General features: G+C 59.1%; 93 protein-coding genes, 2 tRNA genes, 2 pseudogenes and 1 riboswitch (1 of these 98 running past the window's edge). Of the genes and pseudogenes, 48 read left to right on the top strand and 49 right to left on the bottom strand.

The annotated features are described in order from the left end of the window. Together flgL and mgtE are read left to right on the top strand one after the other, a co-directional pair. Positions 1 to 20 carry the end of a flagellar hook-associated protein FlgL gene (flgL, locus tag AB5Y97_RS08365; protein ID WP_368157556.1) on the top strand. Its footprint begins 1,189 nt before the window's first position, so 20 of the gene's 1,209 nt are visible here — the last part of the coding sequence; the start codon falls outside the window, past its left edge; the stop codon is at positions 18 to 20. Positions 21 to 203: 183 nt separating this feature from the next. Continuing rightward, positions 204 to 373: riboswitch (M-box (ykoK) riboswitch) on the top strand. Between the two features lie 122 nt (positions 374 to 495). Continuing rightward, positions 496 to 1,839, top strand: a complete 1,344-nt coding sequence (gene mgtE, locus AB5Y97_RS08360) for a magnesium transporter (RefSeq protein ID WP_368157555.1) — start codon at positions 496 to 498, stop codon at positions 1,837 to 1,839. A 60-nt stretch (positions 1,840 to 1,899) separates the two neighbouring features. Here mgtE and ppx read toward each other — a convergent pair whose 3' ends face one another. From ppx to AB5Y97_RS08345, 3 genes are all read right to left on the bottom strand, one after another. Further along, on the bottom strand, positions 1,900 to 3,390 hold the full coding sequence (gene ppx / locus AB5Y97_RS08355) for an exopolyphosphatase (protein ID WP_368157553.1): 1,491 nt from the start codon (positions 3,388 to 3,390) through the stop codon (positions 1,900 to 1,902). After that, positions 3,380 to 5,449, bottom strand: a complete 2,070-nt coding sequence (gene ppk1 / locus AB5Y97_RS08350) for a polyphosphate kinase 1 (protein WP_101529450.1) — start codon at positions 5,447 to 5,449, stop codon at positions 3,380 to 3,382. The genes ppx and ppk1 overlap by 11 nt, the downstream gene beginning before the upstream one ends. A 74-nt stretch (positions 5,450 to 5,523) precedes the next feature. Further along, positions 5,524 to 6,039 carry a glycine cleavage system protein R gene (locus tag AB5Y97_RS08345; RefSeq protein ID WP_005350673.1) on the bottom strand — a complete coding sequence of 172 codons (516 nt, stop codon included), beginning with the start codon at positions 6,037 to 6,039 and terminating at the stop codon, positions 5,524 to 5,526. A 196-nt stretch (positions 6,040 to 6,235) separates the two neighbouring features. Between AB5Y97_RS08345 and AB5Y97_RS08340 the strand changes: the two genes are divergently transcribed. The 5 genes from AB5Y97_RS08340 (at position 6,236) to AB5Y97_RS08320 (ending at position 12,188) form a co-directional block, all read left to right on the top strand. Further along, entirely contained in the window at positions 6,236 to 7,114 is an 879-nt protein-coding gene (locus AB5Y97_RS08340) for a DUF2726 domain-containing protein (RefSeq protein ID WP_064338287.1), read from the top strand. A 268-nt stretch (positions 7,115 to 7,382) separates the two neighbouring features. Beyond that, positions 7,383 to 8,804, top strand: a complete 1,422-nt coding sequence (locus AB5Y97_RS08335) for a sigma-54 dependent transcriptional regulator (RefSeq protein ID WP_031227792.1) — start codon at positions 7,383 to 7,385, stop codon at positions 8,802 to 8,804. 106 nt (positions 8,805 to 8,910) lie between these two features. Further along, positions 8,911 to 9,945 (top strand): PAS domain-containing sensor histidine kinase, encoded by a 1,035-nt coding sequence (locus AB5Y97_RS08330; RefSeq protein ID WP_005334126.1) that lies wholly within the window; start codon positions 8,911 to 8,913, stop codon positions 9,943 to 9,945. Further along, a complete protein-coding gene (locus tag AB5Y97_RS08325) occupies positions 9,942 to 11,285 on the top strand; it encodes a sigma-54 dependent transcriptional regulator (RefSeq protein WP_110302912.1) in 1,344 nt (447 codons plus the stop codon). Before AB5Y97_RS08330 ends, AB5Y97_RS08325 begins: the two co-directional genes overlap by 4 nt. 141 nt (positions 11,286 to 11,426) lie before the next feature. Further along, positions 11,427 to 12,188 carry a Nif3-like dinuclear metal center hexameric protein gene (locus AB5Y97_RS08320; protein ID WP_368157549.1) on the top strand — a complete coding sequence of 254 codons (762 nt, stop codon included), beginning with the start codon at positions 11,427 to 11,429 and terminating at the stop codon, positions 12,186 to 12,188. Positions 12,189 to 12,410: 222 nt separating this feature from the next. Here AB5Y97_RS08320 and AB5Y97_RS08315 read toward each other — a convergent pair whose 3' ends face one another. From AB5Y97_RS08315 to purM, 3 genes are all read right to left on the bottom strand, one after another. Beyond that, positions 12,411 to 13,736 carry an IS4 family transposase gene (locus tag AB5Y97_RS08315; protein ID WP_368157547.1) on the bottom strand — a complete coding sequence of 442 codons (1,326 nt, stop codon included), beginning with the start codon at positions 13,734 to 13,736 and terminating at the stop codon, positions 12,411 to 12,413. A 124-nt stretch (positions 13,737 to 13,860) separates the two neighbouring features. After that, positions 13,861 to 14,499: a phosphoribosylglycinamide formyltransferase gene (gene purN, locus AB5Y97_RS08310; RefSeq protein ID WP_368157545.1), complete on the bottom strand. Its 639-nt coding sequence runs from the start codon at positions 14,497 to 14,499 to the stop codon at positions 13,861 to 13,863. After that, positions 14,496 to 15,533: a phosphoribosylformylglycinamidine cyclo-ligase gene (purM, locus tag AB5Y97_RS08305; RefSeq protein WP_042080181.1), complete on the bottom strand. Its 1,038-nt coding sequence runs from the start codon at positions 15,531 to 15,533 to the stop codon at positions 14,496 to 14,498. Before purM ends, purN begins: the two co-directional genes overlap by 4 nt. Positions 15,534 to 15,709: 176 nt before the next feature. Here purM and upp point away from each other — a divergent pair, with 176 nt between their 5' ends. The 3 genes from upp (at position 15,710) to hda (ending at position 18,310) form a co-directional block, all read left to right on the top strand. Further along, entirely contained in the window at positions 15,710 to 16,336 is a 627-nt protein-coding gene (gene upp / locus AB5Y97_RS08300; RefSeq protein ID WP_005334115.1) for a uracil phosphoribosyltransferase, read from the top strand. A gap of 150 nt (positions 16,337 to 16,486) precedes the next feature. Next, the gene (locus AB5Y97_RS08295) at positions 16,487 to 17,506 is read left to right on the top strand and encodes a DUF2066 domain-containing protein (protein ID WP_274160370.1); all 1,020 of its coding nucleotides are present in this window, start codon (positions 16,487 to 16,489) and stop codon (positions 17,504 to 17,506) included. 102 nt (positions 17,507 to 17,608) lie between these two features. Continuing rightward, positions 17,609 to 18,310: a DnaA inactivator Hda gene (gene hda, locus AB5Y97_RS08290; RefSeq protein ID WP_021231044.1), complete on the top strand. Its 702-nt coding sequence runs from the start codon at positions 17,609 to 17,611 to the stop codon at positions 18,308 to 18,310. 105 nt (positions 18,311 to 18,415) lie between these two features. On the opposite strand, the gene aceA is transcribed toward hda, so the two are convergent. From aceA to AB5Y97_RS08270, 4 genes are all read right to left on the bottom strand, one after another. After that, entirely contained in the window at positions 18,416 to 19,729 is a 1,314-nt protein-coding gene (gene aceA, locus AB5Y97_RS08285; RefSeq protein ID WP_088869417.1) for an isocitrate lyase, read from the bottom strand. Between the two features lie 73 nt (positions 19,730 to 19,802). Further along, complete coding sequence (aceB, locus tag AB5Y97_RS08280; RefSeq protein WP_274160371.1) at positions 19,803 to 21,410, bottom strand: malate synthase A; 1,608 nt, start codon at positions 21,408 to 21,410, stop codon at positions 19,803 to 19,805. A 688-nt stretch (positions 21,411 to 22,098) separates the two neighbouring features. Beyond that, positions 22,099 to 22,239, bottom strand: a complete 141-nt coding sequence (locus AB5Y97_RS08275; protein WP_005334106.1) for a hypothetical protein — start codon at positions 22,237 to 22,239, stop codon at positions 22,099 to 22,101. A gap of 223 nt (positions 22,240 to 22,462) precedes the next feature. Continuing rightward, positions 22,463 to 22,539: transfer RNA gene (locus AB5Y97_RS08270), tRNA-Pro, on the bottom strand. 255 nt (positions 22,540 to 22,794) lie between these two features. Between AB5Y97_RS08270 and tadA the strand changes: the two genes are divergently transcribed. The 9 genes from tadA (at position 22,795) to AB5Y97_RS08225 (ending at position 33,884) form a co-directional block, all read left to right on the top strand. Further along, positions 22,795 to 23,334 carry a tRNA adenosine(34) deaminase TadA gene (tadA, locus tag AB5Y97_RS08265; protein WP_259586702.1) on the top strand — a complete coding sequence of 180 codons (540 nt, stop codon included), beginning with the start codon at positions 22,795 to 22,797 and terminating at the stop codon, positions 23,332 to 23,334. 204 nt (positions 23,335 to 23,538) lie between these two features. After that, positions 23,539 to 25,776 (top strand): ABC transporter permease subunit, encoded by a 2,238-nt coding sequence (locus tag AB5Y97_RS08260; protein WP_047437674.1) that lies wholly within the window; start codon positions 23,539 to 23,541, stop codon positions 25,774 to 25,776. A 17-nt stretch (positions 25,777 to 25,793) separates the two neighbouring features. Next, positions 25,794 to 27,443, top strand: a complete 1,650-nt coding sequence (gene pstA, locus AB5Y97_RS08255) for a phosphate ABC transporter permease PstA (protein WP_047437676.1) — start codon at positions 25,794 to 25,796, stop codon at positions 27,441 to 27,443. A 133-nt stretch (positions 27,444 to 27,576) separates the two neighbouring features. After that, positions 27,577 to 28,395: a phosphate ABC transporter ATP-binding protein PstB gene (gene pstB / locus AB5Y97_RS08250; protein WP_005334102.1), complete on the top strand. Its 819-nt coding sequence runs from the start codon at positions 27,577 to 27,579 to the stop codon at positions 28,393 to 28,395. A gap of 85 nt (positions 28,396 to 28,480) precedes the next feature. After that, a complete protein-coding gene (gene phoU / locus AB5Y97_RS08245; protein ID WP_005334097.1) occupies positions 28,481 to 29,191 on the top strand; it encodes a phosphate signaling complex protein PhoU in 711 nt (236 codons plus the stop codon). A 190-nt stretch (positions 29,192 to 29,381) separates the two neighbouring features. Continuing rightward, positions 29,382 to 30,701, top strand: a complete 1,320-nt coding sequence (locus AB5Y97_RS08240; RefSeq protein WP_139406437.1) for a hemolysin family protein — start codon at positions 29,382 to 29,384, stop codon at positions 30,699 to 30,701. A gap of 19 nt (positions 30,702 to 30,720) precedes the next feature. Then, complete coding sequence (locus AB5Y97_RS08235; RefSeq protein WP_206876211.1) at positions 30,721 to 31,263, top strand: hypothetical protein; 543 nt, start codon at positions 30,721 to 30,723, stop codon at positions 31,261 to 31,263. 293 nt (positions 31,264 to 31,556) lie between these two features. After that, positions 31,557 to 32,459 (top strand): homocysteine S-methyltransferase family protein, encoded by a 903-nt coding sequence (locus tag AB5Y97_RS08230; protein ID WP_274160372.1) that lies wholly within the window; start codon positions 31,557 to 31,559, stop codon positions 32,457 to 32,459. 9 nt (positions 32,460 to 32,468) lie between these two features. Next, positions 32,469 to 33,884, top strand: coding sequence for a basic amino acid/polyamine antiporter (locus AB5Y97_RS08225; protein ID WP_368157539.1), 1,416 nt, complete (start codon positions 32,469 to 32,471; stop codon positions 33,882 to 33,884). Positions 33,885 to 33,996: 112 nt separating this feature from the next. Here the strand turns inward: AB5Y97_RS08225 and AB5Y97_RS08220 are convergent, their stop codons facing one another. Continuing rightward, positions 33,997 to 34,836, bottom strand: a complete 840-nt coding sequence (locus tag AB5Y97_RS08220) for a sterol desaturase family protein (RefSeq protein WP_368157537.1) — start codon at positions 34,834 to 34,836, stop codon at positions 33,997 to 33,999. 169 nt (positions 34,837 to 35,005) lie between these two features. Here AB5Y97_RS08220 and AB5Y97_RS08215 point away from each other — a divergent pair, with 169 nt between their 5' ends. Beyond that, positions 35,006 to 35,797 (top strand): ABC transporter substrate-binding protein, encoded by a 792-nt coding sequence (locus tag AB5Y97_RS08215; RefSeq protein ID WP_075113818.1) that lies wholly within the window; start codon positions 35,006 to 35,008, stop codon positions 35,795 to 35,797. A 120-nt stretch (positions 35,798 to 35,917) separates the two neighbouring features. Here the strand turns inward: AB5Y97_RS08215 and AB5Y97_RS08210 are convergent, their stop codons facing one another. From AB5Y97_RS08210 to AB5Y97_RS08200, 3 genes are all read right to left on the bottom strand, one after another. Continuing rightward, the gene (locus tag AB5Y97_RS08210; RefSeq protein ID WP_368157534.1) at positions 35,918 to 36,661 is read right to left on the bottom strand and encodes an amino acid ABC transporter ATP-binding protein; all 744 of its coding nucleotides are present in this window, start codon (positions 36,659 to 36,661) and stop codon (positions 35,918 to 35,920) included. Positions 36,662 to 36,732: 71 nt separating this feature from the next. Further along, positions 36,733 to 37,692: an amino acid ABC transporter permease gene (locus AB5Y97_RS08205; RefSeq protein ID WP_213389104.1), complete on the bottom strand. Its 960-nt coding sequence runs from the start codon at positions 37,690 to 37,692 to the stop codon at positions 36,733 to 36,735. A gap of 99 nt (positions 37,693 to 37,791) precedes the next feature. Further along, positions 37,792 to 38,592: a transporter substrate-binding domain-containing protein gene (locus AB5Y97_RS08200; protein WP_005334079.1), complete on the bottom strand. Its 801-nt coding sequence runs from the start codon at positions 38,590 to 38,592 to the stop codon at positions 37,792 to 37,794. Positions 38,593 to 39,112: 520 nt separating this feature from the next. On the opposite strand from AB5Y97_RS08200, the gene AB5Y97_RS08195 reads away from it, so the two are divergent. Continuing rightward, on the top strand, positions 39,113 to 40,246 hold the full coding sequence (locus AB5Y97_RS08195; protein ID WP_368157532.1) for a GGDEF domain-containing protein: 1,134 nt from the start codon (positions 39,113 to 39,115) through the stop codon (positions 40,244 to 40,246). 92 nt (positions 40,247 to 40,338) lie between these two features. On the opposite strand, the gene AB5Y97_RS08190 is transcribed toward AB5Y97_RS08195, so the two are convergent. The 8 genes from AB5Y97_RS08190 to AB5Y97_RS08155 form a co-directional block, all read right to left on the bottom strand. Next, entirely contained in the window at positions 40,339 to 41,673 is a 1,335-nt protein-coding gene (locus AB5Y97_RS08190; protein ID WP_368157530.1) for an MFS transporter, read from the bottom strand. A gap of 21 nt (positions 41,674 to 41,694) precedes the next feature. After that, positions 41,695 to 43,215 (bottom strand): signal transduction histidine-protein kinase/phosphatase UhpB, encoded by a 1,521-nt coding sequence (gene uhpB, locus AB5Y97_RS08185; RefSeq protein ID WP_368157528.1) that lies wholly within the window; start codon positions 43,213 to 43,215, stop codon positions 41,695 to 41,697. Continuing rightward, positions 43,212 to 43,802, bottom strand: a complete 591-nt coding sequence (gene uhpA / locus AB5Y97_RS08180) for a transcriptional regulator UhpA (protein ID WP_005334071.1) — start codon at positions 43,800 to 43,802, stop codon at positions 43,212 to 43,214. The genes uhpB and uhpA overlap by 4 nt, the downstream gene beginning before the upstream one ends. 193 nt (positions 43,803 to 43,995) lie before the next feature. Continuing rightward, positions 43,996 to 44,391 (bottom strand): nucleoside diphosphate kinase regulator, encoded by a 396-nt coding sequence (rnk, locus tag AB5Y97_RS08175; RefSeq protein WP_005334070.1) that lies wholly within the window; start codon positions 44,389 to 44,391, stop codon positions 43,996 to 43,998. Between the two features lie 245 nt (positions 44,392 to 44,636). Next, a complete protein-coding gene (locus tag AB5Y97_RS08170; RefSeq protein WP_368157622.1) occupies positions 44,637 to 45,374 on the bottom strand; it encodes a substrate-binding periplasmic protein in 738 nt (245 codons plus the stop codon). Between the two features lie 82 nt (positions 45,375 to 45,456). Then, a complete protein-coding gene (locus tag AB5Y97_RS08165) occupies positions 45,457 to 46,143 on the bottom strand; it encodes a hypothetical protein (RefSeq protein WP_319919612.1) in 687 nt (228 codons plus the stop codon). A 72-nt stretch (positions 46,144 to 46,215) separates the two neighbouring features. Then, positions 46,216 to 47,607, bottom strand: coding sequence for an alkaline phosphatase (locus tag AB5Y97_RS08160; RefSeq protein WP_368157526.1), 1,392 nt, complete (start codon positions 47,605 to 47,607; stop codon positions 46,216 to 46,218). 11 nt (positions 47,608 to 47,618) lie between these two features. Beyond that, complete coding sequence (locus tag AB5Y97_RS08155; RefSeq protein WP_113738708.1) at positions 47,619 to 49,016, bottom strand: alkaline phosphatase; 1,398 nt, start codon at positions 49,014 to 49,016, stop codon at positions 47,619 to 47,621. Between the two features lie 323 nt (positions 49,017 to 49,339). Here AB5Y97_RS08155 and ylqF point away from each other — a divergent pair, with 323 nt between their 5' ends. Further along, positions 49,340 to 50,290, top strand: coding sequence for a ribosome biogenesis GTPase YlqF (gene ylqF, locus AB5Y97_RS08150; RefSeq protein ID WP_005334061.1), 951 nt, complete (start codon positions 49,340 to 49,342; stop codon positions 50,288 to 50,290). A 156-nt stretch (positions 50,291 to 50,446) separates the two neighbouring features. On the opposite strand, the gene AB5Y97_RS08145 is transcribed toward ylqF, so the two are convergent. The 3 genes from AB5Y97_RS08145 to dinG all read right to left on the bottom strand — a co-directional run bounded on the left by AB5Y97_RS08145 (position 50,447) and on the right by dinG (position 54,399). Beyond that, entirely contained in the window at positions 50,447 to 51,343 is an 897-nt protein-coding gene (locus AB5Y97_RS08145) for a histone deacetylase (RefSeq protein ID WP_368157524.1), read from the bottom strand. Positions 51,344 to 51,524: 181 nt separating this feature from the next. Then, complete coding sequence (locus tag AB5Y97_RS08140; protein ID WP_201986107.1) at positions 51,525 to 52,184, bottom strand: DUF2057 domain-containing protein; 660 nt, start codon at positions 52,182 to 52,184, stop codon at positions 51,525 to 51,527. Positions 52,185 to 52,326: 142 nt separating this feature from the next. Further along, positions 52,327 to 54,399, bottom strand: a complete 2,073-nt coding sequence (gene dinG / locus AB5Y97_RS08135) for an ATP-dependent DNA helicase DinG (RefSeq protein WP_368157522.1) — start codon at positions 54,397 to 54,399, stop codon at positions 52,327 to 52,329. Between the two features lie 396 nt (positions 54,400 to 54,795). Here dinG and AB5Y97_RS08130 point away from each other — a divergent pair, with 396 nt between their 5' ends. Beyond that, the gene (locus AB5Y97_RS08130) at positions 54,796 to 55,953 is read left to right on the top strand and encodes a porin (protein WP_368157520.1); all 1,158 of its coding nucleotides are present in this window, start codon (positions 54,796 to 54,798) and stop codon (positions 55,951 to 55,953) included. Positions 55,954 to 56,176: 223 nt separating this feature from the next. On the opposite strand, the pseudogene AB5Y97_RS08125 reads toward AB5Y97_RS08130, so the two are convergent. The 14 genes and pseudogenes from AB5Y97_RS08125 to hinT form a co-directional block, all read right to left on the bottom strand. Next, positions 56,177 to 57,216: pseudogene (locus tag AB5Y97_RS08125) on the bottom strand (IS481 family transposase). A gap of 80 nt (positions 57,217 to 57,296) precedes the next feature. After that, entirely contained in the window at positions 57,297 to 57,476 is a 180-nt protein-coding gene (locus tag AB5Y97_RS08120; protein ID WP_368157518.1) for a hypothetical protein, read from the bottom strand. A 177-nt stretch (positions 57,477 to 57,653) separates the two neighbouring features. After that, complete coding sequence (gene tyrA / locus AB5Y97_RS08115; RefSeq protein ID WP_368157516.1) at positions 57,654 to 58,781, bottom strand: bifunctional chorismate mutase/prephenate dehydrogenase; 1,128 nt, start codon at positions 58,779 to 58,781, stop codon at positions 57,654 to 57,656. 135 nt (positions 58,782 to 58,916) lie between these two features. Continuing rightward, a complete protein-coding gene (locus AB5Y97_RS08110; protein WP_021231016.1) occupies positions 58,917 to 59,990 on the bottom strand; it encodes a 3-deoxy-7-phosphoheptulonate synthase in 1,074 nt (357 codons plus the stop codon). 407 nt (positions 59,991 to 60,397) lie between these two features. After that, a complete protein-coding gene (gene glgC / locus AB5Y97_RS08105; protein WP_005334047.1) occupies positions 60,398 to 61,699 on the bottom strand; it encodes a glucose-1-phosphate adenylyltransferase in 1,302 nt (433 codons plus the stop codon). A gap of 288 nt (positions 61,700 to 61,987) precedes the next feature. Beyond that, a complete protein-coding gene (gene secF / locus AB5Y97_RS08100) occupies positions 61,988 to 62,905 on the bottom strand; it encodes a protein translocase subunit SecF (protein ID WP_005334046.1) in 918 nt (305 codons plus the stop codon). Positions 62,906 to 63,056: 151 nt separating this feature from the next. Next, positions 63,057 to 64,859: a protein translocase subunit SecD gene (secD, locus tag AB5Y97_RS08095; protein ID WP_265775785.1), complete on the bottom strand. Its 1,803-nt coding sequence runs from the start codon at positions 64,857 to 64,859 to the stop codon at positions 63,057 to 63,059. 158 nt (positions 64,860 to 65,017) lie between these two features. Further along, positions 65,018 to 65,452, bottom strand: a complete 435-nt coding sequence (locus tag AB5Y97_RS08090) for a hypothetical protein (RefSeq protein ID WP_216961935.1) — start codon at positions 65,450 to 65,452, stop codon at positions 65,018 to 65,020. Between the two features lie 95 nt (positions 65,453 to 65,547). Next, a complete protein-coding gene (locus AB5Y97_RS08085; RefSeq protein ID WP_005361577.1) occupies positions 65,548 to 66,405 on the bottom strand; it encodes a DUF6279 family lipoprotein in 858 nt (285 codons plus the stop codon). A 3-nt stretch (positions 66,406 to 66,408) separates the two neighbouring features. Beyond that, positions 66,409 to 67,233: a phosphotransferase family protein gene (locus AB5Y97_RS08080; protein WP_257123287.1), complete on the bottom strand. Its 825-nt coding sequence runs from the start codon at positions 67,231 to 67,233 to the stop codon at positions 66,409 to 66,411. A 10-nt stretch (positions 67,234 to 67,243) separates the two neighbouring features. Further along, the gene (gene lpoB, locus AB5Y97_RS08075; protein WP_005302153.1) at positions 67,244 to 67,840 is read right to left on the bottom strand and encodes a penicillin-binding protein activator LpoB; all 597 of its coding nucleotides are present in this window, start codon (positions 67,838 to 67,840) and stop codon (positions 67,244 to 67,246) included. Beyond that, positions 67,840 to 68,238: a YcfL family protein gene (locus AB5Y97_RS08070; RefSeq protein WP_064339841.1), complete on the bottom strand. Its 399-nt coding sequence runs from the start codon at positions 68,236 to 68,238 to the stop codon at positions 67,840 to 67,842. The genes lpoB and AB5Y97_RS08070 overlap by 1 nt, the downstream gene beginning before the upstream one ends. An 83-nt stretch (positions 68,239 to 68,321) precedes the next feature. Beyond that, entirely contained in the window at positions 68,322 to 69,758 is a 1,437-nt protein-coding gene (locus AB5Y97_RS08065) for a COG3014 family protein (RefSeq protein ID WP_265775783.1), read from the bottom strand. Next, complete coding sequence (gene hinT, locus AB5Y97_RS08060) at positions 69,758 to 70,108, bottom strand: purine nucleoside phosphoramidase (RefSeq protein WP_021231009.1); 351 nt, start codon at positions 70,106 to 70,108, stop codon at positions 69,758 to 69,760. Before hinT ends, AB5Y97_RS08065 begins: the two co-directional genes overlap by 1 nt. Before the next feature lie 252 nt (positions 70,109 to 70,360). Between hinT and AB5Y97_RS08055 the strand changes: the two genes are divergently transcribed. After that, positions 70,361 to 72,373 carry a methyl-accepting chemotaxis protein gene (locus tag AB5Y97_RS08055; protein ID WP_368157513.1) on the top strand — a complete coding sequence of 671 codons (2,013 nt, stop codon included), beginning with the start codon at positions 70,361 to 70,363 and terminating at the stop codon, positions 72,371 to 72,373. A 69-nt stretch (positions 72,374 to 72,442) separates the two neighbouring features. Here the strand turns inward: AB5Y97_RS08055 and AB5Y97_RS08050 are convergent, their stop codons facing one another. Continuing rightward, positions 72,443 to 73,318 carry a 6-carboxytetrahydropterin synthase gene (locus AB5Y97_RS08050; protein ID WP_042060324.1) on the bottom strand — a complete coding sequence of 292 codons (876 nt, stop codon included), beginning with the start codon at positions 73,316 to 73,318 and terminating at the stop codon, positions 72,443 to 72,445. A 79-nt stretch (positions 73,319 to 73,397) separates the two neighbouring features. On the opposite strand from AB5Y97_RS08050, the gene AB5Y97_RS08045 reads away from it, so the two are divergent. The 5 genes from AB5Y97_RS08045 (at position 73,398) to AB5Y97_RS08025 (ending at position 78,816) form a co-directional block, all read left to right on the top strand. After that, positions 73,398 to 74,741, top strand: coding sequence for a dihydroorotase (locus AB5Y97_RS08045; protein WP_042060322.1), 1,344 nt, complete (start codon positions 73,398 to 73,400; stop codon positions 74,739 to 74,741). A 112-nt stretch (positions 74,742 to 74,853) separates the two neighbouring features. Next, positions 74,854 to 74,930, top strand: a tRNA-Pro gene (locus AB5Y97_RS08040). A 231-nt stretch (positions 74,931 to 75,161) separates the two neighbouring features. Further along, the gene (locus AB5Y97_RS08035; RefSeq protein ID WP_042061885.1) at positions 75,162 to 75,629 is read left to right on the top strand and encodes a hypothetical protein; all 468 of its coding nucleotides are present in this window, start codon (positions 75,162 to 75,164) and stop codon (positions 75,627 to 75,629) included. Between the two features lie 203 nt (positions 75,630 to 75,832). Beyond that, positions 75,833 to 77,092 carry a dicarboxylate/amino acid:cation symporter gene (locus tag AB5Y97_RS08030; RefSeq protein WP_042061883.1) on the top strand — a complete coding sequence of 420 codons (1,260 nt, stop codon included), beginning with the start codon at positions 75,833 to 75,835 and terminating at the stop codon, positions 77,090 to 77,092. 104 nt (positions 77,093 to 77,196) lie between these two features. Next, positions 77,197 to 78,816: a methyl-accepting chemotaxis protein gene (locus AB5Y97_RS08025; RefSeq protein WP_275057930.1), complete on the top strand. Its 1,620-nt coding sequence runs from the start codon at positions 77,197 to 77,199 to the stop codon at positions 78,814 to 78,816. A gap of 67 nt (positions 78,817 to 78,883) precedes the next feature. Here the strand turns inward: AB5Y97_RS08025 and AB5Y97_RS08020 are convergent, their stop codons facing one another. Then, positions 78,884 to 79,486, bottom strand: a complete 603-nt coding sequence (locus tag AB5Y97_RS08020; protein WP_042061881.1) for a DUF924 family protein — start codon at positions 79,484 to 79,486, stop codon at positions 78,884 to 78,886. Positions 79,487 to 79,737: 251 nt separating this feature from the next. Between AB5Y97_RS08020 and AB5Y97_RS08015 the strand changes: the two genes are divergently transcribed. The 3 genes from AB5Y97_RS08015 to AB5Y97_RS08005 all read left to right on the top strand — a co-directional run bounded on the left by AB5Y97_RS08015 (position 79,738) and on the right by AB5Y97_RS08005 (position 82,720). Continuing rightward, entirely contained in the window at positions 79,738 to 79,878 is a 141-nt protein-coding gene (locus tag AB5Y97_RS08015) for a hypothetical protein (protein ID WP_021231002.1), read from the top strand. A 1-nt stretch (position 79,879) separates the two neighbouring features. Further along, the gene (locus AB5Y97_RS08010) at positions 79,880 to 80,800 is read left to right on the top strand and encodes a DUF808 domain-containing protein (RefSeq protein WP_042061879.1); all 921 of its coding nucleotides are present in this window, start codon (positions 79,880 to 79,882) and stop codon (positions 80,798 to 80,800) included. 123 nt (positions 80,801 to 80,923) lie between these two features. Next, positions 80,924 to 82,720 carry a M3 family oligoendopeptidase gene (locus tag AB5Y97_RS08005; RefSeq protein WP_368157509.1) on the top strand — a complete coding sequence of 599 codons (1,797 nt, stop codon included), beginning with the start codon at positions 80,924 to 80,926 and terminating at the stop codon, positions 82,718 to 82,720. Positions 82,721 to 82,784: 64 nt separating this feature from the next. Here AB5Y97_RS08005 and AB5Y97_RS08000 read toward each other — a convergent pair whose 3' ends face one another. Both AB5Y97_RS08000 and iscB read right to left on the bottom strand, forming a co-directional pair. Next, the gene (locus AB5Y97_RS08000) at positions 82,785 to 84,191 is read right to left on the bottom strand and encodes a nucleobase:cation symporter-2 family protein (RefSeq protein ID WP_368157507.1); all 1,407 of its coding nucleotides are present in this window, start codon (positions 84,189 to 84,191) and stop codon (positions 82,785 to 82,787) included. A gap of 83 nt (positions 84,192 to 84,274) precedes the next feature. After that, complete coding sequence (gene iscB / locus AB5Y97_RS07995) at positions 84,275 to 85,594, bottom strand: RNA-guided endonuclease IscB (RefSeq protein WP_368157505.1); 1,320 nt, start codon at positions 85,592 to 85,594, stop codon at positions 84,275 to 84,277. Between the two features lie 779 nt (positions 85,595 to 86,373). Between iscB and ycfP the strand changes: the two genes are divergently transcribed. The 3 genes and pseudogenes from ycfP to AB5Y97_RS07980 all read left to right on the top strand — a co-directional run bounded on the left by ycfP (position 86,374) and on the right by AB5Y97_RS07980 (position 89,483). Next, positions 86,374 to 86,913 (top strand): alpha/beta hydrolase YcfP, encoded by a 540-nt coding sequence (gene ycfP, locus AB5Y97_RS07990; RefSeq protein ID WP_042061892.1) that lies wholly within the window; start codon positions 86,374 to 86,376, stop codon positions 86,911 to 86,913. A gap of 74 nt (positions 86,914 to 86,987) precedes the next feature. Next, entirely contained in the window at positions 86,988 to 88,280 is a 1,293-nt protein-coding gene (locus AB5Y97_RS07985; protein ID WP_042061875.1) for an NAD(P)/FAD-dependent oxidoreductase, read from the top strand. Positions 88,281 to 88,411: 131 nt separating this feature from the next. After that, positions 88,412 to 89,483, top strand: a pseudogene (locus AB5Y97_RS07980) (IS4 family transposase). A 61-nt stretch (positions 89,484 to 89,544) separates the two neighbouring features. Here AB5Y97_RS07980 and AB5Y97_RS07975 read toward each other — a convergent pair. The 3 genes from AB5Y97_RS07975 to AB5Y97_RS07965 form a co-directional block, all read right to left on the bottom strand. Then, positions 89,545 to 90,186 carry an energy-coupling factor ABC transporter permease gene (locus AB5Y97_RS07975; RefSeq protein ID WP_042061887.1) on the bottom strand — a complete coding sequence of 214 codons (642 nt, stop codon included), beginning with the start codon at positions 90,184 to 90,186 and terminating at the stop codon, positions 89,545 to 89,547. An 88-nt stretch (positions 90,187 to 90,274) separates the two neighbouring features. After that, positions 90,275 to 91,072: a pyruvate formate lyase 1-activating protein gene (gene pflA, locus AB5Y97_RS07970; RefSeq protein ID WP_082040765.1), complete on the bottom strand. Its 798-nt coding sequence runs from the start codon at positions 91,070 to 91,072 to the stop codon at positions 90,275 to 90,277. Between the two features lie 65 nt (positions 91,073 to 91,137). Further along, positions 91,138 to 94,074: an EAL domain-containing protein gene (locus AB5Y97_RS07965; protein ID WP_368157502.1), complete on the bottom strand. Its 2,937-nt coding sequence runs from the start codon at positions 94,072 to 94,074 to the stop codon at positions 91,138 to 91,140. Positions 94,075 to 94,209: 135 nt separating this feature from the next. Here AB5Y97_RS07965 and AB5Y97_RS07960 point away from each other — a divergent pair, with 135 nt between their 5' ends. The 4 genes from AB5Y97_RS07960 (at position 94,210) to pbpC (ending at position 104,256) form a co-directional block, all read left to right on the top strand. Then, a complete protein-coding gene (locus AB5Y97_RS07960) occupies positions 94,210 to 95,898 on the top strand; it encodes an FAD-dependent oxidoreductase (protein ID WP_368157500.1) in 1,689 nt (562 codons plus the stop codon). Positions 95,899 to 96,113: 215 nt separating this feature from the next. Continuing rightward, complete coding sequence (locus tag AB5Y97_RS07955) at positions 96,114 to 96,773, top strand: DedA family protein (protein WP_257696061.1); 660 nt, start codon at positions 96,114 to 96,116, stop codon at positions 96,771 to 96,773. Between the two features lie 165 nt (positions 96,774 to 96,938). Beyond that, entirely contained in the window at positions 96,939 to 101,822 is a 4,884-nt protein-coding gene (locus AB5Y97_RS07950) for an alpha-2-macroglobulin (protein ID WP_368157498.1), read from the top strand. 10 nt (positions 101,823 to 101,832) lie between these two features. Next, the gene (pbpC, locus tag AB5Y97_RS07945) at positions 101,833 to 104,256 is read left to right on the top strand and encodes a penicillin-binding protein 1C (protein WP_368157496.1); all 2,424 of its coding nucleotides are present in this window, start codon (positions 101,833 to 101,835) and stop codon (positions 104,254 to 104,256) included. Between the two features lie 426 nt (positions 104,257 to 104,682). Here pbpC and AB5Y97_RS07940 read toward each other — a convergent pair whose 3' ends face one another. Continuing rightward, a complete protein-coding gene (locus tag AB5Y97_RS07940) occupies positions 104,683 to 105,648 on the bottom strand; it encodes a hypothetical protein (RefSeq protein ID WP_368157495.1) in 966 nt (321 codons plus the stop codon). A 178-nt stretch (positions 105,649 to 105,826) separates the two neighbouring features. Between AB5Y97_RS07940 and thiI the strand changes: the two genes are divergently transcribed. Next, the gene (gene thiI / locus AB5Y97_RS07935; RefSeq protein ID WP_368157494.1) at positions 105,827 to 107,275 is read left to right on the top strand and encodes a tRNA uracil 4-sulfurtransferase ThiI; all 1,449 of its coding nucleotides are present in this window, start codon (positions 105,827 to 105,829) and stop codon (positions 107,273 to 107,275) included. Between the two features lie 74 nt (positions 107,276 to 107,349). Here thiI and AB5Y97_RS07930 read toward each other — a convergent pair whose 3' ends face one another. Both AB5Y97_RS07930 and AB5Y97_RS07925 read right to left on the bottom strand, forming a co-directional pair. Next, complete coding sequence (locus tag AB5Y97_RS07930) at positions 107,350 to 107,742, bottom strand: hypothetical protein (protein WP_325782380.1); 393 nt, start codon at positions 107,740 to 107,742, stop codon at positions 107,350 to 107,352. 114 nt (positions 107,743 to 107,856) lie between these two features. Next, positions 107,857 to 108,489: a trimeric intracellular cation channel family protein gene (locus AB5Y97_RS07925; RefSeq protein WP_368157492.1), complete on the bottom strand. Its 633-nt coding sequence runs from the start codon at positions 108,487 to 108,489 to the stop codon at positions 107,857 to 107,859. A 418-nt stretch (positions 108,490 to 108,907) separates the two neighbouring features. Here AB5Y97_RS07925 and AB5Y97_RS07920 point away from each other — a divergent pair, with 418 nt between their 5' ends. The 8 genes from AB5Y97_RS07920 to AB5Y97_RS07885 all read left to right on the top strand — a co-directional run bounded on the left by AB5Y97_RS07920 (position 108,908) and on the right by AB5Y97_RS07885 (position 115,330). Further along, positions 108,908 to 109,726 (top strand): flagellin, encoded by an 819-nt coding sequence (locus AB5Y97_RS07920; protein WP_368157490.1) that lies wholly within the window; start codon positions 108,908 to 108,910, stop codon positions 109,724 to 109,726. Positions 109,727 to 109,762: 36 nt separating this feature from the next. Then, positions 109,763 to 110,218, top strand: a complete 456-nt coding sequence (locus AB5Y97_RS07915; RefSeq protein ID WP_368157488.1) for a flagellar protein FlaG — start codon at positions 109,763 to 109,765, stop codon at positions 110,216 to 110,218. A gap of 25 nt (positions 110,219 to 110,243) precedes the next feature. Further along, complete coding sequence (gene fliD / locus AB5Y97_RS07910; RefSeq protein ID WP_368157619.1) at positions 110,244 to 111,629, top strand: flagellar filament capping protein FliD; 1,386 nt, start codon at positions 110,244 to 110,246, stop codon at positions 111,627 to 111,629. A 25-nt stretch (positions 111,630 to 111,654) separates the two neighbouring features. Beyond that, positions 111,655 to 112,080, top strand: coding sequence for a flagellar export chaperone FliS (fliS, locus tag AB5Y97_RS07905; RefSeq protein WP_201975965.1), 426 nt, complete (start codon positions 111,655 to 111,657; stop codon positions 112,078 to 112,080). Next, positions 112,077 to 112,391, top strand: a complete 315-nt coding sequence (locus tag AB5Y97_RS07900; RefSeq protein ID WP_368157487.1) for a hypothetical protein — start codon at positions 112,077 to 112,079, stop codon at positions 112,389 to 112,391. The genes fliS and AB5Y97_RS07900 overlap by 4 nt, the downstream gene beginning before the upstream one ends. Before the next feature lie 151 nt (positions 112,392 to 112,542). After that, positions 112,543 to 113,202 (top strand): hypothetical protein, encoded by a 660-nt coding sequence (locus tag AB5Y97_RS07895; protein ID WP_368157485.1) that lies wholly within the window; start codon positions 112,543 to 112,545, stop codon positions 113,200 to 113,202. A 151-nt stretch (positions 113,203 to 113,353) separates the two neighbouring features. Beyond that, a complete protein-coding gene (gene fliB, locus AB5Y97_RS07890) occupies positions 113,354 to 113,992 on the top strand; it encodes a flagellin lysine-N-methylase (protein ID WP_368157483.1) in 639 nt (212 codons plus the stop codon). A gap of 69 nt (positions 113,993 to 114,061) precedes the next feature. Continuing rightward, positions 114,062 to 115,330, top strand: a complete 1,269-nt coding sequence (locus AB5Y97_RS07885) for an IS4-like element ISAeme4 family transposase (RefSeq protein ID WP_041206016.1) — start codon at positions 114,062 to 114,064, stop codon at positions 115,328 to 115,330. The last annotated feature ends 13 nt before the right edge of the window (positions 115,331 to 115,343 follow it).

The raw sequence follows: 115,343 nt of genomic DNA, 5'->3' as shown, positions 1-115,343 counted from the left end.
TATTTGACTATATTCGCTAATTAGAGAAGGGCCCCTTTGGGGCCTTTTCTTTTGTCCAGACTATGAAAATTGGTTCCGTGTCATCTCCTGCCAATTGTAACAAGCTGTTGCCGTTGCACATTTAATGGGGACTGCGGGGTTGACCTCCCTGCGGGATTGGATAATCATGCCGCCCGCACAACAGAGGGTTGTGCGAATTATTTGCAGCATCTCGTTAGGCGAGGCTCCTGTATAAACACAGGCCACTGATCTCACGACGTCCAGAGACGCCCAAGATCAGGACAGTTTTCATCGGATTAAGGTGTAAACCCAAGTGGCTTCCGGCATGCCGGATACGTTATACAGTGCTAAAGCTGGTACGTGGGGATGATGACACGCCGAACGGCGTCATTTCCTGCCTATTACTCGTCAATCAAATTGCTGTTTTCTTGTCGTTGCCTCTGGCTATTTCCGGAGGCATTCAGGCTCGCCTGAAATCACATGAGGATATCTGTGATGAAGAAAACACATACCATTCTTAACCGTCACCAACTGCTCGATCTGGCCGCCCTGCAGGGTTGGTTGGAACATAATCTGGATCCGGTTCAGCGCGCCGATCAACTGCTGACCCTGCGTCCGGAAGAGCTCAACTGCATCTTTGATACCCTGCCAATTCCGCAAGGTGCCGAACTGCTCGGTTCACTCTCGGCCGAGAGTGCCGGGCGCCTGTTGCAGCGGCTCCATGGCAGCATCGTCAGCGTGTTGCAGGAGGCCATTCCCCGCCGCGAGATGGTCGCCATCCTGCGCAAACTGAGTCGTCAGGATCGCACCATGTTGCTGGCTCGCTTCCCGACCCAGGCGCAGGCCATGTATTACTCCCTGCTGGATTGGCCCACCGAGTCAGTGGGGGCCAACATGCGCCACGAATATCTGGCGGTGCGGGAGGAGGACACGGTCGGTCACGCCAAACAGCTGATCCACGATGCCTGGGACAATGCCCAGCTGTTTCGCCATATCTATGTGGTCAACGGGGATGGTCGTCTGCAAGGAAGCCTCTCCCTCAAGACCTTGCTGATCGCCGACCCGTTGGCCAGTGTCGCGACCCTGATGGATCGGGAGACTGTGCGGATCAACGCACGAGCCGATCAGGAGCTGGCAGCGCGCCTGCTCATCGACCGCGACCTGTCGGTATTGCCGGTCGAGGATCAGGGGCGACTGGTCGGTATTTTCCACGTCGATGATGCAGCGGATATTCTGGAGCTCGAATCCACCGAGGATGCCGAGATGCAAGGGGGCTCATCACCGCTCGATACCCCTTACTTGCAGGCGACGCCCTGGCAGCTGTGGCGCAAACGGGTGGGCTGGCTGCTCATCCTGTTTGTGGCGGAAGCCTACACCGGCACCGTGCTGCGGGCATTTGAGGAGCAGCTGGAAGCGGCCATCGCGCTGGCTTTCTTTATCCCCTTGCTGATCGGTACTGGTGGTAACAGCGGCACCCAGATCACCACCACCATAGTACGAGCCATGGCGGTCGGGGAGGTGAGTCTGCGCAATCTCGGCACAGTGCTGAAAAAGGAGCTCTCCACCGGTCTGCTTATCTCTGCGGCCATTGCGGTTGCGGCCTGGATCCGGGCCTGGAGCCTGGGGGTCGGCCCCCAGATCGGTATGGTGGTGACCTTTACCATCATCGCCATCGTGCTCTGGAGTGCCACGGTCGCGTCCATTATTCCCATGGTGCTGCGCCGCTTCCGGATTGACCCAGCTGTAGTTTCCGCACCGTTCATCGCGACGCTGGTAGATGGTACCGGCCTTATCATCTACTTCGAGATGGCCAAGTGGTTGTTGCCCGAGTTGCAGTAACGGGCAGATTGATATGCAAAAGGCAGCCAGTGGGCTGCCTTTTGCATTTATCTTTCCGGTTTAGCCGAGCTGGAACAACAGTGGCCAGCCCTGCTCCTGGCAATAACGATGCTCCTTCTCCAGATTCTGCATCAAGAGACGGTTATCCTCGCACCAGTCGATCGGCAGGGTCACGACCAGCTGATCGCCTTGCACTGCGACTTTCCACTCCGGCAGCAGGTTGTCCTGGCGTTTGTGGTGGGCGGCCACCGCGAGGCGCAGGATACGGATGCAGCGCAGCACCGTTTGCAGGTCGTGGTTGGGCAGGGGCGGCAACTCGGAGAGCTTGAGCCCCTTGCGCTGAAAGCGCACCAGCGCGGCCAGCAGGGCCTGATCGTCCTGGTTGAAGCCGGGCAGGTCGGTGTGTTGCAGGATATAGGCGGAGTGGCGATGAATGCCGCTGTAGTTGATGGCAAGGCCGATCTCGTGCAGCCGCGCTGCCCAGCCGAGGATGGCTCGATAGGGCTCTATCTCCATCTGCCAGGGCTCTTGCAAGGCATCAAACAGCGTCAGCACGCTCTGTTCCACCCGGGCGGCCTGCTTTCGGTCCATCCGGTAGTGGGTACCGAGCGCCTGGGCGGTGCGCTCGCGAATATCGTGGTGCTGCAAGCGCTCCTCGAACTCATACAGCAATCCTTCGCGCAGAGCTCCATCGGAGTAGTCGAGCCGCTCGATGGGCAGCGAGGTAAACAGCCCGAGCAGGATGGCCACTGCGGCGGCAAACACCTCCTGACGCTCCTCGGTAAGCCCTGTCAGCTTGAGGTTATCGACTCGCTTGCGCTCAATCATCAGCGCCTTGAGCCGCTCCAGCCCCTCCAGCGTAATGCTGCCGTCAGTCAGCCCTTCGCCTTGCAGTACATCCCGTACCGTACGAATGGAGCCTGAGCTGCCAAGGCAGCTCTGCCAGCCCAGCTTGCGGTACTGGTTGACGATGGGGGCGAGCTGGTGCTGCGCCTCCAGCACGGCATTGGTGAAGTGCTTGTCGTTCAGCTTGCCGCTGGCAAAGAAGCTCTGGGTAAAGCTGACGCAGCCCATCTTGCGACTGGTAAGGGCCTTGTGTTCAAACCCTTCACCGATGATGAGCTCGGTGCTGCCGCCGCCGATATCGATCACCAGTACCTGGCCCTCGATATGCTGGGTATGGGCAACCCCCTGATAGATGAGCCGTGCTTCTTCCTGCCCGCTTATGATCTCAATGGGGTGGTTGAGCACCTTGGCTGCTTCACTCACAAATTCGCGGGCGTTGCTGGCGCGGCGCAGGGTATAGGTACCTGCGATGCGGATCTGATCCGGCTTGATGTTGGTGAGGCGCTCGGCAAACAGCGACAGGCAGGCGAGGCCGCGTTCCATCGCCTCCGGGCTCATCCGCTTCTGCTCATCCATCCCTTCCGCCAGCCGCACCCGCTCCTTGATGCGATCGACGATGCGAAAACGCCCTTCGCTCAGATGGGCGATCACCATGTGAAAACTGTTGGAGCCGAGATCCACGGCGGCATAGAGACTATTGTCCATTGTTTGACTCGATACGTTTGAGATAGTCGTAAATCGCCACCTGAGAGCGGATCTTGCGGCGGTTGCCCCGCTTCACATATTCGTTCTGCTGGTCGGCATCAATGACCCGCGCCTTGCAGGTATCACTCAGTTGTAGCTCGAGAATGTCCATGATGCGCTGCTTGAGGCGCTCATCATAAATGGGGGTGCCCACCTCAATACGGCCGTCGATATTGCGGCTCATCCAGTCGGCGCTGGAGATATAGAGCTGGGGGTTTCCCTTGTTGTGGAACACCATCACCCGCGGGTGCTCGAGGAAGCGGTCTATGATGCTGATCACCTTGATGTTGTCACTGAGGCCCGGTACGCCCGGGCGCAGGGCGCACATGCCACGGATGATCATCTGGATCGGTACTCCCGCCTGCCCGGCGGCATAGAGACGGTTGATGAGATCCTTGTCCACCAGATTGTTGATCTTGAGGATGATGCCGCTCGGCTGGCCCGCCTTGGCGTTGGAGAGCTCGTTGTCGATGAGACGATAGAGCTGACGGCGGCTGTTGATGGGGGAGACCAGCAGGTGGTTGAATTTGTAACGCTTATAGGGGTACTCGATGTATTCAAACACCCCTTCCACTTCGGCGGTGATATCCGGATTGCGGGTCAGCAGCGAGAAGTCGGTGTAGATCTTGGCGGTCTTCTCGTTGAAGTTCCCGGTGCCGATATGGGCGTAGCGCACCGGCTCGCCATTTTCGTGGCGGGTGATGAGGCAGAGCTTGGAGTGGATCTTGAGGCTCGGCACCCCGAACACCACCTTGACCCCGGCATCGGTAAGGATGTTGGCCCAGTCGATGTTGGCCGCCTCGTCGAAACGGGCGCGCAGCTCGACCACCACGGTCACCTTCTTGCCGTTGTTGGCGGCATCGATGAGGGAGTGGATGATCCGCGACTTCTTGGCCACCCGATAAATGTTGATGCGAATGGCGCTCACCGCTGGGTCGAACGCCGCCTGGCGCACCAGCTCGGTGAAGTGGTGGAACTTGTGATACGGGTAGTAGAGCAGGATATCCTGCTTGGTAATCGCATCGAAGGCGTTGACGAAGCCGTCAAAATCGCGGCAATCGAGGGCTGGCAGCTTGGGGTTTTCCAGATAGTCACGACCCACGTTGGGGAAGCCGATGAAATCCTTGAAGTTATGGTAACGCCCACCCGGCATGATGGCGTCGTAGGAGCTGATCTGCAGCTTGAGCTTGAGGAAGCTTATCATGGCAGCGGGCATCTCCCGCTCGTAGACGAAGCGCACCGGCATGGCGGTGAGGCGCTGCTTCAAGCCGTCACTCATCTTGTCCACCAGGCTCAAGTCCAGCTGGTCGGAGAGATCATATTCGGCATCCCGGGTCAGCTTCACCGCATAGGCGGCAATCTCGTCGTAGTCGAAGAAGCCTTTGAAGATCTCGTCGAGGCAGAAGCGGATGACGTTATCCAGAATGATGATCTGCTTCTTGCGGCGGGTCCCTTCCGGCGGCAGCTGGAAGAAGCGGGGCAGGTCGTCGGTCGGCACTTCCACCAGGGCGTACTGGATCACCTGACCGTTCTTCTTCATCTCGATGGCCAGATAGGTGTACTCATCCTTGAGGAATTTGACCGGATTGACCTCTTTGTTGAGCAGGATCGGGATGATGTGACGCAGCACCTTCTCCTTGAAGAAGACCCGCAGCCACTTCTGAATGGCATCGGAGAGCTGGTTCTCGTTGACCAGGAAGATGTTGTGGCGAGCGAGCGCAATCAACAGCTCCTTGTAGGTGTTGTCGAACGCTTCACCGAGCGCCATCACCTTCTGCTGGATGGCACGCAGCAGCACTTTCGCTTCATCGTCGCCACCATGTACTTCATTGATGAGGATGCGACGCTTGACGTCCGATACCCGTACCTTGAAGAACTCATCCTGGTTGGAGGAGAAGATCCCCAGAAAACGAACCCGCTCGATGAGGGGCACCGTCTTGTCCATTGCCTCTTGCAACACCCGTTCATTGAATGAGAGCCAGCTCAGCTCTTTCTCTTCATACTGCTTGTCGGTGCTCATCTTGTGCCTCTGTTTCAGGTCGCGTCTGCGCGGCAGTTATGGCGTTAATATATGACAAATAAATGACAGTATTGTTACTGCTCGCTGAACGCTTCGTCGATGTCGACCACCAGATCGTCGGAGAGGGATTCCAGCGCGGTGATAAGCGTATCCATCGCGAGCCCGTCGGGCAGGGCTACCAGCGCATGGGCATAGAAGAGCGGGGCGCCGGAGTGGGGAGCCGGTTCACAGCCAGTGGTGAGATCGGCCACATTGATCTCGAGCTGACGCAGGATGCTGGCTACTTCATGGACGATGCCGGGGCGGTCGTTGCCGGTCACCGTCATCATGACTTGATGGGCTGGCTCGGTGGTCGGTGTCCCTTCGGCAAAGCTGATGGTCAGGCCCGGTAGCAGGGCTAGCGCTTCGCACAGGCTGCGATAGTGCTCATCGGGGACAGAGACATGGAGGATACCGGCAAACTGTCCCGCCAGTTCGCTCATGGCGCTGCCAAGCCAGTTGCCCTGCTCGCGGCTGATGACTGCTGCCAGACTCTCGACGATCCCGGGTTTGTCTGCACCGATCACGGTGACCACCAATTGCTTTTGCATCCTGCTCTCCTTGAAATGGGATTTCTTGCTCTATCCCTATTGTGCCTGCTGGGACTGGTCATATGAACCCCCGCCTGCTGACAAATAGATAAAAAGACGGGACTTTTCACTTTCTATACACGGGTCTGCTGCCTTGCTCCGTGGCGGCTGTGGTAAAGTGATTCCCCTTTCGTGTCGTGAACTGGATCGTGCTCTCATGAATACCCTTGTCCTATCGGGATTGTTGTTGCTGGCGCTGCTTGTGCTGGCGATCTTCTGGAGCAGAGGCAGACAGCAAAAGCGCCTGCCCTATGATGTGCAGGAGACACTGTTCAGTCCCGCTGAGCGCTCCTTCCTCGGGGTGCTGGATTTGGCGGTGGGTGACAAGGCCCGGGTCTTTGCCAAGGTGCGGGTGGCCGATGTGCTGACGCCGCAGGCCGGGATCGGTAAAAGCAAATGGCAGCAGCACTTCAACAAGATCAGTGCCAAGCATTTTGACTATCTGCTTTGCCACCCCGCGGATCTCTCCTTTATCTGCGCCATCGAACTCGATGACAGCTCCCATCGTCACCAGAAGCGCAAGGCGCGGGATCTCTTTCTGAAAACCGCCTGCGACAGCGCCGGTCTGCCGTTGCTGCAGATCCCGGCAAGTGCCAGCTATCTGGTGGAAGAGCTGCGCGAACAGATCCTGCCGCTGCTGGTCAAAACCAGCGAACCATTGATCGACGATTTGCCGCACGGGGCGCGCCGCGAGCCGACGTTCAACCCTCTGTTGCTGGACGGCGTGGATGTCGGTGCCGGGATGCGTGGCCGCACTCCCCATGCCGAGGCCATCTCGCCTGCGTCGCTCCGCGAGCCCACCATCCAGGCCAACGGGGCGGTGGAGGCGCCGCAGAGTGAGGGTGAACTGGTCGATGGTTTGTTCGCCGATGTAGAGGATGATGAAGAGCACGAGGTACACCACTGCCCTCGTTGTGATGCGCCGCTGGTGGAGCGGGAGGCGAAAAAAGGCCCCCACGCCGGTCGACTCTTTCTTGCTTGCAGCCGTTTTCCCGAGTGTCGTTACGCGGCGCCGCACCATCATAATCGCCACTGAATGCGCTTCACCGTGTCCCATGCTGCCCTCTGACGAGGGCAGTTTTCTTTCCGCTATTGGCGGCGTTTGTTAACGGCGCCAATGCAGAAAATTCCTCGGCAAAATTTATCTAATCTCCCGTTTCTGTCGATACACTTAGCCTGAATACGACAATTTTTGACAATGTGTCGGAATTTTGGCACTTTGTGTGCCTGCAAAAAGACAGTCAGTAGCTGTTTTATCATTAAATAAAACAATAAGTTAGTTCAGGACATCGCGAGGAATGGATATGGTGGAGATGGGCGTGTTGATTGTTGATGCCGATGCGCAGCGGCGCCAACAGTTGGGAACCGTGCTCTCGTTTATGGGGATCCCGTGGCAGGAGGTGGCACAAAGCGATCTGGATGTGGCCATCGAATCCTCCGGTCCGCTGCAAGGGGTGCTGGTGGGTGAGCTGACCGACCGTCCCTTGTCAGAGCTGCTGGCAGCCTTCCCCCGTACCCCCTTCCTCTCGCTGGTTGAGGCCGATCTGCCCAACAGCAACTTTATCGGGGTCGCGCTCTCGCCCTTTACCTATGAATCCCTTACCCGTCATTTGCACTTCTGTCAGGCGTTCGTCTCCTTGCATCCCCGTCAGCAGACCCATGACAAGGGGCAGGCCCTGCTGCGCTTGCTGGTGGGTAAAGGGAAGGGGATCCAGGAGGTACGCCGCCTCATCAGCCAAGTGGCCGAGACCGATGCCAACGTGCTGATCCTCGGGGAGTCTGGCACTGGTAAAGAGGTGGTGGCGCGCGCCATCCACGAACTCTCTTCCCGCAGCAGCGGCCCCTTCGTGCCCATCAACTGCGGCGCCATTCCGGCCGAATTGCTGGAGAGCGAACTGTTTGGCCACGAGAAGGGGGCGTTTACCGGCGCCATCGCGGCCCGTCGCGGTCGCTTCGAGCTGGCGCAGGGGGGCACCCTGTTTCTCGACGAGATCGGCGACATGCCGATGCCGATGCAGGTCAAACTGCTGCGGGTATTGCAGGAGCGGTTGTTCGACCGGGTCGGTGGCGGCAAGCCCATTCAGGCCGATGTGCGCATCATAGCGGCGACCCACCGGGATCTGGAGGCGATGATCCGCACTCAGGGTTTCCGCGAAGATCTCTACTACCGCCTCAACGTCTTCCCCATTGAGACGCCGCCGCTGCGGGATCGCATCGACGATATCCCGCTGCTGCTGCAGGAGCTGCTCAACCGTCATGCCGAGCAGCACCACGGCTTTATCCGGTTGACCCAGCGGGCGCTGGAGTCGCTGATGCAGTACCCCTGGCCTGGCAACGTGCGCGAGCTCTCCAACCTGCTGGAGCGATTGCTGATCCTCTACCCGCACCAGATCGTCGATGTGGCCGATCTGCCGAGCCGTTATCGCCTGCTGCCGAGCGAGCCGCGGGATGAGCGGCTGACCGAGATGGATGAACGGGATGCGCTGGCGGCGGTGTTCCAGGATCCACCCGAGCTGGATCACGCCCTCGCCTCGGCCCGTACCATGCAGCTGCCGGAGGAGGGGGTCAACCTCAAAGAGATGCTGGCCGACCTCGAAGTGGAGCTGATCCGTCAGGCGCTGGAGTCTCAGGACGGGGTGGTGGCCCGCGCCGCCGATCTGCTCGGCATGCGCCGTACCACCCTGGTGGAGAAGATGAAAAAGTACGGGATGAGCAAGGACGTCTGAGGGTCAAAGCCTTGACGCTAATGCGCAATTCATTGTTTTAATCCATATAATTTAGTGGCATGGAAATTGAATGACCTGACCCAATAGCCAGTTTGAGGTCAGGTTTATGACAATCCAGCAGCAGGACATGCCACTCCAGTCCCACGAAGTGAGCCAGCTCTATGCCATCTTCAAGGCGCTCCCCACCGGGGTGTTGCTACTTGACGGGGCAGGGGTGGTCACCCGCGCGAATCCGGCGGCCATCTCCCTGCTGGGGGAGCCACTGGAAGGGGAGCTCTGGCGCCACATCATTGCCCGCTGCTTCGAGCCGCGCGAGGATGATGGCCACGAGATCTCCCTGCGCGACGGGCGCCGGGTGCAGCTCTCGACCCAACCGCTGCCGGATCAGCCCGGCCAGCTGGTCTTTATCAATGACCTGACCGAAACCCGTAAACTGCAAGACCGCATCAACCACATGAAGCGGCTGTCGGCGCTGGGCAATATGGCGGCTTCGCTCGCCCACCAGATCCGCACACCGCTCTCCGCTGCCATGCTTTATGCCGCCAATCTGGCCAACCGCACCCTCAAGCCGGAATCTCGCACTCAGTTTCAGCAAAAGTTGATGGCCCGTTTGCAGGATCTGGAGAAGCAGATCAACGACATCTTGCTGTTTGCCCGCAACGGTGACAATCAGGTGGTCACCCCCATCTCGGTACAAGGGCTGCTGGCCGAAGTGCAGGCCGGTGCCGAGGCCTTCTGTCAGCAACAGGGCTGCGAGCTGCACATGGAGGCGCCAGAGCCCGATCTCTGTCTGCTGGCCAACAGCAGCGCGTTGGCGGGAGCCATCAACAACCTGATTGCCAATGCCCAGCAGGCGGGGGCCACGTCACTCTTGGTCAGCGCGGTGCGCAGCGGTGCCCGGGTGGAGATGCGGGTCATCGATAATGGCAAGGGGATCCCTTCCCATCAGCTCGGTCAGGTATTCGAACCCTTCTTTACCACTCGCTCCCAGGGCACTGGCCTCGGGCTGGCGGTGGTGCAATCTGTAGTGCGTGCCCATCAGGGGGAGGTCGGTGTGGCCTCGGTTCCCGGTGAAGGCACCTGCTTTACTCTGTCGTTCCCCCTGCACCAGCAACCGGTGCAGCTTGGAGGTGTAGCATGACACAGGCCAGGATCCTGGTAGTTGAAGATGACAATGGCCTGCGCGAAGCGCTGGTGGATACCCTTTTGCTCGGCGGTTATGAGTGCCGTGAAGCGGACAGCGGCGAGCGGGCTCTGCTGGCCCTCTCCCGTCAGCCGTTTGACATGGTGATCTCCGATATCCAGATGGGGGGGATGGACGGCCTCACCCTGCTGGCCACCATTCGCCAGCAATATCCGCAGATACCTGTGCTGCTGATGACCGCCTACGCCAACATCGACGGTGCGGTGCGCGCCATGCGTGAAGGGGCCATCGACTATCTGGCCAAGCCATTTTCGCCGGAGGTGCTGCTTAATCAGGTCAGCCGCTATGTGCCCGCCCAGAAGGTGGAGAAACGCGCCGTGGTCTACGGGGATCCGAAAACTGCCGAGCTGTTCCAGCTGGCGACTCGTGTTGCCAGAAGCGAAGCGACCGTGATGGTGACCGGCCCGAGCGGGACGGGTAAAGAGGTGCTGGCCCGTTACATTCATGACAACTCCAGCCGCGCCGAGCAGCCCTTTGTCGCCATCAACTGCGCCGCTATTCCGGAAAACATGCTGGAGGCGACCCTGTTTGGCTACGAGAAGGGGGCGTTTACCGGCGCGGTACAGGGGTGCCCGGGCAAGTTCGAACAGGCGCAGGGAGGCACCCTGCTGCTTGACGAGATCACCGAGATGGATCAGGGGCTGCAAGCCAAATTGCTGCGGGTGTTGCAGGAGAAAGAGGTGGAGCGGCTCGGCAGTCGCAAGATGATCCCGCTGGATGTGCGGGTCATCGCCACCAGCAACCGGGATTTGAAAAAAGCGGTGCAGGATGGCCTGTTCCGCGAAGATCTCTACTATCGCCTCAACGTCTTTCCGCTGCGCTGGTCTGCCCTGTGCGAGCGGCCCGGCGACATTCTGCCGCTGGCGGAGCACCTGCTGGCGCTTCATGCCAGTCAGCAGGGGCTACCGACACCACAGTTGACAGATGCCTCGCGGGATCGGCTGCTGGCCCACCCCTGGCCCGGCAATGTGCGGGAGCTGGACAACGTGGTACAGCGCGCCCTGATCCTCAGCCCGGACGGGGTCATTGATTGTGACCACCTCATTCTGGAGGAGCTGGATGAGCAGGAGATGGAGTTTGTCAGCGTGGAGCGCAGCTATGGTGGCGATCGCCTCGGCAGCGAGCTCAAGCAGCAGGAGCACCAGATTATCCTCGACACCCTGCAAGATTGTAACGGCAGCCGCAAGGCGGTGGCCGACCGACTCGGTATCAGCCCGCGCACCCTGCGCTACAAGCTGGCCCAGATGCGGGAGGCGGGGATCGACCTGCCAGCCTAAGGCATGTAGGGAAACCGCACTGTGTGGGGGCTGTCATGGTCTTGACGGCCCGGCTCGATTATCATGGGGCCCTTGGCGCTTTGAGCCTGGGCCCTGTTTTTATTGGTAAAGCAGGGGACCGAGCCTTAATAAGGGACCCCTATGATCTCTCATCGAAAACTCGAAACCGTACTGAATCATCTGCTCGAACCGCACGCCATCAAGGATTACTGCCCCAACGGCTTGCAAGTGGAGGGGCGCGAGCGCATTCGCAAGGTGGTGACCGGTGTCACCGCCAGTCAGGCGCTTATCGACGCGGCGGTGGCTGCCGAGGCCGATGCCATTCTGGTCCATCACGGCTACTTCTGGAGCGGTGAACCGGCCCAGATCACCGGTATGAAGCAGCGTCGGCTCAAGACCCTGTTGACCCACGATATCAACCTGTTTGCCTACCATTTGCCGCTGGATGTCCATCCCGAGGTGGGCAACAACGCCCAGCTCGCCAAGCTGTTCGATATCAAGGTGCGTCGCGGCCTGGAGCCGTGGAACAGCAAGAGCGTCGCCATGGTGGGCAAGCTGGAAGAGCCGATGAGCGGCCGCGATTTTGCCAAACTGATTGCCGAGCGTCTCGGTCGTGAGCCGCTCCACTGTGGCGACAGCGGCCCCGAGCTTATCCGTTCAGTGGCCTGGTGCACCGGCGGCGGTCAGAGCTACATCAATCTGGCGGCGGAGCAGGGCATCGATGCCTTTATCTCCGGTGAAGCCTCCGAGCAGACCATTCACACCGCCCGCGAGATGGGGATGCACTTCTACGCCGCGGGCCATCACGCCACCGAGCGTTACGGCGTCAAGGCGCTGGGGGAGTGGCTGGCAACTGTGCACGGGCTGGATGTGACCTTTATCGATATCGACAATCCGGTCTAAACCTGTCCACGATCTGGCTACGAAACCGTGATCAAGGCTCATGTGCTGCTCGCTTATGTATACAGCAAAGAGTGCTCACGTATGTCCATACGCTCCGGTTCCTGTGCTGCTCTTCACCTTGTTGACGGTTTCTCGCTGCAGGTCGTGAACAGGTTTAAGCCTGTGCCTGTGGTGGGAAAATTCAGGAAATAAAAAGGAGGCCATCGGCCTAATGCTAGTCAGTTAAGCCTGACTGGCATTGTTTTTATTGGCTTTTTGCACCGTATACTTTTGTGGTCTTGGCTTCACGCAGCGGGGGTAACTCCGCTCCCTTCGCTCCGGCAATACAAACTGCCCCGCCTGCTTATCCAGCTCCGCCACCCGCTTCGGAATACTCCCCGGTGACAGGTACGGCATGCAGCTCAGTTCATGGATGAGGTACACCGATGCCATGTGAAAACTCAGCTGACTTGCCGTGTATCCCTTCAGACTCGCTGCCATCTTTACCATCTGGCTACGCAGCAGGTTGTACGCCAGCAGCACGCCCCACAGCTCTTGCCGTATCCCTGCCGCCTTTTTGCTGCGCAGGAGCCAGTGTTGTTGCAGGCTGTGCTTCATCTCCCGATAGCCCAACTCGATTTCCCAGCGGTGGCTGTAGAGCTCAACGATGTCGGCCCCCGGGAAACGCATCGGGTCGACCATTGAGGTCAATACTTGGCGCGCCTTGCCATTGATGTGTCGGGTCAGCAAGCGGGCTTCCACCGTGTCAGGTAGGTGCGGCCACTTCTTCCTCGCCTGTGGACTGGTTTTGAGACGCACCAGCACATCCTGACGCCCCAGCTTGCGCACCACCTCGTATTGCGTGCCCTTTTTGAGTGGCAGCAGCCAGTGCCGCTCGCAGCCAGCGGTTTGCCAGGCGTGGAGCAGACCGAGAGAGTAAAACCCCTTGTCGAACAGAGTGAGCGAGTGGTCCGGCGTGCGCGCGATGAGTTGCTCGGCCAGTACCATCTCGCAGACGGCGCAGCTCTCCATGACAGCCTGAACAAGCAGGTGGCTGGTCAGCTCCATCTGGCAGAGCATGCGCACCTGCGGATAGGCGGTCTCCCCATGCTGGGTACCGGGCTTGGCAAAGGCGGCGGCATTGTCCGGGGTATCGGGGGTGCGCCACATCACGCCATCAACGGCGAGCAGTTGCAGCCCGGCCCAACCGGGATGATTGGCCTGCTGGTGCCAGAGAGAGGCGGTCTCGTGAAACAGCCGCTCAATGCTCTTGTGGCCAAGCTTTTGGCGAGCTTGCAGGAAGGCGCTGGGGGCGACAAAGGGGCGGTCGCCGGGCAAGAGGATATCGAGCTGATTGACGAGCTGGGTCATGGGGACGTGGCGGAAGATAGCCATGCCGATGATGGCCCAGACCAGACGCTCCATGGGCATGCGGCGGCGACGCAAGGTCACGACATTCTCTTCGGCGAGCAGCGTCGTGATGAGCTCGGGAGGAATGAGGTCGGAGAGTGACTCAAACTGAGCAGCATTGCTGGCGTGGAGGAAGTCGAGAGCGTGAGCGATACGCATAAAAAATCCTAAACCAATCAACAGGTTTCGGATTTTCACACAACAGAAGGATCGGTCAATGGATCCTTAACTGATCGGCATTAGGCCATCGGCCTCCTTTTTCACATTTCGACAAGACGTCTGCTTACTCGCAGGCGTAACCAGCGGGGCCCAGCAGGGCGCCATCCAGGTGCACAGCGCCGTCCACCATCTGCAGCCTGCCTTCGCAGAACCAGCGCACCACCAGAGGGTAGATGCTGTGCTCCTGCGCCTGTACCCGTGCCGCTACCTCGTCCGCCGTGTCCCCTTCAAAGATGGGCACGCTGGCCTGCAGGATAACCGGGCCACCATCTAGCTCTTCGGTGACAAAGTGGACACTGGCGCCGTGTTCACTGTCACCGGCATCTATGGCGCGCTGGTGGGTGTGCAGGCCCTGATACTTGGGCAGCAGGGAGGGGTGGATATTGATCATCCGCCCGGCGAAATGGCGCACCAGATCGCCGCTCAATATCCGCATAAACCCGGCCAGCACCACCAAGTCCGGCTGATAGTCTGCCATCAGCGCCAGCAGGGCGGCGTCGTACTCCTCCCGGCTGGCAAACTGCTGCTGGGCCAGAATGGAGGTCGCCACCCCCGCTTCTTTGGCGCGAACCAGACCATAGGCATCGACCTTGTTGCTGATGACGCCGACCACTTCACCGACAATCTTACCGCTTGCGCAGTGGTCGAGGATCGCCTGCAGGTTGCTGCCGCTGCCGGAGATTAGGACGAGGATCCGCATCATTTGATGACGACCTGCTCCTCACCGTCTGCTGCCTTGGCGATATGACCGATGTGCCATGCGTTCTCGCCTTCCGCTTTGAGCAGGGTCAGCGCCTTCTCCAGCTGATTGGCAGGCAGGGCGATGATCATGCCGACACCGCAGTTGAAGGTGCGATACATCTCGTGACGGGTGACGTTGCCAGCCTGCTGCAGCCAGCTGAACACCGCCGGCCACTGCCAGCTCTGCTCGTCGATCACCGCTTGAGTATTGGCAGGCAATACGCGGGGGATATTCTCCCAGAAGCCGCCACCTGTGATGTGGGAGAGGGCGTGGATCTCGCACTCCTTGATGAGCTTGAGCACAGGTTTCACATAGATGCGGGTCGGCTCCAGCAAGGCATCTGCGAGGGTGCGGTCACCCAGCGGCTGATGCACGTCGGCTTTGGAGACTTCCAGAATTTTACGGATCAGGGAGAAGCCGTTGGAGTGAGGGCCGCTGGCGGCCAGGGCGATCAGGGCATCCCCTTCACCGACCTTGCTACCGTCGATGATTTCGCTCTTCTCCACCACACCGACGCAGAAACCGGCGATGTCGTAGTCTTCCCCTTCATACATACCCGGCATCTCGGCGGTCTCGCCGCCCACCAGGGCACAGCCTGACTGCTCGCAACCGGCACCGATCCCGGTGACCACCGCGGCCGCGGTGTCCACGTCCAGCTTGCCGGTTGCATAGTAGTCGAGGAAGAACAGCGGCTCGGCGCCCTGTACGATCAGGTCATTGACGCACATGGCCACCAAATCGATGCCCACGGTGTCGTGCTTCTTCAGGTCGATGGCCAGCCGCAGCTTGGTGCCCACACCATCGGTACCGGAGACCAGTACCGGCTCCTTGTAGCCCGCAGGGATTTGACACAAGGCCCCAAAGCCGCCAAGACCACCAAGGACTTCAGGACGACGAGTGCGCTTTGACACGCCCTTGATACGTTCAACCAGTGCATTGCCGGCATCGATATCTACGCCAGCATCCTTGTAGCTCAGTGAGGTTTTGTCAGTCACGAGTATTCCCCGTCATGTAAAGAAGTGGAGGGTAAAATTCGGGGCGTATTCTAACAGTGGCGGTGAAAAACCAGAAAGGAAATCGTTTGCGCGTTTTTGCGCGGAAATGCTCTACAAGCGGTGGCTTTTGTTGTATGATTCCGCGATTTTTTTGCGGCAGGTTAGAGGAGATAATAATGAAAGTCGTTGAAGTCAAACACCCCCTGGTCAAACACAAGATCGGTCTGATGCGTGAAGGCGATATCAGCACCAAGCGTTTCCGTGAACTGGCCAAAGAAGTGGGCAGTTTGTTGACCTATGAAGCGACCTCTGACTTCGAAACCGAGAAGGTTATCATCGATGGCTGGAATGGGCCAGTAGAAGTTGACCAGATCAAAGGCAAGAAGGTAACCGTCGTACCCATCCTGCGTGCCGGCCTTGGCATGATGGATGGCGTGCTGGAGCACATGCCGAGTGCCCGCGTCAGCGTGGTCGGTATCTACCGCGATGAAGAGACCCTGCAACCGGTTCCCTATTTCGAGAAGATCGTCAGCAACATCGAAGAGCGTCTGGCGCTGGTCATCGATCCGATGCTGGCCACCGGTGGTTCCATGATCGCTACCATCGATCTGCTGAAGAAGAAAGGCTGCCAATCCATCAAGGTGCTGGTACTGGTTGCCGCGCCGGAAGGGATCAAGGCGCTGGAAGCCGCTCACCCCGACGTAGAGCTCTACTGCGCTTCTGTCGACCAGGGGCTGAACGAGAAAGGCTACATCGTGCCGGGTCTGGGCGATGCAGGCGACAAGATCTTCGGTACCAAATAAGTTTATGCCTTGACCTGCTTCCCATGTGGAAGGGGTGATCGGAGCCGGCGCATCGCCGGCTCTGCTGTTTGTGGCCGCTTGTGCCAGCCTTGCCGCAGGACGCGCCTTGCCGCTACCATAAGCACACTCTCCCATTTCGAGACTCTGTTCATGTTCAAACGTGTTGTGACCGCCCTCTGCTGCGGCTTGTCATTCATGGCCTCGGCCGCTCAGGTGACCGACCTCTATCAGGGCAAGGCCCCGACCAGTGGTGACATGGTGGCCGCTCAGGGGCAGGCACTGGGTCAGGTGCTGATCAAGGTGACCGGCAAGCGTGACATCCTCACCCAGCCGGTGGTGGTCAAGGCGCTGGCGGCCCCGGGCGACTATGTCAAAAGCTATGGTTATCAGGATCAGGACTCCGTCAAGTATCTGAAAGCCGAGTTCAAGAGTGACAAGGTCAACAGCCTGGTTTCCGAGAGCCAGTTTGCCCTGCTTGGCCCGGCTCGTCCCCAAATGGCCATCTGGCTGGTGGTGGATCAGGGTGAGCGTCGCTTGCTGGCGGATCAATCCAGCGATGGTTGGGCGCAAGCCTTGCGCGAGCAGGCCCAGATGCTGGGGCTGCCCATCAGCATTCCGCTGATGGATCTCGATGACAACATGGCGGTCAGTGCCACCGACGTCTGGGGACGCTTTGCCGACCCGATTTTGCAGGCAAGCCAGCGCTATGGCGCCGAGATGGTGGTGCTGGGCAAGCTGACACCGGAAGGTGACAAGTGGAGCATCGATTGGGGACTCTACGGCCCCAAAGCGGCCGGTGAAGTGACCGAGCTGACCCGTGGCAATAGCACCGGCACTCAGGCCGAAGTGGCGCAAGGGCTTGCCGATACCCTGGCGGCCTGGCTGGTGAAAAACTACGGTGCTCGCATTTCGGGTCCGGCAACCAGCCAGACCCTGGTGGTGGATGGCCTCTCCGAAGTGGACAGCATGATCGCCGTGCAGAAGATGCTGCAGGGGATGGCCAACGTCAGCAAGGTGGCGATCGGCAAGCTGGAGGGGGACCAGGTCACCTTCAACTTTACCCTGCAAGGGGATCAGGCCGAACTGGTGCGGGCGCTGCAACTTGAGAGTCGTTTGCGCAAGGTTGACGATAATGGCAGCGGTTTGTGTTACCAATGGTCGCAGCCCTGATTTTATAAGGCTTTTGTAGACCGCCCGGCCTGTCCGGGCGGTTCTCTATCTGCCTTTGCGATGATACACTTAGCCACAAATGTCACAGTCAAAGCCCAACGAGTGAAGCAACCGGCCCAACTGTCTTTAGCCGTACAACTACCGGATGATGAAACCTTCGTCAGTTTTTATCCCGGCACCAATGCTCATCTGATCACCGCCCTCAAGAATGCGGCCATCGGTCAGGGATCGCCTTTCCTCTATTTCTGGGGAGCCAAGGGATCCGGACGCTCTCATCTGCTCCACGCCACCTGTGCCGAGGTCAACGCCCGCGATGCGGCGGCGGCCTATCTTTCTCTCGATCAGTTTGAACAGCTCGACCCCAGCATGCTCGATGCCCTCGAAAGCCTGCCGCTGGTCTGTCTCGACAGCCTTGAGGCGATCGCCGGCAATGCCGTGTGGGAGCGGGCCCTGTTCGATTTCTACAACCGCTGGCAGGAGAAGGGCGAGGGGACGCTGGTGGTCACCGGCTGCAGCGCACCGCGCAAACTGGGACTGCAACTGCCGGATCTCGCTTCGCGCCTCGACTGGGGTGTCAGTTTCCATCTCGAAGAGCTGGATGATGAAGGCAAGCTCAGTGCCCTGCAGCTGCGTGCCGAGCTGCGGGGCTTCAAATTGCCCATCGATGTGGGCCGCTTCCTGCTCAACCGACTCTCCCGCGATATGCGCACCCTGCTCACCACCCTCAATCAGCTCGACAACGCCTCATTTCGCGCCAAGCGCAAGCTGACCATTCCCTTTGTCAAAGAGATCCTCGAGCTCTGATCCTCTCTGCGGTGTGCGGTTGTGGCCTGACTTTCGTTTGAATGGCAGATAAAAAGAAACCCCGGCTTCAGGCCGGGGTTTTGCTATTTCAAGGCAGCTCTCTTATTAGTGGAACTGATCTTCTTCGGTGGAGCCGGTCAGCGCGGTGACCGAGGATTGGCCACCCTGAATGACGGTGGTCACCTTGTCGAAGTAACCGGTACCGACCTCCTGCTGGTGGGCTACGAAGGTGTAGCCACGGCTGGCGGCGGCAAATTCCGGCTCCTGCACCATCTCGACGTAGTGCTTCATCCCTTCGCCACGGGCGTACTGGTAGGCCAGTTCGTACATGTGGAACCACATGTTGTGGATACCCGCGAGGGTGATGAACTGGTACTTGTAGCCCATGTCGGAGAGCGCCTGCTGGAAGCGGGCGATGGTGGCATCGTCCAGATTCTTCTTCCAGTTGAAGCTCGGGGAGCAGTTGTAGGCCAAGATGCGATCCGGGAACTTGGCCTTGATCGCTTCGGCAAATTTACGCGCTTCGTCCAGATCCGGCTTGGCGGTTTCACACCACACCATGTCAGCGTAGGGGGCGTAAGCCAGACCGCGAGCGATGGCCTGATCGATACCAGCACGCACCTTGTAGAACCCTTCAGCTGTGCGCTCGCCAGTCAGGAAGTCTGCATCGTACGGGTCGGCGTCGGTGGTCAACAGGTCAGCGGCGTTGGCGTCGGTACGGGCGATCACCAGGGTGGTGGTGCCGCACACATCAGCTGCCAGACGGGCAGCAACCAGCTTCTGCACCGCTTCCTGAGTCGGTACCAGCACCTTGCCACCCATATGGCCGCACTTCTTGACGGAAGCGAGCTGATCTTCGAAGTGCACGCCAGCGGCGCCCGCTTCAATCATTCCCTTCATCAGTTCGAAGGCGTTCAATACGCCACCGAAACCGGCTTCCGCATCGGCCACGATCGGCAGGAAGTAGTCGATAAAACCCTCATCCTGCGGCCCGACCTTGTTGGCCCACTGGATCTGGTCGGCACGGGCGAAGGAGTTGTTGATGCGCTCCACCACGGACGGTACGGAGTTGGCCGGGTAGAGGGACTGATCTGGATACATGGTGGAGGACAAGTTGTTGTCCGCCGCCACCTGCCAGCCGGAGAGGTAGATCGCCTCGATCCCCGCCTTGGCTTGCTGTACTGCCTGACCGCCGGTCAGGGCGCCGAGGCAGTTGACGTAGCCTTTCTTGGCGTCGCCGTGGATCAGGCCCCACAGCTTGTCGGCACCGCGCTGAGCCAGGGTGTGAACCGGCTGCAAGCTGCCGCGCAGGTTTACCACATCTTCGGCGCTGTAGCCGCGCTTGATCCCTTTCCAGCGGGGGTTTTCCGCCCAGTCTTTCTCGATAGCCTGGATCTGTTGCTCACGGGTCAGTGCCATATCAGTTCCCTCTTTCATTGATTTCACGTTTCCATTGACTTGTTATTGGCGAGCCCCGCTGGGGGCCCGTGATTCAGAGCCGCTCGTAACCGGGCAGCGTCAGAAAATCGATCAGGGTGTCGGCGCAGGTGATCTCTTCCATCAGCTCGCTCGCCTCGGCAAAGCGTCCTGCCTGCCAGCGTGCGGCGCCCACCTCGGCTTTGACCACCTCCAGCTCCTCGGCCAGCATCTGGCGGAACAGCTCTTTGGTCACCACCTTGCCATTCGACAGACTCTTGCCGTGGCGGATCCACTGCCAGATGGAGGTGCGGGAGATCTCGGCGGTGGCGGCATCTTCCATCAGACCGTAGATGGGCACGCAGCCGTTGCCGTTGATCCAGGCCTCCAGATATTGCAGGGCGACCCGGATATTGGTGCGCATCCCCGCCTCGGTGCGCTCGCCCTCACAGGGTGCCAGCAGGTCGGCGGCGGTGAGGGGGGCATCCTGCTCACGCAGTACGCCGATCTGGTTCTTGGCGCCAGCCGCAATGGTGGCGTTGAACACCGCCATGGCGGTATCAGCGAGGCCCGGGTGGGCGACCCAGGTACCATCGTGGCCGTTGTTGGCTTCGCGCTCCTTGTCGGCCTTGACCTTGGCGAAGACCTGCTCGTTGACGGCAGCGTCCTTGGCCGGAATAAAGGCGGCCATGCCACCCATCGCCAGCGCACCGCGCTTGTGACAGGTCTTGATCAGCAGCCGCGAGTAGGCGGAGAGGAACGGCTTGTCCATGGTTACCACCTGACGATCAGGCAGCACCCGATCCGGATGGTTCTTCAAGGTTTTGATATAGCTGAAGATGTAGTCCCAGCGGCCGCAGTTGAGGGCGACGATGTGATCCTTCATCTGATAGAGCAGCTCATCCATCTCGAACACGGCCGGCAGGGTTTCAATCAGCACGGTGGCCTTGATGGTGCCGCGGGGCAGGCCGAACTTGTCCTCGGTCCAGGCGAACACCTCGCTCCACCAACGCCCTTCCAGATGGCTCTGCAACTTGGGCACGTAGAAGTAGGGGCCGGAGCCTTTGGCCAGCAGCGCCTGATAGTTGTGCAGGAAGTAGAGGGCAAAATCGAAGAGGCCACCGGGGATGGGCTCGCCATCGAAGGTGACATGTTTTTCCGGCAGGTGCAGACCGCGCACCCGGCAGATGAGGACGGCCGGATCGGCGTTCAGGGTATAGGCCTTCCCTTCCGGACTGGTGTAGGAGATGGTGCCGTTGACCGCATCGCGCAGGTTGATTTGGCCCTCGATCACCTTGTTCCAGGCGGGGGCCAGTGAGTCCTCGAAGTCCGCCATGAACACCTTGACGTTGGCGTTGAGGGCGTTGATCACCATCTTGCGCTCGACCGGGCCGGTGATCTCCACACGGCGGTCTTGCAGGTCGGCGGGAATGCCGCGAATGGTCCAGTCACCTTCACGTATGTGGGCGGTTTCCGGCAGGAAGTCCGGCAGCTCGCCGCCGTCGATACGGGCCTGGCGTGCCACACGTTGTTTCAGCAATTCCCCTCTTTGGGGAGCAAAACGTTCCACCAGTTCGGAGACCAGAGCCACCGCGTCCGGCGTCAGAATTTGCGCGTATTCGGGTAGCATCTCGCCTTGGATGCGAAGGCGGGCGCTGCAGTGGGTCTGAGCCGGTGCCGACATAAGGTTCACTCCTTTGAGAATTACATTTTGAACTTACTAACTACGACTAAAGTCGAATCCCTGTTCCTGAAACGTTCCCGCAACAACGGGGTAACACGATTGATAAGGTGCGAAATATTGTTGAATACGTCAACAGTTTTTTTTAAACGCCTGTTTTTTCGATATGGTTAAGTTTATGTTTTTTATTGCTTTATTTGGTTGGTATAAAAGCTCTACGCAGATGGTTATGCTCCTGCTTTTTCCCATCGGACAACGGCTAATTTGGGCCGTTACCCTGAGCCTCGTTCTGTAACTTATTACGTAATAAAATTACAAATGCAAAAACAAATCCCGACCTAACTCCAGGCTTTGCCAAAACAGCCGTATAAAGTGCGTTTGAATGTGACAATGAATGTTTTGCTATTGCTAGACCTAGTTAGTGAACGTGCGTTTTAAACTTGGCTTGGTGATGCAGGCTCTGTTGGCACCAGCGGTTGCAACGATGGAAAGTGAAGCGCAATAACGTAGGTTTGTATCAATTGTCGGGGGGGATGCTGGAGAGGGAAGGGGGAGACGCATCAGTCAATAATACTGCCATCTTTGATAGAATTAGCAGTTTGTCGTTTTTTGCAGATTTCTCGCCAAGGGTGTGAAACTGAGTGTGTTGAACAGGCGATGCCCCAGTGATTGAGCGGCCATCTGGCCGGGCTCAATAGTCATCATCCGGTTCGGCAAGATCGATCACATCCAGCTGGATGACCTGTTCATTTTCGCTTTCGGTGTGGCAAGGGGTGTCGTGAGGAACGGAATAAAGCGTAATGGCGGGTGCGAAATCGGTGTTCTGGTTCATGCCTGGTCCTGTGTTGCACGCAAGCCGGACAGTGATCCCTTCACTCGTGTTTCCACCTCCCTGTGTTGTCTACCGGCGGAAAGTTGCGCATCTTAATGAGTTTGGAAAAAAGATTCAAGTGGTTCTGAATGTTTTTTGTTCTTGGTGGGCTGGCGTTGTCAGGAGGATAAATCGGAAGCAAAAAAATAGCCCAGTCGTTTGACTGGGCTATTCTCGGGGAAAATGGTCGGTGTGAGAGGATTCGAACCTCCGACCCTCTACACCCCATGCAGATGCGCTACCTGGCTGCGCTACACACCGACGGAGTCAGACTCGGCTGACGGGGAGGAAGTCTAATAGCATGGCCAAACGGGTGCAACTCCTTTTTTATCATAGAGATGCCGATTGCTTCTTTATTGCTCAGTCGGGATGCGGCTTGGGTCTGACGTGCAGATTTGGCATAATCGCCGCCCTGTCACTGCGAGCTATCATGCCTGCTATCTATGGATTCATCTGACAGGTATGGATAGCTGGAATGTAAACAGCACAATTGAACAATATAAAGAGGGGATGGGCGTGAAACCATCAGAGGTCCCAGAAATACCGAGTCAGACCGAGCAGGACGAACAGTGGATGCGTCATGCCATGGCATTGGCTGCCCGGGCCGAAGGGATTGGCGAGATCCCGGTCGGTGCCGTACTGGTGCTGGATGGTCAGGTGGTGGGCGAGGGGTGGAATCGCTCCATCAGCGAACACGATGCCTGTGCCCATGCCGAGGTGATGGCAATCCGGGCGGCGGGCCAGCAGCTGGCGAACTACCGGCTGCTCGACACCACTCTTTATGTGACGCTGGAGCCCTGCTGTATGTGTGCCGGTGCGCTGATCCATAGCCGGGTCAAGCGGGTGGTTTACGGTGCCCGAGATCTCAAGACCGGCGCGGCGGGGTCGGTGTTCGAGATCTTGCAGGACCCGCGCCACAACCACAGTGTCGAGCTGACCGGCGGCGTGCTGGCCGATGCCTGCTCGGCCCAGTTGTCGGCCTTCTTCAAGCGCCGCCGCGCCGAGAAAAAGGCGGCCAAACTGGCGTTGCAACAATCAAACGATACCCTTTCCTGAATCATTCGGGGGCAGCGCAGGCTGCCCTTGCTGATTGCCTTCATAAATATCCCTTTATAAACAATATATTACGCTCGCTCGCCTTCGAAAGGATCCCCGCCCATTTTTCCGTAAACAACCTCTGTTAAAGCACTCTCGATGTAACAAAACTGTCATGCAACCGCCATATAATGCCGCGAAGCCTAGCTTACATTGAGGTCTTGCATGTCATCGGAATCGTTAAACCTGGTCATGGCGGGCAGTAGAAAACGCCGGATCAAGGATAAATTGGCCAAATATGGCGTCACCACAGGCGGAGCCCTGGTACTGGTGGCGCTGCTGCTTATCTTCTTTTATCTGCTCTATGTGGTGAAACCCATCTTCAATGGCGCCTCCATGGAGCCGGCCACCTCGTTTACCCTGCCCGTCGCAGGGAAGACAGCCTGGCTCGGCATGGAAGAGCAGAACGAGATCGGCTATCGCTTCAGCGATAAAGGTCAGGTCAACTTCTTCGCGCTACAAGGAGATGACAAGATCAAGGTTGGCCAGTCACTGGGCCAAGCCCAGGTTGCTGGCGACATCAGCACGGCCACAACGCCGGCACCGGGCCAAAAGCTGATTGCCTACGGCTTTGCCGATGGCAAGGCACTGGTTGTCCAGCCTGCGTTCAAGGTCTCCTATCCCAACGATGTGCGGGTGATTGAACCCAGCCTGAAATATCCCTTCGGCGAAGAGCCTGTGGTGATCGACCCGCAAGGGAAGGCGCTGCAACTGATGGTGTTCGAAGCCACCAAGGACAAGATGGCGACCGCTGCCGTGACCGAAGATGGTCGTGGCGTGATGACTGTGATGAGCGGCGAGGAGAACTTCATCTCCGGGGAGATTGAGTGGAGCAGTGAAAACTACACGATTCCCTCTTTGCCGCGTCATGTGGATCAGATGCTGCTGACCCCCAATCTGCGGATCCTCTTTGTACGTCAGGGAAATCGTCTCTCCGTCTATGACATTCATAACCTGAGCGAGATCTCCTTGCGCAACGTGCTGGAGATCAATGCCACCAACGCCAACGTGACTCGGGTCGAGCTGCTGGCAGGCGCTTCTTCGCTGCTGGTAGGTAATGACAACGGTGTCATCTCCCAGTGGTTTGAAGTGGCAAAGGATGGCAAACGTCAGTTCACCCAGATCCGTGATTTCAAGGGTGATGGCGCAGTGGATCTGTTGACTCCCGAGCACTTTCGCAAAGGCTTCATCAGTGCCGACAAGGACGGCATCATCAGCTTCTTCCACGCCACCGGCGAGACCAAGCTGCTGACCGAGACAGTAGAAGGGGGGGAGCTTTCTGCCCTGGCCATCTCTCCACGCCACAATGCACTGTTGATGCAACAAGGCGACACCTTCAAATTGTTTACGGTTGAGAATGATCACCCCGAAGTGACCTGGTCTGCCCTCTGGCAAAAGGTATGGTACGAAGGGTATCCGGAGCCCCAGTATGTGTGGCAATCCACCTCCGCCAGCAACGACTTTGAAGCCAAGCTGAGTCTGGTCCCCCTTTCGTTTGGTACTCTCAAAGCCGCTTTTTATGCGCTGTTGTTTGCTGTACCACTCGGGATTGCCGGTGCCATCTATACCGCCTACTTCATGTCTCCGGGGATGCGCAAGTTTGTTAAACCGACCATAGAGATCATGGAGGCATTGCCAACTGTTATCCTCGGTTTCCTGGCTGGTTTGTGGCTTGCTCCCATTGTGGAAGATTACCTGCCGGGCATTTTTATGATGCTGGTGATGCTGCCGATGGGGATGCTGCTTGCAGCTCTGCTATGGCATCTGTTGCCTGACACTCTCAAGCAAAGTGTGCCTGAGGGCAGTCAAGCCGTCTTACTGATCCCTGTCGTTATTCTGATTGGCTGGATGGCTCTTACTCTCAGTCCTGTCGTAGAAAATGCGTTTTTCGGTGGTGATACCCGTAGCTGGCTCACCAATGTAATGGGGATCAAATTTGACCAGCGCAACTCGCTGGTGGTCGGTATCGCCATGGGCTTTGCGGTCATCCCCACCATCTTCTCCATTGCAGAAGATGCGGTCTTCTCGGTGCCCAAGCATCTGACTCAGGGCTCGCTGGCGCTGGGGGCCACCCCGTGGCAGACCCTGAGCCGGGTGGTGATCCTCACCGCGAGCCCGGGCATCTTCTCTGCGGTGATGATGGGGCTTGGCCGCGCCGTGGGTGAGACCATGATCGTGCTGATGGCCACTGGCAACACCCCCATCATGGATTTCTCCATGTTCCAGGGGTTGCGTACCCTCGCCGCCAACATTGCGGTGGAGATGCCGGAGTCGGAAGTGGGCAGCTCCCACTATCGAGTGCTGTTCCTCGCGGCCTTCGTACTGTTTGTGTTCACCTTTTTCTTCAACACCCTGGCCGAGTTTGTCCGCCAGCGGTTGCGTGAAAAATACAGCTCCATGTAACGGGCAAGGAATCGACAATGGGTAAGTGGTTTAAATCAGGGGCCCCCTGGATCTGGATGACCGGCGGTGCCGTCAGCCTGAGCCTGGTAGCGGTACTGGGTCTGTTGTTGCTGATCGGCTGGCGTGGTCTGGTCTACTTCTGGCCCCACCCTATCTATGAGTGGCAACTGGAAGACGCCAGCGGTAACAAGAGTGTGTTGGTTGGTGAAATCAATGACAGTGAGCTGGTGCCGGTTGAACGCCTGCGAGCCGCAGGATTGCCATTGGAAGGTGAAGAACGTGAGGTGTTGACCCGTTATCTGGTCAAGACCGGCAACCGCGAGTTCGTTGACCTCGATTTTCGCTGGGTTCTGGAGACTGATATCAAGTCTCAGGCTCTTCCTGTCGAGATGGCAATGATAGAGCGTACTACCAACGGCAACTTCTATGGCTATGTGGTAGAGGCCAAGGAAGATGGCGTCGTGTATGAGCAAGATTTGCACAAAGTGCTCAAGCGGATGCTGGCTCGAAGCAACGGTTTGTCTGAACAAGCCAATGAGTTACAAAAAGGCCCCATTGGCGCCATCAACTACCAATTAGAGAAGTTGCGCCTCAAGGAACGTAAAGCAGAGCTTGAAAATGAGCTGACTGATCAGCTCAAAGTGGAGCTGGCCAGCGAGCGTCAGGCCCTCAACGATCGTTATCAGGTGCTGGAAAAAGAGCTCTTCTCTCTGCGTAGCCAAGCCGATCGCGACGCCATCACCGTCAAGGATATGCGTGGCGAGCTGGTGACCATGCCGATGTCCAAGGTACTGGACGTGGTATGGCCCAACGACATGAGCCTGCTGGCCAAGGTGGGTCACTGGTTCCATCAGATTGGCAAGTTTGTTTCCGGTGAGCCTCGCGAAGCCAACACCGAGGGCGGGGTGTTCCCGGCCATCTTCGGTACCGTCTTCATGGTTATCCTGATGGCGATCATCGTGACCCCGCTGGGGGTGGTGGCAGCGGTTTATCTGCACGAGTATGCGGGCAAGAACAGTCTGACCAAGCTTATCCGCATTGCGGTGATAAACCTGGCGGGCGTGCCCTCCATCGTCTACGGCGTGTTTGGTCTGGGCTTCTTCGTCTACACACTCGGCGGTTCGTTAGACCAGCTTTTCTACCCGGAAGCGCTGCCGAGCCCGACCTTTGGCTCACCCGGCGTGATCTGGTCGGCGCTGACCCTGGCCATCCTGACCCTGCCGGTGGTGATTGTCTCCACCGAAGAGGGGCTGGCGCGGATCCCGAGCACCATCCGTCAGGGCTCGTTGGCACTGGGCGCCACCCAGGCCGAGACCCTGTGGCGCATTGTGCTGCCGATGGCGAGCCCGGCCATCATGACCGGCCTTATTCTGGCTATTGCCCGTGCAGCCGGTGAAGTGGCGCCGCTGATGCTGGTGGGGGTGGTAAAACTGGCTCCGACCCTGCCGATGGATGGCAACTTCCCGTATCTGCATGTGGAGCGCAAGTTCATGCACCTGGGCTTCCACATCTATGACGTCGGCTTCCAGAGCCCCAACGTCGAGGCGGCCCGCCCGCTGGTCTACGCCACCTCCTTCCTGCTGGTGACGGTGATCGTGGGTCTGAACCTGACCGCTATCGGTATTCGTAACCACTTGCGCGAGAAATTCCGGTCGCTGGAGCATTAATCCGGCGCCGCTTGAGTGATACAAGAGTGAGATAACAGAGGGGCGGCCGAGCGCGAGCCGCCATCTCTCTGCACCAATACGTGAGGGGCGCCGGCAGCTGTCCGGCCACTCCAGATAGATTTTGAGGTAACAGATGATCAACGTAACGACCACGTCTACCCAGCACACCGCGCTGGACCTGCTCAACCTGACCCCGGAGCAGACCGCGCTGGAGGTGAAGGATCTCAACCTGTACTACGGCAGCAAGCAGGCGCTGTTCAACGTCAACATGAAGATCCCCAAAGGGCAGGTGACCGCCTTTATCGGCCCGTCAGGCTGTGGCAAATCGACCCTGCTGCGCTGCATCAACCGGATGAACGATCTGGTGGAGATCTGCCGCATCGAGGGGGAAATCCAGCTGCACGGCCACAACATCTATGACAAGAGCGTCGATGTTTCCGCCCTGCGCCGTCAGGTGGGCATGGTGTTCCAGCGCCCGAACCCGTTCCCCAAGTCCATCTACGAGAACGTGGTCTATGGTCTGCGCCTGCAGGGGATCAACGATCGTCGCACTCTGGATGAAGCGGCCGAGCGCTCCCTGCGCGGTGCGGCCCTGTGGGACGAGGTGAAGGATCGTCTGCATGACAACGCCTTCGGTCTCTCCGGTGGTCAGCAGCAGCGTCTGGTGATTGCCCGCGCCATCGCTATTGAGCCGGAAGTGTTGCTGCTCGATGAACCGACCTCGGCGCTCGACCCCATCTCCACCCTCACCATCGAGGAGCTGATCAACGAGCTCAAGAGCCAGTTCACCGTGGTGATCGTGACCCACAACATGCAACAGGCTGCGCGCGTGTCGGATCAGACCGCCTTTATGTATATGGGCGAGCTTATCGAGTACTCGGATACCAACACCATTTTCACCACCCCGGCCAAGAAAAAGACCGAAGATTACATTACCGGTCGTTACGGCTAAGGAGAGGAGAGGATGAATCTCAGCAAACAGATTGGCAGTCGGTTCAACGGCTAAGGCATAATCGGAGCAATCAAGGATTATTTGTATGGACAATATGAACCTCAATAAACACATCTCCGGTCAGTTCAATGCCGAGCTAGAGAGCGTGCGCAACCAGGTGCTGGTGATGGGCGGTCTGGTGGAGCAGCAGCTCACCGACGCCATTGCGGCGATCCACGATCAGGATCTCGATGCGGCGCGGAAAATCGTGGCCAACGACCACAAGGTCAACGCGATGGAAGTGGCGATCGACGAGGAGTGCACCCGCATCATCGCCAAGCGTCAGCCGACCGCCTCCGACCTGCGACTGGTGATGGCCATCATCAAGACCATCACCGATTTGGAGCGCATTGGCGACGTGGCCGACAAGATCGCCCGCATGCTGACCGACAACGCCAACAAGCCGCAGCCGCCGCTGGTGTCGCTGGAGAACATGGGCCGTCGTACCATCAAGATGCTGCACGATGTACTCGACGCTTTCGCCCGCATGGATCTGGACGCGGCGCTGGCGGTCTACAAGGAAGATGACAAGGTAGACCGGGAGTACGAGTCCATCATCCGTGAGCTTATGACCTATATGATGGAAGATCCCCGCACCATCCCCCAGGTGCTCAACGTCCTGTGGGCGGCGCGGGCCATCGAGCGGGTCGGCGATCGCTGCCAGCACATCTGCGAGTACATCGTCTACTACGTGAAAGGCAAGGATGTGCGCCATACCAAGGCGGACGATCTGGGCACCTTGCTGGGCAAGGGCTAACCGGAAGTGAATAAAAAGGCGCGTGAAGCGCCTTTTTTGTTGCATAACTGGTCGGAGTAAGATAAAGCCCCCAACTGGCTGTTTTCTGATAGAATACTCCCCCTGTGTGAGTCCCGGATGGGCTCACGGTCCGGTCTCCCGGGCCCAGTTTGCCGTCTTGTGCTAAGGCGGGTGTAGCAATAGGTTAATCATGAGTTTTGCCGATAGTTTGTTCTTTTTAATGCTGCTGGTTGGCGGCAGTGTGTTCTTCTCCCTCTCCGAGATCTCTCTCGCCGCGTCTCGCAAAATCAAATTGCAGGTGATGGCGGATGAAGGTAATCGCCAGGCCGAAAAGGTGCTGGCCCTGCAGGCCCAACCGGGCAACTTTTTCACCGTGGTGCAGATTGGCCTCAATACCGTCGCCATTCTGGGCGGTATCCTGGGTGAGTCTGCCCTCAACCCCGCCATCAAGGGGATTGTCTCCCAGTTCTACCAAGGGCCCTGGCTTGGCGAGATCAGCTCCGGTGCCTCCTTCGTGTTCGTCACCGGCATGTTTATCCTGATCGCTGATCTGATGCCCAAGCGTCTGGCAATGACCATGCCCGAGCAGATTGCAGTGGTGGTGGTGCGCCCCATGCTCTTCTTCGTCACCGTGCTGATGCCGCTGGTGTGGGTCTTCAACGGATTGGCAAACTCCCTGTTCCGTCTGATGCGCGTATCCACGGTGCGTAATGACGAGATCACCTCCGACGATATCTATGCGGTGATGGATGCCGGTGCCGAGGCGGGGGTTATCCAGCGCGAGGAGCATCAGCTCATCGAGAACGTGTTCGAGTTGCAGTCCCTTGGTGTCACCTCTGCCATGACGGCCCGCGAGAGCCTCATCTACTTCACCCTGCAAGAGAGTGAAGAGAGCATCAAGGCGAAGATCGCCGAACATCCCCACAACAAGTTTCTGGTCTGTGACCACAACCTCGACAGCATCAAGGGCTTTGTCGATGCAAAAGAGCTGCTGATCCGCGTTATCGGCGGCCAGAGCATCGACCTGATCGGTGGCAACCTGGTGCAGAACGTCATCATCATCCCCGATACCCTGAACCTCTATGAGGCGATGGAGTACTTCAAGAATCATCGTGGCGACTTTGCCGTGGTGATGAACGAGTACGCGTTGGTGGTGGGGATTGTCACCATGAACGACCTGATGAGTACCGTCATGGGCGAGTGGGCCACCCACGTGGTGGAAGAGCAGATCGTCCAGCGCGACGAGAACTCCTGGCTGGTGGACGGGGTCACCCCCATCTCCGACGTGATGCGCGCCTTCGATATCGAAGAGTTCCCCGAGAACCAGAACTACGAGACCATCGCCGGCTTTATCATGTATATGCTGCGCAAGATCCCCAAGCGCACTGACTCGGTCAAATACGCCGGTTACAAGTTCGAAGTGGTCGATATCGACAGTTACAAGATTGATCAGCTGCTGGTTACCCGGGTCGAACCGGCTATGGCCGAGAAGCCAGCTCAGGAATCGTAAAAGGAGCGACATAAGAGTCATGAAGATGCAGTCTCATTCCCGTGCGCTGGCCTGTGTCGCGCTCGCCCTGGCACTGGGTGCCTGTAGCCAGAGTGCGCCGCGCAAAGCCACAGTGGCAGCCAAGCCGGTTGCCCCCAAGCCTGCCGTGGTGGTGCCGCAGCCGGATCCCGACGCGGTGGTGCAAAGCGGCATGGTCGAGCCGAGCCCGGTCTTTGATGAGCAGTACCACGGCCCGGATCAGGGGTCGCTGGAGTCGGTGACCGCCCTGTTTGCCCGTGGTTACATCGAGTCCGCCATGCGCGAGACCATGCTGGCAGCGGTGCACAACGACTATCCGCTGCTCGGCATGCGGGATGTGCGGTTGACCGATCCGGTCTCCAAATTCCTCACCTCCGAGCATGCGGTCACCACGGCCCATGACTACCTCTATGCGGGTGTGCAGCGTCGCCTCGGTCGTCCGCTCAGCCCTGCCCAGTGGGAGCAGATCTGGCGCGGTTTGCCACAGCAGGGTCGGGTCTCCGACTGGGTCAAACAGATCAAGCGAGTGCTGGCCGGGCGTTAAGTTACCAGCGGATCAAGATTGTGATGAGGCCACCTTCGGGTGGCCTCTTGCATTTCTGCGTTTGCCTCGCCGTTTGCACGCTGATTTCTGCTGATACTGATTGCCGCCCGTGGGACTTTGCTTTATCTTGACTTGGCCATCTAAACGTCCGTAGGTTTTTATGGCTGCATAATAAAAGGGCTTCACAGGATGAAGCAGGACGATCTGCAGCGATTCGATGTGAAACCGCAGATCAACAAAACAAACAGATAAATACGCAAATAAACAACGCACATAACTAAGAGACACGACAGATGGAAACCAGGGAATTGTGGGTGCTGGATGGGGGCATGGGGCGCGAGCTGGCACGGCGGGGGGCACCGTTTCGTCAGCCCGAATGGTCGGCGTTGGCCTTGATGGAGGCGCCAGAGACGGTGCGTGACGTGCATCAGGTCTATGTGGCTAGCGGTGCCCGGGTCATCACCACCAACAGCTATGCGCTGGTGCCGTTTCATATCGGCGATGAGCGTTTCTTTGCCGACGGGGAGGGGTTGGCAGCGCTGGCTGGTCAGCTGGCCCGTGAGGTGGCTGACGAGCAGAAGGGCGCCGTGCAGGTGGCGGGTTCTCTGCCACCGCTGTTTGGCTCCTACCGTGCCGACCTGTTCAAGGCGGACCGGGTGAGCGAGCTGGCGACGCCGCTTATCCGGGCGCTATCCCCTTATGTGGATATCTGGTTGGCCGAGACCATGAGCCTGATTGCCGAGCCACTGGCCCTGAAAGCGCTGCTGCCGAAAGATGGCAAGCCGTTCTGGGTCTCCTTCACGCTGGAAGATGAGGCGCCGGGCAACGAGCCGCGACTACGTTCCGGCGAGCAGGTGGCTGATGCGGTGACCGCGCTGGTGGCGGCCGGGGTCGATGCCATCCTGTTCAACTGCTGTCAGCCTGAGGTGATTGAGGGGGCCCTCGAGGTGGCCAGCGCCCGATTGCAGGCGCTGGGCCGCGCTGACATTCGCCTCGGTGCCTATGCCAACGCCTTCCCGCCGCAACCCAAGGAGGCCACCGCCAATGATGGGCTGGACGAGATCCGCGCCGATCTGGGGCCGCTGGATTACCTTGGTTGGGCCGAGCGCTGGCGCGCAGCCGGTGCGAACCTCATCGGCGGCTGCTGCGGCATCGGCCCCGAGCATATTCAGGCGCTGAGCCGCCGGTTGCGCTAAGGAGCTTCCATGAAAGAGAGCAAGATTGGGCTCTGGTCACTCACCGCGCTGGTGTTCAGCTCCATGGTGGGGGCGGGGATTTTTAGCCTGCCCCAGAACATGGCCGAGGTGGCAGGCGCCCGCGCCGTGCTGATCGGCTGGGGCGTGACGGGTGTGGGCATCCTGGCGCTCGCCATGAGTTTTCTCTATCTGTCGCGACTCAGGCCGGATCTCGACGGCGGCATCTACAGCTATGCCCGCGCCGGTTTTGGCGAGCTGGTGGGCTTCTTCTCTGCCTGGGGCTACTGGCTTTGCGCCACCATCGGCGTGGTGGGTTATCTGGTGATCGCCTTTGCGGCGCTGGGCAGCTTTATCGACACCCCCGAGCAGATCTGGTTTGGTGAGGGCAACACGCTGGCAGCGTTTGTCGGCGAGTCCTGCATCCTCTGGGCTGTGCACCTGCTGGTGGCCCGCGGCGTGCAGCAGGCGGCGCTGTTCAATCTGGTGGCGACCCTGGCCAAAAGCCTGCCGCTGCTGCTGTTTATCCTGTTTGCCTGCTACTGGTTCGATCCGGTCACCTTCGCGGCGGATCAGCAGGGCAGCACCCTGGCGGTGCCGGTCTCCGAGCAGGTGCGCAACACCATGCTGATCACCCTCTGGGTCTTCACCGGTATCGAGGGGGCCGCGGTGTTGTCGGCCCGCGCCAGAAACCGGCGGGATGTGGGCACGGCCACCGTGCTTGGGGTGCTATTGGCGCTGCTGCTCTATGTGCTTATCTCGGTGCTGGCGCTCGGAATATTGAGTCGGCCCGAGCTGGCGGCGCTGCCCAACCCCTCCATGGCAGGGCTGATGGCTCAGATGACCGGATCCTGGGGCAAGCTGCTCATCAGCGTCGGCCTGATCGTCTCGGTGCTTGCCTCCTACGTGAGCTGGACCCTCTTCTCGGCGGAGGTGCCGTTCAGCGCGGCCCGCCACGGCGCGTTTCCCGCCATCTTCCGGCGCCAGAACCGCAACGGGACGCCTATCGCATCGCTCTGGCTCACCAGCTTGACGGTGCAGACTTGCCTGCTGCTGGTGTGGCTGCTCGGCAAGGGCTACACCAGTCTGCTGCTTATATCGACCTCGATGATTTTGGTGCCCTACCTGTTGATCGGGCTGTTTTTGCTCAAGCTTTCGTTCAGCAATAAGGGTGAGAGCGGGCAGGGCCAGAGCCTGATGCGGGCGGTGGCGCTGGTGTCGAGCGGTTACGGCTTCTGGCTGCTCTATGCCGCTGGGGTGGAGTATCTGCTGCTCTCCTTGCTGCTCTACGGGCCGGGTCTGCTGCTGTTTCTCTACAGCCGCCGTCAGCTGGGGGCGGATCTGCGCCTGAGCGGCCGCGAGCGATGGCTGGCTGGAGTGACCTTGCTGAGCTTGATCCCCGCCGTCTGGTCGTTCGCCCATCTCTGAGATCGAAGATGTGATTGACGATAAAATAGAGCGCCATAGTGGCGCTCTATTTGTTATCAGGGACTGGTTATCAGGGACTTGCTATCCGGACTTTGTTATTTGGGGCGAGGGCTCAACGGCTGGCTGGCCCGGCCGGTTTGCCAAACAGCACGGCGAGCTTTTGTCGCCAGGGCAGGCCTCGGGCGTCACGCAGCATGTTGCGCCACTCGTGGAAGGTGAGGGTGAGGGGATTGAAGCTGTGGATCGGTTTGGTGATGCCAAAGCGGCACGGCTCGGCCGGGTCCTCCTCGACAAAGGTGCCGAACAGCCGATCCCAGATGATCAGCACCCCGGCGAAGTTGCGGTCTATGTACTTGGCATTGCTGGCGTGGTGCACCCTGTGGTGGGAGGGGGTGTTGAAGATCCACTCCAGCCAGCCGAGTTTGCCCACCACCTGGGTGTGGACGAAGAACTGGAAGCCCAGGCTGAGCAGCACGGTGGCGACCACCGCCTCGGGCGGGAAGCCGATGACAATCATCGGGATCCAGAACAGCCACATGCCGGAGATTGGGTACATCAGGCTCTGGCGAAAGGCGGTGGAGAGGTTGAGTCGCTCCGAGCTGTGATGCACCACATGGGAGGCCCACAGCCAGCGCACATGGTGGCTGGTGAAGTGGAACAGCCAGTAACAGAGATCCTGCAATAGGAACAGCAGCAATACGCTCCAGAAGTTCAGCTCGATATCGAACAGTCGCCAGCCCCAGAGGGTGTCATACAGATAAGCGATGGCGATGGCCGCCAGCGCATCGCCCCCCTGGTGCATCAGGGCCAGTGCGGCATTGGCGAACAAGTCTCGCCACTGGTAGGTGGCGGTGGGGAAGGCGGCGCCATGTTTGCGCAGGTAGAGCATCTCCCAGCCGACAAAGGCCAGAAAAATCGGGGAGAGGTAGAGCAGAAGCAGTTGCACATCCATAGCGGCCATCCATTCAGAGCAATTGCTCTCCAGCATAAAGGATGGCTTTAATAATTCATTAACATTTTTCGTCGGCGTAGAGATAGCGAAAAAGAGGGTGCTGCAACCGCAGAGGAAGGCACGGCGGATGGCTATGCTTGATGCAGGCTTGTTCAGGAGGATCTGGCTTATGCGTGTCTGGTGTTGCTTGTTGCTGGGGTTGTGCATGATGGCGCACGCCAAGACCCGGGTCGAGATCCTGGCGGATGCCGCCTATCCGCCCTACTCCTGGCAGGAGGGGGAGGAGGTCAGGGGGATCTATGCCGACATCATCCGCGAGGTGACCGCCGCCATGAGTGACTATGAGGTGGTGCTCAAGCCCATGCCCTGGCGCCGCGGCCTGAGCCTGGTGGAGCGGGGCAGTGCGTTTGCCATTTTTCCTCCCTACTATCTGCCCGATGCTCGCCCCTATATCTGGCCCTACTCCCAGCCGATACTCGATGAAGAGCTGGTAGTGATGTGCGGCGCCAGTGTGGCAGCCAATACCCCGCAGGCACGGTTTCCTGATGACTACAGCGGTCTTCGCTTCGGTATCAATGCCGGTTTCACCGTGGGAGGCGATCTCTTCTGGCAGGCAGTGAAAGAGAAGCAGATCGATGTGGAGGAGGTGAAAAGCAATCGGGAAAATCTGCTCAAGATAGTGCGTGGCCGTATCGACTGCACCGTCAATGACCGTATCTCGCTGCTCTATGAACTGTTCAAAATGATACAGGGATCGCAACTGGCGGTGACCGATATGTCCCTGCTCAAGCAGGGCCCCGTGCTCAGCAAGGAGCAGGGGTTTCTCGGTTACAGCCGCAAGGGGGAGTTCCCCTACAAGCAGGCCTTTATCGAGCAGTTTGACAAGGAGCTTTACCTGCTCAAGAAACGTGACGGGGTGAGGGTCATCGTGGAGCGCTATCTGGGAAAGTCCCCGCGCTGAGCCGATGAGAGGGGGACTCGGGTTCAGCGGATGGGGGGCTCCTGCATGAAGAACAACCAGCATGAAGAACAAGAAGAGGGACCCTGGGTCCCTCTTCGTCTATCCACTGTTTTGTGGTTGCTACAGCACCTGACTGAGGAACTGGCGCAGGCGCGGGGAGGGGGGATTGTCGAAGAAGTCGGCAGGTTTCTCATCCACCAGCAGCTCGCCACTCTCCATAAAGAGCACCCGATCCGCCACTTCCCGGGCAAAGCCCATCTCGTGGGTCACCACCACCATGGTCATCCCTTCGCGGGCCAGCCCCTTCATCACATCCAGCACTTCCCCCACCATTTCGGGGTCGAGCGCACTGGTGGGCTCGTCAAACAGCATGATGCGTGGCTGCATGGCGAGTGCCCGGGCAATGGCCACCCGCTGTTGCTGACCGCCGGAGAGTTGGGAGGGATAGCTGGCCGCTTTCACCGACAGCCCCACTTTCAGCAGCAGTGCCTTGGCTCTGTCTTCGGCCTCACGGCGCGACAGGCCACGCACCTTCTGCGGAGCGAGGCAGATGTTATCCAGCACCGTCAGGTGGGGAAAGAGGTTGAAGGATTGGAACACCATGCCCACCTCTTCCCGCAGCTTGTTGACATCGCCCGGCTCGGTCAGGCAGATGCCGTCGACCACGATATTGCCGTCGTTGATGGTCTCCAGCTGGTTGAGGGTGCGCAGAAAGGTCGATTTGCCCGAGCCGCTGGGGCCGACGATCACCACCACTTCCCCTTCGGCCACCTGGGTGCTGACGTTTTTCAGCGCGTGCACCTCGGTGCCGTAGAACTTCTCCACGCCGGTTGCCTTGATGATGGGATCAGTTGCTGTACGCATATTTCGCCTCCAGAAGACGAATCGGTAAGGCGAATGGGGTGCCGGCAGCCTGTTGCACCTTGATGATGGGATCAGTTGCTGCGCGCATATTTCACCTCCAGACGGCGTACCAGGAAAGAGAGGGTGCCGGTCAGCACCAGATAGAGCAGGGCCACGGTGAACCATACCTCGAACGGGCTGAAGGTGGAGCTCACCACCTCGCGCCCCGCCTTGGTCAGATCGGTGATGGAGATGACCGAGACTAGCGAGGAGTCCTTGATGAGGTTGATGAATTGGCCCGCCAGCGGCGGCAGCACCCGCTTGAACGCCTGCGGCAGGATGACATAGCGCATGGTCTGGGCCGAGGTCATACCCAGGCTGCGGCCCGCCTCCATCTGCCCCTTGTGGATGGAGCTGATACCGGCGCGGACGATCTCCGCCACATAGGCGCCGGTAAAGACCGCCAGCGCGGCAACCCCGGCGGTGAAGCGGTCGAGGTTCAGCACGGTGCCGATAAAGAAGTAGACGATGAAGATCTGCACCAGCAGCGGCGTGCCGCGGATGAGCTCAACGTAGGTGACCGCCAGATTGCGCAGGGCGGGATTGGGGGAGAGGCGCGCCAGCCCGGCCAGGGTGCCGAGCAGGATGGCGAAGATGCCTGCTACCAGCGAGAGCTTGACGGTGACCCAGACGCCCCAGGCGATGGGGCCTGCGGTCCAGCTCAGTTGGGTGTCGAGGGTATCGCCACGAAAAACGGTATCCCCTTCGGCGACTTGTACGCCGGTACTGGCGATGGCTTGCCGTACATTGGGGTCGAGATCGTCTTGCAGGAACAGCTTGCCCTTCTCGGCCTCGCTGGTGCCCGCCATCACGGTGCCGTCAAATTCGGCGACATTCTTCTGCTCCGCCTGATAGGCGATGTACTGGGGAATGCGTTCCCAGCGCCAGGTGTAATCCACTGACTGGACAGCCTTGTAGATGCCGAATACGGCAACCAGCAGCATCAGCAGGAAAACCCCATGCCAGAGTAGCTGATTGGGCTGTTTTTCCATCTGTCTTGTCGGTTTGGGTGTGTGCACAGTCACAACCTCTTCTCGTTATTGTGTGGGGAGCTGCGTGGTGCAGGGGCGGCATGTGCCGCCCCCCGGAGGTTATTTGAGCTGATTCAGCCAGGCGTTGGATTCGAACCACTTCTTGTAGAGACGGTCGTAGCTGCCATCGCCCTTGATCTGGCGCAGGTAGTTGTTGAACCAGTTGAGGGTGTCCTGATCTCCTTTGCGGATGGCCCAGGCAAGCGGTTCGAAGGTGAACGGCTTGTCGAGGTGCACCACGGCGCCCTGATTCTGGGAGGCGAAAATAGCGTTGTAGGGCAGGTCATAGACGAACGCATCGACCTTGCCGTTGATCACTTCCAGCTTGGCGTCATCCTGAGTTTCAAACTGCAGCAGGGTGGCTTTGGGGATCAGGCGCTTGACTGCCTGCTCGCCGGTGGTGCCGAGCTTGACCGCGATCTTGTATTTCGGGTCGTTGAGGTCGGTGAAGGACTTGATTTCGCCCGCCTTCTCTTTGCGCAGGACGATGGTCTGGCCGACCACGATGTAAGGATCGGCGAAGTTGACTCGCAGGTTGCGCTGGGGAGTCACGGTCATGCCGCCCATGATGACGTCGAACTTGTTGGTCAGCAGCGCCGGAATGATGCCATCCCAGGCGGTGTTGACGAACTCGACCTTCACGCCCATCTCTTTGGCGACCATCTTGGCGAGATCCACGTCAAAGCCGATGTACTGGCCCTGCTTGTTGGTCATCTCGAAGGGTTGATAGCCGGCGTCGAAGCCGACTCGCAGCACGCCGCGTTCAAGCACGGCATCCAGGGTGGAGGTGGGGGCAGGGGTCGGGGCCGCCGTGGCGATCCCGCAAAACAGCAGGGTAGAAAGAATCAGTTTTTTGATCATAAGTGACGTCTCTGTCGGTGGTGTGTTCGGCCTTGAACCTGATCCCGTGCGACTCCGTGGCACAAGAGACTGCTGCATCCGGCAACAGGCAAGACAGGATGAATGTCTTGTGCGGGACAAAAGCCCCATATGAGATGCTATGAATAGTGGTTGAGTGAAAAATGTACCAAAAACAGATTGTGTCAGAAGACTCAACAGGTTAGAGACATTTATTGCTCATGGCTTCATTCATAAAATCACACGAAAACAACATATCTATCTAATTGAGTGGGTTCAAGCCCAAATTATCCCCAAGACATTTTGTTACAAAGTCAGGGCGCCGCTTGCGGCTCTTATTGTGTTGTTGGGCTCCGTAAGAGGCTTTTTATGGGGTTAATACGAATACGCATTGGTGGGATATCACACGCATTGCTCTGTTTGTCAGCAAACGAACGGGCTTTATTGTGAAAACCATCAAGTCGCACTGGGTCTTGGCAAACGCTTCTCATATACTCAGTTACCCTCTCTGCATGGCTTTGGTATGGACGCCTCACTACTGCTTAAGCTGGATATTTTTACCTTGATGATCATGGCCTTGTGTGGCTATTGTCTCGGTTTCCTCACTCTCACCATCATTCGCGTTACCCACAACGATATTCCCGGCGTCGGGGTCTGGTGGTGGTCCAGTCTGTTTGCCATGTTGGGTCAGGCGGGATTTGCCAGCCTGCTGTTGACACCCACCCCCTATGGCTCCTGGGTGGGCAATGTCTTCCTGATTTTTCATGTGTCGTTATTGCTGGTCGCCCAACGCTGTTTCTTCCGGCAATCGCCGGGCTGGCCTGTCTGCTGGGGATTCATCCTGCTGTTTGCCGCCGTCATGACCTGGTCGGTCGCCATCGATGGCCGGATTGCGGTACGGGTGATGATCAGCAGCGCCACCTTCATCGTGCTCAGTACGCTCATCATCTGGCAGCTCTGGCGGCACGGTCGACCCGATTATCAGGTGGCGGTATGGGTGCTGATTGGCCTCAATCTGGTGCTGATCGCCATGACCCTGATGCGGATGTTTACCGTGTGGGGCGAGGTGATCGAAAGCCCGTTCCAGCGTCAGCTGTTCAACGTGTTGCCCTATGTCTCCATGCTGGTGGGTAGCTCCATGCTCACCTTCGGGGTGCTGCTGCTCTGCAACCAGCACCGTGCGCTGGAGCTGCGCTATCAGGCCAGTCATGACCCGCTGACCGGCTTGTTCAATCGCCGTGGTTTTATGGAGCGTCTGGCCCGGGGACGGCAGGCACAACAGGGGGCGCTGGTGGTGCTCGATCTGGATGACTTCAAGCAGATCAACGATCGGCATGGTCATGAGGTGGGGGATCGGGTGCTGGAGCGGGTCGGGTTGGCACTGCGCGAGCTGGAGGGAGTATTGGCCAGTCGCTTTGGGGGAGAGGAGTTTGTGCTGCTGTTTCGCTATGCCACCGCAGAGGAGGCGATCGCCCGGTGCCAGTCACTGCGGGTTCAGCTTGCGGCCAGCGAGGTGGAGGGGATCCATATCACCGTCAGCATGGGTGTTGCTCACTGGCTGGGGGAGTGGCACTTTGACAGCCTGTTCAGCCGTGCGGATGACGCTCTCTATCGGGCCAAGCGGGAAGGAAAAAACCGGGTCTGTCAGGCTGCCTGATGCAGGAATAGGTTCAGGAATAAAATCAGGGCGCGGTGATCCGCGCCCTGTCCGTTTTTGCTTGCCGGATATAGCTTGTCAGCTGCCGTCCGTTACTCTGACGCCGCTTGAGCTGTTCTCGGTGCCTGCGCCTTGAGGAAGGGGAGCAGCAGCAGGGCCGAGACGCCCGCCGCTACCGAGATCACCACGAAGAAGCCGTTCCAGTGCCAGATCTCCATCACTTTGGCCAGCGGATAGCCCGACAGCGCCGCCCCCATGTAAGCAAAGAGACCGACAAAGCCGGTGGCCGCTCCCGCCGAATTCTTGTGGGAGCACTCCGCCGCCGCCATGCCGATCAGCATCTGGGGGCCAAACACGAAAAAGCCGATGGTAAAGAAGCAGGCCGCCTGCATCACATAGCTGAAGAAGGGCATCAGCCAGAGCGACCCCACCGCCAGCAGGATCCCCACCGCAAAGATGAGGTTCATCGGGCCACGGTTGCCGTTGAACAGCTTGTCCGATCCCCAACCCGCCACCAGAGCGCCGATAAAGCCCCCTACCTCGAACATGGAGATGGCCGAGTTGGCGCTCATCAGATTGAAGCCGCGCTGCTCGGTCATGTAGAGATTGCCCCAGTCATTGATGGCGGTGCGCACCACATAGACCAGCACGTAACAGCAGGCGAGCAGCCAGATATAGGGGTTGCCCAGCACATATTTGCGCAGGATCTGGCGGTGGGAGAGCCCCGCATCCTGGGTCTGCTGGGCCAGCTCCATGGCATCCTTGCGCCACTCGCCCACTGTTGGCAATCCCATGGCGCTCGGGGTATCCCGCAGTCGCCAGCAGAGGAATAACCCCGCGATGATGGCGATAAGGCCGGGCACTATCATGCCGTAGCGCCAGCCATGTTGCAGGGCGATGGTGCTGACGATAAGGGGAATGAGCGCGCCGCCGACGTTGTGGGCGGTGTTCCAGGCCGACCACCAGACGCCGCGCTCGGTGCGCGAATACCAGCTTGTGAGCAGCTTGGAGCAGGGGGGCCACCCCCAACCTTGGAAGAAGGCGTTGGCGACCCAGAGGGCGGCAAACATCCAGAGTGCCGACGAGAGGCCGAACAGTATGTTGATAACGCCGGTGGCCATCAGTCCGACACCCATAAAGTAGCGCGGGTTGGCGCGGTCACTGATGATGCCGGAGAAGAACTTGGAGCAGCCGTAGGTGATGTAGAACAGGGTCCAGAGCATGCCGATGTCGGACTTGTCCAGCATGCCGCTCGCCAGCATGTCCGGCATGGCGAAGTTGAAGCTCTTGCGGGTGAAGTAGAAGACCGCGTAGCCCAGATACATGGTCAGCAGCAGATGCAGCCGCCAGTGGCGATAGGTGGCATCGATCTCGGCCTGATCCCGGATAAGGGGCCGGGGCGGCGCGCTTCTCATCAAACTCAGCACAGGCAGGCCCTCTGGTGGTGATTAGCCATGACTCTCCTCCCGTCTGCGACTGGGCAGGTTGACCGTCAACTGGGTGCCGTGGATGCAGGAGAGTTGCAGACTGCCCCCGAGGGCCTGTACCCGCTCGCGAATGCCGAGCAGGCCATAGCCCTGTTGCGGTCGGCTTTCCGGCAGACCGCGGCCATCATCTTCCAGCACCAGTTGCAGCTGCTCGCCGCTGGCACGGGCGCGAATGGTGACCGAGTGGGCGTTGGCATGTTTGACCACGTTGTTGAGCCCCTCCTGACAGACCCGAAACAGGGTGACCCGCTGGGCATCGGAGAGATCCCCATCCGCCAGCTGCCACTCCAGACGGGTGACGATGCCGTGACGCTCCAGCTCCAGCTCTCTGAGCAGTGCCCGTACCGCCTGTTCCAGGGTCATGTCGTCGAGCTGGCGCGGGCGCAGCCGCCCGAGCAGACCGCGCACAGCGTCATAGATCCCGAGCGATAGTGTGTCGATCAGGGCGCTGCTCTGGCCCACCCCGGCATTATCGGGGGCAAGGCGGCGCACGATACCTGCCTGGGTACGAATGGCTGTGATGGTCTGGCCGATGTCGTCGTGCAGCTCGCGCGCCACCTCCTTGCGGATGCTCTCCTCGGTCTCCAGCAGCCGCTCGGTGAGCTGGCGATTGTGGGCGAGCTGGCGCGTCAGCGCCTGATTGAGTTCGCGCTGGCGCTGGATCCCGGCACCCAGCAGCAGGCCAGTGAGACTCTGGGCCAGCAGGGAGAGCAGCAGATCGAGGGGGTGATCGTGCCAGGCCTGACTGGCCAGCAGGGCGATGGTGTTCATCAGGGTGGCGAGCAGTGCCCCTTGCCAGCCGTAGCGCCACGCCATGGCGATGATGGGGATGGCGAGACAAAACGGGGTAAAGCGCACCAGCGAGTTGGGCAACCCCAGTTGCAGCCAGAGACTCAGCACGAACAACAGCAGATACCAGACCAGATGGCGAAAGCGCCACTCTACCGGCTGATCCACCAGCGCAGGGCCGAGCGGCACCCAGGTGGCGCGGGTGAGGTAGTGCCAGATCAGCATGCAGGTGGAGGTCAGCGTCAGCCCACCGGTCAGGCTGAGCAGCAGGGCCGAGAGGCCATCTTCCCCGGCCAGATGCCAGAGCAGGGCTTGCAGCAGCGCCGCCGCCGTGACGGTGGCGAGCAGCAGCAACAGTTGCTGCCAGTCGTTGCGCACCTGCTGGCGACGGGCAATCAGCAGCGGTAGCAGTGTCAGCAGACTGCCCGCGACCAGCCAAGGCCAGTGGGGCAGCCCCACTTCCAGATTGAGCCAGTAGAGCAGCAGCCCTTCGCACAGCAACAGCGGCGGCCAGTAGTGGCCGGGACTTTGCAGCAGCAACCCGAGGCGTAGGCCGAAGGGGAACAGCAGCACCGCCAGCGCTGGGCCACCCGCCAGATGCAGGCTGATGCTCCAGAGGCAAAACCAGCCGGCGGCAAAGATGAAGCAGGCCGCCAGCGCGATGGCGACATAGCTGGCAAGACGGGAGATCACCAGCTATCCAGCATGCGGTGGGCCAGCTCGACGTTGTTGCTGACCTTGAGCTTGTCCATCAGGTTGGCGCGATGGACGTGAACCGTCTTGGGGGAGAGGCCAAGCTGCTCGGCGATGGCTTTCACCTCCAGCCCCTGTGCCAGCAACTGGGCAATCTCCCGCTCCCGATTGGTGAGGGGATCCCGGCTGCTGCTGGCCAGTTTCTGGGCGATGTCCGGCGTCAGATAACACCCCCCCTGGGCGGCGGTACGCACCGCGGCGATCAGCTCGTCCGGACTGCACCGCTTGGAGAGAAATCCCTTGGCACCGGTTTGCAGCGCCTGCTCGATGAGGGCGGGGCTGTCATGCACCGAGAGCATCACTACCGCAAGGCCGGAGGGGAGCTGCTTGAGTAGATCCAGCCCCGACTGGTCGGGCATCGAGATGTCGCAGACGCAGACGCGCGCCCCGCTACCGGGCAGGCCGGCAAGGGCATCGCTGGCGGAGCCGAATTCGGCGACCACCTGCAGGTCTGGTTCCAGATTGAGCAGTTGGGCAAAACCGGATCGGACGATCTGGTGATCGTCGATGAGGGCAATTTTTATCATGATGTCAGCCTGAAATTCGGTGCGTCATGACCATGACGCGGCCAACAAGATACCTGCCCCCCGAGTCAGGCTCAAGCAGCAGCAGGAAAAGGGGCTAAAAACCGGGGGGCAAGGTGCGCAAAGCTTGATCGGGATCAGCTGGCAAGGGCGAGCAAGCGGGCTGATCAACAGGGGGATGACCAGCCCGTGGGACTCAGCGGTGCAGCTCGCCGGCGCGCTCCGGCTGATAGACCACTTCCAGAATTTCGACCTCGATGGTGCGACCGGCCGGGCCCGGCCAGGCGATGCTGTCGCCCACTTTCAGACCGAGCAGGGCGCTGCCCACCGGCGCCAGTACCGAGATATTGCTCTCGTCGCCCTTGGCATCGCGCGGGTAGACCAGGGTGAGGCAGAACTCGTTGCCGCTGCTCTGCATCTTGAAGCGCACCTTGCTGTTCATGGTGACTACGTCCGGCGGCATGTCGGCCGGTTCGCGGATCTCGGCGCGGTCCAGCTCCTCTTGCAGGGCCAGATGCTGCGGGTGGTTGCCAAGCAGTTGTTCGATACGGTCCAGATCAAGGCTGGAGATAACCAGATGAGGTTGTTTCATAAGATATTCCTTATCAATAGCGGATAGGCCCATACCGGCGGGTGCAGGTTGGCCATCACACTGGGTGTTACAAAAATGGATTCAACAGGTTCAATCGATTGAAAATGCCATGCCCCCAAGCGACTCGCGGCCGAAGGAGCGAGGCGGGGGCTCAGCAGGGTGTGAGCAAATGCGAGGAAATAGCGAGTATTTTCATAGGCCTACCATAACCATTCTGGCCGGCCTTGGCAACCGTGATTGAGTGACTACTCAGGAACCTGATAGTTGTACTGACGGATGATCCGCGTGAGCGAGCCATCACGGCGCATCTCGTCTATCACGGCTTGCCAGCGACGCCCTTCGGTGAAGGGGAACTCTTTGTGAGCGGCAATAAATAACTGGGTGCGCATCAGGGTTTCACCACGAACAAGTTGCCCAGTAGAAAATCCTTCTTGCTGTTGGTTGTAGAGAATAGCGTTCCAGGCTGCTACCCATGCATCGATACGCCCTCGTTGTAGTTTGTGCGCATTGAGTTCTTCGGTGGCGACAGTTTGACTGGTCAGATTGAGTCTTTGTTTGAGTAAATGTTGGCCGAAAGAGTGGCGCAGAGTACCGACCTTGAGGGTGGACAGCTCACCGGCTTTGATTGGAACAGGATGAAAGCGGCGATCGCTGACGATAACAAATTCCTCGTCGATTATTGGTGCTACCCAATAAAAGAGGTGCTCTCGTCGAGAGCTCCGCACTGGCGGGATCAGCAGTACATCCTTGCGGTGGGTCACTTCGATGAGGGCTCGGGCCAGCGGCATCAACTCGATAGTGAGCGGTTCTTTTAAGCGCCGGGCGGCCTCTTCCATGACCTCGATGGCCATGCCGCTTGGAGCCCCCTGCTGGGAACGTATGACATAGGGGGGCAACTCGGCCGCCACCAGCACAATAGCCTGGGCACCGGTGTTCACCAGCAATAACAGCAGGGCAAAAAAGGGCAGGCAGAGAGCGCGCATCAAGGTCGTGAGCCAGAGTCGAATATGCAGAGTGTAACATTCCTGCCTGCGTTGTCGTTGTGCCCGCTGAGGGGTTGGGATCTCAGTCGAAGAAATCCCGCAGATCGCGCACTTCGTAATCAGCGAGTTGCTGCCAGGGGAGCTGAGCAGGCAGCTTGCGCAGGGTTACCTCCATCCGGTAGCTGCGATAGCCATCGAGGCTGGCCGACTCGACCACCAGCGGGATTTGCCACTGACTCGACCAGAGAATGCGGGTTCGTTGCTGCCCTTCGCGCTTTTCATACCAGCGGGCCTGCTCGGGGGCGGCCTCATCCAGTGGAGTCATCCCCTCGATCAGCACCGGGTTGACGAGATGGCGGATCCGCAGCCAGTCGGGCTTGAAGGCCACCTGGCCATACTCTTCCACCGGCACTTCAACCAGCTGGTTGTGCCAGCTGTCGGCATAGCGCAGCAGAAGTTCACCCTCATCACTGCGGCTGACCCAGCGGGCCGCCATCTGGTGGGTAAAGTGCTTGTGGCCGGGGGTGGCGTCGTGAGTGGCGTGATAGGCACGGGCAAGGGGGAGGGGTATGAGCCGCTGGCTCCACACCTGATTGCCCACGCGCAGCCACTTCTCTTGCCAGACACTCTCTCTGGCGATGCCATCGCTGCCGGTGTTCCGGTCGTGATAGCTGATCCGGGCGGCGAGATCCGGGGGCGTGTCGTCAGCATGCAGGGGAAAGGTGAGGGTGCTGCCAAGCAGCCATAACGAAAGCAAAAGTCGCATCATCATCTGTCGCTCGAAAGAGCCGGGGCCCGGGCCGCTGAGTCGATTGCTCAGATGCACCCGGGCCCCTGCTGCTTACAGGCCGAGCGCCTCCCGCAGTTTGCCAAACACCTTGGTGTTATCCAGAGTGCCTTTGAAGCGGTTGCTACCGGCGCCATCGGCAAACAGCATCACATCGCCGCCGCCGTGGGTTTCCGATGTCAGTTTGACGCCGGTCTCCTGCAGGTAGTCATTGGCCATCACCTGATCGCTGGTGAGGACCGGGCGCACATCGGGGCGGTTGGGGCCGTTACCGAACACCAGGGTGGTGAAGGGCTTGCCATCCACATCGTTCTGGGTCGAGCCATCGCCATTTTTAACCAGGTCGAGCACCGGATTGCCCTTGGCGGAGTAGCCGTTAATGGTCATGGTATGGTCATGGTCGGCGGTGACCACGATCAGGGTATTGTTGAGATCCACTTTACCCAGCGCCGTCTTGACCGCCTCATCCAGAGCCACCGCGTCGGTGAGCGAGCGCTTGGCGTTGGTGCCGTGCAGGGCATGATCGATCCGGCCGCCTTCTACCATCAGGAAGTAACCCTGACTGTTCTTGCTCAGCAGGTCGATCGCCTTGGCGGTCATTTCGGAGAGGGACGGCTGGGTATTGGCAGCCCCTTTGGCGACCCGATCCAGCTCGTAGTCCAAGTGGGATTTGCTGCTGAACAGACCGAGCACCTTGCCGCTGGTGACCTTGGCCAGTTCACTTTGGGTGGTGACATAGCTGTATCCCTGCGCCTTCATCTCGGCGGTCAGGTCGCGGTTGTCATTGCGACCGCCCTTGTTGCTGGCGCTGTAGGGGGTCCAGTGGTTGGCACCACCGCCCATCAGCACATCGACCCCATCCCCCAGTGCCTGGTTGAAACCAGTTCCTCCCGGAACAGCTTGTGCGGCGATGTCATAAGCGGCATCCCGATGGCAGATGTGGGCGTAGGTAGCCGCCGGGGTCGCGTGGGTCAGCTCGGTGGTGGTGACGGCCCCGACCGATTTGCCTGCCGCCTTGGCCAGCTCCAGGATGGTGGGCACCGGCTTGCCGTTATCGCTGTTGCAATTGTTGACGGTTTTGTTGCCATTGACGTCTTTGCCGGGGGCGACGGCTTTGGTGTCGCTGCTCATGGCGATCACCTCGTTGTTCATCTTGACCCCGGTGGTGTAGGCCGCCATGGAGGGGGCTGAGTCGGTGGTCTGGGCATCGTTGGAGAAGGTCTTGATGCGGGCACTGCGCGGTAGTTTCATCATCTCCAGATTGCCATCTTCTCCCACCTTGAACAGGCGGGTGGCGGTGAGCACGGTAGGCCCCATGCCATCACCGATAAAGAGAATGACGTTTTTGGCATCACCGGCCTGTGCCTGGGAGGTTGCGCCCAGCGCACTGAACAGGGCGGCGCAGACCAGCGTGTGCTTGATGGATGTGTTCATCTGTTTGCTCATGAAAGTGCTCCTTACAGCTTGGCCGCAGCCTTGATCTTGCCGAACACGGCGGTGTTATCGAGTGAGCCATGGAAGCTGTCAGCCCCCTTGCCGATGGCGCCGAGGAATACATCTGTGCCGCCGTGGGTCTCGTTGCCGATCTCGCCCACCTTGACCACCACTTCCTGGTGGTAGTCATTGGCGGATACGGTGGCATCGTCGAGCGGGGCGACGCTGCTGCGCGGGCCATCCACCCGGTTGTAGCCGTTGCCAAAACCTATGATGGTGTAGGGCATGCCCTCGCTATCCTTGCTTGGCTCGCCAGTCTCGTAGTTCTTCACCAGCCCGAGTACGCCGGGGTTGTCGGCGGTGGTTTTGCCGGTGCGCTTGGCATAGCCGTTGAGCACTAGCGTGTGGTCGTGGTCGGCGGTGACCACAATCAGGGTGTTTTTCAGCTCGGGGTCGCTCTTTTTCACCTCGTCGATGGCGGCCTTGATGGCGTTGTCGAAGGCTATGGTGTCCTGCAGCGCCCGCTTGGCGTTGGTGTCGTGCAGGGCGTGGTCGATGCGACCCCCTTCCACCATCAGGAAGTAACCCTTCTCCTTGCCCTTGAGCTGCTTGATGGCAGCCAGGGTCATCTGGGCCAGTGACGGCTCGCTGGCAGGGCGGTCCAGGTCATATTTCATGTGACTGGAACCAAACAGACCCAGCAGAGGCTTGCCCGCATCGGCCTTGTTCAGCTCATCCAGATTGCTGGCAAACTGGTAGCCCTTGGCCTGCATTTCGCTGATGAGGTTGCGGCCATCCTCCCGCTTGCCCTTGTCGGCTTTGGGCAGGAAGAAACTGCTGCCGCCACCGAGCACCACATCCAACCCCTCCTTGAGGGCGCTGTTGTAGCCTTTGCCGCCTGGTACCAGCTGGACGGCGATATCCGCTTCCAGATCCCGGTTGCAGATATGGGCATAGGTTGCTGCCGGGGTGGCGTGGGTCACCCGGGTACTGGTCACCACGCCGGTACCGCGGCCATCGGCTTTGGCCAGCTCCAGCAGGGTGGTCACCGGCTTGCCGGCGCTCTTGCTGCAGTCGCTCTCATAGGTGGCGTCGCCGTCCATGCTGATGACGCCGTTGTTGCTCTTGACCCCGGTCATGTAGGCCGCCATGGAGGGGGCCGAGTCAGTGACCTGGGCATCGTGGGAGAAGGTCTTGATAAAGGCCGTCTCTGGCAGGGTATCGATGGTGAGATCACCCTCTTCGCCGACACCGTAGATGCGGGCCGCCGTCAGGGTGTTGAGGCCCATGCCGTCACCGAGGAAGAAGATGACGTTGGTGGGTTGGGTTGCGGGCTTGGTCGCCACCGTGTCATTGTCTGATTTGCAGCCGGCAGCCAGGGCGGCGCCGATCATCACTGCAAGTCCTGCCATTTTTCTCATTGGGGTTCGCTCCTTGTAAAACCTGAGCGCAGCCTAGAGGGGGCAGATGACACTTTTACTGACTATCGGTGACGGTTGTGTGAAAAAGTGATGAAAATGTTACACTATATCAAAGTGTTATCTATCAATTGAGCCGGTTGGTCCGGTCGCTTCCGGCAAGGTTACTCCGCCTCGGCGGTTTGTTGATTTGATGAGGTGATGGTTAGAATGACCTGTCAAAAGAGGCTCGCAGCAGGTAAAATGCGCCCCCTTCGTTCGATGCCCGCGGCAAAGTGCCTGTTGTTTCATGCGCGCGCCCGCAGCCCCCACAGAGAGTAACGGATATGTCCATCAACTGGTTCCCCGGTCACATGCACAAGGCCCGCAAAGAGATTGCCGAGGTCATGCCCCAGGTCGATGTGATCATCGAGATGCTCGATGCCCGCATCCCCTTCTCCAGCGAGAACCCGCTGGTGCCCGAGCTGCGTGGTGATACCCCGGTGATAAAGGTGCTGAACAAGGCGGATCTGGCCGATCCGGCGATCACCGATCTGTGGGTGGCGCACATGGAAAAAGAGAAGGGGATCAAGGCGCTGCCGTTGACACAACAAGAGCCGGAGAAGATCAAGCAACTGCTGACCCTCTGCCATGAGATGCTGCCGGAGCGCAATTTTGAGCTGCGCGGCGTGCGGGCGATGATCATGGGGATCCCCAACGTGGGCAAGTCTACTCTGATCAATACCCTGGCGGGGCGCATCATCGCCCGTACCGGCAACGAGGCGGGGGTGACCAAGTCCCAGCAGCGGATCAAGCTGGATAACAACGTTATCCTGACCGATACCCCGGGTTTTCTCTGGCCCAAGCTCAATCCGCCCTCCTGCGGTTATCGTCTGGCCATCACCGCGGCCATCAAGGACACGGTGTTCGACTATGCCGATATCGCCATGTTCGCCGCCGATTACTTCATCAAGGCCTATCCGGAGCGGATCAAGGCGCGCTACCAGATTGACGAGCTGCCCGAGACCGAGATCGAGCTGCTGGAGATGATCGCCCGCCAGCGAGCGTTTATGCGCAAAGGGGGGCTGGCCGACCTGCACAAGGCGTCCGAGATCCTGATCAACGAGTTCCGCTCCGGTTTGCTTGGCCGCATCTCGCTGGAGACGCCGGAGATGGTGAGCGTCGAGATTGTCGAAGCCGCCGCTGAAGCCGAGCAAAAAGCCAAAGAGAAGGCCGAGCGGGAAGAGGAGCGTCAGGCCCGCGCCCGTCGCAAGTACGCCCGCAAGCGTCAGAAATAGTCATCCTCAGGCGTCCCGAGCTTGCCTGACAACGAGCGAGCTTGTGTGACCGAGATGACGAAACACGAAGAGGCGACCCCAGGGTCGCCTCTTCTGTCTTATCTGGTGAAATGCCGCCCACTTCTCATGGCGTGTCCGCGCTATAAAGCCATGTCATCAACCAAAACGGTGGCGCGCTGTCTCAAACAGCGACATATGAAGCGGGATCAGCTGTTGCCAGTCGCGGCGATAGCCGCCACCGGGCACAGCGGCGACAGGCAACCCATGCTGGATTGCACAGTCAAATACCATGGCATCGCGCAGGCGAACCCCTTCATCGCTCAGGGAGAGATAGCCAAGCTCGTCAGCATGATGCACATCGACGCCTGCCTGATAGAGGATGAGATCCGGCGAATAGAGGCGCAGTGCCAGCGAGAGTGCCTGTTGCAGTGTGGTGAGATAGGCATCGTCTGCCATGCCGCTTGGCAGCGGAGAGTCGAGGTGAGAGGTGGCTTTGTGATGGGGAAAGTTGTGCTCCCCATGGAGGGAGAGGGTGATGATGTCGCGCCGCCCGGCGCAAAGGGCCGCACTGCCATCTCCCTGATGCACATCGAGATCGATGATCAGCACCTGTTCACAGCGCCCCTCGTCGAGGCAAGCCTGGGCGGCAATCACCAGATCGTTGAACAGACAAAAACCGCTGCCGTGATCCCGATGGGCGTGGTGGTAGCCACCGGAGATCTGCAAGCCGCATCCCTGCTCAAGAGCATGGCGGCTGGCGGCAATAGTGGCACCCACCGAGCGCAAGGTGCGCTCCATCAGCATGGGTGACCAGGGAAAACCGATCTTGCGGATGGCACGATCTTCCAGCTGGCCGCTCAGGGCCGCCGCGACATAATCGGCATCGTGAATGCGACAGATTTGCTCCCGGGTAGCGGCGGGCGCTTCGCCAAGGGGGTAACCCTGCACCTGCAGGCGTTCAAACAGCCCTTGATACTTGGCCAGCGGGAAGCGATGGCGCTCGGGTAGCGTCAGGGAGGAGTAGAGGGGGTGATAGAAAATGCGCAACGACATAGTGCCATTCTCCCTGGCAAGGTGGCGCTTTCTATATATGAAATCTGCAGATGAATCCATATATGTAATCCCTATATAAAGGGGAAGTTGCAGCGCATAAATCAAGACGCGTCGTGAGTGAGACCGCAGGATATGGAAAAGGGGAGCTTGGCTCCCCTTTCAGTCAATATCCCAGCCCGGCTTATTGCTGCTGGATAACCCAGATCTGGAAGGCTTTGCGGGTTTCAGCATCTGCCTTGTTGTACCAGTTTTGCAACTGGGTCAGGGCTTCCGGATTGCTTTGAGCCTTGCTGGGGGCAACCTGAACCGGTGCGCTGGCGGCAGCCATCACGGCAGCAGAGGAGACGGCAACCGCTTTGGGCTGGTTGAAGGCTTTACCCATGTTGATCAGCTCTTGCTGATAGTCACGGGTCAGCTGGAAGCCTTCTACTTTCGGCATCACGAACTGTTCGCTGCTCACTTGCTGGCCTGTGACCTTGTCTTTCAGCGTGACTTTCTGATCCTTCAGGAACTGTTTGGCTTCTGCTTCGTTGCGGGGCTTTTTATAGTCCAGCACCAGTTGCTGGTTGTCGGCGGCGGTGAAGTTCAGCACCAGCGGCTCGGCGGTCACCAGCTTGATTTCGTCTCGATTAGAATAATTGCCTTCAAATGCAACCACGAGCTGATGTTTACCAACGCTAAGTGGAAACTTTTTGGTGTTATCGAGTAATGAGGGATTAATTGCTTGACCATCGATCAGCTGGACGACATACGGGGTGGTCACTTCCAATTGGGCATCAGCAAGGGCGCTACCGGCCCACAACAGACCAGCCAGCGCCGGTACCAGAACAGTCAGTTTCATTTCATCTCCTTGAACAGTCAGGCGATTGCCCACTGAAAACAGGGGCTTATTTTTACAGGTTTGGCCTACTGCGGCAATGGCTCTTTCTGGTGGTCGATGTTCGCACTGCTGTCAGTTTGTTTATCAATAGCGACCGACTTATTTATTCGATCCGCCGTGTAAACGGGGGGAGGGCGTCGAGCAACCCCTTGCCATAACGTTTGGTCAGCAGACGTCGGTCAAGAATGGTAACCCGCCCCCGATCTGCCTCTTTGCGGATGAGGCGGCCACAGGCCTGGATCAGTTTGCGCGATGCTTCTGGCACCGTCAGTTGCAGAAACGGGTTCCCCCCTCGCTGCTCTACCCATTCGGCGGTAGCCTCCTCGACCGGTGAGTTGGGCACCGCAAAGGGGAGTTTGGTGATGACCAGATTGGTAAGGTAGTGACCCGGCAGATCCAGCCCCTCCGAGAAGCTGCCGGTACCAAACAGAATGCTGGCCTGACCGCCATCGCACTTTTGTTTGTGCAGGGTGAGCAGGGCATTGCGGGAGGCTTCCCCCTGCACCAGCAGTGATAGTCCCTTGGCTCGCAAGCCAACAGCCACCTCATTCATCTGGCGGTAGGAGGAGAAGAGCACCAGACTCGCCTCCTTGCCCGCAAGAATACGTGGCAGCACGCTGATGAGTTCGTTGGTAAAGGCCGGCGAGTTGGGTTCGTGCTCCATCTTGGGCAGATAGAGCTCGGCTTTCTGATAATCAAAGGGGGAGCGCAGGCGCAGATAGCGGGTACCGTCGTGCTCCTTGAGCCCCACCTGATGGCGAAAATAACTAAAGGAAGAGAGTGCTGTGAGGGTTGCGGAGACCAGTACGGCTCCCAGACATTTCGACCAGAGCCACTCCTCCAGCAAATAGCCTACCTCAATCGGTGAGGCGTGCAGCCAGATATCGCCGTCATCGCTCTTGGCCATCCAGCGGGCGAGCGGGGTTTTGCCGGTCGGAACATGGCGCCCCAGCATCTCCCAGAGGGCGCAGAAACTCTCCAGCCGCTGCAGATGAAAACCGCTCTCGGCCAGCAGGGGTTCGGCCTCCTTGCGGCGGATCTCGCCATCTTTCAGCGCTTCACCGATTGCTCCCTGCATCCGATCCAGCGCCCGCAGCGCCTTCTTGCTCGACTCCTTGAGATTCTCCGCCAGCATGGGCAGGGGATCCGGCAATACCCCTTCGGCGAAGCGGTAGTGGGGGTCTGTGCCAAACAGCCGATCGTTGGCGCTGAGCCACTGCTCGACCGCCTTCAGATCGGGCTGGATGGAGGCCAGTGCATCCTGCAGTTTGAGTTGGGGGTCGAGCAGGCTCTCTTTATTAAGCGTCCGCGCCAGCTTGCCTGCACTTTGTACCAGCTTCTCCAGCCAGCGGCGGGAGCCTTTGACGCTGGCCGACGCAGCGCCGTGATCCCGGGCGATGGTGGGCAGGTGATGGGCCTCATCCAGCACATAGATACACTCATCGGGGGGGGGCAGAATGATGCCGCCGCCCATGGTGAGATCGGAGAGCAGTAGCGCATGGTTCACCACCAGCACATCGGCGCTCTCCATGTCGTTGCGGGCGCGATGAAAGGGGCAGTGCTGGTGATGGCTCAGCGCCTTGTTGCAGGTGTGGCGGTCGGCGGCGATGCGATCCCAGCAAGTGTCGGGAATGGGCTCTGGCCAGTTGTCCCGATCCCCGTCCCATTTGCCATTGGTGTAGGCCTGCCACAGGGCCAGGTAGCGATCTTTGTCGCTGTCAGATGGTTTGGATTTGCTCAGATTGCCAAAGTCGAGCTCGAAGTTGGCCATCTCGGCGCCACTGGCTGCCTGTTCCAGCAGATGTTCGCAGCAGTAACGCTGCCGCCCCTTGACCAGCATAAAGCGAAACGGCAGCTCGCTGTGGCTGTGGTAAAAAGGGAGGTCTTTGTGGATCAGCTGCTCTTGCAGGGCCACGGTGGCGGTGGAGATCACCAGCTTCTTCTGGGTGAGCCGCGCCACCGGGATGGCACCCTGCGCATAAGAAAGAGATTTGCCGATACCGGTTCCTGCTTCGGCAACCAGAATACGGCGCTGTTTGTCGTACTCGCCGGTCAGGGTTTTGGCTATCTCTGCCACCAGAAAGTTCTGCTCTTTGCGCGGCACAAAACCGGGTAATCCATCCGAAATCTGGCGATAGGTTTGACGAATGGTGGCTTTAAGGCGAGTAGAGAGCATGAAGAGAAGGCCAGTTAGGTGTTAATCGAAGGACAAGGATACCCGCAACCCCTTGGTGAGGTCGAGGCAACTGCCATTATCACGGCAGTTTTACGCTGTTCAGACCACTTTGGTTGTTTATCAGGTAGTTAGCGTTGTTTGCATGCAAAATAGACTATTTGAGTCCAAATAATCAGCAGGATTGGTTGCAAACGTTTTTCCGCCTACCGAACCTCAAGTGAGATGTGCATCACATTTTCATCTTGGGGACCATGATTTCCATAAAAAGTTCCAAGTTTTTTCATTGCGGTTCAAAAAATCCGGTGCTAGTCTCGGCGGCATAGTGATGCAAAGAACATCGCTAACACAGGGAATAACAACGACTTAGTGTTTAACTTACAGTAGGCATTGGAAACTATGAAAAAGACAATTCTGGCAATTGCTATCCCGGCTCTGTTTGCTTCCGCAGCCAACGCAGCTACCGTATATGACAAAGATGGTACCAAATTTGACGTCTATGGACGTGTTCACGCTGCTTATCAAGGTGAAGCTAATAAAGCTGACCTGACTCAAAATGCAAATGGCAGCAATGACTACTACTACAAGAAGAGCGACACCACAACTAAAGGTGAGGTTTACACCTACGCTCGTACCGGTATGCAGGGTAAAGTTGCGCTGAACAACACTTGGTCTGCGATTGCTCAAGGCGAGTGGGAAATCAGCTCAGAAAACAGTGGCCAAGATTCACTGACTGCACGTCATGTATGGGCCGGTTTTGATGGTACTCAATACGGTAAGTTCATGTTTGGTCAGACCGATACTGCATCCAAATGGGGTGTTCAGGATCGTGCCGATATCTTTGAAGAGCTGGGTAACGTTGCCAGCGTAAACGATGGTCGTCAAGAAGGTCAGATTATCTACCGTGGTGAGTGGAACGGTGCTTTCTTCAATGCTTCCTATATCAGCAAAAACAGCGACATGGACAGCTTCGGTGCCGAATTGCTGGCTAGCTCTTTGTCCGCAAGCACCGCTCCAGGTGTGACTGATGGTAACAAGAAAGGCCTGGAAGGCGGTTATGCTGTCGGTGCCGGTTACAACATGGACAACGGCTTTGGCTTCGGCGTGAGCATGGAGAACAAGGATTTCGAGCGCGGTACCAATCTGGGTCGTAAGAACGCTGCTATACCAACCATTACTGACCTGAAGAGCAAGGATGATTGGGCGATCGGTACTTCTTACGCCTTTGATGCCTTCTATTTCGGCGCCATGTATAACGAATCCAAGCTGAAAGGCTTCGATGGTGGCCAAGAGATCAAAGCGAAAGGCTTTGAACTGGCTGGTTCTTACACCGTCGACTCCTGGAAACTGCTGGCTGGTTACAACAAGCTGGATGCGAAGGGTACCAATGTTCACAGTGTTGCCGGTACAACCAACGATGTCGAGATCTTTGACCGTGTGATTCTGGGTGTTGAGTATGCTTTCACTTCCAACATCAAGTCTTATGCTAACTACGCAATCGAAAGCGCTGGCGAGAAAGATGACCAGTGGGAATTCGGTATGCAGTACAACTTCTAATAAGTTGCACATGAGTAATATCCTGGCTTGAGTCTTTGACCAAGCTACGAATGGCCGAGATGATATCTCGGCCATTTTCTTTTTGGCGGCATTGCTATTGCGTAACGGAGTTCTGGTGAATCGCCGGATTGTAATTTCTAGTGATAGTTGGCAGATTGCCAGTCTCGGTTAATTTGTACAGATCTAGTTATCACCTGACTCCGGCCTCAAACCGGTGTTTTGTTTACGCTACTTTAGTGCACACTTTATTCGGTATCAATTTCAGACCCTTCTTGAACATGTTGTAGGGGGTTTGACCCTCCATCATCCTGCCCTGATGTGGCCGCTGGGTGTTGTAGTGCACCAGATAGCTATCCAGGTCTGTCTGCATCTGTTCTACCGACTCATACCAGGTCGTTCTCCCCTTGATACGGAAGTGTTCATCCAGCAGTGTGCGATGAAGTCGCTCGATAAAGCCGTTGCTCTGCGGCCTGCGCACCCTGGTTGTCCGGTGCTCAATCCCCTCCAGTTGCAGGAACAGCTCGTAGGGATGGTGGTCAGGGCGCCCACAGAACTCGCGCCCGTTATCCGACAGGATGGTATAGACCCGTGCCTCGTGGGTTTCAAAGAATGGCAGCACCGTTTCGTTAAGCACATGGACCGAGGTGATGGGCAGCTTGCTGGTGTAGAGCCGCCCCCAGGCGTGGCGACTGTATCAGTTCAGCACCGTTTGCAGATACACCTTACCAACCCCTTGAGCGCGCCGACGAAGAAGGTGTCGACCGCCACCAGTTCCCCGGTGTAGTGAACCTCAATCTGACGTTCGCGAAACTCGGGGCTGAAGCGCTCTAACAGGCGAATTTGCTCGTCATTGAGCTCAATGGTCTGCTCACGGTGGGTTTTCTCGAGGCGCAACAATCGGTCGTGTTTGGAGAGCAAGTCGTGACGTTGCCACACGCCACGCACACCGCCCGCACAGATGTTGATGCCTTGCAGAGCCAGTTCTTGGGCGACCCGCAGCGGGCCATGGGTTGGTCTGGTGAGGGAGTAATCGAGGATGGCCTGTTCAATCTCGGGCGCAACCCGGTTGGGATGAGCCCCTTTACAGCCAGGCAATTTGTCAAGCAAGCCCTCGGCGCCATAGGTCTGGAAATTACGGCGAATTTCGTAGAACTGCTGACGACTGTAGCCGATGAGCTTGCAGGCTTTGCTGACGTTATTGAGCTCTTTGGCGAGCTCTAGCAGGCTGAGTTTGCGACGTGCTACTTTCTCGTTGGTGGTCATGCAGAGGCTGATAGTATTTTGCAGGTGCAAAAAAGCCCCTTGGCGGGGCTTGGTGTCTGGCAAGGCTGGTGTCGGGATTATCAATCGAACAGGATGCGGCCGCTGGTGCCGGCATCGTTGTCTTTCCAGCTGGCGCCGCTTTTGCGCAGGGTGTAAGTGATGGTCTCCTGCTTGAATTTCAGGTAGTCGCTGCCGCTGTGGCTTGGTTTGACCTGATTGCCATCGATATAGCGCGGATTGCGTGGATATTGAGGGGGCATACTTGGTGGATGTGATGCGGTGCAGGGAGAGTGGATTGTGAGGCCAATCAGCGGTAGGTACTTGATGTGTCGCCGCTCGCGACTGAGTTAGCGTTGAAATCGGTAATAAACCAAAAAGGGAAGATGCTCAGGCATCTTCCCTTTTTGGTGGTATTAGCGGTGACTGCTTTTGCAAGATCAGCCGTGTTGGCGGCGGTCGTTGGCTTGGGCCAGCAGCATGCGGCTTTCACGCAGGAACTGGTCGGCGTGTTCGCCGAAGAAACCGGAGACCTGCGAGAAGGCGTCGATAAAGCCGGCTCTGTCCCCCCGCTCCAGCAGCCCCAGCGCTTCGCCGAAGTTTTGGTAGTAACGGCGGATCATCGCCAGATTCTGCGGTGACGACAAAATGATGTCGGCATAGAGGTGGGGATCCTGGGCAAACAGTCGCCCGACCATGGCCAGCTCCAACCGGTAGATGGGGGAGCTCAAACTCAGCAGGCGATCCAGATTGGCTTGCTCCCGGGAGAGGTGCCAGCCATAAGCAAAGGTGGCGAAGTGACGCAGCGCCTGAATGAGGGTCATCGCCTCATCGTGGGCCTTGGCTTCTACCTGTTGCAAGCGCGCGCCCCAGATGGTCATCTGATCCAGCAGCCACTGACTGGCGGCCGCGTCACGACCCTGGCAGCAGACGATCACCTGCTTGGCGAGGCTCGCCACATCCGGTCCGAACATGGGGTGCAGCCCCAGTACCGGCCCTTGGTGCGCCGCCAGCATATGTTCGAGCGGCACCGCTTTCACGCTGGTGACATCGACCAGCAGGCAGTGGGCGGGCAGGTTGCCGAGGCGGTCGATGATCTGGCAGGTGATATCGATGGGCACCGCCACCATCACCAGACCGGCTCCGGCGAGGATCTCGTCAGCGCGCGGCCAGTCGGCTTGTTCCAGCGTCTCGACCCGATAGCCTGAGAGGCTGAACATATGGCCGAACAAGCGGCCAAGCTGGCCCTGACCACCGATGATGACCACTTTGCCAAGGTCCGGCTTTATGCATTTGAAGCCGGTATCTTTCTCGCTGGCGTAAGATTCGCGCATCACCCGGCGCAGTACGTCTTCGATGAGATCGCCGGGCACTCCCAACTGCTCGGCCTCGGCGCGGCGGCGGGCCAGCATGCTCGCTTCCCTGTCCGGTGCATAGATGGGCAGGCCGTGGCGGCTCTTTACCTCACCCACTTCTCCCACCAGGGCCAGACGGGCGGCCAGCAGATCGATCAGCTGCTTGTCCACCGCATCTATCTTGTCCCTGAGTACATTCAACTCTTCAGCCATATCCAGTCCCTGCTGGCGCCGCGAGCGGCGGCGCCCTGAAAATCAAGATGCAACAAGGTATCACGGCATGAGCGGTTTGATGCCACCAGCGGTGATACCCAGATTGTTCAATAGGTTACGCCAAGATACCACGGCTTACCGTGCAGTTCTGCCCTTGAGGGGGTCAGCCAGCTGGTTGTGGCAGCGGGCCAGCAGGGTAGCGGTGGTGTCCCAGTCGATGCAGGCATCTGTGATGGAGACCCCGTAGCGCATCTGCTCCTTGGGCTGCTCGCTGGACTGGTTTCCCTCGAACAGGTTGGATTCGAGCATCACCCCGATGATGGAGCGGTTGCCCTCCTGGATCTGGTGGATGACGTTGTCGGCCACCTTGGGCTGCAAACGGTGATCCTTGCTGGAGTTGCCGTGGCTGCAATCCACCACAAGGCTCGGCAGCAGGCCCGCTTTCTCCAGCGCCTCTTCCGCCAGCGACACGTTGACCGAGTCATAGTTGGGATGTTTGCCGCCGCGCAGGATCACGTGGCCATCCGGGTTGCCCTGGGTCTGCAGCAGCGCAACCTGGCCCTGCTGGTTGATCCCCATAAAGGCGTGAGGGGAGGAGGCCGCCTGCAGCGCATTGATGGCAGTCCCCAGGTTGCCGTCGGTGCCGTTCTTGAAGCCGACCGGCATGGAGAGGCCGGACGCCATCTCCCTGTGGGTCTGGGATTCGGTGGTGCGGGCGCCGATAGCCGACCAGGAGAAGAGCTCGGCCAGGTATTGCGGGCTGATGGGGTCGAGCGCTTCGGTGGCCAGCGGCAACTCCAGCTCCGCCAACCAGCAGAGCAGCTCGCGGGCACGGTGCAGCCCCAGCTCCACATCGAAGGTGCCATCCAGATTGGGGTCGTTGATAAAGCCTTTCCAGCCGACCGTGGTGCGCGGCTTCTCAAAGTAGACCCGCATGACAATGTAGAGAGAGTCCTGATAGGCATCATGCAGCGCTTTGAGTCTGGTTGCGTACTCTTTGGCGGCGTCCATGTCGTGGATGGAGCAGGGACCACAGATCACCAACAGGCGGTGATCGCGGCGGTGAATGATGTCGGCGATGGTATTGCGGGCCCCTTGCACGAATGCCAGCGCCTTGTCGGAGATGGGTAACTTCTCCTTGAGCTGGGCAGGCGTGATCATCACTTGTTCGGACTGGATGTGGATGTTGTTCAGGGGGTCTCTTTGCATGATTTCATTCTCTCTACTGTATTAAGCCAAAAGCGATTGTACCGATATGTTTACGTTGGTACCTGCTTTGTTACGCAACCGCCCTCACCTTACCAAGGAAAAACAAACAATCAAGTGAAACTAGCGGGTTTACCGCTAAAAAGTCAGATAAAGGAGCTGCTATATAGCGCGAACAGGAATAATACAGAGGGTTTTTCGGAGGGGTAATGGTTTTTTTGTAACGCAATGTTTACGGTGTGAGGGGGGAGGCTGCGTTGCCCAGCTGTTTACCCACAGTAAATGGTATCTCTGGGAGGCTGCAACGCGATGGCAATGATGGTGTGAGGTGGCTATCTGGTCAGCCATAGAAAGAGGGAGCCATCATGGCTCCCTTTGCGGTAGGAAGGGGGATCCCGTCTGGCTGCGGATCAGCGCTTTTGTTTTCCCTGCAGCTCTTTGTTCAGGCGAGTGAGCATCCCCTGGGTGACCAGCACTATGCCCTGCTCGGAGCGGTGGAAGCGACGTGCATCTTCATCGGCGTTTTCACCTATCACTGTGCCTTCCGGCAGTTTGCACCCCTTGTCGATCACCACCCGGCGCAGTCGGCAACCGGCACCAATCTCCACACCCGGGAAGATAACGGCCTGATCCAGAGTGCAGAAGGAGTCGACCCGCACATTGGTAAAGAGCACCGAACTCAGGATGAAAGAGCCACTGACGATGGTGCCCCCGGCAAACATGGAGTTGATGGTCATGCCGTGCTGGCCGTTTCGGTCCTGCACGAACTTGGCGGGAGGAGTCATGTTCTGACTGGTCCAGATGGGCCAGTCCTGATCGTAGATATCCAGCTCAGGCGTGACGGAAGCGAGATCCATATTGGCCTCCCAGAAGGAGTCCACGGTGCCCACATCGCGCCAGTAGGGGCGGCGATCCGGACAGCAGCCGACACAGGACATGCCAAACGGGTGAGCGAATGCGGTGCCCTCTTTCACCACGCGGGGGATCACGTCCATGCCGAAATCGTGATGGGACTGCTCGTTGGCAATGTCCTCTTCCAGCAGCTGATAGAGATACTCCGCATCGAAGATATAGACGCCCATTGAGGCCAGCGCGGTGTCGGCCTTGCCCGGCATGGCGGGCGGGTTAGCAGGCTTTTCGACGAAGGCATTGATCTTGCGATCATCATCCACCGCCATTACCCCGAAGGCGCTTGCTTCACTGCGTGGCACCTCGATGCAGGCAACGGTCACCTTGGCGCCCATATTGACGTGGTCAAGCAGCATGGCGGCGTAATCCATCTTGTAGATGTGATCGCCTGCCAGCACCACCACATATTTGGGGGCGTGATCGCGGATGATATCCAGATTCTGGTAGACCGCATCGGCGGTACCCCGATACCAGTTCACCTCATCCACCCGCTGCTGGGCAGGGAGCAGATCGATAAACTCGTTCATCTGGTAGCGCAGGAAAGACCAGCCGGACTGGAGATGGCGCAACAGGCTGTGTGATTTGTACTGGGTCACGACACCGACCCGACGGATGCCGGAGTTGATGCAGTTGGAGAGCACGAAATCGATGATGCGGAATTTGCCGCCGAAATGAACGGCAGGTTTTGCACGGTTGTCGGTTAACTGTTTGAGGCGACTACCCCGCCCTCCTGCGAGTACCAAAGCCATGGTCTCGTTCAGCAACTGTCTGGATTTTGCTGTATTGGCAGGTTGTAACAACATCTCATATCCCTTTGTAGATAAATCACTACAATGTTGCCTCCTTTGAGCCCTCAAGAAAGTGCTTTCAGTCACATTTTATGGTTTCTGACGTAATAAAATGACCTTTTTGTTATTAAAAATGACGGGTTGATCCGTCATTGCTTTCAATATGGTCAGTTGTCAATTGAAGCGAGCCGAGCAACAAAAGGGACGGCGAGAGACCGAGAGGAGGGATGAAAAAGCCCCTGCCAATGGTTGGCAGGGGCCCGGTTTGTTGAGACCCGGTAAGCCGGGCCTGGTTAACAAGGTTCAGGCTGCGTTGGCCAGTGGCTCCTCGCTCTTCTTCTGGTAGGCCTGCGGGGTGAGGCCCAGCAGCTCCTGCACGGTCGAGGCGACGGTGATGGAGGAGACGGTGCCCACCAGGATCCCGGCAAACAGGGTGAAGGAGAAGCCGTAGAGGGCGTCACCGCCAAACAGCAGCAGCGCACCCACGGTAAACAGGGTGGTGCCCGAGGTGATCATGGTGCGACTGAAAGTCGCCTTGATGGCTACATCGGAGCATTCGTGGATCCCCATCTGGGTACGCGAGCTCAGCAGATCCCGCAGCCTGTCCGAGATGACGATGCTGTCGTTGAGGGAGTAGCCGATCACCGCCATCAAACCGGCGATGATGTTCAGATCGAACTCGATCTGAAAGAGTGACAGCAGCCCCAGCGCCACGATGGCGTCATGCACTACCGAGAGCAGGATGCCGATGGCCTGACGCCACTCGAAGCGAAACGCCAGATAGGCCGACATCGCCAGCGAAGCGACCAGCACGGCCAGCATCCCCTGCTGGAACAGTTCGGCACCCACCTGAGGGCCGACGATGGTGGTGCGCAGCAACTCGACCGGCATCCCCAGCTGCTGGGTCAGCATGGTGGCGAGATCCGCCGCGGGCCAGGGCAGTTCGTGGGGGGGCAGCTTGATCAGCCACTCGCCGGGAATACCGGCCGAGCTCAGCTCAACGGCTCCCGCCAGCGGGGAGACCAGCATGGCATTGAGCTCATGGGCCTCTTTCAGGGTCTGGATATGAAACTCCAGCAGGATCCCGCCGGTAAAATCGAGCCCCAGTGTCAGGCCGTTCACCAACAAGATGGCGACACTGGCCACGGTCAGCAGGATGGAAGCCCACAGGCCGATATAACGCCAACGGGTCAACCCCATGGCAACGATCATTCTCAACATAATTCTCTCCTTGGCCAGCCAGCATCAGGCTGTTGGCCCATCACGACGTGCCGTGACACGCCGGGAAAATAGTGTTCTGCTTTGGCCGCTCCGGTCATATCCATGGCCGATGGCGCAGCCAAAGCCGCTCATCAGAGGGACTGCTGTCCCGTTACACCTTCAGCGTGCGCTCACTGCTGCGTCCCCACAGGGGGTTGATGATGGCGCGCGTCCCCCAGATCCCGGTGATCATGCTGGAGAGCAGACCCAGAATGAGGGTGATGGAGAAGCCCTGCAGCGGCCCGGAGCCGATGGAGTAGAGCACCACAGCGCAGATGAGCGTAGTGATGTTGGCATCGAAAATGGTGTGGAAGGCCGAGCGATAGCCAAAGTCGATGGCGTTGGCCAATGAGCCCCCTTCTCGCAGACGGTCCCTGATCCGCTCGAAGATCAGCACATGGGTATCCACCGCCATGCCCACCGTCAGCACCAGACCGGCGATCCCCGGCAGGGTCAGCACGGCGCCCGGCAGCACTGCCAGCATGCCGACTTGCATCAACAGGTTGGCGACCAGCGCCGTGATGGCAACCCAGCCGAACTTGCGATACCAGGCCATCATGAACAGCATCATGCCCGCCATACCGAAGGCCAGCGCGGTGAAGCCCGCCTCGATATTCTGCATCCCCAGCGTCGGGCCAATACTGCGTTCTTCCAGGATCTTGAGAGGGGCGGTGAGGGCGCCGGCACGCAGCAGCATGGCCAGCTCCTGCGCTTCCGGCAGACTGCCAATGCCGGTGATGCGGAACTGGTTGCCAAGGGCGGTCTGGATGGTGGCGACGTTGATCACCTCGCTCTGGGCGCGCAGTTTGCCCTGGGCGTTGGTCTTGTACTCGGTGAAGACGGTTGCCATCGGCTTGCCCACATGCTGGCGGCTGAACTGGTTCATCTTGCTGCCACCCAGGGTGTCGAGCACGATATTGACCTGGGGTTGACCCATCTCGCCCATGTTGGCGCGGGCATCGACGATGTGCTCGCCGGTCAGCACCGGCTTGCGTGCCATGCCGACGGCCTGACCGTTGCGATCGGCGATATAGAAGTGGCTGTCGGCCTTGGCCTCGTAGAAGGCCAGCGAGGCGGTGGCGCCGATCACCTCTTTCGCCTGTTTGGGGTTGTGTACTCCGGGCAGTTCGATACGGATGCCATCCTGACCTTGACGCACCACCGAGGCCTCGACGATGCCGAGCTCGTTGATCCGTTTTTTCAGGATCGACAGGTTCTGGGTCACGGCGTTGTTGACCAGCAGGGTGCGCTCAGCATCGCTCAGCACCAGTTTCAGATCATTGCCGGAGCGGGTCAGCTTCCACTGATCCTGTCGGGTACCGGCACTCTCCTTGATGATGGCGAGCCAGCTCTCCTGTTCGGCGACCTCCGGCAGGGTGACGGCTACGGCGCCCTGTGCGCTGCGCGTGACGCTGGCGCCGCGCAGGTTGGCTTCACGGAAACGGGTGCGCAGGGTATCCACCAGATTCTTGGTCTGATTGTCGATGACAAAGTCCACGTCCACCCCGATCAGCAGCTGGGAGCCGCCACGCAGATCGAGCCCCAGCTTGATGGGGTCGGCGCCAAGGCGGGTGATCCAGGTCGGTGCGTTGGAGTGAAACTCCAGGGTCAGGGCGGCACTGTCGACCCCTTGCTGCTCCAGCAACTGCTTGGCGCGCTGCTGCTCGCCCTGACTGGCAAAGACCAGCTCGACCCGCTCAGGTTGCTCGATCACTTTGACCGGGGTCAGGTGCTTGTCGCTCAGCAGCATCTGTTGCTGGGTGGTCAGGCGCTGCTGTCCGTGCAGGCCGAGGGAGGGCTGCTCACCAAAAAAGGTGGGCAGGGAGTAAAAGGTAAAGGTCAACAGCATCAACAGCAGCAGTGCGTACTGCCACTTGCTCATGCGGTTGAGAACGGTGCGATTGCTCTTTCTCATGGCAAACAAGCCTCTGTCAGGAGAATGGTGCCCGGGCCGATAGCAACAAGGCTCGGCAAGGCGCAAAAAATGGGATGCATCAGATGCGGATCAGGCAGTTGCCGGATCCGTCAGGAAGAGGAGATGAGCAAACAGTGGATGTGCCAGCCCCTCCGGGGTCAGGCGCTCAGATAGCTCTGGGTGAAGCGGTATTGCAGATGTTGGCGCTGTAGATGGCGCCGGTGGATCGCGCCAAAGCGATCGCGAAAACTCTGTTTGTGATAGAGCTCGGGGGTCAGCATCAGCCAGCCGAGCAGCAACAGCAGGATGGCCTGGGCCGACCAGCTCTGGATCAGCTCGTAGACCACACTCTTGGGCTGGTTGTCACTGCGCAGGGATTGTTCGAGACGCAGCAGGTGATTCTGATGGCTGCCGACAAACTTGATGATGCCATCATCGCTGTCGCTAAGCTGATTGAACACCTGAGTCTGCTGCTGTTCACTCTGGGGCGATGCGGGTAGCAGCGGGCCTTCCATTCGGGCGATGGAACAAAGCAGGGTGAGGGCGATAACCAGAGTTACCAGCACCAGTTTTACTTTGTCGATAAGGCGCAAAAGTTAATTCCCGATAAATAGAGAGGGCAAACTACCACATGCGCCCGGTTTGAACAAGGTTGCCCCGGGCGCATGGCACCATTCGGTGCTGGCTGTCAGCTGCCGCTCATCTGCTTGAAGTCGCGGGCATAACCCTTGAGCAGGGAGTAGAGATGGGCCCGCTGGGAGATATCCAGCGACTGGCTCATGGCGCTCAGCCAGTTGACGGTACGCTGGCGCGACTGTTCGGTATAGCCGGTAAAGCGGCCATCCATCAGCCCATCCCCCTCGGCCAGCAGGTCAGTCAGCTCGCGGGTAAAGTCGGGACTCTGGCGCTGCTTCATCAGCCTGTCCAGCTCCTGGGTCCAGGACTCCTGAAACTCGAGCCAGGGGGGCATCAGCTCGTATTGCCATTCGGCCCACTGGGCCACCAGTGGTGCCTGTGCCGGTTTCACCTCGCCAATCCAGAACTCGAGCCGCTTGTTCATCTTGTCGCGAAACTCTGCCAGCATCTGCTCTTTGGGCTCAGTGGCAAAGTCCTTTTGCCGCTCCTGTTGCCGCTTGACCCGATCGGTCATAAAGCGGGCCACCTGCTCATCGGTCAGGGTGCGCGCCAGCCTGACCGCGCGGGGGATAGTATTTTCCAGCGTGCGGGTCAGGCTCTGCTGCACCGCATCTAGGTTGGTCGAGATCTGCTCCGGCGTCATGGGGCTGGCCACCGCCTTGGCCAGTGCATCGAGATCCCTAGCGTAGCGCGGCAGCTCGTGCTGGCGGTGCCAGGCCATCAGCCCCTTCACTTCGCGGCTGAGCAAATCCTTCTGCGAATAGGAGAGGGCAAAGTAGTCATCCAGCTGCCAGATGATGGCGGTATCGAGCCAGTAGTAGATCACCCGGGTGGAGCAGCCGGTCAGCAGCAGGCCGATCAGCAGCAGACCCCAGGTTTTCGGCTTGTGCCAGCGCACCTTGTTTATCATCTGTTACTCCAGTCGTTGCCGGTTGATGGCGATCAGGGTGTCATAGTCGAGTGAGGGCTGTTGCTCTGTCATCAGCAGGGCCCAGAGCAGGCCGATATAGTCGACCCAGGGTAAAAATGCCTCGCTCTGAAAATCGGGCCACTGGTGGCGCGGCAGGGCCTGCAGATAGTGCGCTTCCAGCTCGTCGCGCCGCTCGGCGGGCCACTCATGGGTGCGCTGGATGCTGGCGAGCTCAAAGCCGGGGTGACCTGCCGCGCCATACTCCCAGTCGATGACCCAGGGTTTGCTTCCCAACAAGTTAGCCGGATTGAGATCATGGTGGCAAGGGCGCCAGCAATCATTTGGCTCACTGCTGGCGAGCAAGCTCCGCTCCAGGGCGGGCAGCCAGGAGGGGATGTGGGCCAGTCTGGTGCGATAGCCTGCGGCGTGAGCCCGCACCGCCATCACTACCGCAGGCAGCGGCAGGCGATGGAGCTTGCGCAGCACCTCAGCCAGCAGGCGGGACTGATCGGCTTCCGGTGGCGCCGCGTGTACCCAGTTTGGCTCATCGCACCATTCGAGCAGCATAAGACCGCTGGCGGGATCGCCATAGTGGCAGGGCAGCGCCAACCCTTCTGCCATCGCCCCCTGATAAAGCTGCCACTCGGTGGGACGGTCGATGCCAAGGCGCACCGGGTCGGAGTGGCCCTGACGCAAAAAGTAACTGCGCCCCGAGGGGAGGCGCAGTCGATAGTTGCAGTTGGTCAGACCTAACCCGAGTGGTTCCAGCTGCCCCTCCCGCCAGGGGGCGGGCAGGCTGGCCAGTAGCGGATCACAGTTGCCTGTCACCAGGAGCCTGTTACCAGCCAAAGGTGGATTTCTTCGCCTGTTTGCGGATCTCTTTCTGATCGGCCCACAGCAGTTCGCCGTTTTGCAGATCCATCAGGTTCATGGTCATCTGGTAGTAGACATCCTTCACCTTGCCATTGTCCTTGACGATGCTGGCGAGGTTGCCATAGACCATGTAGCGGGCACCGGTCTGCTTGCCCAGACGCACCATGGAGGCAGGATCCACCATGCCGCTGCTCTGCTGGTATTCGAGCTGCTGCTTGACGGCGGCCACCTTGCTCATGTCGACGAAGCGGAACTTGCCGGCCCGCAGCAACTTGGTGCGGATGGTATCGGTGATCGCTTCGGTATCGATGTGCTCGGAGGTCTTGTTGCGGATGGAGTCCATAAACATCACCGGACGACCGCCAGCGGTGATCTCGCTGGTGGCAGGGGAGGCGAGCATGGAGTCCGCCATCTTGTCGGCGATGGCCTGCAGGTCGCTTGAGCCGTAATCGACGGTAACGGTTTCGGTTTCAGTGGGATCGCCATAGCTGACGGTAGTGCTGGAGCAGCCGCCCAAGAGCAACGCGCCAGTCAGGATCAGCAGGGCATGATTCATTTTCATCAGTAGGATTCCTCAATCACTTCGCGTACGTAAATCCGGTAACCTTGCGCCGCCGGGCTGGGCGCCAGGGCCGAGAGGGTGCGGGTCTGATAGCCATGCAGCTTGATGGGGGTCCAGCCGCGGCCATCGCTGGCGACCTCCTGACCGGCCTCATCATACCAATAGAAGATATATTGCAGCTTGTTATCGCCGCGCTGGGTGCTGGCGGCGGCCACATTGACCTGCAGCAGGCCATTTTGCTGGCGGCGGCTCAGCTCGGTCAGGGTGACGTTGACGTTTTGATGCTGCTCTGCCACTGGTGCACCGCCCGCCGGGCCATAGAGCGCCACGCCGGAGGTGTTGGTGGCGCAGCCGGTCAGCAGCAGCGCGAGCCCGAGGGCCAACCCGTATGCTTTCATCTTGCTCTCCTTAATCGGGGTGAGTGGGGCCGCGAGTGTGCCTGCCCGGTTAATTGTCTTGCTCATCTCTCTTCGCCGTCTGCTCAGAGCGGCATCACCCTGGTGGTCAGACCGGCGCCGAGGCGCTGTACCCAGACCAGGGTTGTGCGGCCCTTGTGGATGGTGAGCGGCAATTGCCGCTGGGCTGCCCCCGCGCCCAGGGTGAGATTGATTTCACCTGCCGGCACCATCCCCTGCCAGCTCGATGCCTGAGCTGGCAGCGTCAGCCAACTGCGGGTATCGGCCCGCTCCGAGAGGGTGTTGAAGATCCCCACCAGAATATTGCCCACATCCCCTCCCTCTTTGGCGGCGGTGCGGCGCATCTGCTCCTTGGCCACCAGTCGCAGCGCCTGGCGGGTCAGCATGCCGGGCAGCCGCTCCTGCAGATCTTTGGCGGCCAGCGCTTCCAGCCTGACCAGCTCGCTGGTCTGCCAGGCCCGTTTGCCGACTTCCACCGTCAGCGGGCCGGTGTCGCTGGCCCGATTATCGTAATAGGGGATGGCGACGGTAAAGGTGCGAAAATCGCCGCGGGAGGTGGAGATGGGGAGCGGCAGGAACAGTTCGCGCCGTGCCGGGATCAAACCATCTTCAAACAGCACCACCAGCTGGCCTTGATCTTTTGCAAGCGGCGGCGCTTTGCGGCCTATCTTTTTCTCGGTCTCGCGGATCTCGTCCGGTGAGCCACGCAGCCGCGCCAGACGCAGCAAGGCATCTTGCAGGCTGCGGTTGTCCGGCGCTATCTGGTAGCCGCGCTGATAGTCGACCCAGGCATCGTTGAGATCCCCGGCCGCCTCATAGAGCACGGCGGAAAAATAGAAGGTGTAGGCGTTCTGAAAACCGTTTTTGACCTTGCCGATCAACCGGTCGAGATCCGGTGCGCCGCGCGACATCAGCTGGCGCATCTCGCCTTCTGCTTCGGCCTCTTCGCTCTCATCCTTCGCCTTGCGCACCTCATCGGCTCGCCGTTTCAGGGCCTGCTCCTGCACCTGATTGGCCCGGCGCACCTCTACCAGGGCACCATCGGCATCACCCCGTTGCAGATAGTTGAGGGCCAGATAGTGATGCAGCATGGTGCGTTCGTAATCGGGAGTACGATAGGCCATCGACTGATCGTTGGTGAGCAGACTGCCCACCTGATCCAGACCATGGCTCAGCCGGTATTCGGCCTGATTGTCTTCCCACTGAAGGCGGCTGTCGGCGGCGGTGAACGCCTGCTTGCTACCCGCATCCTGACCCGCCAGCCAGGCAATGCGCCCCTGTTCGAGCCGATCCAGCACAAAGGTGTCATCCCCCAGGGTGGAGTCGCGCACCTCGGGCAGCGCCTCGGCGGCATGGCCCAGCAGCAGCTGGTTGCGCAGGGGCACCATCTGATCGGAGTAGGAGACGAACATATCCTGCCAGCGGGAGGCGCAGCCTCCCAGCAACAGCAGGGCGCCGCAGAGCAACAGGGCGCTGCGGCAGGTTGAGGCGTTGCGATTCATTACAGGCTGAGCAGCGGTCCCAGCGGCTGGCCACCGACCAGATGCATGTGGATGTGGTAGACCTCCTGCCCGCCGTGGCGGTTGCAGTTCATGATGAGGCGGTAGCCATCTTCGGCGATGCCCGCCTCGCTGGCCAGTTTGCGGGCCACGGTGAACATCCGGCCAAGGGCCAGTTCATGTTCGGCTTCCACGTCATTGACGGTGGGGATCAGCACATTGGGGATGATCAGAATATGGGTCTTGGCCTTGGGCTGGATATCCCGGAATGCGGTGACCAGATCGTCTTGATAAAGGATGTCGGCGGGGATCTCTTTACGGATGATTTTGCTGAAAATGGTTTCTTGCGCCATGGCTAACTCCCTTATATGAAACAGAAAATTGAACTAGAACCCCAAGCGGCTCCCGAAAGGGGGGCGAGCAGCACGCCAAGTGTGACACAAGCCGACATTTGACACAGCTGATGTCCCATTCCCTTCAGTTATTGTTAAAAATACCGATAGCCAGAGGGACGTCATCTGCAGCGCCTGTTCAGGGTGGTCTGCAGGGTATCAAAAGGACGGGGTACTCAGGCAAGGGACTTTTGCATATACAGCGGGACAATAATGAAACAAACAATGTCGGATCTCTCCATCTTGCAGCGAGTCTACCTTGGCTTCGCGATCCTGGTGGCCGTGATGGTGGCCAGTTCACTGCTCACATTTCGTAGTCAGGAGACTCTGGGGAACGCACTGGAGCAGGTTACCCAGCAGTCTATGCCGCTGGTGATTGCTAGCAGTCAGACCCAGATCACCCTGCTCAGCGCCAACAAGTGGCTGGGGGATGTGCTCACCGAGCAGGATCCCAAACAGCTGCCGGCCGAAGTGGCCGAACTGAAACAGGCCAAGGCCGCGGTAGGCAAGAGTCTTGACGCCTTGCGCCAGCAGGTCGCCCACCACCCCGAGCTGCAAGGGGAGATGAGCACGCTCAGCCAGCAGGTCGACAGCTACCTGCAACTGACCGACACCCTGCCCGGCGAACACGAGGCACTGCTTACCCGGCTGCACAAGGTCAATCTGGCCAAGGGGCAGTTTCAGGTCAGTCTGCCCCAGTTCAAGAAGAGTCTGGGTGACATGATGGTCACCATCGACGACAGCTTTATCAAGATGCTCTCCGAGACCCTGACCACCAAGCTTTCCGCCATCGAACTCTCCACCATGGACGCCCTCAATCAGACCATTCCGGCCCCCATCGAAGGGGCGCTCAAGCGCAACAAGATGCAGATCGAGGGGTTCAACAGCACCATCAAGGATCTGCAGGGGGAGCTGAAGAACTTCGAGAACGACATGGGCCACTATGTTCACGGCTTTGTGCGCGACACCACCGCAAGCGAAGGCGTGCTCTCCCAGTATCTGGCGCTGATGAAGCAGCAGGAACAGATGCGGGAGAAGAGCAAGCAGGCGAGCGCTCTCATCGTCGAGATCCAGAACCGGCTTGAGCGGATCACCGGCCAGAGTCAGCAGCTGATGAGTCAAAGCATTCAGCACGCCAAAGCCACACAGAGCCAGAGCACCCTGACACAGGGAACCAGCATCGTCGTCGCCATCCTGATCGCCATGCTGGTGGCTTATACCCTGGGCAAGGCCATTCGCCGTCCGCTCAGGGAGCTGCTGCGGGTGCTGACCGAAGTGACTCAGGGCGACATGACCCAGCGCATCGGTTTTCAGAGCAAGAACGAATTCGGCCAGCTGGGCAGCCAGATCAACCTGCTGATTGCCCAGATGGGGGAGGTGCTGGCACAGCTTTCACAAGCGTCTGCTCAGCTTAACGATGCCGCCCACGGGAATCGCCACACCACCGAATCAGTGCGGGCGGATCTGGAGAAACAGCGGCAGGAGACCGCCTCGGTCGCCGCCGCCATGACCCAGATGGAGGCCTCGGTGCGGGAGGTGGCGCAGGCGGCCAATCAGACCCTGGAGCGGGTGCAGGATGTGGAGAAGGCCTCCGAAATGGGGCGCAAGGTGATGGCGGGTAACATCACCACCACCCATCAACTGGCGGGCAAGTTGCAGCAGACTGGCAAGGTGATTGGCGATGTGAGCGCCATGAGCAGCCAGATCGGCAATATCCTCGATGTTATTCGCGGCATCGCCGAGCAGACCAATCTGCTGGCCCTCAACGCCGCCATCGAAGCGGCGCGGGCCGGCGAGCAGGGGCGCGGCTTTGCGGTGGTGGCGGACGAGGTGCGCAGTCTGGCGGGCCGCACCGCGCAATCCACCAGCGAGATCCAGACCATGATCGAGAACCTGCAGCAGGGGGTTGCCAAGGCGGTGACCGTGATGCAGGAGTGCTCCCGCGAGATGGACAGCTGTGTCGATCAGAGCTCTCATGCCAACAACGCCATGGAGGAGGTGCAGGGGATCGTGGTGCTGATCAGCGACATGTCGAGCCAGATCGCCTCTGCGGCCGAGCAGCAGCAGGCCACCAGCGCCGATATCGCCACCAACCTCAACCGCATCTCCGATATCTCGGACCTCAACTATCAGGGGATTGAGCGGGTGGCCGAGACCAGCCAGCAGCTGGACTCCCTGGCCGAGCAGCAGGAGAGCCTGGTCAAGCGTTTTCGCCTCATCGCCTGATTAGTCGGAACTTAAAACACAAGGCCCCGCAGATGCGGGGCCTTGTAGTTAATGGGGTAAGCTGAGCGCTTAGGCGTAGGCGATAGCGCCTTTGCCCACCCCTTCATAGGCGACAATTTTGACGAATTTATCGCCCACCATCTGCTTCACTTCGCGGGCGATGTAGCAGGCCAGCAGCTCGACCGTGGTGTCGGTGTCGATCATCTCCACCTCTGCGGCGGGAATGGCCAGCTGGAACAGCCCTTGCGGTGCCACATATTTGAAACCCAGATGGTGATCACCCAGCTGGGTATTGGCGCGAGGGCTCAACGCCAGCTCGGTCAGCGCCACCTTGTCCTCTTCGGTGCCGAGGTAGATATCGCTCCAGCGTTCGGCCCAGTTGAGTTCCAGTTCATCATCGCGCTCACCATCGACGTGGATCTCGATGGGAGAGCGGTGGCCGTGGGCGATGCGCTGGCAGTTGCCATCGTGCTTTTTCAGGCCGTGGCTGTAGTGGTAGAAGGCACCGGTGATCGCCTCCTGACGCAGGGTCAGGGAGAGATCCTTGATATTGTCCGGCAGCCGTTTGGCCAGTACTGCCAGCAGGTAGCGGGTCACCGAATCTTTATCGACTTGCGGGGCTTCAATAAAGGCAAAGCCCTGAGTGGGGCAACGCAGGTGGATAGAGCGCTCCGGGCGCAGCAGATCCACAGTGCTCTCGTCACCGTCCAGAGTCTCGATGTGGATCAGCGGGCACTCGGTCGGCACCAGCAGCTTGTGATCCACCTCTTCATCGATGATCGACTTGATCAGCTTCTTTACCCGGCCAAAGTCCAGCAGCATGCTCATTTCGTTGAGCTCACCGCACATTTCGATATCTACCAGCCAGCTCTCGCCCACCATGCCGCGGCGTTCGCACAGGTAGCTGGAGTCGATCACGGTCAAATCTCTTACAAATAACTTCATCAGTCAGGCCTTGCTATAGCGAAAGGGCAGTTTGCGATATTATGACTCGCGATTATCGGCAAAGGAACTGGAACGCCCCATGAACAAACTGCTTATCAAGAATGCCACCCTGGTCAACGAAGGCCGCATCTATGCCTCCGACGTGTTGATCGAGGGGGAACGGATTGCCCGCATTGCACCCGATATCGAGGCGCCGGATGCGCTGGTCATCGATGCCGCAGGGCGTCACCTTATCCCCGGAATGATTGATGATCAGGTCCACTTTCGGGAGCCGGGATTGACCCACAAGGGGACCATCGCCAGTGAATCCCGGGCCGCCGTCGCTGGTGGCACCACCAGTTTCATGGAAATGCCCAACGTTAATCCCCAGACCACTACCCTCGATGCCCTCGAAGCCAAATACCAGATCGCTGCCAACTCCTCTGCGGCCAACTACAGCTTCTATCTCGGCGCCACCAACGACAACCTTGAAGAGATCAAACGGCTCGATCCCAAGCAGTCCTGCGGGGTCAAGGTGTTCATGGGCTCCTCGACCGGCAACATGCTGGTGGATAACCAGGAGACCCTGGCGGCCATCTTCCGCGAGAGTCCGGTGATGATCGTCACCCACTGTGAAGACACCCCGACTATCGCCAAGGCGGAAGAGGCCGCGCGGGCCAAGTGGGGCGAGAATGTGCCGATGGGCGAGCATGGCCGCATTCGCAGTGACGAGGCGTGCTACAAATCCTCCAGCATGGCGGTGGCGCTGGCCAAGCAGTACGGCGCCAAGCTGCACGTGCTGCATCTGACCTCCGCCAAGGAGCTGTCGCTGTTTACCGCCACCCCGGATCTGCGTGAGCTGAAGGACAAGAACATCACCGCCGAGGTGTGTGTACACCATCTGTTCTTCAACGAGGCCGATTACGACACCCTGGGTAGCCAGATCAAGTGCAACCCGGCGGTGAAGAGCGCGGCTGACCAGCACGCCCTGCTAGATGCCGTGCGCAATGACGTGCTCGACATCATCGCCACCGACCACGCTCCCCATACATGGGAAGAGAAGCAGAACAGCTACTTCAAGGCGCCGTCCGGTGTGCCGCTGGTACAACACTCCCTGCAGGCGCTGCTGGAGCTCTACCACAACGGCGTGTTCACTCTGGAGACCATCGTCAAGAAGACCTCCCACGCGGTGGCCGAGCGTTTTCAGGTGGAAGATCGCGGTTACATTCGCGAGGGTTACTTCGCCGATCTGGTGTTGCTGGATCTGGGCAAGCCCTATGTGGTCAACGATGACAACCTTCTCTACCACTGCGGCTGGTCGCCCTTCAATGGCTACCGCTTCCACAGCACGGTGGAGATGACCCTGGTGAACGGCCAGATCGCCTGGCAGAACGGTCAGGTCAGTGACGGAATTTTAGGCAAGCGGCTGACCTTTAACCGCTGATTGTTCGCAAAGCAGGCGAACGCACCGTGGTCGGGGAATTGGCAGTGTTTCCCTGTTGACAGGGCGGGGTCATCTCCATAAACTCTGCCCCCGTCAGCCGAGCTGACTCCGTCGGTGTGTAGCGCAGCCAGGTAGCGCATCTGCATGGGGTGTAGAGGGTCGGAGGTTCGAATCCTCTCACACCGACCAAATTCCCCGGTAAAGGCCTTGTCAAACGACAAGGCCTTTTCTTTTGCGCGCAATTCGGCGCCGGTGCGAGGCCAGGACTGGCGGATCAGGCCGGAAGGGCGGGCAGAGGCGGCAGCGAACAGAGACGGGTAGAAGAAAGGGAGATCGGAGATGGCCACTGTGATTGTGCCGCCACCGGGGTTTGTGCTGTAGTAACGGCTCAGTTGCCCACACCACTAGCCGAGGTCTTCTGTGCCTGCATCTCTGTTCAAACCGGTTTGTCTGCTGGTGCTCACCTTGCTGCTGGTGGGCTGCGCCACTCCTTATGAAAGTGAAAAGTCGTTCTGGAATGGCCAGACCGGTTTCTCCCAGACCCGGCTTGGCCCGGACAAATGGCAGCTTGAGTTTGTCGGCAACGATCTGGTGGACAGGGAGACCGCCCGCAAATATGTGCTCAAGCGGGCAGGGGAGCTGGCGCTCGCAGAAGGCTATAGCTGGCTCGGCGTCGATGAGCTGACCATTACCCGTGATGCTGTCAGGGTGACGCCATCGCGGCCGATCTTCGGGTTTGACGAGGATGAACCGGATCTCTTTATGGCCCAGATGCAGGTGCAGCACCGCATCTCGGCGCTGCTCACTTTTCGCCTGTTGCCACGGGCAATCGATGAGCGAACCCTCAACGCGAAATATCTTGCCACAATTAAAACAAACAGCGATTAATATTGGTGGTTTGCAAGATCCATATCACATACACCTAATGACAGCATAAAATTCTAGTGAAGCCTCTGGATTTACCCCCTGCTTTTAGGCATTCTCCCAGCATACCGGCCGCCAGGAATCAACGGCCCGGATCACAAAAACGGACTGTAGTGGCTCCCACGCCATTGTTTACGGCTTGCACCAATCAAACCCGGGACTCCCCCATGAAAATGAATAAACTGACGGTTGCCATCCTCATCGCCATGATGTTTGGCATCCTAACCGGCCAGGGCTATCGCATGTTTGCCGCAGATCAGGCGGCGGATTTTGCCAATAACATCACCATCCTCACCGATATCTTCCTGCGACTGATCAAGATGATCATCGCCCCGCTGGTGTTCACCACCCTGGTGGTCGGCATCGCCAAGATGGGCGATACCCGCACTGTCGGTCGCATCGGCGCAAAAACCCTCGGCTGGTTCATGCTGGCCTCCCTGATGTCCCTGAGCCTGGGTCTGGTGATGGTGACCCTGATGCAGCCGGGCGTGGGCCTCTCCCTCTCCCTGCCCAATGACACCGCCAGCTCAGGGATTGCGGCCGGCGCCATTACCCTGAAAGATTTCGTGACCCACGCCATTCCCAAGAGTGTGGTCGAGGCGATGGCCACCAACGAGATCCTGCAGATCGTGGTGTTCTCGCTGTTCTTTGGTCTGGCTGCTGCCGCGCTGGGTGATCTGGCCAAGCCGGTGGTGGTGCTGATGGCCAGCGCCGCCGAGATCATGCTGAAAGTGACCGGCTACGTGATGAACTTTGCGCCGTTCGCGGTGTTTGGTGCCATCTCCGCCATGGTGGCCAAAGAGGGTCTGGGCATTCTGGTGACCTACGGCAGCTTCATGGCTCAGTTCTACATCGCGCTGGCTTGCCTCTGGCTGCTGCTGATCGCCATGGGCAGCATTTTCCTGCGTGGTCGCGTCATCAAGTTGCTGGCGATGATCCGCGAACCCATCCTGCTGGCATTCTCTACCGCCAGCTCTGAAGCTGCCTATCCGAAGACCCTGGATCGTCTGGAGAAGTTCGGTTGTGACAAGCGCATCGCCAGCTTCGTGCTGCCGATGGGTTACTCCTTCAACCTCGACGGTTCCATGATGTACTGCACCTTCGCGGTGATGTTCATCGCCCAGGCTTATGGCATCGAGCTCTCCATGGCCCAGCAGATCACCATGCTGCTGCTGCTGATGGTCACTTCCAAAGGGATGGCCGGGGTACCGCGCGCCTCTCTGGTGGTGATTGCCGCCACCCTGAACCAGTTCCATATTCCGGAAGCGGGCATCCTGCTGCTGCTGGGGATCGACCATTTCCTCGACATGGGCCGCTCTGCCACCAACGTGCTGGGTAACGCCATCGCCGCCAGCGTGGTGGCCAAGACCGAAGACAGTCTGGGCGAGACCGATGAACTGGGCGAGCGTGAACCAGCCAAGGCCTGATCACAACGCCATGAAAAATAAACAACAACGGTCCGCCAATGCGGGCCGTTGTTGTTTATGGCTCGTCTACACTGCTAGAGAGTTTCCATCTGGAGTGTATGGTTATGAATATTGCTCGCCGACTGCAACTGATAGCCCTGCTGGTTATTCTTGCACTCATTTTCCTCAGCTGGTTCAGTATCAACCGCCTCGATTCGGCCAATCGGGATTTAGGCTATGTAACGGATAATACAGTGCCCAGTATTTCGCTGATCAAGGAGGTACAGGCCGATTTCTATGAATTGCACTCACTGGTGCAGACACATGTGCTCAATACCGATACAAGCAAGATGCAGCAGATCGAAACGGGTATTACCGAAATACGGGGACAGATCAATTCGCTGCTTGACAAATATAAGGCCGAGCTGCTCTCCAATGACGAAGATCGGCGCCTGACCGACGATGATCAACGTATTGTCGCGCAATATTATCAGGAGATAGACAAGGTGCTGCAGCTCTCCAGGCAAAACAAGAACGACGAGGCGCGAGATATGTTGGCGGGAGAGGCCACTAATCTGTTTCACCAGTTTGCCAAAGCGATCGAGCTTCACGTCAACTTCAATATTGATTTGGGATTGGAGCTGAAGGCGCAAGGCAAGGAAAACTACGACAACAGCATGCAAACCCTGCTGTTTATCGCCGGTGGTACCACAGTGCTGACGTTGGGACTGTTTGTCTGGTTGTTCAATCAGGTAGCCAACCCCCTTCGCACCGCCATGGATACCCTGACCCGGATCCAGCGCGACCTCAACTTTACCCTCAGAGCGGATGTCAGACAGCAGGATGAGATTGGCCTGACCCTCAATGCGGTTAACCGGTTGCTCGATACGCTGCAACAGACATTTACCGAGTTTTCCGTCGGTAGCTTGCAGATCAAGAGCACCGCCGAATCCCTCTCCCAGGCAGCGCAGCACTTGGCCAGCTCGGCCAGTCAGGCCAATGATGCCACCAGTCTGATCGCCGCCGGTGTGGAAGAGATGACGGTCAGCATCACAGATATCTCCCAACGTACTCAGGAGACGAGTCGTATCACCAATGAGTCAGGGCAGCTGGCGACCGAGGGGGGCAGAACCATCGATCGCACCGTCCATGCCATCAACGAGATAGCCGACTCGATCCGGCAGGCCTCGGCCGAGGTCATTGCGCTGGGTGAGGGTATTTCGCGCATTGGCGGTGTGGTCAACGTGATCCGTGATGTGGCGGGGCAGACCAACTTGCTGGCCTTGAACGCGGCCATTGAAGCGGCGAGGGCCGGGGAGTCCGGCCGTGGCTTTGCGGTGGTGGCGGATGAGGTGCGCAAACTGGCTGAGCGCACAGCCCAATCCACCCAGGAGATCTCCGCCACCGTAGAGGCCATCCAGCAGGAGTCGAACAATACGGTCTCCCGCATGAATCTGGTGGAGGAGAAGGTGAGCCAGGGGGTTGCCATGGCGACGGAGAGCGGCGCCATTATTTCCGAGATCCGCAGTGCATCGCACCGGGTAATGGATCAGGTGGGCGAGATCACCAACGCCATTCGCGAGCAGAGCGCTGCCGCCGAGTCGATTGCCCATCAGGTGGAGCAGATAGCTCAGGTCGTGCAGCAGACCAGCAGCACTGCGGAAGAGACCTCGGCCGCGGCCGAGGAGCTCAATGTCACCACCGAGAGCATCCACCAGCAGATATCCCGCTACCGCATTCAGTAACGCCGACAGTTGTCATCCATCCACTCTCCCCGCCAGCCATCTGGCGGGGATTTTTTATATGGCGGTGTCAGAAGCCGGAGCCAGGTTGCTGCAAAAATTCCACCTCTTCCGGTGTGCTGATGCGACCCAGTATGTCGTTGCGATGGGGGAAGCGGCCAAAGCGCTCGATGATCACCTGATGGCGGCGGGCAAAGTCGGCAAATCCGGCGAAGGTTGCTTGCGCCGGTGTATCGGCCTGCTCCGCTGCCAGTGCTTCGAACAGCGCCACGCTTCTGGCTTGCTGTTCACGGGATTCGGCATGTTCCAGCGGCAGATAGAAGAAGACCCGCGCCAGTGGCGAGAGGGATTGGTCTGCCCCGATGGACAACCCTTTCAGGCAGAGATCCCTTGCCAGCGGATCTTGTGCAAAGGCCGCAGGCGTGCCGCGATGGATATTACGCGGCAACTGGTCGAGCAGCAGGATCAGCGCCAGTCGACCGCTGGGGGCATCGGCCCAGTGGGCGAGGCTGCCTTCGGCCGCTGCCTGTGCCAGCTCGCCGAAGCGGCTGGCCAGCAGGGCATCCGTTTCGCTGCTTTTTCCCCACCAGAGGGGGGCTTGCCGGGTGGCCCGGAGGGCGTCATCGGCCTCGTCGCCAAACCAGAGATCGAGCAGAGGTTGCCAGGGTTGCATGGGAACTCCTTGAGGTGATTCAGAGGGAACCAAGATCAAATGGCTCAGGGGTGCTGCCGAAACGGCGGCTTCTCGTTACACTGTGCCATCTTTTGCTCGAAAGACGTAACCCCCGATGGCGAGCGCCCGATTCTTGGCGCGGCCGATGATGGCCTGCGCTCGCCATGAGGTGGTCCTGTTGACCCTGGTGGTTATCGGGACGTACACCTCTCTCCCGGGGGGGGGGCTCACTGATATAAGGAATCTTTGATATGGCCGGAACCAGTTTGTTGGCCCTGCTCGATGATATCGCCAGCGTGCTTGATGATGTGGCGCTGATGACCAAGGTCGTGGTGAACAAGCGCGAGACATTTTTCGGGAAGACGTTTCTCACTGATATAAGGGATCTTTGATATGGCTGGAACCAGTTTGTTGGCCCTGCTCGATGATATCGCCAGCGTGCTTGATGACGTGGCGCTGATGACCAAGATGGCGGCGAAGAAGACCGCTGGGGTGTTGGGGGATGATCTGGCCCTCAACGCGGAGCAGGTATCCGGGGTGCGTGCCGAGCGGGAGTTGCCGGTGGTATGGGCGGTGGCCAAGGGCTCATTTCGCAACAAGCTGATTCTGGTGCCTGCCGCCATCGCCATCAGTGCCCTGGTCCCATGGCTTATCACGCCGCTTTTGATGCTGGGAGGCGCCTACCTCTGCTTTGAGGGGGCCGAGAAGCTGGCCCACAAGTTCCTGCCTCATGAAGTGAGCGAGGGTGAGGCACACACAGCTTCTATTCCCGATGATCTGGTGGCCTTCGAGCAGCAGAAGGTAAAGGGAGCAATCCGCACCGATTTTATTCTCTCTGCCGAGATCATCGTCATCGCCCTTGGCACGGTACAGGGAGCAAGCCTCGCGCTGCAGCTCTCGGTAGTGGCGGGCATCGCCCTGCTGATGACCATCGGGGTCTACGGGTTGGTGGGGCTGATCGTCAAGCTCGATGACATCGGTCTGCATCTGCTGCAAAAGCCCGATGGCAGCGCCCTGCGCCGCGCGGTGGGGCAGGGACTGTTGGTGACGGCTCCTCGTCTGATGCACCTGCTGGCACTGGTCGGCACCATCGCCATGTTTATGGTGGGCGGCGGCATTCTGGTGCATGGCTGGCCCTTTGCCCATCACCTGATTGAAGGTGCAGCCGCAGTTGTCGCCACCCTGCCCACTGTGGGGGCCGTACTGGCGGCGGTGACGCCGACTCTGCTCAACGCCGTGGCCGGTGTGGTGGCGGGTCTGCTGCTGGTTGCCGTGATGACGCTGGTGAGCCGTCTTGCCCCGGCCAAGGGATAAGCGAGCTTGCGGGCCATTGTCTCTTTTTTCCTCTCTTCATTTTTTGGCCTTCGGGTTGCCCGGTTTCGGACTTGCTGCCCGCAGGTCTGTTGCGCCTCCCGATAAAGGCCTTTGCGAGAAGTTATGTATCAACAACAGTGGAATAACGACCATATCTACCCGGGCCTCTACAGCCCAGAGCTGGAAGCGGACATGCACGCAGCCCGCCACGCGCTGGAAGAGCTGGCCAGCTATATGGCGGGTCTGGACGGGGTGCGCGACGCTGACGCAGCGCTGCTGGATTTCTTGCGGGAAGTGCGGCTGCGCGCCCGTGATATTCGCCATATCGGCTGGAACGTCGCCATTCTGGCCGCGTGCCGCGGCAGTCAGGATGCGCGGGATCCGCAGGCCAAGCAGCTGGCGTCCCGTGCCCGCGCCCTCAACGCCGATCTGTTCAAGACCCTGGCACCGGTGGAAGATCTGATGCTGGCGTTGCCGGAAGATGAATTTGCCGCGCTGATGAGTGATCCGCTGCTCGGTGAGGAGGCGTACCGCCTGCGCCACGAGCGTCGTTTGCAGGATCAGCGCCTGCCGGTGGAGGCGGAGCAACTGGTGATCGGTCTGGGCACCGATGGCCTGCACGCCTGGGGCAACCTCTACAACGATCTGGTGGGCAAGATCCGCTTGACCATTGATGGCCGCGAGATGGGGCTGGCGGAGGCGAGCAATCTACTCTCCAGCCCGATACGTGCGCTGCGTTTAGAAGCCTTTAATGCCATCAGCGCCGGTTGGGAAGGGGAGCAGGAGACGGTTGCCGCTATCCTCAATGCCCTTAACGGCTGGCGGCTGGAGCTGGCCCGTCAGCGCGGCAACACCCGTGTGCTCGATGCGCTGGATCTCTCCTGCCACCAGAGCCATATCGAGCGTGCCACCCTCGATGCCCTGATGAGCGAAACCTGGCGAGCCCGTGGGTTGGGTCAGCGGGCGCTGGGGCTGATGGCCGAGCGCCTTGGTCTTGACGATCTGGGGCCGGAGGATCTCTTTGCGCCGCCGCCAGCTTCCAGCAGCCGTGACATTTCTTTTGATGAGGCGATTGAGTTGATTGCCGATGCCTTTAGCCGTTTCGATCCCGAGATGGGGGCGTTTGCCCGCATGATGGCCGAGAAGGGGTGGATTGATGCGGCGCCCACGCCAAATCGCCGCACCGGCGCCTACTGCACCAAGTTTGCCGAACCGGTCGAACCGCGGGTCTTCGTTACCTATGCCGGCACCATGGACAATGTCATTACCTTGGCCCACGAGCTGGGTCACGCCTGGCACAACTGGATGATCCGCGATCTGCCGATGAGTCAGCGTAGCTATCCCATGACGCTGGCCGAAACGGCCTCCATCTTTGCCGAGACTCTGGTGCGCAGCGCCCTGTTCGAGCAGGCGCAAAGCCCGGAAGAGCAGTTGGCCATCGCCTGGGCCGAGGCCGACGGCGCGGCCACCTTCCTGGTCAATATCCCGGCTCGCTTCGATTTCGAGCAGGCCTTGGTGGCCGAGCGAGCGCAGGGTTATGTGTCGGCAGAGCGGCTCAAGGCGTTGACCGACGAGGCGTGGGGACGCTGGTATGAGGGGAGCCTGACCCGCTATCACCCCATGTTCTGGGCGGCCAAGGCGCACTTCTCCATCGCGGGGCTGGGCTTTTACAACTATCCCTATCTGTTCGGTTATCTGTTCAGCCTCGGGGTCTATCAGCAGTTGATGAGCCGCAAGGCGGCGGGGGAAGAGGGCATTGCCGAGGCCTATCGTGCCTTGTTGCGCGATACTGGCCGGATGAGCGCCGAAGATCTGGTAGCCAAGCATCTGGGGCAGGATATCCGTGAGGCCGCCTTCTGGCAGGGGAGTCTGGCACAGGTAGCGCAGGCGGTAGAACGCTTCGCGCAGTTGCCTGCCTGATTGGGTCAGCGGTGATATTAACAAACAGGCCCCCGGACAGTCTCGCTGTCCGGGGGCCTGTTTGTTATGCCTGCTTTTGTTGCGGTTTGATGGGACCAACGAATAGAGGACGGGTCTGGTGAGTCAGATCAGGCTGATAGCCGTTGAAGAAGAGGTTGAGCAGTACCGAACTGATGGTGGCCAACAGAATACCGCTATGAAAAAGCGGTTGTAGCTGCGCCGGAAGTTGTTGGAAAAAATTCCCGGAGACCGTCGGGATCATGCCAATTCCGAGACTGATGGCGACGATATAGAGGTTGTGACGGTTGCTGTTGTAATCGGTGCGCGCCAGGATGCGAATGCCGGTGGCCAGCACCATACCGAACATGACGATACCGGCGCCCCCCAGTACGAAGGGCGGGATGGAGGCGACCAGCACCGACATCTTGGGGATGAAGCCAAAGGCGAGCAGGATCCCCCCCGACATCACACAGACCCAGCGACTCGACACCCCAGTCACGCTCACCAGACCGATATTCTGGGAGAAGGAGGTGTGGGGGAAGCTGTTGAATATCCCACCAATAATGGTGCCGATGCCATCCACCCGCAGCCCGCGTACGATATCACCGCGCCTGGCCGGATGGCCGACGATGTCGCCAAGGGCCAGAAACATCCCCATGGATTCGATAAAGGTGATCAGCATGATCACCGTCAGGGTGGCGATGGAGATGGGATCGAAGGTAGGCCAGCCGAAGGCGAAGGGCACTATGGGGGCAAACCAGGCTGCCTCGCCGAGGCCATCGAGGCTTACTTCGCCCATGGCGATGGCCACCACGAAACCGAAGATGATCCCGAGCAGCACCGAGATATTGCTGAAAAAGCCCTTGGTGAAGCGTGTCACCAGCAGGATAAAGACGAGCACCAGAAAGCTGGTGCCGATATAGCGCAGGCTGCCATATTCCGGATTGCCCTTCCCCCCTGCCATCCAGTCGATCCCCACCTGCATGATGCTGATCCCGATGGAGGTGATAACCACCCCGGTGACGACGGTGGGGAAGAGCGGCATCAGCCGACCTATCAGCGGCACCAGCAGGGTCGAGATGATACCGGCGGCGATGGTGGCGCCGAAGATGCCCGTCAGCCCCAGATCCGGGTTGGCTCCGATGGCCAGCATCGGCATCACGGCGGCAAAGGTGACCGACATGATGACCGGCAGCCGGATCCCGGCAAAGCGGCCAATCCCGACACATTGCAGCAGGGTGACGATGCCGCAGCAGAAGAGATCCGAACTGATAAGGTAGGAGATTTGATCCTTGGGCAGCCCCAGACTGCCGCCAATCACCAGCGGCACCGCCACGGCACCGGCATACATCACCAGCACATGTTGCAGGCCGAGGGTAAAGAGCTGGCCCATGGGGAGCATGCGCTCCACTTCATCCACCGGGCGCTTGCGCGTACCCGGACGAGGGGAGGGGGGGTTGGTCTCGTTCATCAAATATTTGCGCGAGAAACCACTTCCTTTAGGTGGTGGAGGGATAGCGCGACAACCGAAGGTTGTCCCTGTGCTCGCTTCCTTTAATTGGCTATCTTGGTTTGTGACTGGTGATAGCGATAGCCATCACCCCGTTGGATCAGCTGGCAATACTTATGGGAGATCCCCTCAATAACATTGCCACCTGCCTGTATATTAAAACTGCCTGTTTTTCTGATTGCAACGCGCCCAATATGCCGCCCTGCTTTTTTGCTGCTGGCGGGCACCATCGCCAGAACAATATCTCCTGTCTGAAATCCTTTGATTCGCTTCTCTCTGATGGAGTGACCTCGGGGAAAACCGAATTTATTTAGCTTGGCTCGCTGGTACATGCCGCGCCCCATGCAAGTGACGGTGAGCGTTGGTCGCCGCCAGTCGGTCACTGCATCAATCTTTCCAACACAAACCGCATCCAGCGCGTGAGTCTTGGGAATGCCAAGCTGGCTTCTGTTGAATTTTGTCCTGCCACCGGAGGCAGACTCAACAGGGAGTCCTGTCTTTTTTAGCTCGTTCAACAGCGCCCAGCGAGTGCTATTGACGGCAGCAGCATCCCGTAATGGGGCCTTTAGCTTCGCCAGAATGCGCCTTAGTGTCGCGCCATCCTTAACAAACTCTTCGATTGAACGAGCGCCTTTCTTGGTATTGCAGGGGCCACAAGCCAGCGTCAGATTGCTGATCCGGTTTGAGCCACCACGCGCCTTCGGCACCACATGTTCAATCTGTAGGGGAACCTCTTTTTTGCTACAGTAAGCGCAGCTTCGTCCCCACTTCTCCAGCAAATACTCCCGCACTTCATAGCCAAACAGCGTACCTTGCTGATACTCCACACCGCCGATGTCGGGGTTTTCCATCGCCTGCATGTCAAACCTGACCAGCTCGCTGACCAATCCTGACACTGGAGCCCAACGGCGTAGCCGTGCTACCCAATTGATGGTGGTTTCAACCCGATGGCGCAGGGACGGGGCCAGCCAGCCTTTGGGTTTGGTGCGATTATTAAAGCGCGGCGCACGGTAGCGCAACTGACCACGGCGGCGTCTTCGCATTGCTCTGCGAGCTGTCAGCGATTCACTGATCTGGCGGCCACGATGGATTAATTCCATCAGAAACAGCACGGAAACCGAGCGACCGATGCCCACTGGTTCGGCAACTCTGACCACGGCAACGCCAGTGGTTTTGCTGCCAGGATCTAATTTTACCTGTAGTGGTTGCAATGAAGCGTCTTGCAATCTGATGTCGGTCAGTCGAATAACGAACGGCACCAGTCGATGCACCCGCGCACGATGATGCGACAGCAGCAATCTGGCGCGTTTTTCAGAGCAAGGCATCAATGGTTTGCCATGTTTATCCAATACAAAAACCGACATAATTCTCCAATAATTATTACCCTTACGGGTCTGGTGACGCAGGGACGATGCCCTGTCTCCCTTCGACCATGTTGTGCAGCAGGTGGCTATGACTGATAGCCGATCAACGCCTGTTTCGTGCCTACCCTTGGCGTGTCTACTGCGTTAATTTCCAGAGCGCCGAACTCAGGAAGCATTCGGCGGTGGGTCTACTGTCTTCTACACAACGTAGTGCCTGTTAAAGCACTGGGTCTGGACAATCTAAGGCTTGCAGATTACTACCTTACAAGCCTCTCCCTTTAGGGAGGGGTGATTGACGAACAGATCACTCCTTGAAGCCCGAGCAACCGCTACAGGCAAGATAGTGAAAGCCGCAGCTTTCCCGGTCATTGATCTCGAGTATTGACTGACGTGCCAGATCCCTTTGCGGTGATGAGAGGGATCCGGTGCAGCACGGGTCAGTGCACAAAACATGCACAACGCCGGTCATGAACGAAAACGTTTAGCGCTAACGCCTTGTTTTTGTGGGATGAGTCACATCCTGGCCTGATAAGTGGCCAGGGTGGGGCGGCATCGAGCGGGAGGGGGATCTCACATTGGTAATGTTTTTATCATTATCGGGAGGCCACTCTCACTTTGATAGCCAATCGCTGGCCCCCGGGTGAACGACGCCGTCGTGACAGGCCATGTTCAGGTCTATGGGCGTGATCCAAAGCAAGAAAGTTGGATGTTTTGGTGGCGCGCTGGGCAGCCGCTGGGGTAGTTTCGATAAAACCGACACAGTTCCTGAGGTCTTATCCATGATCATCTATCTGCATGGCTTTGATGCCACCAGCCCCGGCAATCACGAGAAAGTGCTGCAGTTGCAGTTTATTGATGATGATGTGCGTTTCGTGCACTACAGCACGGTTCACCCCCGTCATGATATGAGCCATCTGCTCAAGGAAGTGAAAAAACAGCTCGATATGAGTACCGATCCCAAACCGCTGATCTGCGGGGTTGGATTGGGTGCTTACTGGAGCGAGCGGATCGGCTTTCTGTGCGGTATTCGCCAGGTGCTCTTCAACCCCAACCTCCATCCGGAAGAGAACATGCAGGGCAAGATCGACCGGCCGGAGGAATATGACGATATCGGTACCAAGTGTGTAACTGAATTTCGTAAGAAAAATTCAGGAAACTGTCTGTGCATCCTTTCCGTTCAGGATGAAGTGCGCGATAATCGGGACACTGAACGTGAATTGAAGAACTATTACGACATCGTGTGGGATGAGCGCGAGACCCATAAGTTCAAAAATATCTCGCATCATCTGCAGCGGATGAAGGCCTTCAAAGAAGCCTGATCCATCACGTCGACCGATTTCGTTTTAGGGAGCCAATGGCTCCCTTTCGTTTTGAGGAACCGAGGAAAATCATCATGATGAATATTGTCGTTGTAGGCGGCGGCGCCGGTGGCCTGGAGCTGGCCACCAGTCTGGGTCGCAAGCTTGGCAAAAAGAACAAGGCCAAGATCACCTTGGTTGACCGTAACCGCACCCACCTGTGGAAGCCGCTGCTGCACGAAGTGGCCACCGGCTCCATGGATGCGGGCATCGATGCCCTGAGCTACCAGTCCCATGCCAAGAACCACGGTTTCGACTTCCAGCTCGGCACCCTGACCGACATCCAGCGTGACGAGAAGCGCATCGTGCTGGCCCCGATCCATGACGACAATGGCGACATCGTGGTCAACGAGCGCGCCGTGCCTTATGACGTCCTGGTGATGGCTATCGGTTCTGTCTCCAACGACTTCAACACCAAGGGCATCAAGGATCACTGCATCTTCCTCGATAGCCCCTCCCAGGCGCACCGTTTCCACAACAGCATGATGAACCGCTTCCTGCAGTTCGCCACCGAATATAAGCCGGGCGACAAGGTGAAGATTGCCATCGTCGGCGGCGGCGCCACCGGCGTCGAGCTCTCTGCCGAGCTCTACAACGCGGTCGAGCAGCTCTACGCCTACGGCTTCAAGAACCTCACCACCGACAGCCTGAAGGTGACTCTGGTGGAAGCGGGCCCGCGCATCCTGCCAGCTCTGCCGGAGCGCATCAGCGGCGCTGCCCATCAGGAGCTGGTCAAGCTGGGGGTGGACGTGCGTACCGCCACCATGATCACCGAAGCGACGGCCGAAGGTCTGCACACCAAGGATGGCGAGCTGATTGAAGCTGACCTGATGGTGTGGGCGGCCGGTATCAAGGCACCTGACTTCATGAAGGATATCGCGGGCCTTGAGACCAACCGCATCAACCAGCTGGTGGTGAAAGAGACCCTGCAGACTACCCGTGATGAGAACATCTTCGTTATCGGTGACTGCGCCGCCTGTCCGCAGCCGGATGGCAAGTTTGTGCCGCCGCGCGCCCAGTCTGCCCACCAGATGGCCAGCCAGGCGTTCAAGAACATTCTGGCCAAGATGAACGGCGGTGAGATGAAGCCCTACCTCTACCACGACCACGGTTCGCTGGTCTCCCTCAGCCGCTTCTCCACCGTGGGCAGTCTGATGGGTAACCTGATGCGCGGCTCCATGATGGTGGAGGGCTACATTGCCCGTCTGGTTTACATCTCCCTCTATCGGATGCACCAGATCGCCCTGCATGGCTACGTCAAGACCGGCCTCATCATGCTGGTGGGTCGCATCAACCGGGTACTGCGCCCGACCCTGAAGCTGCACTAAGCCGGGATTTGGCACAATTCGGAATACCAAAAGGAGAGGCGATGGCCTTAATGCCGATCAGTTAAGGATCCATTGACCGATCCTTCTGATGTGTGAAAATCCGAAACCTGTTGATTGGTTTCGGATTTTTTATGCGTATCGACCAGGCTCTCGACTTCCTCCACGCTAGCAATGCCGCTCAGTTTGAGTCACTCTCCGACCTCATTCCCAACGAGCTCATCACCACTCTGCTCGGCGAAGAGGGCGTCGCTACCCTGCGCCGTCGATGGCGTGATGTGGCGCACACCCGATACCCCGGACAATGTCGCTGCCTTTGCCAAACCTGGCACCCAGCATGGGGAGACCGCTTATCCGCAGGTGCGCATGCTCTGTCAGATGGAGCTGACCAGCCACCTACTCACGCAAGCCGTCATGGAGAGCTGCGCCGTCAACGAGATGGTACTGGCCGAGCAACTCATCGCGCGCACACCGGACCACTCGCTCACACTGTTCGACAAGGGGTTCTACTCCCTCGGCCTGCTCCACGCATGGCAGGCTGCGGGCGTTGAGCGGCACTGGTTGCTGCCGCTCAAAAAGGGCACCCAATACGAGGTGGTGCGCAAACTGGGACGCCAGGATGCACTGGTCTTGCTGAAAACCAGCCCACAGGCGAGGAAGAAGTGGCCGCACCTGCCGGACACAGTGGAAGCCCGCCTGCTGACCCGCCACATCAATGGCAAGGAGCGCCAAGTATTGACCTCAATGGTCGACCCGATGCGCTTCCCGGGTGCCGACATCGTTGAGCTTTACAGCCACCGCTGGGAAATCGAGTTGGGCTATCGGGAGATGAAGCACAGCCTGCAACAACACCGGCTGACCCTGCGCAGCAAGAAAGCGGCGGGGATACGGCAAGAGCTGTGGGGCGTGCTGCTGGCGTATAACCTGCTGCGCAGCCAGATGGTAAAGATGGCGGCGAGTCTGAAGGGATACACGGCGAGCCAGCTGAGTTTTCACATGGCATCGGTGTACCTCATCCATGAACTGAGCTGCATGCCGTACCTGTCACCGGGGAGTATCCCGAAGCGGGTGGCGGAGCTGGATAAGCAGGCGGGGCAGTTTGTCTTGCCGGAGCGAAGGGAGCGGAGTTACCCCCGCAGTGTGAAGGTAAGACCGCAAAAGTATGCGGTGCAAAAAGCCAATAAAAACAATGCCAGTCAGGCTTAACTGACTGGCATTAAGGCGATGGCCTCTCCTTTTTTATGGGCGCAGATCAGGAAAGAGAGAGCTACTTGCCCAGATAGGTGCGGTCGAAGAAGGTATTGACCCAGTGAGGGCGGTAGATGGCCAGCACCGTCATCGCCATGCCGTTGAGCAGAGCTTCGGGGAACAGCAGCAGTGGCCAGATGGAGAGATAATCCGCCGTGATGGTGTGCCAGGGGTAGCTGTGACTTAGCCCCATCAGCAACGCACTGGCGGCCACCTTGACCGAGATGGTGATGGCGCCGCCGAGAAAGGCGGCCACGAAGATATAGACAAAGAGATGGCGCGGCAGCCAGGCCCAGCTGGCCAGAAACAGCAGCCAGCTGATGGCCACCGGCAGGGCGATACCAACCAGTGCCTGCCAGCCAAAATCGGCCAGATTGGTGACGCCGAAGTAACCGAGCACCAGCAGGGTCAGACAGGGGGCTAGCAGCGCCAGCCGCCAGCCCAGCAGCAGGGTGAGGGAGGTGAGCCCGAGAAAATGGACCTCCAGCCCCTCATGCAGACCGGCCCTTAGATACCAGAGCGGCACCAGCGCGATGGCACTGCCCAGCAGCAGGTGCTGATAGAGGGGGTTGTCATGGAGGGTCTGCCACAGGGAGCGGCGCAGGCTGAAGGCCAGCAGTAGCAGCCAGATCAGGAGGGCGGCGAGTTGTCCTTCACTCATCTTGTCGTCCATTTATGCAGTAGAGTCCGGGCGGCCTTCCCGACCGCCCCATAGCAGAGCAGGCTGACGAATCAGCCTGCTTTTACCATCAATATTTGACGTTGTTGTGGTACTTGCCGAGGATGCCCTTGACCCGTTCCATGGTCTCCTTGCTGGGGGGCTTGATCCCGCTCAGCTCGTACGGGTCTCCCAGCACGTCCCACTTGTGTTTGCCGAGCTCATGGTAGGGGAGCAGCTCCACCTTCTCCACGCTATCGCCCAGCTCGGCGATAAACTGGCCCAGCCCTTCGGCGCTCTCGTCGTCGTCGCTCCAGGTCGGTACCACCACGTAGCGGATCCACATGGTCTTGCCTTTGGCTGCCAGATAGCGGGCAAACTCCAGGGTGTATCTGTTGCTGACGTGGGTCAGCGGAATGTGTTTCTCGTCATTGATCTGTTTGATATCGAGCAGTACCAGATCGGTCTGTTCGAGCAGCTTGTCCACCTGTTCGTCGAGATGACGGACGAAGCCGTTGGTGTCGAGACAGGTGTGGATCCCTTTCTCTTTGCAGGCGGTAAAGAGTTCGGTAATGAAAGCCGGTTGCAGCATGGCTTCACCGCCGGACGCTGTCACGCCACCGCCGGAGGCATTCATGAAGTGGCGATAGCTGGTGATGTCACTCATCAACTCCGGTACGGTCACTTCGCGACCACCCTCGGTATCCCAGGTATCACGGTTGTGGCAGTACTTGCAGCGCATCAGGCAGCCTTGCATGAATACGATAAAGCGTATCCCCGGACCATCGACAGTGCCGCAGGTTTCGACGGAATGGATCCGGCCAATGGTGCCGTGAGATCCGGCTGGCTGGCTGATTTCAACGGCAGGGATCCGATTAATGACAGACATAAACAACTCCAACGATTCGAGCAGGCCGTGATTTTATTACATAAACCCCTATTGATCCTACACCTTTAGTCCGCCGCCCGGCTGCCAAGCAACTGCTCCAGCGCCTTGACGGTGAGCGGCCGACTGGTGAGAAACCCTTGATAATGCTGGCATCCCAACGCTTTGAGGATGGCCAGCTGCGCCTCCTCTTCCACCCCTTCGGCGGTGACGGTAAAGCGGAAGACCTGGGCCAGATCGAGTATCGCCTTGACGATGGCTCTGTCCTGTTCGCTGTGCACCAGGGTCTGAATGAAGCTTCTGTCAAGCTTCACCTCATCGGCGGGCAGATCCCGCAGATAGGCCAGCGACGAGTAGCCGGTGCCGAAATCATCGATGGAGATGAGGATGCCCAGCTCCTTGAGCTGGCGCATTCTGGCGATACTCTCCTGCCGATTCTCCAATACTACCGATTCGGTCACCTCCAGCAGCAGGCGGGAGGGGGGCACACCGGTATCGCGCAATATGTACTCCACCTGTTGCACGAAGCCCTGGGTGTGGAACTGGCGGGCGCTGACGTTGACCGACAGATGGGGGATCTGCAGGCCACGGTTGAGCCAGAAGCTGTACTGGGCGCAGGCGGTCTTCATCACCCAGTAGCCGATTTCCAGAATGAGGCTGGTCTCTTCGGCGATGGGGATAAAATCCCCGGGCGGCACCATGGTGCCGTCGCTGCGCTGCCAGCGCAGCAGCGCCTCGATACCCGACAGCGAGCCATTATCGACCCGGTATTGCGGCTGATAGTGCAGTTGCAGCTCGTGATGACGCAAGGCATCGCGCAGCTCATTGGTGAGGGTCAGCCGATTTTTCTCGTGCCGGGCCATCGCCTCGGTGAAGAAGACGTAGTGGCCCTGACCGGCCCGCTTGGCCATGTGAGTCGCGGTGTCGGCCTGTTGCATCAGGACCAGATGATCGGTCTCGTTGCCGGAGAAGAGGCTGATCCCCACCGAGGCGCTGCAGTGCAGCTTGTGATCACCGATGTCGAACGGGGTGCGAAACAGCCCCATCAGCTCGCGGGCGAAGTGCTCCGCCAGAATTTTGGCGGTGACTTCCCCTTGTCCAAGCTGGGTAAAGAGCAGGGCAAACTCATCCCCCGAGATGCGCGCCTGCACCAGATTGTCCTGGGGCAGCTCCCTAAAACGCTGCACCACGGCCTGCAGCAGCAGATCGCCGCAGGCGTGACCGAGGGAGTCGTTGATCGACTTGAAGTTGTCGAGATCCACCAGTAGCAGGGCGCCCCACTGGCCGTTGGAGGCGCTCAGGGTCTGCTGCAAAATATGGTTTAGACTGCGCCGGTTGTGCAGGCCGCAGAGATCGTCGTAGTAGGCGAGCTGCTCGATGTGTTTGGCCGCCTCTTTTTCCTGGGTGATGTCGTAGAAGCTGCAGATAAAGTGGCTGAGCTCCCCCCGCTCATCCTTGACCCCGTTCACCATCAAGCGCACCGGAAAGAGGTGACCATCCTTGTGCAGGCAGCGCTCTTCCCCGAGCCAGAACTCCTGCTCGTTGACGGTGCGGCTGACATCTTCCTTGAGATGATCCCCGTAGTAGGTGGGGCGCAGCTTGCGAATGGAGTGACCGATCACCTCCACCTCGCCAAATCCGGTGATCCGGCTGAAGGAGTGGTTGACCTTGAGGATGATGCCGCTGTGATCCATCACGATCAGCCCATCGTGGGTATTGAAGGCCACTTCGGCCAGCCGCAGGGCGTCGTCGGCGGCGAGGCGCTTGAGCTCGATGGCCGCTCGCTCGTGCTGGCTGCTCAACAGATCCAGCAGGGGCTCGGGCTCTTCAAGGGGGGTATCGAGCAGCAGGGTGATCTGGCCAATGGGGGCGCCGCTCTGGCCATGGAGCGGAATGCCGATGTAGGTGCTGGCATTGAGGGCCAGCAGCCGGGTCGCCTTGGGATAGCGCACGGGCAGATCTTCCACATAGAGCGCCTGACCATGCTGGAACAGCTCCTGAGCGGGGCCGGGGTCGAGCTGGATGGACTTGAGGGTGGAGAAGCCCTCCTCGTTGATGACGCAGCGGGGGATGATCCAGAGATCCTGACCGCGGGGCTGGAACTCGCCGATCCAGCCCACCCGGGCGCCGCTGGCGCTCATGGCCCAGCTCACCAGGGTCTTGCAGTAATCGATGCCGGTCTGCTGGTGCAGCTCGGGCGGGAGGGCCAGCTCGGCGCGGCGCTCTTCCGGTTGCGGCTGCCAGTGACCGAGCAGCTGGGCACTGCTGCGTACCAGCTGCAGCATCTCCTCGCTGAGCGGGGTAGGATCGAGATACTCCAGACTCAGTACCCCGAACAGTTTGTCCTGCTCCAGCAGGGCGCCATCGAGACGTGAGCGCACACCGGCACTGCTCAGATAGAGGTGATTGCTCAGCATTGGCTGGTGGGCCGCCTCCGAGAAGCTCAAGGATTTGCGGGTGCGCAGGGCGCGGATATAACGGCTGTCACCGCGAATGGGGTAGAGCGCCTCGACCCCCAGAGTGAACACGGGGGTGAGCTGCTCGCTGCCGAGATCGCCGTTGGCCTGATAGTGCCAGAGGATGAGCCGATCGGCCCCCAGACTCTCTTTAAGGGCCTCGAGCAGGAGAGCATACTGTTGCTGGCTCGCCATCTGGCTGAGGCGCGGCAGTTGCAATGCCAGATCGGCGATGGGCTCCTGGCGAAGGGCCTGCAGACAGATGAGCCAGAAGCCATCCTGCTCGTGGGCGAGGGCGATATGCCACAACTGGTTGGCAAAGCGCACGGTGATCTTGCCGCCATGACCGTTGGCCAGCAGTTGCTCGATGGGCAGGCGCAGGGCATCGGGCAGCTGGGCAGGCCAGGGGGCGCGCGGCTCATCGAGCCAGTAGAGCGGGGTTTGCATCACGTCGGTCAGGGCGACCAGCCGTTGACTGCGCAGATCCAGACGGAAAAAGAGCGGCGTCTGGAGGGCAGGAGGAAGATGACTGAGTGCGGTAGACGACATGAACAAACAACATCCTGTTAAGCAACCGTCGGGGTTGCAAGAATACTGCAAAATGGTGTGAAACAAAATTTCATTGAATTCTAAATTAGAAAAGTCTAATTTATTACCCATTATCATGTATGAGGAGTCTTGCAGATGAAACGGATCCTGATTATCGGTGGTGTCGCGGGGGGCGCATCGGCGGCGGCTCGTGCTCGTCGTTTGAGTGAAGAGGCAGAGATCGTGATGTTCGAGCGGGGCGAGTTTGTCAGCTTCGCCAACTGCGGTCTGCCCTATCACATCGGGGGCGATATCCCCGACCGGGATGCCTTGCTGCTGCAGACTCCCCAGAGTTTCAAGCGCCGTTTCAACGTCGATGTGCGGGTCTTCCACGATGTGATTGAGATCGACAAAGCGGGCAAGACCTTGCTGGTGCGCAACCTGCAAACCGGTGAAGAGCAGCGCGAGCATTACGATGTGCTGCTGCTGAGCCCGGGGGCTGCGCCGATCCGTCCTCCCTTCCCCGGTATCGACAGCCCCCATGTCTATACCCTGCGCAACATCCCGGACATGGATCGCATTCTGGCGGCCCTGCTCCACGATCAGCCGCGCCACGTTACCGTGGTGGGCGGCGGCTTTATCGGGCTGGAGATGATGGAGGCACTGCACCAGCGCAAGCTGGATGTCACCTTGCTGGAGCTGGCCGATCAGGTGATGGCTCCGGTGGACAAGGAGATGGCCAACATGCTCCATGCCCGCATCCGGGAAGAGGGGATCGACCTGCGCCTGCGCACCGGCCTCACTGCCATCGAGAGTCTGGATCTGCCTGCCGAGAAGACCTCCGCCGTGCCGACCGCCAAAAGTGGTGGCCTGCGCCTGACCCTCAATGACGGCTCTCACCTCGACACCGGCCTGCTGATCCTCGCCATCGGCGTCAAGCCGGAAACCCTGCTCGCCGCCAAGGCGGGGCTGGAGCTGGGCCCACGCGGCGGCATCAAGGTGGATGCCGGGATGCGTACCTCGGATCCCTTCATCTACGCGGTGGGGGATGCGGTGGAAGAGATTGACTTCGTCACCGGCGAATCTGTGCTGATCCCGCTGGCGGGGCCCGCCAACCGGCAGGGGCGCATCGCCGCCGACAATATGCTGGGCCGAAGCGAAACCTACAAGAAGACCCAAGGCACCGCCATCTGCAAGCTGTTCGATCTGGCAGTGGCCAGCACCGGTCTCAACGAGAAGCGACTGGTGCAGCTGGGATTGCCGTTCGAGAAGGCTTATGTCCACCCGGGCAGCCATGTCGGTTACTACCCGGGCGCCCATCCGGTCAGCCTCAAGCTGCTGTTTGCCCCCGATGGCAAGATTTACGGCGCCCAGGCAGTGGGCAAGGATGGCATCGACAAGCGCATCGATGTGTTGGCGGTGGCCCAGCGCGCCGGTCTCACCGTGTTTGACCTGCAGGATCTGGAGCTCACCTATGCGCCGCCGTTCGGCTCAGCCAAGGATGTGATCAACATGGCGGGCTTTGTGGCAAGCAACCATCTGAAAGGGGACACCCTGCTCTGCCACGTGGCCGAGGTGCAGGCTCGTAACCCCCATCAGCTGGTGGTGGATGTGCGCAACGGCCCGGAGCTCGACAAGCTGGGCCGTATTCCGGGGGCGCTGCATATCCCCCTCGACGAGTTGCGTGGCCGCCTCCATGAGTTGCCCAAAGAGAAAGAGCTGCTGATCAGCTGTCAGGTCGGGCTGCGCGGCCATGTCGCCTGCCGCCTGCTGAGCCAGCACGGCTTTAAAGTGAAGAATCTCTCCGGCGGCTTCAAAACCTGGCAGATGGCCACCGCCGAGTAACCGTTTTATTTCTGTGCCTGTTTGCCCCTCTCCCTTGTGCGTGCAAGATGAGGGGCTTTTTGTTTCTGCTTTTCGCCCTTCTTGCATTCCCCTCGTTGCTGCAATATTCCGACACACTTTATTTCCTGTGCCGGACAAAATTAACGTTTTGTTCAGGGGATGGGTGCTATAACCCCTGCCTCGTTCATGATGAACCGTGTAGTAGGGAGAGTGACATGCTGGATATGCTGATGGCCATTTGGCATCAGGATTTTGACGCCCTGGTTCAGATGCAGGCGGTACCCCTGCTGATCAGTTGCCTGATGCTGGTATTGCTGCTGGAGTCCGCATTCGTTTTCCTGCCCCTGCCGGGGGACAGCCTGGTACTGCTGGCCGGCGGGTTGGTGGGCATGGGGGTGTTTGGCCCCGAAGTAACTCTTGTCTATCTGCCGTTGGCTGCTGGCATAGGTTCCGTGCTCGCCTACTTGCAGGGACGGGCCCTGCAGCGCACCCGCTTTATGGATCATATCGAACGGATGTTGCCTCCCGACAGCCTGCCCAAGGCGACCCGGCTGCTGAAAAAGTACGGTTTTCTGGCGATGTTCTCCTCCCGTTTTATCCCGTTCGTGCGGGTACTGACCCCCATGCTGATGGGGATTGGCCGCCTGAGCGTGCTGCGCATGTGCGTGGCCAGCTTTGCCAGTGCCTTTATGTGGGCGCTTTGCCTCAGTTTGGTGGGCAAGCTGGCGATGAACACTCCCTTCTTCCTCCACCACAGCGAACTGTTGACCCGTGCCCTGCTGATTACCTCGCTGGTGCTGTTTCTGGCGGCCGTCATGGCCATCCTGTTTCGCTGGTTCAAAGGCGGAGCAAAAAACGAGACCAGCCACGACTAGATGACAACCCTTGCCGCACTGGATCAGTGGGCAAGGGGATTCTCGTGCTGCAGGGGCGCGGAATTGTGCCCATTCGGGTAATGAGCTTTGTGTCGGGTGAGCAGGATGCCTTATCCTGTTTCCAGCCACGCTGCGTTTGCAGCGCTCCAACTCGGGATGGAACCTATGCGCCTCTTCGACTCTCCCTCTGCTTCTCACCGCTCTACCGCCGGAACCGGCGCTCTGCGCCGTCGCTGCTTGGCCCTGCTGCTTTGCGGAGTGGTCGGTTTGCTGTCTGGTTGCGGCCCTGACAAGCCCGCCAGCCAAATATCGACCACAGAATCCACTGCGCAGCAGGAGGCCGGGGCACCAACTTCTGTAGTGCAGGCCAATGCCCGCCAGTATCGCGATGCGCCAGCACTGGCGCTGGTCTTCTCTGGCCCCCTGTCGCCCAAGGCCAATTGGCAGAGCTGGCTTGGGGTCAGTGAAGGGGGCAAGCAGGTGCAGGGGGAGTGGATCCTGGCCGACGATGGTCGCACCCTCTATTTCCCGAACGTTCAGCCCGATAAAAGCTATGAAGTGAGCCTCAAGGCGGGGCTGGGCCCATCCCCCCAGAGCTGGACTCTCAAGACCCGCCCGCTGGAGGCGGGGGCTTCGTTTACTGCGAGCGGCATGGTGTTGCCGCTGCGCGACGAGCTGCGCCTGCCCATCAGCGCTGTCAACGTGGACGAGGTCAATATCGACTTCTTTCGGGTCGATTCGGAATATCTGCCCCGTTTTCTGGCGGAATATCGCCCCGGTGCCGGCATGGGGAACTGGGAGCTTGAGCAGATCACCAAGCGGGCCAAGCGGGTATTCAGTGGCCGCTATGCGCTGGAGCTCGATGCCAACCGGCGCGAGACCCGCCTCATCAATGTGAAGGAGCCGCAGCTGGCGGAGGCTGGCGTCTACTTTGCGGTGATGTCCCCCCTTGGCAACTACGACTGGCGCAAGGAGACCACCTATTTTGCGGTGAGCGACATGGGGCTCAGTGCCCGCCGTTACCGCGATCAGCTGGAGGTGTTCGTGAGCTCCCTGGCCAGCGCCGACCCGCTCAAGGATGTGCAGCTCTCCCTGCTCGATGAGAAGGGCAACCGGTTGCAGGTGCAAACCACCGACCCCCAAGGCCATCGCCGCTTCGATCAGGTGCAGGGGGCTCGCCTGCTGCTGGCTGAGCAGGGCAACCATCTGGCGGTGCTGCGCCTCGACGGGGCGGCGCTCGATCTCTCCACCTTCGATCTCGGCACCCAGCCCTGGCAGGCCCAGCAGTTGTATCTCTTTAGCGGGCGCGATCTCTATCGCCCCGGCGAGCGGCTCGACAGCGAGATCCTGCTCAAGGGGCAGGATGGCCAGCTGCTGCCGGGCATGGCGGTGGATCTGGAGGTGAAGCAGCCGGACGGTCAGCTGCTCGAACAAAAGCGCCTGCTGCCGGACAATTTGGGCGCGGCCCACTACGGCCTGCATCTGCCGGATGATGCGCCGCTCGGGCGCTGGACCATCAACCTCAAGACTGCCGCCGGTAGCCGCTTCGAGTGGCCTTTTCTGGTGGAGGAGTTTCTGCCGGAGCGGCTGAAACTGCAGCTTGGCAAGGGGCCGGATGGGGAAGTGACGAGTCTGGACGCCGCCCTCACTTTGCCGCTGCAAGGGGACTATCTCTACGGCGCACCAGCCAGTGCCACCAAGGCCAAGGCGGAGGTGAAGTTAAGCCGCGCCACCATGCCCTTTACCCAGTGGCAGGAGTTCACGCTGGGTGACGTGCTGCTCGCCGAGCAGGCCAAGGATCTTGAGCCGCGGAGTCTCACCCTGGATGCGCAGGGGCAGGGGACTTTTACGCTTGCTGATGAGCTCGATGGGGTGCGCGCCTTCGGGCCGCTGGAGGTGGCCTATCGGGTGTCGCTTTCCGAGCCCGGTGGCCGCGCCGTCAATCGCAGCCGCACCCAGTATGGCTGGCCCGCGGGCAGCCAGTGGCCGGCACTCAAGGCCGACTTCGTGGCTGATCGGGTAGAGGGGGGCAAGCCGCTCCCCTTCCAGATCCTCAACCTCGATGAGCAAGGTCAGCCGGTGGCGGGGGCGGTGAAGGTGCGCCTCATCAACGAGTACCGCGACTACTACTGGCACTACGCCGATGGCGAGGGGTGGAAGTACGAGTTCAACAGCCAGCCCTATCTGGAACAGGAGCAGACCCTGCAGTTGGATGGCAAGGGGCCGACCCCGCTCACGCTGCAACTGGCGGCGGGTTGGTATCGATTGGAAGTGGAGAACAGTCAGGGCCATCAATCCAGCCTGCGGGTAGAGATCGGCAGCTACGCCTGGGGCGGCGGTGGCGAGCAGGCACGGCCCGACAAGATTGCCATTACCCTCGACAAGCGCGCCTATCAGGCGGGCGATAAGGCCAAAGTGACGTTGGTGGCCCCGCGCCCCGGCAAGGGGTTGCTGATGGTGGAAGATGGTGACGGCCTGCGCTGGTGGCAGCGTATCGAGCTCAAGGGGGCCGGTGGCGATGCCAAGGATGCCCGCGGTGAGTTCGAGATCCCGGTCAGCCCCGAGTGGCAGCGTCATGATCTGCACATTTCGGCCCAGATCGCCGCACCAGACAGCGTCTCCAAGCCGGTCGGCAAGCAGCAGGGGCAGAGTCTGCGTTCGGTCGGGCTGGTGCCGCTCACCCTGGATCGGGAAGCGCGCCGTCTGCCGCTCACCCTGAGCGCGCCTGATAAAGCGGTGCCGCTTACCCGGCTTGAAGTGACCGCCACCTCCACCCCCAATAGCCAAGGCCGTGTGGTACTGGCGGCGGTGGATCGGGGCGTGCTCAATATCAGCGATTATCAACCCCTCGACCCGTTCGAAATCTTCTTTGGTCGCAAGCGCTTCGCCCAAGATTTGTTCGACAACTATGGCCAGGTGATCCCGCCGCAAGATGGCAAGCTGGCCCGCCTCAACTACGGGGGCGATCGGGCACCGCTGAAAAAAGGCGGCGCGCTGGAGAGCCGGGTCGAGATCGCCGCGCTCTGGAGTGGCGAGGTGAGTTTTGATGAGAGCGGCAAGGCGGTGATCCCGCTCGATCTACCCAACTTCAACGGCGAGCTGGCACTGATGGCGCTGGCCTGGAACGAACAACAGGTCGGTGAGGCCGAGCGCGCCGTCAAGGTAGTGGCGCCCTTGGTGGCGGAAATTGGCTGGCCGCGCTTTGGCGCCAGAGGCGATGAGACCCGGGCGCTGGTGCAGCTGCGCAACATGAGCGGCGAGGATCAGACCCTCTCCCTTGCCTGGACCCTCAACGGTGGGCTCAAGGCAAACGGCGAGCTGCCCGGCACCCTTTCCCTTAAAAATGGCGAAGAGCAGTGGCTGACCCTGCCGCTCACCGTGACCGGGACGAGCGGCGTGGCAAGCCTGCAGTTGGCGGCCAGCGGCAAGGGTTTTGCCATCAGTCGCGACTGGACTCTGCCGCTGCGCTCCCCCTGGCCGGCCGAGACTCGCCAGCGCTACCAGATGCTGGCTCCCGGTCAGCAGATGAGCTTTGCGCCGAGCGAGCTGGTCGGGCTGGATCGCGCCAACCTGCGGGGGCTGCTCAGCCTCTCCGGCACTCCGCCCTGGGATCCGGCAGCCCAGTGGCAGGCGCTGGCCGACTACCCCTACGCCTGTCTGGAGCAGACCTTGTCCCGTGCCTGGCCTTACTTGCTGACCACGGCCGATGAGCGGGCCGCCTGGAGCAAACCCGCAGAGGACAAGAAAGCGGCGAGTGAGGCGGATGTGCAGCGTGCCCTGCTGCAACGGCTGCAGCGGTTGCAACTGCCAAGCGGCGGCTTTGGCCTCTGGGATGGTCGTTCCGACGAGGAGCAGTGGCTCACCGCCTATGCCGCCGACTACCTGCTGGCGCGCAAGGAGGCGGGCGACGCAGTGCCGGAGGCCATGCTCAATCAGGCGCTGAACCGGCTGCAAAGCTATCTCACCGACAGCCAGTACGGCGAGCGCTGGAGCAGATCCCCCGAGCACAGCCGGCTGGCCTATCAGGCCTACAGTGCCTATGTGCTGGCCCGGGTGGGCAAGGCACCGCTCGCTACCCTGCGTCTTATCTGGGAGCAGCAGGCCGATCACGCCCGCTCAGGTTTGCCGCTGCTCCACCTCTCGCTGGCCCTCTCGGCCATGGGGGATGAGCAGAACGCCGCCAAGGCCCTCAGCCGGGCATTGGCGACCGAGCGTGGTGACGACTATCTCGGGGATTACGGCTCACCGCTGCGCGATGAAGCCCTCGAGCTCTCCTTGCTGCGCCAGCACAAGCTGGCTGCGGAGCGCTGGCCAGCCCTCAGTGCCAAGGTGGCCGATACTCTGGCCCACCGTCAGTGGCTCAGCACTCAGGAGCGGCTCGCCCTGCTGCGACTCGCCCGTGTCGATCCGGCCGTCGACTGGCAAGCCAGGGTGACCTCCTCTCTTGGCAGTGGATCCCTGAGCGGTTCGGCCCCGTTGCAGCTGGGTGCCCCCGAGGCGCTGGCGGCCAGTGCGGTTACCAACGAGGGCAAGGGATCCCTCTATGTGCAGCGCACTCTGGTCGGCTACCCCGAACAGGCACCGGCACGGGTCAGCAAGGGAATGAGCGTGACCCGCAGCTGGTTCAACAGCGACGGTCAGCCGTTTGATCCCGCCAAGGTGAAGGTCGGCGATCTGGTGGTGGTGCGGCTCAATGTCAGCAGTGAATCGGCAGTGCCCGATGCCCTGCTGGTGGAGATGGTGCCCGCTGGCTTCGAGCTGGAGAACCCGGCCCTTGGCAACAGCATCAAGCTGGAAGAGCTCTCCATTGAGGGGAAACCGGCGTGGCAGAGCGAGTGGAACGACTATCTCAAGCATCAGGAGTTTCGCGATGACCGCTACACGGCAGCGCTGGATCTGAGCGAGGGGAGCAACCAGCAGCTGGTCTACCTGATGCGGGCGGTGACGCCGGGTCGCTATCAGGTGCCGCCGACCCAGGTGGAGGATATGTACCGCCCCGAGCTGCGGGCTGTGGGAGAGGATATCCATGAGGTAACTATCTCTGAGTAGCTGGCGCTTGATGAGTCGCAGACGCCCTCTGAGCAACGTTCCTTCCAGTGAGCGGGTTCGCCCGCTCACTTTCTGGCAGCACGGCTGGCTGAAATTGGGTCGCAGTGGCCGCGCTGGCTGGCGCTGGCTTGGTCGCCTGCCACGCTGGCTGTGTTTCTCGGTGTTGGGAGTTGTAGCTCTGCTCCTGTCATTACTGACGCTGGATCGCATGTTCCCGCCACCACCGCTCGACCCGGCCTATGCGCGGGTGGTGCTCGACATGAAGGGGCGACCGCTGCGCGCCTTTGCCGATACCAGCGGCGTGTGGCGCTACCCCGTGACCCTGGAGCAGGTCTCCCCCCGCTATATCGAGGCATTGCTCGGCTACGAGGATCGCTACTTCTGGCGCCATCCCGGGGTCAATCCGGTGGCCATGGTGCGCGGGATCTGGCAGTGGCTGCGTTATGGGCGCGCCGTGTCGGGCGGCTCGACCCTCACCATGCAGGTGGCGCGCCTTATCGAGCCCTACCACAGGAGCGTGCCCGGCAAGCTACGTCAGATGGCCCGCGCGCTGCAGCTGGAGTGGCACTACGACAAGCGCACCCTGCTCACCGTCTACCTCAACCGGGCGCCGTTTGGCGGCAACCTGGAGGGGGGGCAGGCGGCAAGTTTTGCCTATCTCGGCAAGAGCGCGGCCAAGCTGACTTATGCCGAGGCGGCACTGTTGGCGGTGCTGCCGCAGGCCCCCAGTCGCAACCGGCCGGACCGCCACCCCGAGCGGGCCCGCACCGCCCGTGACAAGGTGATGCAGCGGCTGGTGGCACAGGGCGTCTGGCCCGAGCAGGCTTGGTTGGAGGGGCGCATCGAGCCGGTGCTGGCCCGCGGTCACTTCACGCCGATGGAGGCACCTCTATTTGCCCGCCTCGCCGCCGACCATCAGGCGGGAGCGTTGGTGCACACCACTATAGATGGCGATCTGCAGCGTTGGCTGGAGGGACGGGTGGCGAGCTATATCCGCCGCTTCCCCGAGCAAACTTCTGCCGCCCTGCTGCTGGTAGACAACAAAACCATGGCGGTGCGCGCCTATGTGGGCAGCGCCGAGTATGGCAATTTGCGCCGCCACGGTTATCTCGACATGGTGCAGGCGATCCGCTCCCCCGGCTCTACGCTGAAGCCTTTTATCTACGGCCTGGCCATGGATGAGGGCTTGGTGCACTCGGCCTCCCTGCTTTCCGATGCGCCAAGGCTGGGCTCTGACTATCGCCCCGCCAACTTTTCCGGTGCCTTTCAGGGGCCGGTGACCCTTGCCCAGGCGCTGCAGCAATCCCTCAATGTACCGGCGGTGCAGGTGCTGGAGGCGCTCGGGCCCGACAAGCTGGTCAGCCGCCTCGACAACGCCGGAGTGCGGCTGGCGCTCTCCGACAAACCTAATCCGGCTATCGCGCTGGGGGCTGCGGGGATCCGGCTTGAGCAGTTGGTGGCGCTCTACAGCTCGCTGACCCGGCAGGGGCAGGTGGCGATGCCGGTCTGGCTGGCGGGGCAGCAGGCGGTGTCACGCCCCTTGCTGAGCCCGGGAGCGGCCTGGATCATCTGGCAAATATTGAGCGCGCAGGGACGGGCTGATCAGCCTTTTGCCAGCGAGGCAACCGGCAGGGTCAACCGACTGGCCTGGAAGACCGGCACCAGCTATGGCTATCGCGACAGCTGGGCGATAGGGGTCTCCGGTCGCTGGACCATCGGCGTCTGGCTGGGGCGCCCCGACGGTACCCCCATGCCCGGTTTTTACGGCCAGAGCGCGGCGGTGCCGCTGCTGCTCTCGGTCTACTCGCGGCTGGCTGACAACAGTCCCCTGCCGGCACAGCCCAACACGGTGAGCGAGGCCGAGATCTGCTGGCCGCTGGGGCGCAAAATGAGCGCGACCCTGTCTGAGGCCTGTCTGCAGCGCCAGAGCGCCTGGTTGCTGGAAGGGCGCGATCCCCCCACCTTGCCAGATCCCATGGACTGGCCCTCGCCGCTGCGGCAAGTGGCGTTGACCGCCGAGGGCAAGCCGACCCTGGCACGCTGCCCCGATACGGCGAAATCCGGCTTTCGGGCCCTCTGGCCGCTGTCGCTGGAGCCATGGCGAACGCCCGGCGAGCGGCGGCAGGTGCTGCTGGCCAGTGGTTGTGCGGGGGAGGGGCAGAGCGCAGAGCTGCAGGCCCCCATTCGCATCGTGGCGCTGGGGGAGGGCAATCTTATCCGCAGTCAGCGTTACCGATTGCAGCCCAAGGTGCTGGGTGGCGTTGGCAAGCCAGCCTGGTTTCTCAACGGCCAGCGGCTGCGTTGGGATGGCGATCAGGTACTGAGCGTGGCGGGTCGTTATCAGCTGGTGGTGGTGGACGAGGCGGGCAACAGCGATCGCATCGAGTTTCGCGTGGTGCATCCTGACAGTGATGCCGGCACCATCACCCGTTGAGCGTTTTGCCGACAGCCATTGAGGTGAATGTAATTAACCATTTGAAATGCATCAATATTTGATTGGATGAATTAATTTTTGAATAATTGCGAGTTCATTCAAATCCAATCGGGAGTTCTCTTTTGCTGCGTGTTTTGTGTCCCTTGCTGGTGCTGATGAGTTCGGGCTGTGCCACTACCAATCATGGTGATCACCATGTTTCTCCTGAACGAACCGGGTTCTATTCACCTTTCGAACCCGCTTCCGAGAGTTTTGTACGTTGTTATCAGAAACAGTTTGCCTGTACCCCTGCCAATATCCGCCGTGACAGGGCGATGGAAGCACGCCGTGACGCACAAGAGCGGGCCAATCACCGGGGTGATGATTGGTAGGCCGAAGAAAGCGAAAGGGGTTGGCAGGCGCCAACCCCTTTTTCATTCCGCCGGTTCAGCCCGGGTGGCGCAGATGGCCGAGCCGGGTGAAGAAGTGCTGGCTCTTGCGCTGGTGAAAGTGGCTCTTCTTGATGGGATGGAAGATGAGGTTGCTTTCGGGGTGGCTCGCCTTTAACTGGTGGAGCATGGCTACGGCGGGCAGGCTGGTGCTGACCAGGGTGGTGAGCGGCATGCTGAGGGTCTCGGGCCCGAGCAGTTGATTGAGCCCTTGCTGAGCCTGCTCAAAGCGGGTCAGGGCCGCCGGGTCGGCATAGCCGCTACCCAGCATGGTGAGCAGGTTGTCGAGGGCCAGATGAAATTCGGCTAACTGCTGGCGAAAGCCGCAGCGCCCGCGCAGGGCGATAAGCTCGGCGAAGGAGATCTCGCCGAGGTGAGTGGGTACTTGCAAAGGGATCTCGAGGTGGAAGCAATCCTGACCACCGCGATTGTGGTAGCGGGATTCGAGCAGGTGGAGCAGGCGGTCGAGATAGTCGTGATCGGTAATAAGCGCCCCGTCATTGGCGAGTGCCCACTCACGGGCAAGGCGCATGGAGAGCAGGTTGGCAAAGCGCCGCGCCATTCTGATCCCCCCCTCATCCCGGGTTGCAAGGCCGTGAGTCAGACAAAAGCCGTGCAGCCGCTCCAGTCCCGCTTGCGCGGGGCAGAAGCAGTCGTGGTTGGCGCCCTGTCGCCAGCGGCTAATCAGCTCCTTGTTGCCAAATACCTTGTGGCGCACGAAATCGGGGGCCACCAGGCCGCTGATCTGGCTCTCCAATTGGGGAGTGATGGCGGCAAAGAAGGCGGCATCGGGCCGCTCGGCCAGCAGATCGGTCTGCTGCTGCAGGGTATCGAGCAGGGTGGTTAGGCCACTTTTTTCACTGACGGTGAAGACAAAGGCGAGCCGCTCCAGATAGAGCAGGGCAAATTTGAGCCAGAGCTCGTCGCGTACCTCCATACCGGGGTAGTAGATATAGGTCTTCATCGTATCGGTCTGTCGCCAGAAGTGGTGCCGGGGTGCAGGGTCGGGAATATACGCAAGATTGGCGCTGCACGGCAAACACTGCGTGGGGGAATGTGAGCAAACGCTCATCCAGTAGGCGCTGGCCACAAAGTTCTGATATAATTCGCGCCCTTAAATCAAGGTCACCCGAGTCATTACCATGAAGTTCATTATCAAGCTGTTCCCTGAAATCACCATCAAGAGCAAGTCGGTTCGCCAGCGCTTTATCAAGATCCTGCAGGGCAATATCCGCAATGTCCTGCGCCGCTTCGACGACGATGCCCGGGTGCGGATGGATTGGGACAAGCTGATCGTGAGCTCCCGCAATGACCAGTTCCGCGAGCAGGCCATCGAAGCCCTGGCCTGCATCCCCGGCATTCAGGCCTTCCTCGAGGTGCAGGCCAGCAAGTTTACCGACCTGCACGACATCTTCGAGCAGGTGAAAGCCGTCTGGGGTGATCAGCTCGAGGGCAAGACCTTCTGCGTGCGTGCCAAGCGCCACGGCAAGCACGAGTTCTCCTCCCTCGAAGTGGAGCGCTACGTGGGCGGTGGTTTGAACCAGCACTGCGTGAGCAACGGCGTGCGCCTCAAGAACCCGGATGTGAAGATCAACCTCGAGATCGATGGCGAGGAGCTTTTCATCGTCAGCGCCATCCACCAGGGGCTGAGCGGCATGCCCATCGCCACCCAGGAAGATGTGCTGAGCTTGCTCTCCGGCGGGTTTGACTCCGGTGTGGCCTCCTTCCAGTTCATCAAGCGCGGCTGCCGGGTGCACTACTGCTTCTTCAATCTAGGCGGTGCCGCTCACGAGATTGGCGTCAAGCAGGTGGCCTATCACCTGTGGAACCGCTTCGGCTCTTCCCATCGGGTGCGTTTCACCGCGGTGGACTTCGAGCCCGTGGTGGCCGAGATCCTCGAGAAGATCGACAACGGCCAGATGGGGGTGGTGCTCAAGCGGATGATGATGCGTGCCGCTGCCAAGGTGGCCGACGAGTTCCAGATCCCGGCCCTGGTGACCGGTGAGTGCGTTGGCCAGGTTTCCAGCCAGACCCTCACCAACCTGAACGTCATCGACCGGGTGACCGACAAGGTGATCCTGCGCCCGCTCATCACCTGGGACAAGCCGGACATCATCAGCGAAGCCCGCCGCATCGGTACCCTGGAGTTCGCGGAGACCATGCCGGAGTATTGCGGCGTGATTTCCAAGAAGCCGACCGTGAAGGCCGAGCTCTCCCGCATCGAGGCGGAAGAGGCCAACTTCGACTTCGCCATTCTGGACAAGGTGGTGGCCGAGGCCCGTTACCTCGACATCCGCCGCATCGGTGAGGAGACCGCCGCCGAGGTGCAGGAGGTGGAGACCACGGCCGCGACCGGTGATGACGAGGTGATCCTGGATATCCGCTCCGTGGAGGAGCACGACGAGAAGCCGCTGGTGGTGGAAGGGCGCGAGGTGCTGCACATCCCCTTCTTCAAGCTGGCCACCGCCTTTGGCGATCTGCCGCAAGAGAAGACCTACCTGCTCTACTGCGATCGCGGCGTAATGAGCAAGTTGCAGGCGCTTTACCTCAAGGAGAAGGGCTTTGCCAACGTCAAGGTCTATCGTCCCTGAGCGGTTGACCCTCGCCCATAAAAAATCCGGCCAAGGCGCCGGATTTTTTATTTCACTTCCATGGATGCAGAGGGTCAGGGACAGGGGACCGGGGTGAAGGTTTCCTGACCCTGACAGCGCCAGCCCATCTCGGCCTGACGCATCTGCCACAGGTTGTTGCTGCGAAACAGGGTCAGGATGTAGAGCATGTCGCTACGCTGGCCATCAAGGGCCACCGAGAGCACCAGATCGTTGTCCAGCTGTTGAGCATGGATACGGGTGGGTACATCTTTATGGCCGACGAAGCGGCGAGCCACTTCGCGATAGTCGTTGACCCAGCCTTGCTGACTGCTGCTCGCCTGACGGATCTGCTGGTTGAACTGCTGCACCGGGGTGGATGCCAGACGCCCGAACAGGGCCTGTGCCCCCGCATGAGCCGCCGCGACCGTCATCAGAACAAACGTGGTAATAAGCCCAAGTTTTTGCATGAGAGAATGCATTGAGAGAGTCCGGATTGAAACGACTCCTGTATGACAACAGAAAAGCGGACTTGGTTCAATCTTGTCCCTGCCGGGATGGGATCTCGCCCACTCTGAGGCTTCTCAGTTGCGCTGCAGCGAGAAGGTGGGCAGGGAGAGGTGCCAGTAGATAGCCGCTACCCGCAGACCAAACACCCCGAGCATGCTGATGAGCATGGCGCTGACCCTGTCTACCCCGACCTCCAGCGACAAGGTATAGAGGATGCCCCCCAGGATGCAGGCGGTGGCGTAGATCTCCTTTTGCAGCACCATGGGCACTTCCCGGGCCAGTACGTCACGGATCATACCGCCCGCCACCCCGGTCATGGTCCCCATGAGGACGGCAATCAGCCCGGAGGTGCCGAAATTGAGCGCCTTCTGGGCGCCGATCACCGTAAAGAGCGCCAGCCCGAAGGCATCGGCCACTGGCAACACATACCAGGGCATGCGGCGGGGCAACTTGACCATCCACATGCCGATGAGCGCCGTGGCGATCACTACCCAGATATAGAGGGTGTCGCGCACCCAGAACACCGGGGTCGCCCCCAGGATCATGTCGCGGATGGTGCCGCCGCCGATGGCGGTGACCGCGGCCAGCACCATGACACCGAAACCATCCATCCTGAGCCGCCCGGCCACCAATACCCCCGAAAACGCAAATACCGCAGTACCAAACATGTCGCTGATGTAAACAATCTGCTCAACCAGAGTCTGCATGGAGAACAACTCACGTCCAATAGATGATGGGGCGGCGATTTTAGGGGCAAGCCGTGGGGATGAACAATGGAGGAGTGCAAAAGTGAGAGCCAGCGCCGGTTTCTGGGTCAGGGGTTGAGGTAGGCAAGTGGGCAGCATCAGGCCGCAATACGGCCATGGTGGGATTCAGTACAGATTTATCCTCTTTGAGGCGAAAAATGTTCTAAAGCATCGGGCTGTGGTGCCGTTACTAAGGGGGAAGCAAATGGAAGGGTGTCAGGAAATCCAACTTTTTGCAGTGCTGCGGATCTGGTCATCACCACGTTGAATCAGATCTGCCTCAGTCACCGGCAGCGGATTGGCCCTGCGGACTGACGAAGGATCTCAATCGCCGTGTGCTCTGGGATCCGCAGTTTTAGACTCATCAGGAGAATTCAATATGTCCATGTACATCAGCACCAACGTCTCGTCCCTCAACGCCCAGCGCAACTTGATGAACTCCGGCAAGTCGCTGGATACCTCCTATACCCGCCTTGCTTCAGGCCTGCGTATCAACAGCGCCAAGGACGATGCGGCCGGTCTGCAGATCTCCAGCCGGATGACCTCCCAGATCAACGGCCTGGATCAGGGCAACCGCAACGCCAACGACGGTATTTCCATGGCTCAGACCGCAGAAGGGGCTATGGACGAGGTGACTAGTATGTTGCAACGTATGCGTACTCTGGCTCAGCAATCTGCGAATGATACTAACAGCGATGACGATCGTGCAGCCTTGCAAAAAGAGGTGGTTGCGCTGCGGGAAGAAATTACCCGGATCGGTAGCGATACCACCTTTGCAGGCACGAAACTCTTTGCTGCGGATAAAAAATACAAATTCCAAGTGGGAGTGGATACTAACCAAGTGATCAGTATCGATCTCAAAGCCATGAGTGCTGCTACTTTGAAGATTGATACTTTTGACATAAAAGATGCAGATGGGGCTCAAACAGCGCTTGGTAAGATTGATGACGTCATTAAAACCGTGGATGGCTACCGGGCAGACCTGGGTGCGGTGCAAAACCGGTTGGATTCGACTATTCGCAACCAAGCCAATATCTCGGAAAACGTCAGCGCCGCCCGTTCCCGCATCCGCGACGCGGACTTCGCCACCGAGACCGCCAATATGACCAAGCAGAATATCCTGCAGCAGGCCGCCTCCAGCATCCTGGCCCAGGCGAACCAGCGTCCGCAGTCGGCTCTGTCGCTGCTGGGTCGCTAAGACGGTCCAGGTTAACCTCTGAATAAGGAGCGGCAGATGGCCAATGAACCCATCGTCATGGCTTCTACCTCGACGCTCACTTCCCATGGCGGCCCTCGGGCCGCCATGCCTGTTTCTGCGCCATCGGCCTCTGCTGAGGAGCAAACCGTCGAGCAAGGAAGCGCCGACCTGGCAAACAAGACTGCGAAGGAAGAGCCTTCGAAGGCCACAGCGTCATCATCCAAGAATAATGATGAAACTGAAAAGCAGGCCCAAGAATTGCAAGAGAAATTGACCAGCTTGGGCAAACTGAAGGGGTGGGCTATCCATTTCAGCCTGGTGCCCGAGTTTGATCGACCGGTGATCAAGGTAATCGATGCCGAGACCAAGCAGGTGATCCGCCAGATCCCGAGCGAGGAGATCCTCCAGATGAACAAGCGGCTACAGGAGATGGGGCAGCATCAGGGCGATGGCTCCGGCCTCTCCGGGCTGCTGTTCGACGGTCAGGTATAGGTTTTTAACGAGATAAGAGGAGCATATTATGGCGATTACCTCCGCCGGGGCGGGGTCTGGCATCGATCTCGAGAGCGTGATCTCGGCGAGCGTGGCCGCCAGGAAGGCGCAGTTGCAGCAGCCCATCACCATCAAGCAGAACAGCACCAATATCACCTTGTCTGGCATAGGCCAGCTCAAGTCCTCCCTCTCTGCCTTCACCGATATCCTGGATACCTTGAGCAAGCCCGGCGCTTTCAACAAGCGAGCCATTAATATCACCCAGAACAAGGATGATCCTGTGCTGGCAGTGGAGAGCAAGAGTGGCACCTCCAACGGTCAGTACAATATCACCGTCAACAAGTTGGCAACCACCAGCCGCCAGGCGGGCATCTTTGACAGTTCGACGGCGGTGCTTGTTACCCAGGATGGCCAGTTGACCTTCAAGGCGGGGGACAAAGAGTTCACGGTCGATGTCAAGGCGGGGGATACCCTGCAAACTATCCGCAAGCGCATCAACAATGATGGCGACAACTTCGGGCTCAGTGCCAACATCGTCAATACCGCCGATGGCAAGGCGAAGCTTGTCATCGATTCAGGGATCTCGGGAGATGGCAAGGATCTGGTCATCTCGGGCAGCACGACCGAACTGCAAGATAAGTTCACGGGCAAAATGGCAGAGACGCAACAGGCGTCCAGCGCCAAGATCCTGGTCGATGGCAATGTGCTCAAGAGTGACACCAATGTCTTCGATGACGTCATCCAGGATCTGAAGCTGACCGTGCTGCGGGTCTCCGACACCGACAGCAATGGCGATCTCAAGTCCAACAAGGTAGATATCACCACCGACAAGACCGCCATCGAAGAGACGGTGCAGAAGTTTATCGATGGCTACAACGCGCTGCAGGAGAAACTGAGCGGCTTGGGCAAGCGCAACAGCATCGTCGGTGGTGTGCGTCAGGATGATGGCGGGGCCCTGGCGGGAGATTCCGTTACCCGGGCCATCAGCAACTTCATGACCAACGTCATTACCAACCCGGGCGGCACCAGCACCACCTATTCCACCATCTTCGAGCTTGGTGTCAAGATGGACAACAAGGGCAAGCTCTCCCTCGATAAAGAGAAATTTGGCGAGGCGGTCGACAAGAACTTCGATCAGGTGGCGGCTCTGCTTGGCGGGGATGAGGGGTTGGCGGCGACCCTGACTAAGGGTCTGAAGGAGTACACCAAGTCAGGGGGCATGCTGGCGCAACGGACCGATACCCTTAATTCAGATCTGCGCAGCCTGAGTCAGAAACAGGCCACCACCAATGAGCAGCTGGTTAAATATGAAGCCGCCTTGCGCGCCCAATACGGCAGCCTGGATGCCCTGCTCGTGAAAATGAATAACTCAGCGGCAGCGCTGTCAGCATTGCAAATAAACAATAACTGAGAGTGATATTTCGAGGACCCATGTTATGTACCACCGTAATCTGAAGGCATATAAGACAACCAGTATCGAAGCGGACCTGGTGGTTGCGGATCCCCATAGGGTCATTCAGCTGATGATGCAAGGACTTCTGGAGTGCCTCGCACAGGCGAAGGGAGCCATAGAGCGCAAGGACATGGAGGCAAAGGCCAGAACCATCTCCAAGGCTCAGGGACTGGTGCATGGCCTTCAGGATGCTCTGGACATGACGCAGGGGCAGATCGCAGAGGATCTGTTTGCGCTCTATGCCTACATGGATGAGCGCATCTGGGACGCCAGCGTGCGACTTGACATCCAGCCTCTCGACGAGGTCATGACACTGATGGTGACGATCAAATCGGCTTGGGATCAAATCACCGACGCGGATAAGCAGCAGGGATTTCAGCTAAGACAAGCGTCAGGGAGTGTGTTGTGAGTGAGCTGAACGATTATGAAGATGCCTTGACCAATAATATCGCGACACTGCAGCGACTATTGGCGAGCCATCAATATGAAAAGGCCCTAGCTTGTATGGATGAGCGTTTGGCGATCATCACGGCACTGAAGGACTTTTCTCGGCAACAGAAGATGGCGTCAGCGGAAATGGCTACCTTGGTCAGAGACCAACTAGCAAAAGAAGAGAGGCTGAGAAGTCTGGCTGAAACGTTTAAGAATGAGATTGCCATGCAGATAGTGGCCCTCGGCAGGGCCAACAAGGCAAAGTCTACCTATCATGGGAATAGGTAAGATCTAGATAGCCAAGGTTGTTTGTCGCTTGGTGTGATAGGCGTCACGAGCAGCAGTGATGGATTATCTATCTTTTTACATTGTCGAGCGTTCACTTTGCTTTCCTGACATAAAGTGAACATGAGCCGTATGCAAGCGTTTAGGTCGTTATATGCCTTCATTTATTGTTGAGTTCTGGTCGAGTATTTTTGGCGTATTGGCAAAAGTTTCAGTATTTACCCTGGTAAGGAAACTGTTCCCTACAGCCATCACTGCTCGATTTGTCGATTGCTGGGTGCTGAGTCACCTTGTCCTTTCCATGGTGGCAGTCGTGGTCGCTGTTTACTCACCCTATCCTGTGATGGGATATTTTTTTATGGGCTATGGTTTTCTTCGAACCTTTGAGATCGTCGTATACCAGACGAATGTCTTGTTGTTCGATGAGTATCGGGTCGTAAAAGCAGGGGGGGAATACAGATTAGAGGGTTACCGTCGTATCGTATTGTTGCTACTGCACAATTACTTCGAAATCATACTTTGGTTGGCGTGCACCTATACGGTGATGGCCGCTGACTTTGATCACAAATGGCAGCCGGGAACGGGAACTGTCTTCGGTGGTATTTATAGCAGTTTTATCACGATGACATCATTTGGTGATTTCGACTTATTGCCAAAAAGCACTATGGCTGCCTCTGTACTGCTTTTTCACGCGACCGTTGGTCTCTTCATGACACTGCTAAGTCTGGCCAGATTTATTAGCTTGATACCTGCACCGAAGACACGTGATCTCGTAGAAATGAAACAAATGGAAAGTTCCAACGATAGCCAGTAACTAAGGGGGGAGTCAATAAGGATGTTAGCTCTTCCCTAATACCCATTAGGTGATGATTGCCTGTTATGTAGGCATGCACTTTGCGTCTTAATGAAACCTACGTTCTTGAAAGGGGTAGGTGAATCCGGATTATTTTCTTGAGGACACCGTCATGGCCCATACCCTGGTAACCCCCAGGTATTACACGGATTTTCACTGTATTGGCGATCAATGTGAGGATAATTGCTGCCATGGATGGACGATATCCATCGACAAGAAGACCTATCGTCATTATGTCAGTCACCCGGATCAGCTGATTCAAAGCACTGCCAGACAACATATTGAGAAGGTGAAAAAGTCAGACGCTCACTGGGGGACTATCCGTATGGACGAGTCTGGCGCCTGCCCCTTTCTGGACGGTGTCGGATTATGCAATGTACATAAGAAGATGGGGGCCGAGGCACTGAGTCACACTTGTAAGACCTACCCCAGGCAGTTGCGGCAATTTGGTACCCAGCACAGGCGAAGCCTGATGCTCTCCTGCCCGGAAGTGAGCAGGCAGGTGCTCTTGAATCCAGATGCCATGATGGTTGACGTTACCCCATTCAAGGGACAAGCCAAGACCTCCCCTGTCTCCAGCTCCCTCGATACACTGCATTCATTGAGCATCGACGTGCTGCTTGCCGATGGTATGACGATAGAAGACAAGTTGTGGCTGATCGGTATGCTGGTGCATAGGGATGAAAGCAAGGGGTCACATCAGGCATTTATCGAACAATCATGTACAGGATCTTTAGCAGCAACCAATTGAAATAGATATAAAAATGGCTTCGATTGTGATCTGATTTTATCGCCAAACAAAACCGCCACGCACGAAGCCATGACCATTATCGATGCCAACCACTATCTTGAGCAACTTCTCTCTCCTGCCGAACTCGACCGCATTGCCCGTGACTGCCAATTTTGCTTGCGCAAACGAGCCATTACGCCTGCCATGCTGGTGACTGCACTCTTGCGGGCACTTGGCTGCGACCAGGTCGATGGTATCGCTGGATTGCACCATCATTTCAATGCCTTGCAACTGGTTGATGCCCATCAGGTTTCCTACAAGCCCTTTCACAACCAGTTGCGCAAAGCGTCGTTCGCCCTGTTCATGAAGGCGCTGGTTGAACGGGCTATCGCCTTGCGTATCGGCCAACAGATGAAGACTGCATCCCTTGGCGCATTCAAACAGGTGTTGTTGCAGGATGGTACTTCCTTTGCCGTCCACAAAAGCCTGGCCGAAGTGTTTCCGGGAAGGTTCAAGACCATTAGCCCGGCGGCAATCGAGTGTCATATGCTCATGTCTCTATTGGAGCAAAGTCCAGTTTGCATGCAGGTCTCTGCCGATACGGCGTCAGAGCGCCAGTTCCTGCCTGAGCCCGAGCGGCTCAATAACAGCCTGCTGTTGGCGGACGCGGGTTACATCGATATGGCCTACTTTGCGAAACTAAACGAGGCGGGCGGTTTCTATCTGGTCAGGGGTAGTAAGAGCCTGAACCCGAAGATTATCCGGGCATGGCGCGGTGACGAACGGGAAGTGCCGAAGCTGGCGGGCCTGTCACTCAAGGATGCTGGACGGCGGCACTGTCGGGCAGAGGTACTGGATATGGTGGTGAAATCGGGCAAGTTCGAGTATCGGCTGATCCGACGCTGGTTTGCCGAGGAGAAACGGTTCTGTATCTGGATGACCAATCTGCCACGAGAGGCATGGCCAGCAGAGCGGGTGATGAGCCTGTACCGCTGTCGTTGGCAGGTGGAGCTGCTGTTTAAGGAGTGGAAGTCGCACAACCGGCTCAAGGGCTTTGTGACAGGTCAGAAAGCCATTGCCGAGGGGCTGGTGTGGGCCAGCCTGTTGTCGCTGGTGATGAAAAGACGGGTAGCTCAGACGCTGATGGGGGACGGTTTATCCACACTGAAAGCGGCGAAAAATAGCGGAACCTGGTGGTTCCCGTTATTGGAAGCGGTGGCTCATCGGGTGTTGGTGGAAATAAGAGAGCGTCTGGAATGGGCTGCCGTTTACTTGGCGAAAAATGCCCGTCGAACCAAGCAGCGAAAATCGATACAGAACAGGACCTTAGAAGGAATTTCAAATGAAGTGTTTTCTTAAGGTCCTGTATATG

This window comes from Aeromonas sp. R10-2 (assembly GCF_040908445.1).
GTDB classification, from domain to species: domain Bacteria; phylum Pseudomonadota; class Gammaproteobacteria; order Enterobacterales; family Aeromonadaceae; genus Aeromonas; species Aeromonas veronii.
This window is presented reverse-complemented; position numbering and strand designations above follow the sequence as displayed.

Excerpts from the sequence above, each read along its gene's own strand:
- mgtE (WP_368157555.1), top strand. The coding sequence starts at position 496 with ATGAAGAAAACACATACCATTCTTAACCGTCACCAACTGCTCGATCTG.
- ppx (WP_368157553.1), bottom strand. The coding sequence starts at position 3,390 with ATGGACAATAGTCTCTATGCCGCCGTGGATCTCGGCTCCAACAGTTTT.
- ppk1 (WP_101529450.1), bottom strand. The coding sequence starts at position 5,449 with ATGAGCACCGACAAGCAGTATGAAGAGAAAGAGCTGAGCTGGCTCTCA.
- AB5Y97_RS08345 (WP_005350673.1), bottom strand. The coding sequence starts at position 6,039 with ATGCAAAAGCAATTGGTGGTCACCGTGATCGGTGCAGACAAACCCGGG.
- AB5Y97_RS08340 (WP_064338287.1), top strand. The coding sequence starts at position 6,236 with ATGAATACCCTTGTCCTATCGGGATTGTTGTTGCTGGCGCTGCTTGTG.
- AB5Y97_RS08335 (WP_031227792.1), top strand. The coding sequence starts at position 7,383 with ATGGTGGAGATGGGCGTGTTGATTGTTGATGCCGATGCGCAGCGGCGC.
- AB5Y97_RS08330 (WP_005334126.1), top strand. The coding sequence starts at position 8,911 with ATGACAATCCAGCAGCAGGACATGCCACTCCAGTCCCACGAAGTGAGC.
- AB5Y97_RS08325 (WP_110302912.1), top strand. The coding sequence starts at position 9,942 with ATGACACAGGCCAGGATCCTGGTAGTTGAAGATGACAATGGCCTGCGC.
- AB5Y97_RS08320 (WP_368157549.1), top strand. The coding sequence starts at position 11,427 with ATGATCTCTCATCGAAAACTCGAAACCGTACTGAATCATCTGCTCGAA.
- AB5Y97_RS08315 (WP_368157547.1), bottom strand. The coding sequence starts at position 13,736 with ATGCGTATCGCTCACGCTCTCGACTTCCTCCACGCCAGCAATGCTGCT.
- purN (WP_368157545.1), bottom strand. The coding sequence starts at position 14,499 with ATGATGCGGATCCTCGTCCTAATCTCCGGCAGCGGCAGCAACCTGCAG.
- upp (WP_005334115.1), top strand. The coding sequence starts at position 15,710 with ATGAAAGTCGTTGAAGTCAAACACCCCCTGGTCAAACACAAGATCGGT.
- AB5Y97_RS08295 (WP_274160370.1), top strand. The coding sequence starts at position 16,487 with ATGTTCAAACGTGTTGTGACCGCCCTCTGCTGCGGCTTGTCATTCATG.
- aceA (WP_088869417.1), bottom strand. The coding sequence starts at position 19,729 with ATGGCACTGACCCGTGAGCAACAGATCCAGGCTATCGAGAAAGACTGG.
- aceB (WP_274160371.1), bottom strand. The coding sequence starts at position 21,410 with ATGTCGGCACCGGCTCAGACCCACTGCAGCGCCCGCCTTCGCATCCAA.
- AB5Y97_RS08275 (WP_005334106.1), bottom strand. The coding sequence starts at position 22,239 with ATGAACCAGAACACCGATTTCGCACCCGCCATTACGCTTTATTCCGTT.
- AB5Y97_RS08260 (WP_047437674.1), top strand. The coding sequence starts at position 23,539 with ATGTCATCGGAATCGTTAAACCTGGTCATGGCGGGCAGTAGAAAACGC.
- pstA (WP_047437676.1), top strand. The coding sequence starts at position 25,794 with ATGGGTAAGTGGTTTAAATCAGGGGCCCCCTGGATCTGGATGACCGGC.
- pstB (WP_005334102.1), top strand. The coding sequence starts at position 27,577 with ATGATCAACGTAACGACCACGTCTACCCAGCACACCGCGCTGGACCTG.
- phoU (WP_005334097.1), top strand. The coding sequence starts at position 28,481 with ATGGACAATATGAACCTCAATAAACACATCTCCGGTCAGTTCAATGCC.
- AB5Y97_RS08240 (WP_139406437.1), top strand. The coding sequence starts at position 29,382 with ATGAGTTTTGCCGATAGTTTGTTCTTTTTAATGCTGCTGGTTGGCGGC.
- AB5Y97_RS08235 (WP_206876211.1), top strand. The coding sequence starts at position 30,721 with ATGAAGATGCAGTCTCATTCCCGTGCGCTGGCCTGTGTCGCGCTCGCC.
- AB5Y97_RS08230 (WP_274160372.1), top strand. The coding sequence starts at position 31,557 with ATGGAAACCAGGGAATTGTGGGTGCTGGATGGGGGCATGGGGCGCGAG.
- AB5Y97_RS08225 (WP_368157539.1), top strand. The coding sequence starts at position 32,469 with ATGAAAGAGAGCAAGATTGGGCTCTGGTCACTCACCGCGCTGGTGTTC.
- AB5Y97_RS08220 (WP_368157537.1), bottom strand. The coding sequence starts at position 34,836 with ATGGATGTGCAACTGCTTCTGCTCTACCTCTCCCCGATTTTTCTGGCC.
- AB5Y97_RS08215 (WP_075113818.1), top strand. The coding sequence starts at position 35,006 with ATGCGTGTCTGGTGTTGCTTGTTGCTGGGGTTGTGCATGATGGCGCAC.
- AB5Y97_RS08210 (WP_368157534.1), bottom strand. The coding sequence starts at position 36,661 with ATGCGTACAGCAACTGATCCCATCATCAAGGCAACCGGCGTGGAGAAG.
- AB5Y97_RS08205 (WP_213389104.1), bottom strand. The coding sequence starts at position 37,692 with ATGGAAAAACAGCCCAATCAGCTACTCTGGCATGGGGTTTTCCTGCTG.
- AB5Y97_RS08200 (WP_005334079.1), bottom strand. The coding sequence starts at position 38,592 with ATGATCAAAAAACTGATTCTTTCTACCCTGCTGTTTTGCGGGATCGCC.
- AB5Y97_RS08195 (WP_368157532.1), top strand. The coding sequence starts at position 39,113 with ATGGACGCCTCACTACTGCTTAAGCTGGATATTTTTACCTTGATGATC.
- uhpA (WP_005334071.1), bottom strand. The coding sequence starts at position 43,802 with ATGATAAAAATTGCCCTCATCGACGATCACCAGATCGTCCGATCCGGT.
- rnk (WP_005334070.1), bottom strand. The coding sequence starts at position 44,391 with ATGAAACAACCTCATCTGGTTATCTCCAGCCTTGATCTGGACCGTATC.
- AB5Y97_RS08170 (WP_368157622.1), bottom strand. The coding sequence starts at position 45,374 with ATGCGCGCTCTCTGCCTGCCCTTTTTTGCCCTGCTGTTATTGCTGGTG.
- AB5Y97_RS08165 (WP_319919612.1), bottom strand. The coding sequence starts at position 46,143 with ATGATGCGACTTTTGCTTTCGTTATGGCTGCTTGGCAGCACCCTCACC.
- AB5Y97_RS08160 (WP_368157526.1), bottom strand. The coding sequence starts at position 47,607 with ATGAGCAAACAGATGAACACATCCATCAAGCACACGCTGGTCTGCGCC.
- AB5Y97_RS08155 (WP_113738708.1), bottom strand. The coding sequence starts at position 49,016 with ATGAGAAAAATGGCAGGACTTGCAGTGATGATCGGCGCCGCCCTGGCT.
- ylqF (WP_005334061.1), top strand. The coding sequence starts at position 49,340 with ATGTCCATCAACTGGTTCCCCGGTCACATGCACAAGGCCCGCAAAGAG.
- AB5Y97_RS08145 (WP_368157524.1), bottom strand. The coding sequence starts at position 51,343 with ATGTCGTTGCGCATTTTCTATCACCCCCTCTACTCCTCCCTGACGCTA.
- AB5Y97_RS08140 (WP_201986107.1), bottom strand. The coding sequence starts at position 52,184 with ATGAAACTGACTGTTCTGGTACCGGCGCTGGCTGGTCTGTTGTGGGCC.
- dinG (WP_368157522.1), bottom strand. The coding sequence starts at position 54,399 with ATGCTCTCTACTCGCCTTAAAGCCACCATTCGTCAAACCTATCGCCAG.
- AB5Y97_RS08130 (WP_368157520.1), top strand. The coding sequence starts at position 54,796 with ATGAAAAAGACAATTCTGGCAATTGCTATCCCGGCTCTGTTTGCTTCC.
- AB5Y97_RS08120 (WP_368157518.1), bottom strand. The coding sequence starts at position 57,476 with ATGCCCCCTCAATATCCACGCAATCCGCGCTATATCGATGGCAATCAG.
- tyrA (WP_368157516.1), bottom strand. The coding sequence starts at position 58,781 with ATGGCTGAAGAGTTGAATGTACTCAGGGACAAGATAGATGCGGTGGAC.
- AB5Y97_RS08110 (WP_021231016.1), bottom strand. The coding sequence starts at position 59,990 with ATGCAAAGAGACCCCCTGAACAACATCCACATCCAGTCCGAACAAGTG.
- glgC (WP_005334047.1), bottom strand. The coding sequence starts at position 61,699 with ATGTTGTTACAACCTGCCAATACAGCAAAATCCAGACAGTTGCTGAAC.
- secF (WP_005334046.1), bottom strand. The coding sequence starts at position 62,905 with ATGTTGAGAATGATCGTTGCCATGGGGTTGACCCGTTGGCGTTATATC.
- secD (WP_265775785.1), bottom strand. The coding sequence starts at position 64,859 with ATGAGAAAGAGCAATCGCACCGTTCTCAACCGCATGAGCAAGTGGCAG.
- AB5Y97_RS08085 (WP_005361577.1), bottom strand. The coding sequence starts at position 66,405 with ATGATAAACAAGGTGCGCTGGCACAAGCCGAAAACCTGGGGTCTGCTG.
- lpoB (WP_005302153.1), bottom strand. The coding sequence starts at position 67,840 with ATGAAAATGAATCATGCCCTGCTGATCCTGACTGGCGCGTTGCTCTTG.
- AB5Y97_RS08070 (WP_064339841.1), bottom strand. The coding sequence starts at position 68,238 with ATGAAAGCATACGGGTTGGCCCTCGGGCTCGCGCTGCTGCTGACCGGC.
- AB5Y97_RS08065 (WP_265775783.1), bottom strand. The coding sequence starts at position 69,758 with ATGAATCGCAACGCCTCAACCTGCCGCAGCGCCCTGTTGCTCTGCGGC.
- hinT (WP_021231009.1), bottom strand. The coding sequence starts at position 70,108 with ATGGCGCAAGAAACCATTTTCAGCAAAATCATCCGTAAAGAGATCCCC.
- AB5Y97_RS08055 (WP_368157513.1), top strand. The coding sequence starts at position 70,361 with ATGAAACAAACAATGTCGGATCTCTCCATCTTGCAGCGAGTCTACCTT.
- AB5Y97_RS08050 (WP_042060324.1), bottom strand. The coding sequence starts at position 73,318 with ATGAAGTTATTTGTAAGAGATTTGACCGTGATCGACTCCAGCTACCTG.
- AB5Y97_RS08045 (WP_042060322.1), top strand. The coding sequence starts at position 73,398 with ATGAACAAACTGCTTATCAAGAATGCCACCCTGGTCAACGAAGGCCGC.
- AB5Y97_RS08030 (WP_042061883.1), top strand. The coding sequence starts at position 75,833 with ATGAAAATGAATAAACTGACGGTTGCCATCCTCATCGCCATGATGTTT.
- AB5Y97_RS08025 (WP_275057930.1), top strand. The coding sequence starts at position 77,197 with ATGAATATTGCTCGCCGACTGCAACTGATAGCCCTGCTGGTTATTCTT.
- AB5Y97_RS08020 (WP_042061881.1), bottom strand. The coding sequence starts at position 79,486 with ATGCAACCCTGGCAACCTCTGCTCGATCTCTGGTTTGGCGACGAGGCC.
- AB5Y97_RS08015 (WP_021231002.1), top strand. The coding sequence starts at position 79,738 with ATGGCCGGAACCAGTTTGTTGGCCCTGCTCGATGATATCGCCAGCGTG.
- AB5Y97_RS08010 (WP_042061879.1), top strand. The coding sequence starts at position 79,880 with ATGGCTGGAACCAGTTTGTTGGCCCTGCTCGATGATATCGCCAGCGTG.
- AB5Y97_RS08005 (WP_368157509.1), top strand. The coding sequence starts at position 80,924 with ATGTATCAACAACAGTGGAATAACGACCATATCTACCCGGGCCTCTAC.
- AB5Y97_RS08000 (WP_368157507.1), bottom strand. The coding sequence starts at position 84,191 with ATGAACGAGACCAACCCCCCCTCCCCTCGTCCGGGTACGCGCAAGCGC.
- iscB (WP_368157505.1), bottom strand. The coding sequence starts at position 85,594 with ATGTCGGTTTTTGTATTGGATAAACATGGCAAACCATTGATGCCTTGC.
- ycfP (WP_042061892.1), top strand. The coding sequence starts at position 86,374 with ATGATCATCTATCTGCATGGCTTTGATGCCACCAGCCCCGGCAATCAC.
- AB5Y97_RS07985 (WP_042061875.1), top strand. The coding sequence starts at position 86,988 with ATGATGAATATTGTCGTTGTAGGCGGCGGCGCCGGTGGCCTGGAGCTG.
- AB5Y97_RS07975 (WP_042061887.1), bottom strand. The coding sequence starts at position 90,186 with ATGAGTGAAGGACAACTCGCCGCCCTCCTGATCTGGCTGCTACTGCTG.
- pflA (WP_082040765.1), bottom strand. The coding sequence starts at position 91,072 with ATGTCTGTCATTAATCGGATCCCTGCCGTTGAAATCAGCCAGCCAGCC.
- AB5Y97_RS07965 (WP_368157502.1), bottom strand. The coding sequence starts at position 94,074 with ATGTCGTCTACCGCACTCAGTCATCTTCCTCCTGCCCTCCAGACGCCG.
- AB5Y97_RS07960 (WP_368157500.1), top strand. The coding sequence starts at position 94,210 with ATGAAACGGATCCTGATTATCGGTGGTGTCGCGGGGGGCGCATCGGCG.
- AB5Y97_RS07955 (WP_257696061.1), top strand. The coding sequence starts at position 96,114 with ATGCTGGATATGCTGATGGCCATTTGGCATCAGGATTTTGACGCCCTG.
- AB5Y97_RS07950 (WP_368157498.1), top strand. The coding sequence starts at position 96,939 with ATGCGCCTCTTCGACTCTCCCTCTGCTTCTCACCGCTCTACCGCCGGA.
- pbpC (WP_368157496.1), top strand. The coding sequence starts at position 101,833 with ATGAGTCGCAGACGCCCTCTGAGCAACGTTCCTTCCAGTGAGCGGGTT.
- AB5Y97_RS07940 (WP_368157495.1), bottom strand. The coding sequence starts at position 105,648 with ATGAAGACCTATATCTACTACCCCGGTATGGAGGTACGCGACGAGCTC.
- thiI (WP_368157494.1), top strand. The coding sequence starts at position 105,827 with ATGAAGTTCATTATCAAGCTGTTCCCTGAAATCACCATCAAGAGCAAG.
- AB5Y97_RS07930 (WP_325782380.1), bottom strand. The coding sequence starts at position 107,742 with ATGCAAAAACTTGGGCTTATTACCACGTTTGTTCTGATGACGGTCGCG.
- AB5Y97_RS07925 (WP_368157492.1), bottom strand. The coding sequence starts at position 108,489 with ATGCAGACTCTGGTTGAGCAGATTGTTTACATCAGCGACATGTTTGGT.
- AB5Y97_RS07920 (WP_368157490.1), top strand. The coding sequence starts at position 108,908 with ATGTCCATGTACATCAGCACCAACGTCTCGTCCCTCAACGCCCAGCGC.
- AB5Y97_RS07915 (WP_368157488.1), top strand. The coding sequence starts at position 109,763 with ATGGCCAATGAACCCATCGTCATGGCTTCTACCTCGACGCTCACTTCC.
- fliS (WP_201975965.1), top strand. The coding sequence starts at position 111,655 with ATGTACCACCGTAATCTGAAGGCATATAAGACAACCAGTATCGAAGCG.
- AB5Y97_RS07895 (WP_368157485.1), top strand. The coding sequence starts at position 112,543 with ATGCCTTCATTTATTGTTGAGTTCTGGTCGAGTATTTTTGGCGTATTG.
- fliB (WP_368157483.1), top strand. The coding sequence starts at position 113,354 with ATGGCCCATACCCTGGTAACCCCCAGGTATTACACGGATTTTCACTGT.
- AB5Y97_RS07885 (WP_041206016.1), top strand. The coding sequence starts at position 114,062 with ATGACCATTATCGATGCCAACCACTATCTTGAGCAACTTCTCTCTCCT.